The 113,908-nt window shown below is 73.8% G+C and carries 101 protein-coding genes and 2 pseudogenes (1 of these 103 cut by a window edge); 57 read left to right on the top strand and 46 right to left on the bottom strand.

Annotated elements, in window-relative coordinates; genetic code table 11:
- Together kdpB and kdpC are read left to right on the top strand one after the other, a co-directional pair.
- Positions 1-287, top strand: partial view of a potassium-transporting ATPase subunit KdpB gene (kdpB, locus tag TNCT1_RS22050; RefSeq protein ID WP_174266395.1) — the final stretch only. The gene continues 1,846 nt to the left of window position 1, outside the view; only the last 287 of its 2,133 coding nucleotides appear in the window; its start codon lies off the left edge, out of view; it ends in the stop codon at positions 285-287.
- Between the two features lie 21 nt (positions 288-308).
- Positions 309-944 (top strand): potassium-transporting ATPase subunit KdpC, encoded by a 636-nt coding sequence (gene kdpC / locus TNCT1_RS22045; protein ID WP_143634837.1) that lies wholly within the window; start codon positions 309-311, stop codon positions 942-944.
- A gap of 172 nt (positions 945-1,116) precedes the next feature.
- Here kdpC and TNCT1_RS22040 read toward each other — a convergent pair whose 3' ends face one another.
- Positions 1,117-3,615: a DUF4118 domain-containing protein gene (locus tag TNCT1_RS22040; RefSeq protein ID WP_143634835.1), complete on the bottom strand. Its 2,499-nt coding sequence runs from the start codon at positions 3,613-3,615 to the stop codon at positions 1,117-1,119.
- A 428-nt stretch (positions 3,616-4,043) separates the two neighbouring features.
- Between TNCT1_RS22040 and panD the strand changes: the two genes are divergently transcribed.
- From panD to TNCT1_RS22025, 3 genes are read left to right on the top strand one after another with little or no spacing between them, the layout of a single operon-like run.
- Positions 4,044-4,463 carry an aspartate 1-decarboxylase gene (gene panD / locus TNCT1_RS22035; RefSeq protein ID WP_143634833.1) on the top strand — a complete coding sequence of 140 codons (420 nt, stop codon included), beginning with the start codon at positions 4,044-4,046 and terminating at the stop codon, positions 4,461-4,463.
- Between the two features lie 30 nt (positions 4,464-4,493).
- Positions 4,494-4,838 carry a GNAT family N-acetyltransferase gene (locus tag TNCT1_RS22030; protein ID WP_143634830.1) on the top strand — a complete coding sequence of 115 codons (345 nt, stop codon included), beginning with the start codon at positions 4,494-4,496 and terminating at the stop codon, positions 4,836-4,838.
- A gap of 50 nt (positions 4,839-4,888) precedes the next feature.
- Positions 4,889-5,527 (top strand): aspartate/glutamate racemase family protein, encoded by a 639-nt coding sequence (locus TNCT1_RS22025; RefSeq protein WP_143634828.1) that lies wholly within the window; start codon positions 4,889-4,891, stop codon positions 5,525-5,527.
- 1,533 nt (positions 5,528-7,060) lie between these two features.
- On the opposite strand, the gene gndA is transcribed toward TNCT1_RS22025, so the two are convergent.
- Positions 7,061-8,500, bottom strand: a complete 1,440-nt coding sequence (gene gndA, locus TNCT1_RS22015) for an NADP-dependent phosphogluconate dehydrogenase (protein ID WP_143634824.1) — start codon at positions 8,498-8,500, stop codon at positions 7,061-7,063.
- A 272-nt stretch (positions 8,501-8,772) separates the two neighbouring features.
- Between gndA and TNCT1_RS22010 the strand changes: the two genes are divergently transcribed.
- Positions 8,773-10,023 carry a transglycosylase family protein gene (locus TNCT1_RS22010; protein WP_143634822.1) on the top strand — a complete coding sequence of 417 codons (1,251 nt, stop codon included), beginning with the start codon at positions 8,773-8,775 and terminating at the stop codon, positions 10,021-10,023.
- On the opposite strand, the gene TNCT1_RS22005 is transcribed toward TNCT1_RS22010, so the two are convergent.
- Positions 10,013-11,209 (bottom strand): DMT family transporter, encoded by a 1,197-nt coding sequence (locus tag TNCT1_RS22005; RefSeq protein ID WP_143634820.1) that lies wholly within the window; start codon positions 11,207-11,209, stop codon positions 10,013-10,015. The genes TNCT1_RS22010 and TNCT1_RS22005 overlap by 11 nt on opposite strands.
- A gap of 231 nt (positions 11,210-11,440) precedes the next feature.
- Here TNCT1_RS22005 and TNCT1_RS22000 point away from each other — a divergent pair, with 231 nt between their 5' ends.
- The 7 genes from TNCT1_RS22000 (at position 11,441) to TNCT1_RS21970 (ending at position 21,089) form a co-directional block, all read left to right on the top strand.
- Positions 11,441-12,190 carry a (2Fe-2S)-binding protein gene (locus TNCT1_RS22000; RefSeq protein ID WP_143635111.1) on the top strand — a complete coding sequence of 250 codons (750 nt, stop codon included), beginning with the start codon at positions 11,441-11,443 and terminating at the stop codon, positions 12,188-12,190.
- 41 nt (positions 12,191-12,231) lie between these two features.
- Entirely contained in the window at positions 12,232-13,383 is a 1,152-nt protein-coding gene (glgA, locus tag TNCT1_RS21995) for a glycogen synthase (protein WP_216856673.1), read from the top strand.
- 50 nt (positions 13,384-13,433) lie between these two features.
- Positions 13,434-14,654: a glucose-1-phosphate adenylyltransferase gene (glgC, locus tag TNCT1_RS21990; protein WP_143634816.1), complete on the top strand. Its 1,221-nt coding sequence runs from the start codon at positions 13,434-13,436 to the stop codon at positions 14,652-14,654.
- Positions 14,655-14,778: 124 nt separating this feature from the next.
- Positions 14,779-17,100 (top strand): GH92 family glycosyl hydrolase, encoded by a 2,322-nt coding sequence (locus TNCT1_RS21985; RefSeq protein WP_143634814.1) that lies wholly within the window; start codon positions 14,779-14,781, stop codon positions 17,098-17,100.
- 157 nt (positions 17,101-17,257) lie between these two features.
- Positions 17,258-18,601 carry a wax ester/triacylglycerol synthase family O-acyltransferase gene (locus TNCT1_RS21980; RefSeq protein WP_143634812.1) on the top strand — a complete coding sequence of 448 codons (1,344 nt, stop codon included), beginning with the start codon at positions 17,258-17,260 and terminating at the stop codon, positions 18,599-18,601.
- 409 nt (positions 18,602-19,010) lie between these two features.
- Positions 19,011-20,540, top strand: coding sequence for an SDR family NAD(P)-dependent oxidoreductase (locus TNCT1_RS21975; protein ID WP_143634810.1), 1,530 nt, complete (start codon positions 19,011-19,013; stop codon positions 20,538-20,540).
- Between the two features lie 375 nt (positions 20,541-20,915).
- The gene (locus TNCT1_RS21970; protein WP_143634809.1) at positions 20,916-21,089 is read left to right on the top strand and encodes a hypothetical protein; all 174 of its coding nucleotides are present in this window, start codon (positions 20,916-20,918) and stop codon (positions 21,087-21,089) included.
- A 113-nt stretch (positions 21,090-21,202) separates the two neighbouring features.
- Here the strand turns inward: TNCT1_RS21970 and TNCT1_RS21965 are convergent, their stop codons facing one another.
- Positions 21,203-22,564: an amidase gene (locus TNCT1_RS21965; protein WP_143634807.1), complete on the bottom strand. Its 1,362-nt coding sequence runs from the start codon at positions 22,562-22,564 to the stop codon at positions 21,203-21,205.
- A gap of 225 nt (positions 22,565-22,789) precedes the next feature.
- On the opposite strand from TNCT1_RS21965, the gene nadE reads away from it, so the two are divergent.
- The gene (gene nadE, locus TNCT1_RS21960; RefSeq protein ID WP_143634805.1) at positions 22,790-23,626 is read left to right on the top strand and encodes an ammonia-dependent NAD(+) synthetase; all 837 of its coding nucleotides are present in this window, start codon (positions 22,790-22,792) and stop codon (positions 23,624-23,626) included.
- 40 nt (positions 23,627-23,666) lie between these two features.
- Here the strand turns inward: nadE and TNCT1_RS21955 are convergent, their stop codons facing one another.
- On the bottom strand, positions 23,667-24,743 hold the full coding sequence (locus TNCT1_RS21955) for a LacI family DNA-binding transcriptional regulator (protein ID WP_143634803.1): 1,077 nt from the start codon (positions 24,741-24,743) through the stop codon (positions 23,667-23,669).
- A gap of 237 nt (positions 24,744-24,980) precedes the next feature.
- Here TNCT1_RS21955 and TNCT1_RS21950 point away from each other — a divergent pair, with 237 nt between their 5' ends.
- From TNCT1_RS21950 to TNCT1_RS21925, 6 genes are read left to right on the top strand one after another with little or no spacing between them, the layout of a single operon-like run.
- Positions 24,981-26,270, top strand: a complete 1,290-nt coding sequence (locus TNCT1_RS21950) for an ABC transporter substrate-binding protein (protein ID WP_143634801.1) — start codon at positions 24,981-24,983, stop codon at positions 26,268-26,270.
- A gap of 5 nt (positions 26,271-26,275) precedes the next feature.
- Positions 26,276-27,172 (top strand): carbohydrate ABC transporter permease, encoded by an 897-nt coding sequence (locus TNCT1_RS21945; RefSeq protein WP_143634799.1) that lies wholly within the window; start codon positions 26,276-26,278, stop codon positions 27,170-27,172.
- Positions 27,169-28,092: a carbohydrate ABC transporter permease gene (locus TNCT1_RS21940; RefSeq protein ID WP_174266394.1), complete on the top strand. Its 924-nt coding sequence runs from the start codon at positions 27,169-27,171 to the stop codon at positions 28,090-28,092. The genes TNCT1_RS21945 and TNCT1_RS21940 overlap by 4 nt, the downstream gene beginning before the upstream one ends.
- Positions 28,093-28,141: 49 nt before the next feature.
- Complete coding sequence (locus TNCT1_RS21935) at positions 28,142-29,398, top strand: glycosyl hydrolase (RefSeq protein WP_143634797.1); 1,257 nt, start codon at positions 28,142-28,144, stop codon at positions 29,396-29,398.
- The gene (locus TNCT1_RS21930) at positions 29,395-31,449 is read left to right on the top strand and encodes an endo-beta-N-acetylglucosaminidase (RefSeq protein ID WP_143634795.1); all 2,055 of its coding nucleotides are present in this window, start codon (positions 29,395-29,397) and stop codon (positions 31,447-31,449) included. Before TNCT1_RS21935 ends, TNCT1_RS21930 begins: the two co-directional genes overlap by 4 nt.
- A 45-nt stretch (positions 31,450-31,494) precedes the next feature.
- Positions 31,495-34,515: a glycoside hydrolase family 38 C-terminal domain-containing protein gene (locus tag TNCT1_RS21925; protein ID WP_143634793.1), complete on the top strand. Its 3,021-nt coding sequence runs from the start codon at positions 31,495-31,497 to the stop codon at positions 34,513-34,515.
- Between the two features lie 208 nt (positions 34,516-34,723).
- Here TNCT1_RS21925 and TNCT1_RS21920 read toward each other — a convergent pair whose 3' ends face one another.
- Complete coding sequence (locus tag TNCT1_RS21920) at positions 34,724-36,145, bottom strand: lipase maturation factor family protein (RefSeq protein WP_143634791.1); 1,422 nt, start codon at positions 36,143-36,145, stop codon at positions 34,724-34,726.
- Positions 36,146-36,310: 165 nt separating this feature from the next.
- On the opposite strand from TNCT1_RS21920, the gene TNCT1_RS21915 reads away from it, so the two are divergent.
- Both TNCT1_RS21915 and TNCT1_RS21910 read left to right on the top strand, forming a co-directional pair.
- The gene (locus tag TNCT1_RS21915; RefSeq protein ID WP_143634789.1) at positions 36,311-38,410 is read left to right on the top strand and encodes a SpoIIE family protein phosphatase; all 2,100 of its coding nucleotides are present in this window, start codon (positions 36,311-36,313) and stop codon (positions 38,408-38,410) included.
- Between the two features lie 40 nt (positions 38,411-38,450).
- A complete protein-coding gene (locus tag TNCT1_RS21910; protein WP_143634787.1) occupies positions 38,451-39,314 on the top strand; it encodes an Fpg/Nei family DNA glycosylase in 864 nt (287 codons plus the stop codon).
- 168 nt (positions 39,315-39,482) lie between these two features.
- On the opposite strand, the gene TNCT1_RS21905 is transcribed toward TNCT1_RS21910, so the two are convergent.
- The 3 genes from TNCT1_RS21905 to TNCT1_RS21895 form a co-directional block, all read right to left on the bottom strand.
- A complete protein-coding gene (locus TNCT1_RS21905) occupies positions 39,483-40,136 on the bottom strand; it encodes a zf-HC2 domain-containing protein (RefSeq protein ID WP_143634785.1) in 654 nt (217 codons plus the stop codon).
- Between the two features lie 195 nt (positions 40,137-40,331).
- A complete protein-coding gene (locus TNCT1_RS21900) occupies positions 40,332-40,856 on the bottom strand; it encodes a hypothetical protein (RefSeq protein WP_143634783.1) in 525 nt (174 codons plus the stop codon).
- A 152-nt stretch (positions 40,857-41,008) separates the two neighbouring features.
- Positions 41,009-41,557 carry a sigma-70 family RNA polymerase sigma factor gene (locus tag TNCT1_RS21895; protein ID WP_143634781.1) on the bottom strand — a complete coding sequence of 183 codons (549 nt, stop codon included), beginning with the start codon at positions 41,555-41,557 and terminating at the stop codon, positions 41,009-41,011.
- A gap of 242 nt (positions 41,558-41,799) precedes the next feature.
- Here TNCT1_RS21895 and TNCT1_RS21890 point away from each other — a divergent pair, with 242 nt between their 5' ends.
- The gene (locus TNCT1_RS21890; protein ID WP_143634778.1) at positions 41,800-42,939 is read left to right on the top strand and encodes a CapA family protein; all 1,140 of its coding nucleotides are present in this window, start codon (positions 41,800-41,802) and stop codon (positions 42,937-42,939) included.
- Here the strand turns inward: TNCT1_RS21890 and TNCT1_RS21885 are convergent, their stop codons facing one another.
- A complete protein-coding gene (locus TNCT1_RS21885; protein ID WP_143634776.1) occupies positions 42,940-44,385 on the bottom strand; it encodes an amino acid permease in 1,446 nt (481 codons plus the stop codon).
- Positions 44,386-44,618: 233 nt separating this feature from the next.
- The gene (locus tag TNCT1_RS21880; protein WP_143634774.1) at positions 44,619-45,089 is read right to left on the bottom strand and encodes a universal stress protein; all 471 of its coding nucleotides are present in this window, start codon (positions 45,087-45,089) and stop codon (positions 44,619-44,621) included.
- Between the two features lie 198 nt (positions 45,090-45,287).
- On the opposite strand from TNCT1_RS21880, the gene lysX reads away from it, so the two are divergent.
- Positions 45,288-48,578, top strand: a complete 3,291-nt coding sequence (lysX, locus tag TNCT1_RS21875; RefSeq protein WP_143634772.1) for a bifunctional lysylphosphatidylglycerol synthetase/lysine--tRNA ligase LysX — start codon at positions 45,288-45,290, stop codon at positions 48,576-48,578.
- Positions 48,579-48,682: 104 nt separating this feature from the next.
- A complete protein-coding gene (locus TNCT1_RS21870) occupies positions 48,683-49,516 on the top strand; it encodes a polysaccharide deacetylase family protein (RefSeq protein WP_143634770.1) in 834 nt (277 codons plus the stop codon).
- A 27-nt stretch (positions 49,517-49,543) separates the two neighbouring features.
- Here the strand turns inward: TNCT1_RS21870 and TNCT1_RS21865 are convergent, their stop codons facing one another.
- Positions 49,544-50,227 carry a class F sortase gene (locus TNCT1_RS21865; RefSeq protein ID WP_143634768.1) on the bottom strand — a complete coding sequence of 228 codons (684 nt, stop codon included), beginning with the start codon at positions 50,225-50,227 and terminating at the stop codon, positions 49,544-49,546.
- A gap of 332 nt (positions 50,228-50,559) precedes the next feature.
- On the opposite strand from TNCT1_RS21865, the gene TNCT1_RS21860 reads away from it, so the two are divergent.
- Positions 50,560-51,690 carry a hypothetical protein gene (locus TNCT1_RS21860; protein ID WP_143635107.1) on the top strand — a complete coding sequence of 377 codons (1,131 nt, stop codon included), beginning with the start codon at positions 50,560-50,562 and terminating at the stop codon, positions 51,688-51,690.
- A gap of 139 nt (positions 51,691-51,829) precedes the next feature.
- On the opposite strand, the gene TNCT1_RS21855 is transcribed toward TNCT1_RS21860, so the two are convergent.
- Positions 51,830-52,594, bottom strand: coding sequence for a DUF4239 domain-containing protein (locus TNCT1_RS21855; protein WP_143634766.1), 765 nt, complete (start codon positions 52,592-52,594; stop codon positions 51,830-51,832).
- Positions 52,595-52,624: 30 nt separating this feature from the next.
- The gene (locus TNCT1_RS36690) at positions 52,625-52,753 is read right to left on the bottom strand and encodes a hypothetical protein (RefSeq protein WP_268894180.1); all 129 of its coding nucleotides are present in this window, start codon (positions 52,751-52,753) and stop codon (positions 52,625-52,627) included.
- A 798-nt stretch (positions 52,754-53,551) separates the two neighbouring features.
- Between TNCT1_RS36690 and TNCT1_RS21845 the strand changes: the two genes are divergently transcribed.
- From TNCT1_RS21845 to TNCT1_RS21835, 3 genes are all read left to right on the top strand, one after another.
- Positions 53,552-54,517, top strand: a complete 966-nt coding sequence (locus tag TNCT1_RS21845) for an SCO0930 family lipoprotein (RefSeq protein WP_143634762.1) — start codon at positions 53,552-53,554, stop codon at positions 54,515-54,517.
- Positions 54,518-54,799: 282 nt separating this feature from the next.
- Complete coding sequence (locus tag TNCT1_RS21840) at positions 54,800-55,612, top strand: SAM-dependent methyltransferase (protein WP_143634760.1); 813 nt, start codon at positions 54,800-54,802, stop codon at positions 55,610-55,612.
- Positions 55,609-57,753, top strand: coding sequence for a bifunctional diguanylate cyclase/phosphodiesterase (locus tag TNCT1_RS21835; protein WP_143634758.1), 2,145 nt, complete (start codon positions 55,609-55,611; stop codon positions 57,751-57,753). The genes TNCT1_RS21840 and TNCT1_RS21835 overlap by 4 nt, the downstream gene beginning before the upstream one ends.
- 347 nt (positions 57,754-58,100) lie before the next feature.
- On the opposite strand, the gene TNCT1_RS21830 is transcribed toward TNCT1_RS21835, so the two are convergent.
- The gene (locus tag TNCT1_RS21830; protein ID WP_143634756.1) at positions 58,101-58,985 is read right to left on the bottom strand and encodes a LysR family transcriptional regulator; all 885 of its coding nucleotides are present in this window, start codon (positions 58,983-58,985) and stop codon (positions 58,101-58,103) included.
- Between the two features lie 121 nt (positions 58,986-59,106).
- Between TNCT1_RS21830 and TNCT1_RS21825 the strand changes: the two genes are divergently transcribed.
- From TNCT1_RS21825 to TNCT1_RS21805, 5 genes are all read left to right on the top strand, one after another.
- Positions 59,107-59,778, top strand: coding sequence for a succinate dehydrogenase (locus TNCT1_RS21825; protein ID WP_143635105.1), 672 nt, complete (start codon positions 59,107-59,109; stop codon positions 59,776-59,778).
- 1 nt (position 59,779) lies between these two features.
- Entirely contained in the window at positions 59,780-61,729 is a 1,950-nt protein-coding gene (locus TNCT1_RS21820; RefSeq protein ID WP_143634754.1) for a fumarate reductase/succinate dehydrogenase flavoprotein subunit, read from the top strand.
- Positions 61,726-62,475, top strand: a complete 750-nt coding sequence (locus TNCT1_RS21815; protein ID WP_143634751.1) for a succinate dehydrogenase/fumarate reductase iron-sulfur subunit — start codon at positions 61,726-61,728, stop codon at positions 62,473-62,475. The genes TNCT1_RS21820 and TNCT1_RS21815 overlap by 4 nt, the downstream gene beginning before the upstream one ends.
- Positions 62,476-62,712: 237 nt before the next feature.
- The gene (locus TNCT1_RS21810; protein WP_143634749.1) at positions 62,713-63,483 is read left to right on the top strand and encodes a GNAT family N-acetyltransferase; all 771 of its coding nucleotides are present in this window, start codon (positions 62,713-62,715) and stop codon (positions 63,481-63,483) included.
- Entirely contained in the window at positions 63,483-64,286 is an 804-nt protein-coding gene (locus TNCT1_RS21805; RefSeq protein WP_143634747.1) for a 1-acyl-sn-glycerol-3-phosphate acyltransferase, read from the top strand. Before TNCT1_RS21810 ends, TNCT1_RS21805 begins: the two co-directional genes overlap by 1 nt.
- A gap of 110 nt (positions 64,287-64,396) precedes the next feature.
- Here the strand turns inward: TNCT1_RS21805 and TNCT1_RS21800 are convergent, their stop codons facing one another.
- Both TNCT1_RS21800 and TNCT1_RS21795 read right to left on the bottom strand, forming a co-directional pair.
- Positions 64,397-66,745: an excinuclease ABC subunit UvrA gene (locus TNCT1_RS21800; protein WP_143634745.1), complete on the bottom strand. Its 2,349-nt coding sequence runs from the start codon at positions 66,743-66,745 to the stop codon at positions 64,397-64,399.
- A gap of 27 nt (positions 66,746-66,772) precedes the next feature.
- Positions 66,773-66,961 carry an antitoxin gene (locus TNCT1_RS21795; protein ID WP_160160423.1) on the bottom strand — a complete coding sequence of 63 codons (189 nt, stop codon included), beginning with the start codon at positions 66,959-66,961 and terminating at the stop codon, positions 66,773-66,775.
- A gap of 153 nt (positions 66,962-67,114) precedes the next feature.
- Between TNCT1_RS21795 and TNCT1_RS21790 the strand changes: the two genes are divergently transcribed.
- Positions 67,115-69,601 (top strand): ATP-dependent Clp protease ATP-binding subunit, encoded by a 2,487-nt coding sequence (locus tag TNCT1_RS21790; RefSeq protein ID WP_143634741.1) that lies wholly within the window; start codon positions 67,115-67,117, stop codon positions 69,599-69,601.
- 5 nt (positions 69,602-69,606) lie between these two features.
- Here TNCT1_RS21790 and TNCT1_RS21785 read toward each other — a convergent pair whose 3' ends face one another.
- Together TNCT1_RS21785 and TNCT1_RS21780 are read right to left on the bottom strand one after the other, a co-directional pair.
- Positions 69,607-70,611, bottom strand: coding sequence for an MsnO8 family LLM class oxidoreductase (locus TNCT1_RS21785; RefSeq protein ID WP_143634739.1), 1,005 nt, complete (start codon positions 70,609-70,611; stop codon positions 69,607-69,609).
- Positions 70,608-71,045, bottom strand: a complete 438-nt coding sequence (locus TNCT1_RS21780; protein WP_143634738.1) for a (2Fe-2S) ferredoxin domain-containing protein — start codon at positions 71,043-71,045, stop codon at positions 70,608-70,610. The genes TNCT1_RS21785 and TNCT1_RS21780 overlap by 4 nt, the downstream gene beginning before the upstream one ends.
- 60 nt (positions 71,046-71,105) lie before the next feature.
- On the opposite strand from TNCT1_RS21780, the gene TNCT1_RS21775 reads away from it, so the two are divergent.
- Entirely contained in the window at positions 71,106-71,597 is a 492-nt protein-coding gene (locus TNCT1_RS21775) for a hypothetical protein (protein WP_143634736.1), read from the top strand.
- Between the two features lie 36 nt (positions 71,598-71,633).
- On the opposite strand, the gene TNCT1_RS21770 is transcribed toward TNCT1_RS21775, so the two are convergent.
- On the bottom strand, positions 71,634-71,852 hold the full coding sequence (locus tag TNCT1_RS21770; RefSeq protein WP_143634734.1) for a dodecin: 219 nt from the start codon (positions 71,850-71,852) through the stop codon (positions 71,634-71,636).
- 261 nt (positions 71,853-72,113) lie between these two features.
- On the opposite strand from TNCT1_RS21770, the gene TNCT1_RS21765 reads away from it, so the two are divergent.
- Positions 72,114-73,370 carry an extracellular solute-binding protein gene (locus TNCT1_RS21765; RefSeq protein ID WP_143634732.1) on the top strand — a complete coding sequence of 419 codons (1,257 nt, stop codon included), beginning with the start codon at positions 72,114-72,116 and terminating at the stop codon, positions 73,368-73,370.
- 1 nt (position 73,371) lies between these two features.
- On the opposite strand, the gene egtD is transcribed toward TNCT1_RS21765, so the two are convergent.
- Genes egtD through egtA form a run of 4 tightly spaced genes read right to left on the bottom strand, consistent with a single transcriptional unit; the run spans position 73,372 to position 77,796 of the window.
- On the bottom strand, positions 73,372-74,334 hold the full coding sequence (egtD, locus tag TNCT1_RS21760) for an L-histidine N(alpha)-methyltransferase (RefSeq protein ID WP_143634730.1): 963 nt from the start codon (positions 74,332-74,334) through the stop codon (positions 73,372-73,374).
- Positions 74,331-75,146: an ergothioneine biosynthesis protein EgtC gene (gene egtC / locus TNCT1_RS21755; RefSeq protein ID WP_143634728.1), complete on the bottom strand. Its 816-nt coding sequence runs from the start codon at positions 75,144-75,146 to the stop codon at positions 74,331-74,333. Before egtC ends, egtD begins: the two co-directional genes overlap by 4 nt.
- On the bottom strand, positions 75,146-76,483 hold the full coding sequence (gene egtB, locus TNCT1_RS21750; RefSeq protein ID WP_143634726.1) for an ergothioneine biosynthesis protein EgtB: 1,338 nt from the start codon (positions 76,481-76,483) through the stop codon (positions 75,146-75,148). The genes egtC and egtB overlap by 1 nt, the downstream gene beginning before the upstream one ends.
- Positions 76,480-77,796: an ergothioneine biosynthesis glutamate--cysteine ligase EgtA gene (gene egtA / locus TNCT1_RS21745; protein ID WP_143634724.1), complete on the bottom strand. Its 1,317-nt coding sequence runs from the start codon at positions 77,794-77,796 to the stop codon at positions 76,480-76,482. Before egtA ends, egtB begins: the two co-directional genes overlap by 4 nt.
- Positions 77,797-78,071: 275 nt before the next feature.
- Here egtA and TNCT1_RS21740 point away from each other — a divergent pair, with 275 nt between their 5' ends.
- Positions 78,072-78,899 (top strand): TIGR02452 family protein, encoded by an 828-nt coding sequence (locus TNCT1_RS21740; RefSeq protein WP_143634722.1) that lies wholly within the window; start codon positions 78,072-78,074, stop codon positions 78,897-78,899.
- A gap of 239 nt (positions 78,900-79,138) precedes the next feature.
- Here TNCT1_RS21740 and TNCT1_RS21735 read toward each other — a convergent pair whose 3' ends face one another.
- Positions 79,139-79,585, bottom strand: a complete 447-nt coding sequence (locus tag TNCT1_RS21735; RefSeq protein WP_143634719.1) for a type II toxin-antitoxin system PemK/MazF family toxin — start codon at positions 79,583-79,585, stop codon at positions 79,139-79,141.
- A 154-nt stretch (positions 79,586-79,739) separates the two neighbouring features.
- On the bottom strand, positions 79,740-80,159 hold the full coding sequence (locus tag TNCT1_RS21730; protein WP_143634717.1) for a cupin domain-containing protein: 420 nt from the start codon (positions 80,157-80,159) through the stop codon (positions 79,740-79,742).
- A gap of 96 nt (positions 80,160-80,255) precedes the next feature.
- Between TNCT1_RS21730 and TNCT1_RS21725 the strand changes: the two genes are divergently transcribed.
- Positions 80,256-81,008, top strand: coding sequence for a metalloregulator ArsR/SmtB family transcription factor (locus TNCT1_RS21725; protein WP_143634716.1), 753 nt, complete (start codon positions 80,256-80,258; stop codon positions 81,006-81,008).
- Positions 81,005-81,433 (top strand): hypothetical protein, encoded by a 429-nt coding sequence (locus TNCT1_RS21720; protein ID WP_143634714.1) that lies wholly within the window; start codon positions 81,005-81,007, stop codon positions 81,431-81,433. Before TNCT1_RS21725 ends, TNCT1_RS21720 begins: the two co-directional genes overlap by 4 nt.
- A 74-nt stretch (positions 81,434-81,507) precedes the next feature.
- On the opposite strand, the gene TNCT1_RS21715 is transcribed toward TNCT1_RS21720, so the two are convergent.
- From TNCT1_RS21715 to TNCT1_RS21695, 5 genes are all read right to left on the bottom strand, one after another.
- Positions 81,508-82,989: a flotillin family protein gene (locus TNCT1_RS21715; protein WP_143635103.1), complete on the bottom strand. Its 1,482-nt coding sequence runs from the start codon at positions 82,987-82,989 to the stop codon at positions 81,508-81,510.
- A gap of 132 nt (positions 82,990-83,121) precedes the next feature.
- Positions 83,122-83,340: a hypothetical protein gene (locus TNCT1_RS21710; protein ID WP_174266393.1), complete on the bottom strand. Its 219-nt coding sequence runs from the start codon at positions 83,338-83,340 to the stop codon at positions 83,122-83,124.
- An 81-nt stretch (positions 83,341-83,421) separates the two neighbouring features.
- Positions 83,422-84,843: an amidase gene (locus TNCT1_RS21705; protein WP_143634712.1), complete on the bottom strand. Its 1,422-nt coding sequence runs from the start codon at positions 84,841-84,843 to the stop codon at positions 83,422-83,424.
- Positions 84,844-84,985: 142 nt separating this feature from the next.
- Entirely contained in the window at positions 84,986-85,972 is a 987-nt protein-coding gene (locus TNCT1_RS21700) for an alpha/beta hydrolase (RefSeq protein ID WP_143634710.1), read from the bottom strand.
- 180 nt (positions 85,973-86,152) lie between these two features.
- A complete protein-coding gene (locus TNCT1_RS21695) occupies positions 86,153-86,716 on the bottom strand; it encodes an NAD(P)H-dependent oxidoreductase (protein ID WP_143634708.1) in 564 nt (187 codons plus the stop codon).
- 106 nt (positions 86,717-86,822) lie between these two features.
- On the opposite strand from TNCT1_RS21695, the gene TNCT1_RS21690 reads away from it, so the two are divergent.
- Complete coding sequence (locus tag TNCT1_RS21690; RefSeq protein WP_143634706.1) at positions 86,823-87,503, top strand: TetR/AcrR family transcriptional regulator; 681 nt, start codon at positions 86,823-86,825, stop codon at positions 87,501-87,503.
- Positions 87,504-87,603: 100 nt separating this feature from the next.
- On the opposite strand, the gene TNCT1_RS21685 is transcribed toward TNCT1_RS21690, so the two are convergent.
- Together TNCT1_RS21685 and TNCT1_RS21680 are read right to left on the bottom strand one after the other, a co-directional pair.
- Complete coding sequence (locus TNCT1_RS21685; protein WP_143634704.1) at positions 87,604-88,743, bottom strand: NAD(P)/FAD-dependent oxidoreductase; 1,140 nt, start codon at positions 88,741-88,743, stop codon at positions 87,604-87,606.
- 35 nt (positions 88,744-88,778) lie between these two features.
- Complete coding sequence (locus TNCT1_RS21680; RefSeq protein WP_143634702.1) at positions 88,779-89,441, bottom strand: TetR/AcrR family transcriptional regulator; 663 nt, start codon at positions 89,439-89,441, stop codon at positions 88,779-88,781.
- A gap of 166 nt (positions 89,442-89,607) precedes the next feature.
- Here TNCT1_RS21680 and TNCT1_RS21675 point away from each other — a divergent pair, with 166 nt between their 5' ends.
- Positions 89,608-90,642, top strand: a complete 1,035-nt coding sequence (locus TNCT1_RS21675) for a LacI family DNA-binding transcriptional regulator (protein WP_143634700.1) — start codon at positions 89,608-89,610, stop codon at positions 90,640-90,642.
- Between the two features lie 85 nt (positions 90,643-90,727).
- On the opposite strand, the gene trxA is transcribed toward TNCT1_RS21675, so the two are convergent.
- Positions 90,728-91,111: a thioredoxin gene (gene trxA, locus TNCT1_RS21670; protein WP_143634698.1), complete on the bottom strand. Its 384-nt coding sequence runs from the start codon at positions 91,109-91,111 to the stop codon at positions 90,728-90,730.
- 151 nt (positions 91,112-91,262) lie between these two features.
- Between trxA and TNCT1_RS21665 the strand changes: the two genes are divergently transcribed.
- The gene (locus tag TNCT1_RS21665; protein ID WP_143634696.1) at positions 91,263-92,693 is read left to right on the top strand and encodes an NAD(P)/FAD-dependent oxidoreductase; all 1,431 of its coding nucleotides are present in this window, start codon (positions 91,263-91,265) and stop codon (positions 92,691-92,693) included.
- An 89-nt stretch (positions 92,694-92,782) separates the two neighbouring features.
- Here the strand turns inward: TNCT1_RS21665 and TNCT1_RS21660 are convergent, their stop codons facing one another.
- The 8 genes from TNCT1_RS21660 to TNCT1_RS21625 all read right to left on the bottom strand — a co-directional run bounded on the left by TNCT1_RS21660 (position 92,783) and on the right by TNCT1_RS21625 (position 99,261).
- Positions 92,783-93,427, bottom strand: a complete 645-nt coding sequence (locus tag TNCT1_RS21660) for a peptide deformylase (protein WP_143634694.1) — start codon at positions 93,425-93,427, stop codon at positions 92,783-92,785.
- 142 nt (positions 93,428-93,569) lie between these two features.
- Entirely contained in the window at positions 93,570-93,917 is a 348-nt protein-coding gene (locus TNCT1_RS21655; protein ID WP_143635098.1) for a tetratricopeptide repeat protein, read from the bottom strand.
- Positions 93,918-94,011: 94 nt separating this feature from the next.
- A complete protein-coding gene (locus TNCT1_RS21650; protein ID WP_143634692.1) occupies positions 94,012-94,308 on the bottom strand; it encodes a hypothetical protein in 297 nt (98 codons plus the stop codon).
- 107 nt (positions 94,309-94,415) lie between these two features.
- The gene (locus TNCT1_RS21645; protein WP_143634690.1) at positions 94,416-95,285 is read right to left on the bottom strand and encodes a carbohydrate ABC transporter permease; all 870 of its coding nucleotides are present in this window, start codon (positions 95,283-95,285) and stop codon (positions 94,416-94,418) included.
- A complete protein-coding gene (locus tag TNCT1_RS21640; RefSeq protein WP_143634687.1) occupies positions 95,282-96,247 on the bottom strand; it encodes a carbohydrate ABC transporter permease in 966 nt (321 codons plus the stop codon). Before TNCT1_RS21640 ends, TNCT1_RS21645 begins: the two co-directional genes overlap by 4 nt.
- Complete coding sequence (locus tag TNCT1_RS21635; RefSeq protein WP_235902813.1) at positions 96,241-97,590, bottom strand: ABC transporter substrate-binding protein; 1,350 nt, start codon at positions 97,588-97,590, stop codon at positions 96,241-96,243. Before TNCT1_RS21635 ends, TNCT1_RS21640 begins: the two co-directional genes overlap by 7 nt.
- On the bottom strand, positions 97,587-98,567 hold the full coding sequence (locus TNCT1_RS21630) for an N-acetyltransferase (RefSeq protein ID WP_143634685.1): 981 nt from the start codon (positions 98,565-98,567) through the stop codon (positions 97,587-97,589). The genes TNCT1_RS21635 and TNCT1_RS21630 overlap by 4 nt, the downstream gene beginning before the upstream one ends.
- Positions 98,568-98,805: 238 nt before the next feature.
- Entirely contained in the window at positions 98,806-99,261 is a 456-nt protein-coding gene (locus TNCT1_RS21625; RefSeq protein ID WP_235902810.1) for a pyridoxamine 5'-phosphate oxidase family protein, read from the bottom strand.
- A gap of 384 nt (positions 99,262-99,645) precedes the next feature.
- Here TNCT1_RS21625 and TNCT1_RS21620 point away from each other — a divergent pair, with 384 nt between their 5' ends.
- From TNCT1_RS21620 to TNCT1_RS21610, 3 genes are all read left to right on the top strand, one after another.
- The gene (locus TNCT1_RS21620; RefSeq protein ID WP_143634681.1) at positions 99,646-100,344 is read left to right on the top strand and encodes a response regulator transcription factor; all 699 of its coding nucleotides are present in this window, start codon (positions 99,646-99,648) and stop codon (positions 100,342-100,344) included.
- 410 nt (positions 100,345-100,754) lie between these two features.
- Complete coding sequence (locus tag TNCT1_RS21615; protein WP_143634679.1) at positions 100,755-101,294, top strand: CBS domain-containing protein; 540 nt, start codon at positions 100,755-100,757, stop codon at positions 101,292-101,294.
- A gap of 130 nt (positions 101,295-101,424) precedes the next feature.
- The gene (locus tag TNCT1_RS21610; protein WP_143634677.1) at positions 101,425-102,327 is read left to right on the top strand and encodes a universal stress protein; all 903 of its coding nucleotides are present in this window, start codon (positions 101,425-101,427) and stop codon (positions 102,325-102,327) included.
- Between the two features lie 38 nt (positions 102,328-102,365).
- On the opposite strand, the gene TNCT1_RS21605 is transcribed toward TNCT1_RS21610, so the two are convergent.
- From TNCT1_RS21605 to TNCT1_RS21590, 4 genes and pseudogenes are all read right to left on the bottom strand, one after another.
- Positions 102,366-103,403, bottom strand: coding sequence for an NlpC/P60 family protein (locus TNCT1_RS21605; protein WP_143634675.1), 1,038 nt, complete (start codon positions 103,401-103,403; stop codon positions 102,366-102,368).
- Positions 103,404-103,676: 273 nt separating this feature from the next.
- Positions 103,677-105,041: an alkaline phosphatase gene (locus TNCT1_RS21600; protein ID WP_143634673.1), complete on the bottom strand. Its 1,365-nt coding sequence runs from the start codon at positions 105,039-105,041 to the stop codon at positions 103,677-103,679.
- Between the two features lie 196 nt (positions 105,042-105,237).
- A pseudogene (locus tag TNCT1_RS21595) lies at positions 105,238-105,534 on the bottom strand (TlpA family protein disulfide reductase); the annotation flags it as partial.
- A 12-nt stretch (positions 105,535-105,546) separates the two neighbouring features.
- On the bottom strand, positions 105,547-106,641 hold the full coding sequence (locus TNCT1_RS21590) for a YncE family protein (protein ID WP_143634669.1): 1,095 nt from the start codon (positions 106,639-106,641) through the stop codon (positions 105,547-105,549).
- A gap of 463 nt (positions 106,642-107,104) precedes the next feature.
- Between TNCT1_RS21590 and TNCT1_RS21585 the strand changes: the two genes are divergently transcribed.
- From TNCT1_RS21585 to TNCT1_RS21535, 11 genes and pseudogenes are all read left to right on the top strand, one after another.
- Entirely contained in the window at positions 107,105-108,253 is a 1,149-nt protein-coding gene (locus TNCT1_RS21585; RefSeq protein ID WP_143634667.1) for an enolase C-terminal domain-like protein, read from the top strand.
- Positions 108,254-108,433: 180 nt separating this feature from the next.
- Positions 108,434-108,781, top strand: coding sequence for a gas vesicle protein (locus tag TNCT1_RS21580; protein WP_143634665.1), 348 nt, complete (start codon positions 108,434-108,436; stop codon positions 108,779-108,781).
- Positions 108,782-108,829: 48 nt separating this feature from the next.
- On the top strand, positions 108,830-109,282 hold the full coding sequence (gene gvpJ / locus TNCT1_RS21575) for a gas vesicle protein GvpJ (protein ID WP_143634663.1): 453 nt from the start codon (positions 108,830-108,832) through the stop codon (positions 109,280-109,282).
- Positions 109,279-110,034: a GvpL/GvpF family gas vesicle protein gene (locus TNCT1_RS21570; protein ID WP_143634661.1), complete on the top strand. Its 756-nt coding sequence runs from the start codon at positions 109,279-109,281 to the stop codon at positions 110,032-110,034. Before gvpJ ends, TNCT1_RS21570 begins: the two co-directional genes overlap by 4 nt.
- A gap of 1 nt (position 110,035) precedes the next feature.
- The gene (locus TNCT1_RS21565; RefSeq protein WP_143634659.1) at positions 110,036-110,281 is read left to right on the top strand and encodes a gas vesicle protein GvpG; all 246 of its coding nucleotides are present in this window, start codon (positions 110,036-110,038) and stop codon (positions 110,279-110,281) included.
- Positions 110,278-110,580 (top strand): annotated as a pseudogene (locus TNCT1_RS21560) (gas vesicle protein); the annotation flags it as partial. The gene TNCT1_RS21565 and the pseudogene TNCT1_RS21560, both read left to right, overlap by 4 nt.
- Before the next feature lie 245 nt (positions 110,581-110,825).
- A complete protein-coding gene (locus tag TNCT1_RS21555) occupies positions 110,826-111,659 on the top strand; it encodes a GvpL/GvpF family gas vesicle protein (RefSeq protein ID WP_143634657.1) in 834 nt (277 codons plus the stop codon).
- Positions 111,646-111,876 carry a gas vesicle protein gene (locus tag TNCT1_RS21550; protein ID WP_143634655.1) on the top strand — a complete coding sequence of 77 codons (231 nt, stop codon included), beginning with the start codon at positions 111,646-111,648 and terminating at the stop codon, positions 111,874-111,876. The genes TNCT1_RS21555 and TNCT1_RS21550 overlap by 14 nt, the downstream gene beginning before the upstream one ends.
- Positions 111,873-112,154: a gas vesicle protein K gene (locus TNCT1_RS21545; protein WP_143634652.1), complete on the top strand. Its 282-nt coding sequence runs from the start codon at positions 111,873-111,875 to the stop codon at positions 112,152-112,154. Before TNCT1_RS21550 ends, TNCT1_RS21545 begins: the two co-directional genes overlap by 4 nt.
- A gap of 117 nt (positions 112,155-112,271) precedes the next feature.
- Positions 112,272-113,390, top strand: coding sequence for a hypothetical protein (locus tag TNCT1_RS21540; RefSeq protein WP_174266390.1), 1,119 nt, complete (start codon positions 112,272-112,274; stop codon positions 113,388-113,390).
- Between the two features lie 303 nt (positions 113,391-113,693).
- A partial coding sequence (locus TNCT1_RS21535; RefSeq protein ID WP_160160422.1) for an alcohol dehydrogenase catalytic domain-containing protein occupies positions 113,694-113,908 on the top strand: 215 nt, incomplete at its 3' end.

The following is a 113,908-nucleotide window of genomic DNA, read 5'->3' as shown; positions in this document are numbered from 1 at the left end:
CGATCATCCCCGCGATGTTCGCCGGCGTCTATCCGGGGCTGCACCATCTCAACGTCATGGGCCTGCACAGCCCGACCTCCGCCATATCCTCCGCGATCATCTTCAACGCGCTGATCATCATCGCCCTGATCCCGCTGGCGCTGCGCGGGGTGCGTTACCGGCCCTCTTCGGCGGCGGCACTGCTGAACCGCAACATCTGGATCTACGGCCTCGGCGGCCTGGTACTGCCCTTCCTCGGCATCAAGGCCATCGACCTGATCGTCCAGTTCGTTCCCGGACTGCACTGACCGACAAGGAGGGTGCTCCTCATGCTCGGCTCTCTCGCCCACGCGATGCGCCAGTACCTGGCGGCGCTGCGCATGCTGCTGGTGTTCACCGTGATCACGGGAGTGGCCTATCCGCTGGCCGTCACCGGCATCGCCCAGGGCGTCTTCCCGCACCAGGCCAACGGATCGATGATCAAGGACCACGGACGGCCGGTGGCCTCCGCCCTCATCGGCCAGAACTTCGACCTCCCGCCGCGCGCAGGCCAGACCTCCCTGGCACCCGACCCCAAGTGGTTCCAGCCCCGCCCGTCCGCGGCGGGAAGCACCGGCTACGACCCGACCAGCTCCGGCGCCTCCAACCTCGGCCCCAACAACGCCACGTTGATCAAGACGATCGCCCAGCGCCGCGCCGCCGTGGCCGCGTTCGACGGCGTCCGGCCGAGCAGCGTCCCCGCCGACGCCGTCACCGCCTCCGGCTCCGGCCTCGACCCGGACATCTCACCCGCCTACGCCTACGAGCAGGTGGACCGGGTGGCGAAGGCCCGCGGGCTGGACCCGGCCGCGGTCCGCGGCCTCGTCGCCCGGCACATCGACGGCCGCACGCTGGGCTTCCTGGGTCAGCAAAGCGTCAACGTCGTCCAGCTCAACCACGATCTGACCGCATTGCGGCGAGGATGAAGGCGCACCGAGCACCGAGCGTGCCGCCATCCGGTTCCATGGCGTTCCCCTTCAGCCCGTCGGGCTGTGCGACTCCTGACGTCAGGGCGTCCTCGGAGTTGGGCGCGGGCGACGACTTTCGTACCGTTGCCCGTCAGGCACACGGGTGGCCACGGCTCGGGAGAAGCAGAACTCAGTCCGCCGCTCGACCCGCCGCGCTCCCGGCCGCCGCCGGGAGGCTCAGCACGGCGGTCACACCGCCGCCCGCCGTGGCGTCCCACCGCAGTTCGCCACCGATCAGCTGCACGAGATCCGCGCACAGGCGCGGCACCAGACCAGTGACGGGAACCGGAGCGCCGACGGCTTCCCTCGCCTCGACGTCGAGGGGACCGTGATCGGTGACCCGGACCTCGACCCGGCCGTCGGCCGTCCTCACGGCCACGTCGGGCGGCTCGCCGTCGGGGCTGCGACGCAGCGCATGGGCCGCCAGGTCCGTCACCACCCGGGTGAGCACCGTGGCATCCGCGATCACGTCCGGGAGATCCTCGGTCATCTCCAGCGTCAGGGTGTGCCCGCCCGGCCCGAGGTCGCCGAGCGCGACCGCCATGACCTCGTCCATGTCGACGGGTCGCAGATGCACGTCCAGGGCCCCGGCGTGCACGCGGCTCAGGTCCAGCAGGTCGCCGACGAGCGCCCCGATCCGGCGGACGGCCTGCTGGGACCGGTCGCACAGCGCGGCCCACTGCGTGGCGGTCACCGGCGTCCGGCGCTCCCGCAGCCGTTCCAGTGCCCCCTGTGCCGCCGTGACCTCCGCCTCCAGGTCACTCGCGGCGGCCCGCAGCGCCTCGGCACGGTACCGGTCGGCGACGGCCCGCTCGCCCAGCGCCTCGGCCTGCCGGCGGCTGCGCCGGCTCTCCCAGGTCGCGGCCACCTGAGCCGCGCAGCCGTGCAGAAGACGCCGGTCGTCCGCGTCGAGAGGCCGTCCGCGCGCGGCCAGCATCAGTTCGTCCGTGACCGCCACCTCCGTGTCCGCCTGCTCGGGCCGCTCGGGCGGACGAGGCCCCGAGCTGGCGGTGACGAACCACCGCCGGCTCTCCGCACCGTCCCGCTGGAGCAGGCTGAGTGCCTCCAGAGCGAAGTTCACGCGCACACGTTCCAGCAGGGCCGGCAGATCGTCCCGGTCGCGCAGTGCCGAGGTCGCCAGATCCGCGAGGGTGCCCGCCTCCGCCGAAGCACGCGCGTGCCGGCGAGCCCGCCGGGCCGACCGTTCGACGGCGGCGCTGACCGTGGCCGCCACGACCACGAACGCCACCAGGACGGAGGCGTCGCCGACGCGTGCCACCGTGAGTGAGTGGACCGGCCGTACGAAGAGGTAGTCGGCCAGCACACCGGCAACCAGTGCGCCGGCCAGCGCCGGATACACGCCACCCACCAGCGCGATGCCTACGACGGCCAACAGGTACACCAGCAGCACACCGGCCAGTCCGAATCCCCGCACGGTGGTCAGGAACACGGTCAGGAGGGGCAGCAGTACCGCCGTGAGCAACAGCCCCCACCCGAAACGGTTCCGGCCGAGACCGCCCGTGAGCGGAGGGAGAGCCGGCACCTCGACTCTCTTGGCCCGCTCGTGCGTCAGGACGTGCACGTCGAGGCCGCCGGCGTGGCGCGTCACCCGCGCCACCACACGGTCGCCCAGCAGTTCGTGCAGCGGACGGTAGGCGCCGCCCAGCACGATCTGTGTGGCGTTCTCCGCACGCGCGAACCGCAACAGCGCCTCGGCGACGTCTTCGTCCGCCACCCGGTGGTAGCTGCCGCCCAGCGACTCCACTAGGGCCCGGTGCCCGGCCAGCACCGCCGGATCGGCCCCCACGCGGCCGTCGTCGCGTGACACGTGCACCGCGAGAAGGTCGCTGCCCGGGATCCGGCCCGCGATGCGCACCGCACGCCGGATCAGCGCCTCCTCGTCCCGCGTGCCGGACAGCGCGACGACGATCCGCTCCTTCGTCTCCCAGGGCGCGAGGATGCCGTGCTCGGCGCGGTAGCGCCGCAACCCCTCCTCTACCCGGTCCGCCACCCACAGCAGCGCCAGCTCCCGCAACGCGGTGAGGTTGCCGGGCCGGAAGTAGTGAGTGAGGGCCACCTCGACGCGATCCGGTGGATAGACGTTGCCGTGGACCATACGGCGCCGGAGCGCCTCAGGCGTCATGTCGACCAGCTCCACCTGCTCCGCGCGCCGCACCACCTCGTCCGGGATGGTCTCCGTCTGCCTGACACCGGTGATCTCCTGCACCACGTCCGCCAGCGACAACAAGTGCTGGATGTTGAGCGTGCTCACCACGTCGATCCCGGCGTCCAGCAACTCCTCGACGTCCTGCCAGCGCTTCTCGTTACGGCAGCCGGGAACGTTCGTGTGCGCCAGCTCGTCGACGAGGGCGACCTGCGGCCGGCGCGCCAGCACCGCGTCCAGGTCCATCTCCGTGCACTCCAGCCCCCGGTACACCATCGTCCGGCGCGACACCGTCTCCAGCCCCTCGGCCATCCGCGTCGTCAGCCGGCGGCCGTGCGGCTCCACCAGCCCGATCACCACATCGGTGCCGCGCCCCCTGCGACGCTGCCCCTCGGCCAGCATCGCGTACGTCTTGCCCACCCCGGGAGCCGCTCCCAGGTACACCCGCAGACGCCCACGAGCCACCACCGCCCACCTTCCTGCCCCGGCCCGTCGGCAGCCCGGGCCCCGGCCGCATCAGGCAGCTGATCCACTGTCCATACTGCGACCGGCGGGGCGCGAGTGCCATGAAGGCGGCCCGCGCGGGAGAGGACGGTCAGCTGGTCCGGGAGCCGTGCCCGGGGGCACGGAGCTTCGGTGCTCGCTTGGTCGCGTCGGTCAAGTCGGCGCTTCGTCGGAATCGGTCCTGCGCATTTCGCGAAGAGTGTCCTAGGAGGTGCATGGGTGGCGTTTTGCCGACCCATCCGGTCGGGTCGAAGCTCAGGTGTGGAGCCCGCTTTCCTGAGCGCAGCGATGTTCCTCACGGCCATCGGCTCCAACGCGTGCCCGTGTACAGTGAAGACCGCCCTTGACCTGCAGAAAGCAGGCAGGGAGCCGTCTTTCGGGAGTCCGACATGCTGCGCACCATGTTCAAGTCCAAGATCCACCGCGCCACCGTCACCCAGGCCGACCTGCACTACGTGGGATCGGTGACCATCGACGCGGATCTGCTCGACGCCGCCGATCTGCTGCCCGGCGAGCTCGTGCACATCGTGGACATCACCAACGGCGCCCGCCTGGAGACTTACGTCATCGAGGGTGAGCGCGGGTCCGGGGTCGTCGGGATCAACGGGGCCGCCGCCCATCTCGTGCACCCCGGTGATCTGGTGATCATCATCAGCTACGCTCAGGTCACCGACGCCGAGGCGCGGGAGCTGAAGCCGCGGGTGGTCCACGTCGACGCCGACAACCGGATCGTCGAGCTCGGCGCGGACCCGTCCGCCCCGGTGCCCGGGACGGACCAGCAGCGCAGCCCGCAGGCCGTTACGGCCTGATCGGGGACCAGAACCAGGAGCGTGCGTGCCATGACTGACATCGAGATCCGCGACGACCGGGCGGCGGGCCGCCTCGAGGCCGTCGGTGACGGCGAAGTGGCCGGCCGCATCGAGTACTTCGTCCTGGAGTCGCCCGCGCGCGCCCTGGTCCCGGTCCACACCATCGTCGAGCCGGCCCACGAGGGCAAGGGCATCGCCGGCTCCCTGGCCCGGGAGCTGTACGCCGTCGCCGAGCGCGAGGGCGTCCCGGTCGCCCCGCTCTGCCCGTACGTCGTGAAGTGGGCCGAACGGCACCCCGAGGTGGCCCCGCCGGCCGACCCGGAACTGCTGGCCGCCGCCAAGGACTGGCTGCGGGCCCACCCCGGCCGTTTCTGAGACCGGCGGACCGGACCACAGGAACTCCGCGCGGGGACTTCGGACTACAGATGCTCGCCCTCCTGCACACCTCACCCGTGCACGTGCCGGTCTTCGACGCCCTGCGCGACACCGGCCACCCGGGCCTCGGACTGCGGCACTTCGTCGACGAGGAGTTGCTGGAGCGGGCCCGGCGGGACGGCCCGGAGGCGGTCCGCGACGACGTGCGCCAGGCCCTCCGCCACGCCGTGAGCGCCGGGGGGCGGGCGGTGCTGTGCACCTGCTCCACCATCGGCGCGGTCGCGGAGGCCGAGGCCGCCGCCGTCGGGGTGCCGGTGCTGCGGGTCGACCGGCCGATGGCGGCCGCCGCCGTGGCGGCGGGCCCGCGCGTCACCGTCCTCGCCGCCCTGGAGAGCACCCTCGGCCCCACCGCCGGCCTCGTCGAGGAGGAGGCGCGCAGGGCCGGCCGTCCCGTCTCGGTCCGCACCGTGCTGGTCGACGGGGCCTGGGACCACTTCACCGCCGGGGCCACCGAGGCGTACGCGCGGCGGATCGCGGCCGCCGCGGACGCGCTCACCGGCACCGACGTCATCGTCCTGGCCCAGGCCTCCATGGCCCCGGCCCAGCACCTGACCACGACGACGACCCCGGTGCTGTCCAGCCCCGGCCCGGGCCTGGCCGCGGCTGCCGCTGCGGCGCGGGGCCGGTGAGGACGCGGCGCACCGGGGGAGCGGGCAGGGCGGCGGCGGTGCGGGGCCGCTGAGCGCGGGGCCTCGCCGGGGTGCGGCTGTCCTGGTGGTGATTCCGGTCGTTGAGGGGGAGCCGCGCCGGAACTGCGGCTGCCCGAGCGACGATGCGGGCCGCAGCGACGATGCGGGCCGCTCAGCACAGAGCCGGTCGTGCGGCGGCTGCTCCCGGAGCGATGGTGCTGAGCATTGGATACGGGGCCTTGCCAGGGCTGCGGCCGGCGCGGGCCCTTGCCGCCCTCGCTACGGTGCGGGCTGCCCGGGCGTCGAGCCGTACCGTCGGACAGCCGCCCGCTCAGCGGGGGCGTGAGGCCGCTGCGCACCGGGGGTGCTCGACGCCTCCACCTGGGCGGGTTGCGTGTCGCCGTCGGGTGAGTGGCCGGGCGGGGCCCGGGTAGGCGGGGGAGTAGTCAAGAGGCGACGACGTTCAGCGACCGCCGGAGGCCAGTCATGACGAGTCCGCATCCCGACCCCGTACCGCCCGGCCCGACCCCGGGCCCGGGGCCCACCCCGCCTGATCCCTACCCGAGCCCGGTCCCGCCACCGGCGCCGGGGCCCGAGCCCACGCCGCCGGCCCCGGGACCCGATCCGACACCGCCTCCCGCGCCGCCGGCCCCCGGCCCGCCGGAGCCCTCCCCGTCCCCGATCCCCCCGGGCCCCGAGCCGACCCCCAGCCCGGAACCGGGTCCGCCACTGACGACCGGAACCTGAAGGGACCGAGAGCCAAGGCCACATTCCGCCCCGGCCTCGCCCCCACCGCGGCAAGCCGCTGATGACGAGGGGCCTGGCGGGGCGGAAGGCCAGACGCGGGCCCCGAGCCGACTCCCGGCCGCCGGAGCTCTCACTGTCCCCGCCGCCCCACGTCCGGGGCGGCCCCTCAGCGCGGGCGCCGGTCCGCCGTTGACGACCGGAACCTGAAGTAAGGAACCGAGGGCCGAGCCCCGGACCGGAGCCGACTCTTGCCGCCCTGTCCCGGCCCCGAGTCGACTCCCGGCCGCCGGAGCTTTCACTGTCCCCGGTGCCCCAGGTCCGGGGCGGCCCTTCAGCCCGGGCTCCGGTCCGCCGCTGACCACCGGAACCTGAAGAGGGAACCGAGGGCCAAGCCCCGTCCCCGCCCAGCCGACTCTTGCGCCCCGTCCTGGCCCGGAGTCGATCCTTGCGCCCCGTCCTGGCCCGGAGTCGATCCTCGCGGCCCTCTCCCGGCCCGGTCGATCCTCGCGGCCCTCTCCCGGCCCGGTCGATCCTCGCGGCCCTCTCCCGGCCCGGCCGATCCTCGCGGCCCTGCCGATCCTCGCGGCCCTCTCCCGGCCCCGAGCCGACCCCGGCGCCCCTTTCCGGCCCGAAGCCGACCCTCGCGGCCCCGGCCCGCCCCCTCAGCCCGAGCGCCGGTCAGCGGACACTGACCGGCGCTCGAAAAGCATGCGGCCACGAGGCTGCGGCAATGGACGGCGTCTCCATGCCGACGAAGGCGCCCCCACCCCCGCCCCCCGCGGAGCGCTACGCGCCGACCTCCGACCGGTCTCCGCCCCACAGCGTGTGGAAGGAACCGTCCTGGTCCACCCGGCGGTAGGTGTGCGCCCCGAAGAAGTCACGCTGCCCCTGGGTGAGGGCCGCCGGCAGGCGCTCCGCGCGCAGGGCGTCGTAGTAGGCGAGGGCCGCCGCGAAGCCGGGGGTCGGGACGCCCTGTCGGGTGGCCGCGATGACCACCTCGCGCCAGTCGTCCTGGGCCTCGGCGATCTCCTGCGCGAACGTCTCGTCCGACAGCAGGCTGGGCAGGTCCGGCCGGGCGTCGTACGCGGCGCGGATGCGGTCCAGGAAGGCCGCCCGGATGATGCAGCCGCCGCGCCAGATCGCCGAGACCGCGCCGAGGTCGATGTCCCAGTCGTACTCCTCGCTGCCCGCCGCGATCTCGTGGAAGCCCTGCGTGTACGACACGATCTTGGACGCGTACAGCGCCTGCTCCACCCGGTCGGCGAAGGCGGCGGCCTCCGCCTCGCCGAGCGGCGCCGGCTTCGGTCCGGCCAGCCCCCGGGACGCCTCGCGCAGCGCCGCGTGACCGGACAGGGACCGCGCGAACACCGCCTCGGCGATGCCCGACACCGGCACGCCCAGGTCCAGCGCGATCTGCACGGTCCAGCGGCCGGTGCCCTTCTGCTCGGCCTGGTCCACGACCACGTCCACGAACGGCTCGCCGGTGGCCGCGTCCACGTGGGACAGCACCTCGGCGGTGATCTCGATCAGGTACGAGTCCAGGCGCCCGGTGTTCCAGGTGCGGAAGATGTCCGCGATCTGCGCGGGGGAGTACCCGGCGACGTCGCGCAGCAGCTGGTAGGCCTCGCCGATGAGCTGCATGTCGGCGTACTCGATGCCGTTGTGCACCATCTTCACGAAGTGACCGGCGCCGTCCGGGCCGACGTGCGTCACACACGGCGCCCCGTCCTTCGCCTTGGCGGAGATCTTCTCCAGCATCGGGCCGAGGGAGTCGTAGGACTCCTTCGGGCCGCCCGGCATGATGCTCGGCCCGTGCAGCGCGCCCTCCTCGCCGCCGGAGACGCCCATGCCCACGAAGTGGATGCCCTGCTCGCGCAGCGCCTTCTCCCGGCGGCGGGTGTCCGCGAAGTGCGCGTTGCCGCCGTCGATGATCATGTCACCGGGCTCCAGCAGGGGCGCGAACTCCTCGATCACCGCGTCCGTGGGCCCGCCGGCCTTCACCATGACGACCAGCCGGCGCGGACGCTCCAGCGCCGCCACGAAATCCTTGGCGGTCTCGGCCGCGATGAAGTCGCCCTCGTGACCGAACTCCTCCACCAGCGCGTGCGTCCGCGACGCCGTACGGTTGTGCACGGCGACGGTGTAGCCGTTGCGCGCGAAGTTCCGGGCGAGGTTGCGGCCCATGACCGCGAGCCCGGTGACGCCGATCTGCGCTGTAGTGCTCATACCGCCTGCTCCCTAGCTGCCTCGTGACTGCGGCTCCGTCGGTGCGGACCCTCGCCCATCCTGACGCGCCGCCACGGCGAGCGCACATCCGACCCGCCACGCTTGTTTACGCACGGAACGCGCCGGTCGGCTCACCGCGGCCGCAGGTACCGCCAAGGAAGGTTCCTTACCGGCCACTTGCGCCGGACAGGAGGCCGATTTCCCGTCTTGTCATGGCCTGTTCGCGGCGCTTACTTTTGCCGCTCCTGACGCATGCCGAGGGGATTTCGGACATGGCCGTACGCGGCCGGCATCGCCGGTACCAGCCGAACAGGATCAACCGCGCCTCACTGACCGTCACGGCGGGCGGCGCCGGACTCGCGATCCCGCTGGTCGCCGCGGGCACCGCCGACGCGGCCGACGCCGCGACCTGGAACAAGGTCGCCGCCTGCGAGTCCAGCGGGAACTGGCACATCAACACCGGCAACGGCTACTACGGCGGGCTGCAGTTCACCCAGTCCACCTGGGAGGCCTACGGCGGCACCCGGTACGCGCCGCGCGCCGACCTCGCCGGCTCAGGCCAGCAGATGGCCGTCGCCGAACACGTCCTCGACGGCCAGGGGCCCGGGGCGTGGCCGGCGTGCTCGGTGCGGGCCGGGCTGAGCCGGGGCGGCGCCGCCCCGGACGTGCACACCGACGGCGCCGCGAGCCGGCCGGCGAGGACCGGTCCGAAGCGGGACATGCGGGACGTGAAGCCGCAGACGACCCCGCAGTCCCGGGCGGGCCGGGCCGAGATGTACACCGTGGTGCGGGGCGACACGCTGTCCGGCATCGCGGGCGAGCAGCACGTCCGGGGCGGCTGGCGGCAGCTCTACGAGGGCAACCGGGCCGTCATCGGCTCCGACCCCGACCTCATCCTGCCGGGCCAGCGGCTCGGCCTGGGCGCCACCGCGTCCCCGGCCTCCGACACCCGGCCGCACACCGGCACCGCGCCCAAGTCGAAGTCCCCGAAGAAGAAGGAGCCTTCGAGGAAGAGACCCGCGGAGAAGAAGCCCGCGGAGAGACCCGCGGAGAGGAAGGGCCACCCGGGCCGGTCCGGGCACGCGGAGCACAGGACGCATCCGGCGCCGTCCGGCGGACACGCGTTCACCGCCCCGGTGCACGCGGGCATCGGCACCGGCTACCACGTGGCCGGGTCGCACTGGTCGAAGGGCTACCACACGGGCATCGACTTCCTGGTGCCGACCGGTACCAGCGTCGAGGCGGCGGGGGCCGGGCAGGTGGTGTCCGCGGGCTGGGGCGGCTCCTACGGCTACCAGGTGGTGATCCGGCACGCGGGCGGGCACTACACCCAGTACGCCCACCTGTCGGCGATCTCCGTGCGGGCCGGGCAGAGCGTCGCCACGGGCCAGCGCATCGGCCGGTCCGGGTCCACCGGGAACGTCACGGGCCCGCATCTGCACTTCGAGGTGCGGACCGGGCCCGGCTTCGGCTCCGACGTCGACCCGATCGCCTTCCTCCGGGCCGCCGGCGTCAGGATCTGACCGGCGCCCGGTGGGCGTTCAGCACGGGCAGCGGGGCGTAGATGTTCGCGCACAGCGGGACGTACGGGATGTCGTCGCAGGCGGCGCCGAGGGCGTCGTCGGGCACCCGTACGTCGTCGGGCACCCGTACGTCCTCGGGCACCCGTACGTCCTCGGGCACCCGTACGTCCTCCGGCACGGCCGGCGTCAAGTCACCCTCGGGCGCGGCCGCGTGAGCGGAAGCCGCCGGAACCGGGTTCGCCCGGGCCGGGCCGGCCTGGGCCGGGCCCTCCGGGCCCGAGCGGACCGGTCCCTCGCGCGTCAGGCCCTCCTGCTGTGGGCCCGTCTCCGCCGGCCCGGCGCCGGCCGCGGCGGGCGTGCGCTCGAGCCGCTCGGTGGTCAGGAGGATCAGGCCGCCCGCGGTCACCGCCGCGCAGCCGAGGGCCAGCACGGTGCCCGTGCTGCCGTGCCGGAACGTCTCGCCGAACATCAGGATGCCGACCGCCGCCGCCAGCACCGGGTTGACCACGGTGGCCGTGGCCAGCGGGGCGGCGAGGCCACCGCCCCGGTAGGAGGCCTGGGAGAGCATGACGCCGGCCGTCGCGAACGCGCCGATCACCGCGAGGGAGGGCAGGTCGCCGAGGTCGATCCCGTGGCTCCAGTCGACCGCGACCGTCTTGGTGAACACCGACGACATGCCGAACGCCGTGCCCGAGGCGGTGGCGAGCAGCACGCTGCGCACGGCGGGGTGCCGGTGCACGGCCAGGCCCGCGCAGGTCAGCGCCGCCACCGCCCCGCCGGTGACCAGCGCGACGGCCACCCGCTCGGCCGAGCCGAGGGACTGCGCGCCGGCCGTACCGACCAGGGACAGCAGGCCCGCGAGGCCCACGGTGGCCATGACCGCGCCCCGCCAGGCGGCCGCCCCGGCCCTGCGGCCGACGAACAGCGCCGCCATGGGCAGGGCGAAGACGATGGTCAGCGCGCCCAGCGGCTGCACCAGGCTGAGCGGGCCGCAGGCCAGCGCCACGACGTGCAGCACGCCGCCGAGGCCGTTCAGCGCCAGCGCCGCCCACCAGCCGGCCCGGCGCAGCGGCATGTACGACCCGTCGGGGCACGACACCGCGACCTGCTCCTGCACGATGGCCCCGCCCGCGTAGGCGACGGCGGAGACGAACGACAGCAGCACGGACAGCGCGAGGGCGCTCATCTGCGGCTCCTTCGCGCGGGGCGGGCCCCCTGGGCCCGGCGCGGCGTACGGTCGGCGGTCATGGCGAACACTCTGCCCGCCCGGGCCCGTTCCCGTCGTCGTCCCTGAGCACGCACTGGGTCATACTGCCGATGGAGTACACCTGCGCCCCGGTCATCCCCAGGACGGGTGCGAGCGGGCGGCGGACCCCGGTTCCGCGGCGGTGTCCGGGGGTTGGTAGTAGTGCTGTCCGTGGACCTCGACGCCGAACTCGCCGCGCTCCGCCCGCTGGGCGGCTTCTTCGTGCTGCGCACCGCCGCGGCCCCGGCCGGGCCGGCGCCCGAAGGGCTCGCGACCCTCGCGGAGACGTACGCGGCCACGGCACCGGAGGCCCGGCCCGACGCGCTCGCGCTCCGGGTCGCGACCGTCGCCGGCCGGCTGCGCGCCCCTGAGCCGCGGGTTTCCGCCTCCATCAGCCAGCAGGGGCTCGCCGCCCGGCTGTGGTCGGTGGCGCTGGGCTGCGCCGCGCTGTACGGGCGGCTGCCCGGCCTCGACCCCCGGCTGCTGCGCTGGGACCCGGCCGCCGCCGCACCCGACGACCTGTGGCTGACCGAGGTGCGCCCGCTGCCCGGGGACGCCGCCACGCTCGCGGACACCGTGCTGCACGGCCATCTCGAACCCCTAGGGGCGGCCCTGAGGACCCGTTACGGGATCGCCGCCGGACTGCTGCGGGGCAACGCCGGCTCCGCGCTCGCCGGCGCGGCGCGGGAACTGGACCGCTGGGCCCGCGCCAACGGCCGTACCGACGTGGCGCGGCGGACCCGCGCCCTCACCGACGGCCTCTTCGCCCACCCGCTGCTGCGCGGCACCGGCACCCGCACGACGACGGCCTTCCGCCGCCGCAGCTGCTGCCTGTACTACCGGGTGCCCGGAGGCGGAGTCTGCGGCGACTGCTGCTTCACCCGGCCGCCGCGCTCTTCCCCGCGCGCCGCATCTGGGTGACCATGAAGGGCAACGTACGGACGAGACCTGGGGGTTGTCGGGTGCGAGTGGGACTGCTGACCCGGGAGTACCCCCCGGACGTGTACGGCGGCGCGGGCGTCCATGTGGAGTTCCTGGCCCGTGAACTGGCCGAGCTGGTGGACCTGGAGGTGCACTGCTGGGGCGAGGGGCGGGCGGCGGGAGTCGTGCGCCACCGCCCCTGGTCCGCGCTGGACGGCGCCAACGACGCGCTGCGCACCTTCTCCGTGGACCTCTCCGTCGCCGCCGCCCTGGAGGGCCGCGAACTCGTCCACTCCCACACCTGGTACGCCAACCTCGCCGGGCACCTCGCCAAGCTCCAGTACGGCGTCCCGCACGTGGTCACCGCCCACTCGCTGGAGCCCCTGCGCCCCTGGAAGGCCGAGCAGCTGGGCGGCGGGTACGCGCTGTCGAGCTGGGCCGAGCGCACCGCGGTCGAGGCCGCCGACGCGGTGATCGCCGTGTCCGGGGCGATGCGCGAGGACATCCTCGCCTGCTACCCGGCCCTCGACCCGGACCGCGTGCACGTCGTGCACAACGGCATCGACACCGCCCTGTACCGCCCGGACCACGGCATCGACGCCCTGCTCCGGCACGGCGTCGACCCCACCCGACCGTACGTGCTGTTCGTCGGCCGGATCACCCGGCAGAAGGGCGTGCCCCATCTGCTGCGCGCGGTGCGGGACATCGACCCCGGCACCCAGGTGGTGCTGTGCGCGGGCGCGCCCGACACCCCGGAGATCGACCGGGAGTTCCGCGACCTGTACGAGGAGCTGAGCCGGGTCCGGGCCGGCGTGCTCTGGATCCCGCAGATGCTGCCCCGCCCGGAGGTGATCCAGCTCCTCACCCGGGCCGCCGTGTTCGTCTGCCCCTCGGTGTACGAGCCGCTCGGCATCGTCAACCTGGAGGCGATGGCCTGCGGAACGCCCGTGGTGGCCTCCCGGGTCGGCGGCATCCCGGAGGTCGTGGACGACGGGCGCACCGGTCTGCTGGTCGACGTCGACGACGGCTTCGAGGCGAACCTCGCCCGGGCGCTGGACACCGTGCTCGGCGACCCGGCGGCCGCCGGCCGGATGGGGGAGGCCGGACGGCTGCGCGCGGTGGGCGAGTTCGGCTGGGACGCGGTGGCCCGGCGGACCGCCGGACTGTACGCGGAGATCCTCAAGCAGGCTTAGTCCGGCCCGCTCGGGGCATCCATGTGGAACCAGGGGTGAGGGGAGCCGTCATGCGTCGTGGTGGGCCTTCGGTACTCGGGATCGTGCTGGCGGGCGGGGAGGGCAAGCGCCTGATGCCGCTCACCGCCGACCGCGCCAAACCAGCGGTCACCTTCGGCGGCACCTACCGGCTCGTCGACTTCGTCCTGTCCAACCTCGTCAACGCCGACGTGCTGCGCATCTGCGTGCTGACCCAGTACAAGTCGCATTCGCTCGACCGGCACATCACCACCACCTGGCGGATGTCCAGCCTGCTGGGCAACTACGTCACGCCGGTCCCCGCCCAGCAGCGGCTCGGCCCGCGCTGGTACCTGGGCAGCGCCGACGCCATCCTGCAGTCGCTGAACCTCGTGTACGACGAACAGCCCGAGTACGTGGCCGTGTTCGGCGCCGACCACGTCTACCGGATGGACCCGCGGCAGATGCTCCGCCAGCACATCGAGGGCGGCGCGGGCGTGACGGTGGCCGGTATCCGGGTGCCGCGCTCGGAGTCCTCCTCCTTCGGGGTGATCACACCCGGCTCGGACGGCCGCACCGTGGAGCGCTTCCTGGAGAAGCCCGCCGACCCGCCCGGCCTCACCGACGCCCCCGAGTGCGTGTTCGCCTCGATGGGCAACTACGTCTTCACCACCAAGGCCCTCATCGAGGCGCTGCAGCGGGACGCGGACGACAGCCAGTCCGTGCACGACATGGGCGGCTCGATCCTGCCCCAGCTCACCGCCCGCGGCGAGGCGCAGCTCTACGACTTCAGCCAGAACCACGTCCCCGGCGAGACCACCCGCGACCAGGGCTACTGGCGGGACGTCGGCACGCTCGACGCCTACTACGAGGCGCACATGGACCTGATAGCCGAGCGCCCCGCCTTCAACCTGTACAACCGTCAGTGGCCCATCTACACGCACTCCTACCAGCTCTCCCCGGCGCGGTTCAACGCGGGCGGCATGGCGAGCGAGTCCATCATCAGCGCCGGCTGCCTGATCCGCGGCCAGGTCACCCGCTCCGTGCTGTCGCCGGGGGTGCGGGTCGATCCGGGCGCGGTCGTCCAGGGCTCGGTGCTCCACGACAACGTGCGCATCGGCCGGGGCGCGGTGGTGCGCGGCGCCGTGCTCGACAAGAACGTCGAGGTCCCGCCCGGCGCGACGATCGGCGTAAACCCCGAGCGGGACACCGAGCTGTACACCGTCTCCAAGGGCGGTGTGATCGCCCTGGGCAAGGGGCAGCGGGTCGACTGACCGGCGCCCCGCCGGAACGCGTCGCCGCGACGCGTTCAGCATCATCCTCCCGGAATGCCCGGGTTCGCCTCGTCCGCCCGCCACGATGCAGGCAGCGATGTCGAACCACCGGAGGTCATCCGACATGAGAGGGACCCGGCGCACACGGCTGTGCCTGGCCGGGGTGATGGCAGCGTCCACGCTGATCGCCACCCCCGCCGCACGGGCCGCCGAGCGGACCGACGGCCACCTCACCGACCTGGTCAACCCCTTCATCGGGAGCCAGGACGAGGGCAACACCTTCCCCGGCGCGGCCGTGCCCTTCGGCATGGTGCAGCTCTCCCCGGACACCGGGCACAACACCGGCTACGACTACACGCAGAACCGGATCCGCGGCTTCTCGCTGGTCCACCTGTCCGGCGTCGGCTGCCGGATCGGCGGCGACCTGCCCGTGCTGCCCACCACCGGCGACGTCACGCGGACGGACTACGCCCAGTACGCCGCGGGGTTCCGCCACGCGGACGAGCAGGCGGGCCCCGGCTACTACCGCGTCGGCCTCGACTCCGGCATCCGCGCCGAACTGACCGCGACCGCGCGCACCGGGGTGCAGCGCTACACCTTCCCGGCCACCGGCCGGGCCAACGTGCTGCTGAACGCCGCCCAGGCACTGCACCGGCCGGGCGGCAGCAAGGTCGAGATCCTCGACGACCGCACCGTGCGCACGGAGATCACCGGCCACGGCTTCTGCCGGGACACCGGCCCCTACACCGTCCACACGATCACCCGCTTCAGCCGCCCGTTCACCGCGTACGGCACCTGGGACGGAGCGAAGGTCACCGTGGGCGCCCGCACCGGCGGCGGCGGCGCCTTCGTCCGCTTCGACACGACCCGGGACCGTACCGTCGAGGCGACCACCGCACTGTCGTACGTGGACGCGGACGGCGCGGCCGCCAACCTGCGGGCCGAGGGCGGCCGGTCCTTCGACACCGTGCGGCGCCGGGCCCGCGAGGAGTGGGAGCGGCGGCTCGCCACCGTCCGCGTCCGAGGCGGCGCGCCGGCGCTGCGCCGCACCTTCTACTCCTCGCTGTACCGCTCGTTCCTCGCGCCCAACGCCGGCAGCGACGCCGACGGCCGCTACCTCGGCTGGGACCGCCGCGTCCACCGGGCGCGGGGCTACACGTACTACCAGAACTGGTCGCTGTGGGACACCTACCGCACCCAGGCCCAGCTCCTCGCCCTGCTCGCGCCCCGTGAGGCCCGCGACATGGCGCGGTCGGTGGTGCAGGTGGACGAGGACGGCGGCTGGCTGCCCAAGTGGGGCTACGGGCCGGTCGAGACGAACGTGATGAGCGGCGACCCGGTCACCCCGTTCCTGACCACCGCCTACCAGACAGGGCTGCTGAAGGGTTTCGAGGAGCGGGCCTACCGCGCGCTCAGGAAGAACGCCGACGGCGTGCCGCCCGCCGCCTATCCGGGCATCGGGCGTGAGGCCAACGCCGAGTACCTCGCGCACGGTTTCGCGCCCTACGTATGGAACCGCCCGCTCGCCAAGATGGGCGACTCCGACTACCACCACGGCGCCTCCGTCACCCTCGAGTACGCCCTCGCCGACGCCGTGCTCGCCCAGATGGCCCGCGGCCTCGGGCACCGCGCGGACGCCGCCCGCTACGCCGCCCGCGCGCAGAACTACCGGACCCTCTTCGACCCCGCGACCGGTTTCTTCCGCCCCCGCGACGCCGCCGGCGCCTTCACCGGCACGTCCGACCCGGCCCGCGCGCCCGGCTTCCACGAGGGCACCGCCTGGCAGTACCAGTGGCTGGTGCCGCACGACCTGCCCGGCGTGGTCCGCCTGATCGGCGGCGAGCGCGCGGCCAACGACCGCCTGGACAGCTTCTTCGCCTACGACCGGCTGCTGGCCGACCCCGCGCGCACCGCCCGCGAGGTGTGGGTGCACGGCGACGCGTACGCCTACTACAACGCCGACAAGTACAACCCGATGAACGAGCCCGACCTCACCGCGCCCTACGCGTACCTGTCGACCCGTCAGCCGTGGAAGACCACGGACGTGGTGCACGCGGCGCTGACCCTCTTCACCGACGGACCCACCGGCATGACCGGCAACGACGACCTGGGCACCATGTCCGCCTGGAACGTCCTGTCCTCCGTCGGGCTCTTCCCGATCCAGCCCGGCTACGACACCTGGGGCCTGTCCACCCCGGTGTTCGACCGGGTCGACCTCGCCCTGGACCGCCGCTTCTGGCCCGGCGGACGGCTCACCGTCACCGCCCCCGGCACCTCGGCCGCCGACCGGTACATCCAGGGCGTCCGCACGAACGGCGCCCCGCACGCGCGGACCTATCTGCGCACCGCCGCGCTGCGCTCCCTGCGCACGCTCGCGTTCACGGTCGGCCCGCGCCCGTCGGAGTGGGGTACGGCGCCCTCGGCCGCGCCCCCCGTACTGAAGTGACCACGGCCGACCTCGGCTGTCCCGCGCGTCCCGCCCCTTCCGGCGGTGCGGGACTTAATCCGCCGTTAACTGTCTGTAGCACGATCGTACTTGACCGTAATCGCCCCTTGGGGATTCACTTCTGGTTTGACCCCTTCGTCGACGTGCGAGGCAAGCCTTGACCTCCGACCCGCTCGCTCCCCTCGACCTCGCCTTCTGGAACATCGAGTCCGACCGGCACCCGATGCACCTGGGCGCGCTCGGCGTGTTCGGCGCGCACTCGCCCACCGCGGGCGCGCACGCGGCCGACCTGCTGGCCGCCCGCGCCGCCGCCGTGCCGGGCCTGCGCATGCGCATCCGGGACACCTGGCAGCCGCTGGCGTTCGGCGGCGCCACCCGTGAGCCCGCCCCCGACTTCGACCCGCTGGACCATGTACGCCTGCACGCGCCGACCGCCGACTTCCACGCGGTCGCGGGCCGGCTGATGGAACGGCCGCTGGAGCGCGACCGCCCGCCGTGGGAGGCGCACGTGCTGCCCGGCGAGGACGGCGTCTCCTTCGCCGTGCTGTTCAAGTTCCACCACGCCCTCGCCGACGGCCTGCGCGCGCTGAAGCTGGCCGCCGGCGTGCTCGACCCGGTGGACCTGCCCGAACGCCCACCGCGGGCCGTCGAGCCGCCGCGCGGCCCGCTCGCCGACGTCCTGTCCGACGTGCGCGCACTGCCCGGCCTGGTGCCCGGCCTGGTCCGGGGCGCGCTGTCCGACGTGGGCCGGGCCCTGGACATCGGCGCCTCGCTCGCCCGGTCCACCCTCGGCATGCGCCCCTCGTCCGCGCTGACCTCGGCGCCCAGCGGCACCCGCCGCACGGCCGGGGTCGTCCTCGACATCGACGACGTGCACCGGGTCCGCAAGAGCGCCGGGGGCACCGTGAACGACGTGCTCATCGCCGTCGTCGCCGGCGCGCTGCGCCGCTGGCTGGACGCGCGCGGCGAGCAGACCGAGGGAGTGGCGCCGCGTGCCCTCGTCCCGGTCTCCCGGCGCCGTCCGCGCACCGCGCACCCACAGGGCAACCGGCTCTCCGGGTACCTGATACGGCTTCCGGTGGACGACCCCGATCCGCTGCGCCGGCTCGACACCGTCCGTACCGCGATGGTCCGCAACAAGGACGCGGGGCCGAACCGGGGCGCCGGCGCGGTCGCGCTGCTCGCCGACCACGTGCCGGCCCTCGGCCACCGGCTCGTCGGGCCGCTGGTCGGCCAGGCCGCGCGGCTGTGGTTCGACATCCTGGTCACCAGCGTGCCGCTGCCCGGGTTCGGGCTGCGGCTGGGCGGTCACGACCTGACGGAGGTGTATCCGCTGGCCCCGCTCGCCCCCGGGCAGTCGCTGGCGGTCGCCATCTCGACGTACCGCGGGCACGTCCACTACGGACTCGTCGCCGATGCCCGGGCCGTCCCCGACCTGGACGTCTTCGCCCGCGCCGTCTCGGAGGAGGTGCGCGACCTGCTCGCGGTCTGCGAGCCCTGAGCCGGCGCCTCCGGCCGGGGCGCGGCCCGGCGCGGGGGCCGGCTGCGGGCGCCGCCCCTGTCGCGCGCCGGGCCCGTGGCCTTCCTCTCCGGGCGCGAGTGGCCCGCGGGGTCCCGCCCGCCGCGGCCCCGCCCCGGTCCGCCTGGCGGCCGGTGCCGGGGCCGCGCATCGAGGTCACCGGCGGATCAAGGCCGTCGGCGGGGCGGACGGACGAGGGTCGCGGCGGGGCGGGCGGATCAAGGCCGTCGGCGGGGCGGGTGTCGTCGCAGCTCAGTGAGTCGGAGCGGTGACGGGGCGTGGGGGCCGGCGGAGCCATTTGGTCCTACGGTGGGCCGCTCCGTAAAATTCCGGCTTCGAAAGCGGGCGCGAGTCGGAGCGCTGCGCGGATGAGCAGGGAAGCGGCAGCGCGATGACGGTGACAGAGGACGGTTCCGTGTCCATGGAGGCAGCCATGGCCGTCCCCACGGACGCATCCATGGACGAGATGGTCCACGGACCCGGTATCGACCCCGAGCGGCTGGCCGTCTGCCTGAGCGTGCTGGAGGAGCTGGACCGCATAGACGTCGACCACCCCGACGCGATCGCGGTGCGCCGTGCCACCTCGCACATCTACCGCACGGTCAAGCAGCGCCGCCGCCAGGAGCGCCGGGCCGCCAAGACCGCGCACGACCGCGCGGTCACGGAGGCCACTGCCACCGGCTCCGCCGAGCGCATCGACGACGAGACCGAGGGCATCCTGCCCTCCTCCAAGATCGACGAGGGCCGGGTCGCGGGGATCCTCCAGCGCCCGCGCTCCTGCTACGTCTGCAAGCAGCGCTACGTCGAGGTCGACTACTTCTACCACCAGCTCTGCCCGAAGTGCGCCGACGAGAACCGCGCCAAGCGGGACGCCCGCGCCGACCTCACCGGCAAGCGCGCCCTGCTCACCGGCGGCCGCGCCAAGATCGGCATGTACATCGCGCTGAGGCTGCTGCGGGACGGCGCGCACACGACCGTCACCACCCGCTTCCCCAAGGACGCCATCCGCCGGTTCAAGGCGATGGAGGACTCCGCGGACTGGCTGCACCGGCTGGAGGTCGTCGGCATCGACCTGCGCGACCCGGCGCAGGCCGTGGCCCTGGCCGAGCAGGTCGCCGAGGCGGGTCCGCTGGACATCCTGATCAACAACGCCACGCAGACCGTGCGCCGGCTGCCCTCCGCGTACGCCGCCCTGGTGGAGGGGGAGAGCGCGCCGCTGCCCGCCGGTGAACTGCCCTCCCACCACGTCATCGGCGCCTTCAACTCCGGCGCCGTCGACGGCATAGCCGCGCTGCCCGTCGGCACCAGCGGCCTGGACGCGCAGAAGGTCGCCGACCTCGCCCTCGTCGCGGGCAACGCCAGCGTCGCCCGCCACCTGGACGGCACCGCCATCGACGCGGGCGGCCTCGTCCCCGACGTGGTCGACAGCAACACCTGGGTGCAGACCATCGAGCAGATCTCCCCGGTGGAGCTGCTGGAGACCCAGCTCTGCAACTACACGGCGCCGTTCATCCTCATCAGCAAGCTGCGCCCGGCGATGGCGGAGGCGGCCCGGCGGGCCGGCCGCGGCCGCGCCTACGTCGTCAACGTCTCCGCGATGGAGGGCGTCTTCAGCCGCGGCTACAAGGGCGCCGGGCACCCGAACACCAACGCCGCCAAGGCGGCCATGAACATGGTGACGCGGACCAGCGCCCAGGAGATGTTCGACACGGACGGCATCCTGATGACCGCCGTCGACACCGGCTGGATCACCGACGAGCGGCCGCACTACGACAAGCTGCGGCTGGCCGAGGCGGGCTTCCACGCGCCCCTGGACCTGGTCGACGGCGCCGCCCGGGTGTACGACCCGATCGTGCGCGGCGAGGCGGGCGAGGACCTGTACGGCGTCTTCATGAAGGACTACGCGCCCGGCAAGTGGTGAGCCGGCCCGCACCCCGGCAGACGAAGAGCCCACTCGACCCGAAGGCGTGTTCGCCCGATGGGCCGAGTGGGTGATTCATTTGGACCATCGGGTGATGCGATTTGTGGCGAACGGCCGCATTCTGAGATGCATTGGGGGGTCGGGCGACTCACGATAGTTACACCTTGTTTGCACTCCCTATCGAGCGGCGGCCCGCTCATTTGGTTAATCTGGAGTCCGCGGACAGCAGTACAGGGTTCCACCCACACCCACCGTCCGTACCGGCGCCACCGCGTCCGAACTGGCCTTCCATCCAGACCCGAGCGGGCACGAGCGCCGGAGAGCGCAGCTGTGCGGTATGCCCCGAGGGTGAGCCCGACACATAAGGAGTGCGCGGTGACACCGGAGACGACGAACCTCGACGAACGCCCCAAGGAACGCGGCGAGCGCGCCGGACGGCGGCACGGCGAACTCGGCAGCCTCGACGTGTGGGCCCGGTCCGCCCCCATCCGCCTCGCGGGTTACGAGGACGATCTCGCCGAACCCCACATCCTGCCCAGCGTGGACTGACCGCCGGGCCGGACCACCCGGACCACCGGGTCCGCCGTGGGCCTGGGCGTGACGAGGTCACGCCCATGCCGGGTTCCGCGGGCCGGATGCCTACAGCACCCCGAACGGCCAGGTCAGGCTGTGTACGCCGGGTCCGTCAGGGGCGCCGTCCGGATCCACGGACGCAGGCTCTCCAGCTCCTCCGCCAGCGCCAGCAGGTCCGCCTCCCGCCCCGGCCGCGCCACCAGCTGCACGGCGCACGGGGCGCCGGACGGCAGCGTGCCGACGGGGACGGACATCGCCGGCCAGCCGGTCAGGTTCCACGGCGGGGTGAACGGCGAGTAGGCGGTGTTCGCCACGACGTTGCGCAGCCAGCCGCGCTCGTGCCAGGCGGCGGCCCGCGGCGAGCGGCGCGCGAGTGCCGGAGTCAGCAGCACGTCGTGCTCGGTGAGGAACGGGGTCAGCCGGGCGCGCAGGCGTTCGCGCTGGTCCCCGGTGCGCACCGACCCGACGAAGCGGCGGCCCACGGCTGCGTGCACCCGGGTCCGCCGGGCCAGCAGCGCCGGGTCGAGGCCCTCAGCGTCCACCGCCGTACCCGCCGTCCAGTGCCGCAGCGAGGTCACGGAGAGGGAGAGCGGATAGGGCGGCTCCGCGCGCCGGACCCGGTGTCCCGCCCCGGCCAGCGCCCCGGCCGCCTCCCGGACCGCGGCCGCGTACGGCCTGCTCACACTCACCCCGGCGAGCGGGCTGCGCAGGCCCACGGCGATCCTGAGCGGCGTCCGCCGCGCGGGCTCGGGGAACCCGGCGTCCGCGAGGACCGACAGCATCAGCCGCAGATCCGCGACCGTGGTGGCCAGCGGGCCGTTCTCCGACATGCCGAACCAGTCGCCGTTGCCGATCCCGGCCGGGACCACGCCGTGCCCGGGCTTCAGCGTGACCAGCCCGCAGTTGGCCGCCGGGATGCGCAGCGAGCCCATGCCGTCGTTGCCGAGCGCCAGCGGCACCAGGCCCGCGGCCACCGCGGCCGCGCTGCCGCCGGAGGAGCCGCCCGCCGTGCGGGTGAGGTCCCAGGGGTTGCGGGCGGTGCCGTGGACGCCCTCCGTGGTGCCGAAGACGCACAGCTCGGGCACGTTCGTCAGACCCACCACCACGGCCCCGGCCGCCCGCAGCCGGGCCACCGTCACATGGTCCTCGGCGGCCGGCTCGTCCGGCGTCGCGGCGGACCCGTCGCGGTGCGACTCGCCGCGCACCGCGAGGTTGTCCTTGACCGCGACCGGCACGCCGGCGAGCGGCAGCCCGGCCAGACCGGCCCGCGCCGCCACCTCGTCCGCCTCCGCCAGCGCCGCCTCGGCCCGCACGGTACGGAAGGCCCCGATCCGGGCGTCCAGCCGCTCGATCCGCGCGAGGTGCTCCGCCACCACCTGCCGCGGCGTGACGTCCTTGGCCTGAACGGCCGCGGCGATCTCGACGGCGGTCCGGCCGACCCAGCTTGTCACGGGCACTCCCTGGTTACTCGTCGGTATGAATCAAGCGCGCAGGGAGAACTGTGCACGGTCGGGCGCGGCACGTCGAGAGCCGCGGCCGGTGCGGGCGCTTCGAACCACGGTCGTTAAGCGGTCCCGGTTCGGGAACCCGGAGGCGGAACCGGTCACCGGCACCCCGCCGCGGACCGGCGTCCATGTGTCCCGACCCGTGCCACGAACCCCGAGCGAGGAGCGTCCATGACCGATCCGGCCGCCACTTCCTTCTCCCTGCAGCGCGCGATCGCCGGCGAACTGCGGGTGAGCGAATCCTTCGACGTGCGGCAGGAGACCGAGCGCCGGGTGGCCTTCCTGGCCGACCGGCTGACCGCCACCGGTCTGTGCTCGCTGGTGCTGGGCATCAGCGGCGGCGTGGACTCGACGGCGGCGGGGCGGCTGTGCCAGCTTGCCGTCGAGCGGGCCCGCGCGGGAGGCCGGGAGGCGACGTTCTACGCGATGCGGCTGCCCTACGGCACCCAGGCCGACGAGCACGACGCGCAGGCGGCGCTGGACTTCATCCAGCCCGACAAGGTCCTCACCGTCGACGTGAAGCCCGCCTGCGACGCGGCGCTGGAAGCGCTGCTGGACGGCGGCGCCGTCTTCCGCGACCCCCACCACCGGGACTTCGTGCACGGCAACATCAAGGCCCGGCAGCGCATGATCGCCCAGTACGCGGTGGCGGGCGCGCACGCCGGCCTGGTCGTGGGCACCGACCAGGCGGCCGAGGCGGTCTCCGGCTTCTTCACCAAGTTCGGCGACGGCGCGGCCGACGTGGTGCCGCTCACCGGCCTGACCAAGCGGCGGGTACGGGCCCTCGCCCGGGAGATGGGCGCACCCGCCGGGCTGGTCGGCAAGGTCCCGACCGCCGACCTGGAGAGCCTCAACCCGGGTGTCCCCGACGAGGAGGCGCTCGGCGTCACCTACGACGACATCGACGACTTCCTGGAGGGCAGGCCGGTCGACGAGGCCGCCTTCGTCGCCATCGTCCGCCGCTACCGCGACACGGAGCACAAGCGGCAGCCGCCGATCGCCCCCTGAGCGGGACCCGCCGATCGCCCCCTGAGCGGGACCCGCCGGCTCAGGTCGCCCGCGGGGACGGCGGGTCCGGGCGGGCGGCGGACGCGGCCCCGGTGCTGCCGCGCGAGGTGAGGCGCGGCACCGGCACGCCCACCGCCCGCGCCGGCTCCCCGTCCAGCAGGGCCATCAGCTCCCGCGCCGCGGTCCGGCCGAACTCGGCGCTGTCGCGGGACAGGGCGGACAGCCGCGGCGTGACCATCCGGCACAGCGCCGAGTCCTCCCAGGACACGACCGACACGTCCCGCGGCACGCGGAAGCCCAGCTCGGCCGCGGCGGCCAGACCCGCCACGGCCATCACGTCGTTGTCGTAGATCAGCGCGGTCGGCGGCGGTGACCCGCCGAGCACCCGGCGGGTCACCGCCGCGCCCTCCGCGTCGGAGTAGTCGGTGGTCACCGAGCTGACCCCGGTGAGGCCGCGCCGCCGCGCCTCGGCGCGCAGCGTGGCGATCCGGCGCTGGGTGTGCGCCAGGCCGGGCAGCCCCGCGATGTGCAGGATCCGGCGGTGCCCCAGCGCGACCAGTTCGTCCACCACCGAGGCCATCGCGCCGGCGTCGTCCGCCCAGACCGTGGACAGGCCGGGATGCCGTACGTCGGGCGCGCCGCCGATGACCACGGCAGGCAGGCCGAGTTCGTCCAGGAGATCGGGCCGCGGGTCCTCGGCCCGCGGGTCGGCCACCAGGACGCCGTCCACCCGGTGCTCCGCCCACCAGCGCCGGTACACCGCGCACTCGTCGGTCACGTCCCGGGCCACCTGGAAGAGCAGGCCCAGATGACGCTCGGCCAGCACCTCCTGGATGCCGGAGACGAGGTGCAGGAAGAACGAGTCGACACCGAGCGTGTCCGCGGGTCTGGCCAGGACGAAGCCGACCGTGGCCGCGCCCTCGCCGGAGAGGGCGCGGGCCGCCGTGCTCGGCCGCCAGCCGAGCTGCTCGGCGACCCGGTGGACCCGGGCGCGGGTGGTCTCCGAGACGCCGGGGCGGCCGTTGAGCGCGAACGAGACGGCGCTCTCCGACACTCCGGCACGGCGCGCGATGTCCTTCATCGTCGGCCGGCGCGCGGGTGATCGCTTCTCCGGCAACGCTGCGCCCCTTCCCTCGACGGCCCGCTCCCGGCCAACTGCTAATGCGCTTGAGTCCACTTACCCTAAAGCGCATTAGCGGAAGACGGCAATAGGCAGCAAGTGCCGCTCTGAACAGGGGTTTTGAGTCACTAATGACTTTAGCGGGGTCGAATCCATTGACGTTGCCCGCAAACGCTGGGCACAGTCTGGCCCGGCACCTGATGCCGCATCCCCCCGCAAAGGAGCCCAGCCACCGTGCGCATCTCCCGCAGAACCTTCGCAGCCGCCGCCGTCGCCCTCCTCCTGCCGCTGAGCGCCTGCGGCTCCGGCGGGGACGAGGCCGGACCGACCGACGCCTCGGGCAAGGTGGAGGGCGACATCACCTTCCAGACCTGGAACCTGCGCGCCAACTTCAAGCAGTACTTCGAGGGCCTGATCGCGGACTTCGAGAAGGCGCACCCCGGCACCCACGTGAAGTGGGTCGACCAGCCCGCCGAGGGCTACGCCGACAAGATCAGCGCCGACGCCGCCGGCGGCACCCTGCCCGACGTGGTCAACGTCTCCCCGGACCTCGTCGCCCCGCTCGCCAAGGCCGGCCTCGCCCTGGATCTCGACAAGTCCGCGGGCCGGTACCGGTCCGAGTACCTGCCCGGAGCCTGGGCGGGCCACCGGGTGCCGGGCCTCAGCGGCACCTACGCCTTCCCCTGGTACCTCAACACCGGGCCGCTGTTCTACAACAAGGCCCTGTTCCGCAAGGCCGGACTCGACCCCAGCGCACCGCCGAAGACGTACGACGACCTCTTCGCCGACGCCCTGCGGATCGCGCGCACGACCGGCGGCAAGGTCGCCACGCTCGCCAACGTGCCCGCCATCGAGGACTTCGGCCGGTACGGCGTGCCCCTGATGAACAAGGAGGGGACCGGCTTCGCCTTCGACGACGCCAAGGGAGTGCAACTCCTCACCGAGTACAAGCGGTTGTACGACGCCAAGGCGCTCGACCCGCAGGCCCTCACCGCCACCCCGGAGTCCGCGGGCCGCAAGTTCCTCACCCAGGCCGTCGCCATGAACCCCGGCAGCGCCCTGGACCTCGGCAACTTCAAGAAGCAGGCGCCCGGTCTCTACCACGACATCGGGATCACCGACCAGATCACCAGCACCGGGCACGTCAACATGTACGTGATGGGCGTGATGGTCAACTCCCGCACGAAGCACACCCCGGCCGCGGTGGCCTTCGCGCACTTCGTCACCGACGCCCGCAACCAGATGGCCTTCGCCAAGAAGGTCGCCATCTTCCCGAGCACCGCGCGATCCCTGGACGACCCGTACTTCACCAAGGAGGACGGGACCGACGAGACACGGGTGCGCGTCGCCGCCGCCAAGTCGCTGAAGAACGCCGTCAACTACACGCCGGTGCTGTTCAGCGAGCAGATGAAGACCGCCCTGCGCAACGAGGTCGCCAAGGCGCTGCAGGGCAAGGAGAGCCCCGCCACCGCTCTCGACAACGCCGTCAAGGCATGCGACCGGCTCCTGAAGCAGCAGGGCTGAGCGGCATGGCCACGCCTTCCACCACCTCCCGCATACGGCGGCAACTTCCCACCAGCCCCTGGCTGTTCGCCGCACCGGGACTGCTCGTCGCCGGAGCCTTCGTGCTCTACCCGTTCGTGTCGACCGTCGTGAACTCCTTCACCGACCGCCGCACCCTGGTCCCGGGGCGCTTCGTGGGCCTCGCCAACTTCCGCGAGCTGCTCCACGACGACATGTTCTGGACCGGCCTGCGCAACAGCGCCCTGTACGTCCTCGGCGTCGTGCCCGCCCTGGTGGTCCTGCCGCTGCTGCTCGCGCTGCTGGTGCGGCGCGACATCCCCGGCATCGCCTTCTTCCGGTCCGCCTTCTACACCCCGGTGGTCGCCTCCATCGTGGTCGTCGGGCTGATCTGGGTGTGGCTGCTGGACGAACGCGGCCTGGTCAACTCGCTGCTGGAGACGGTGGGCGTCGGGCGGGTCGGTTTCCTCAGCGACCAGTGGCTGCTCCTGCTGAGCGCCATGGCGGTGACGGTGTGGAAGGGCCTCGGCTACTACATGATCATCTATCTGGCGGCCCTCGCCGGCGTCCCGCGCGAACTGCACGAGGCGGCCGCCGTCGACGGCGCGGGACCGGTCCGCCGCTTCCTCACCGTCACGGTGCCCGCCGTGCGGTCCACCATGGTGCTGGTCGCCGCGCTCTCCTCGGTCGCCGCGTTCAAGGTGTTCTCCGAGGTGTACCTGATGGCCGGCCCCACCGGCGGGCCGGCCGGCGAGGACACCACCCTCGTCATGCTCGTCCAGCGCACCGGCACCGGCCTGACCGGCCGGGTCGGCTACGCCTCCGCCCTCTCCGTCGTCGTGTTCGCCGTCACCGTCGCACTGATGCTGCTCGTGCTGCGCGCCGACCGGAGGGAGGAGACGTGAGCGTCCTGGAGAAGACCGCCCACACCCGGCGCCCGGCTCGCCCGGCCCGGCCGCACGTCACCCGGGCACCCCGGATCACCGACGAGCGCGGCCGCCGGATCCGGCCCGCCGAGCTGGTCCTGCGCTACGTGCTGCTGCTCGCCGTCCTCGCCCTCACCGCCGGCCCCTTCCTGTGGCAGCTCTCCACGTCCCTCAAGGGCCCCACCGAGGACATCTTCAGCTCCCCGCCGAAGTTCCTGCCCGGCCACCCCACCCTGCACAACTACACGCGGGTCGCCCGGACCATCCCCGTCTGGGACTACGCCCTCAACTCGCTGCGGGTCGCCGCCGCCAGTGTCGTCACCAACTGCGCCGGTTCGGCGCTCGCCGGGTACGCCCTGGCCCGCCTGCGCTACCGCGGCCGGAAAGCGGCGGCGCTGGTCTTCGTGCTGGCGATGCTCGTGCCCGTGGAGGGCATCATCATCGCCCAGTTCACCACCATGCGGGAACTCGGCCTGAACAACACGCTCATCGGCGTCGTACTGCCCGGATCGGTCGCGGCGATGAACGTGCTGCTGATGCGCAACGCCTTCCGCAACCTGCCGTACGAGATCGAGGAGGCCGCCTACGTCGACGGCGCCAACGCCTGGCAGCGGTTCCGGCGCATCGCGCTGCCCGCGGTGAAGGGCACCCTCGCCGTCGTCGCGATCTTCGCCTTCATGGGCGCGTGGGACGACTTCCTGTGGCCGCTCGTCGTGCTCAGCGACCCCGACAAGTTCACCCTGACCATCGGCCTCAACTACCTGCACGGCACCTTCGCCAACGACGAACGGCTGGTCGCGGCCGGCACCGTCATCGCCGTGGCCCCGCTCATCGCCCTCTTCGCCTGCCTGCAGCGGTACTTCTTCCGCGGGGTCGGCGAGGGCGCCGTCAAGGGCTGACCGCACCGCCGGAGAACCGCCCCCCCGCACTCCACCGCAAGGACACCGCATGCCCCCTGCCGTGCGCTTCGGCGTCAACTACACCCCGAGCGAAGGGTGGTTCCACCACTGGCTCGACTTCGACCTGGACGCCGTGCGCGCCGACCTGGACGCGATCGCGGACCTGGGCCTCGACCACATCCGCGTCTTCCCGCTGTGGCCCTACTTCCAGCCCAACCGCACCCTGATCCGCCCACGCGCCGTGGCACAGCTGGTGGCGCTCGCCGACGCGGCCGCCGAGCGCGGCCTGGACGTCAACGTGGACGGCCTGCAGGGCCACCTGAGCAGCTTCGACTTCCTGCCCGCCTGGACCCGGACCTGGCACCGGCGCAACCTCTTCACCGACCCGGACGTGGTCGACGGCCAGAGCGCCTACCTGCGCACCCTCGCCGCCGCCCTCGCCGACCGGCCCAACTTCATCGGCATGACCATCGGCAACGAGGTCAACCAGTTCGCCGCCGGACCCCACCCCGACCCCGACCGGATCACGCAGGAGGAGGCCGGACGGTGGCTGGGCGCGCTGCTCGCGGCCTGCGCCGAAGGCGCCCCGGACGGGCTCCACCTGCACGCCTCCTACGACGCCGCCTGGTACCAGGACGACCAGCCGTTCACGCCCGCGCACTCGGCCCGGCTCGGCGGCGTCACCGCCGTCCACTCCTGGGTGTTCAACGGCACCGCCCAGCGCCACGGCCGCACCTCCGTGCCGGCCGAGCACCACGCCGCCTACCTGGTCGAGCTGAGCAAGGCGTGGGCCGAGCAGCCGCACCGGCCGGTCTGGCTGCAGGAGGTCGGGGCGCCCGCGCCCCTGGTGCCCGCCGAGCACGCGGCCGCCTTCGCCGAGGCCACCGTGGCCGGCGCCCTGGACTGCCCGGACCTGTGGGGCATCACCTGGTGGTGCTCGTACGACGTCTCCCGCGACCTCGCCGACTTCCCCGAACTCGAATACGGACTCGGCCTGTTCACCAACGACCGCAAGCCCAAGGACATCGCCCGCGCCCTGGCCGAGGCGGCCCGCCGGCCCCGCACCGAGCCGGCGGCGCGCACCACGGCCCTCGCCGTACCCGCCGACCCGGGCCGCCGCTCCGCCTGCGCACCCGGCGGGCCCGTCTTCGACGCCTTCTTCCGGCTCGTCGCCGACGGGGCCCGCCCCACCACCGTTCTCGACACCCGAGCCGACGACGCCGCACACCTCGCCGCGCGCGGCATCACCGAAGTCGTCACCCCCGACCAGGTACTCCCCACCCCACAAGGAGGCCCTCGCCCGTGAACCCCACCAGACGCACCGTCCTGGTCGCCGGTACCGGCGCCGCCGCGGCCCTGCTCCCGGCCACCCCCGCCCCGGCCGCCCCGGGCACCGGGACCGCCGCCGCGCCGTACGCCTCCTACTGGTACCCGGACTCCCTGCCCGCCGGCAGCCCCGGCACCGGCGTCACCTGGCGCAGCCTCAAGGCCTGGCGTGCCGAGGACGACCCCGACCTCTCCTTCAACGCGGCCTCCGTACCGCTCGCCGCCCGCTTCACACCGACCCCGGCCAACACCACCGCCCGCTCCGGGCAGGCCCGCCTCCAGGCCCTGGTCTCCTTCGGGCCCACCTCCGCCAACCCCTCCCAGGGCTCGGCCACCGCGGACTACTACGCCCTCACCCACTGGGCCTACCTGGACGAGCTGGTGTTCTGGGGCGGCTCGGCGGGGGAGGGGCTGATCCTCGCGCCGAACGCGCCGATCGTGGACGCCGCCCACCGGCACGGCGTGCCCGTCCTCGGCAACGTCTTCCTGCCGCCCACCGCCTACGGCGGGCAGCTGCGCTGGACCCGCGACCTGGTGCAGAAGGACGTCTCGGGGCATCACCCGCTCGCCGCGCGACTGGTGGAGGTGGCGGCCGCGTACGGCTTCGACGGCTGGTTCCTGAACGCCGAGACGGGTGGCGGCGACACCGCCCTGGGCGCCGCGGTGCTGGACTTCGTGACCGAGCTGAAGGCGCTCGCGGCGGCGCAGGGGCAGCGGGTGACCTGGTACGACGCCATGACGGTGGACGGGACGGTGAGCTGGCAGGGAGCGCTGAACGACCGGAACGAGGCCTTCTTCCGGACCGCCGACGACATGTTCGTCGATTTCCGGTGGAGCGCGGGCGGCCTGGCCGCCTCCGCAGACCGGGCCCGGCGGCTCGGGCGCGACCCCTACGAACTGTGGGCCGGCGTCGACGTCGAGTCCGGCGGGCCGGACTCGCGGGTCGACTGGGACGCCGTCGTGCCGGCCACGAAGGCGCACACCACCTCGATCGGCCTCTACCGGCCCGAGTGGACCCGCAACCACCTGCCCGCCGACCGGCGGGCCCCCGGGGACTTCCACGCGGCCGACGACCGGTTCTGGACCGGACGGTCACTGGACCCCGCACGGCCGGACCCCGCCGACCCCTGGCGGGCCCCGGCGGTCTCGGTGGCGGACCGGTCGACGGTGACCTCGGTGCCGTTCGCGAGCGTGTTCAACACCGGGCACGGGCTGCGCTGGTACGAGGAGGGCGCCGTCACCTCGGACGCGCCCTGGAACCACCTCGGCCTGCAGGACCGGCTGCCGTCGCGGCGCTGGACGGTGCGGACCCGGGGGCCGCGGCCGGACGTCTCCCTCGACTTCGCCGACGCCTGGCGCGGCGGCAGCAGCGTGCTGGTGGCGGGCGGACTCGACGAGCCCGCGGTGCTGGACCTGTACGCCACCCGGCTGCCGGTCACCGCGGGCACGGTCGTCGAGCTGACGCACCGGACCGACGCCGGACAGGTGAACGTCGAGCTGGCCGTCGCCACGGCGGAACCGGCCGGACCCGGTGCGCCCCCGCCGTACACCTGCCTGCCCGCGCAGCGGACCGTCCCGGCCGGCCGGGGCCGGGGCGCCGAAGCGGCCGGCGCCTGGCGGACGTCGACCGTGCGGCTCACCGGCCTGTCCGGCAGGGTCGTCCACGCTCTCGGAGTGCGCCTGACCGCGCCCGGCGGCGGCCCCGTGCGCTGGCGGCTCGGCCACCTCGCCGTCCGCGACGCCGCCCCGGCCCCGGCCGCCCCCGCCGGCCTGCGGATCACCGCCGCCGCCGGGGGCGACTTCAGATTCGCCTGGAACGCCGGGTCGCAGCGGGTCCCGGTCCGCCACTACGAGCTGCACCGGGTCCTGCCCGGCGGGACCCGCCGCTTCCTCGGCGGCACCTGCCAGCGCGCCCACTTCGTCACCGGCCTGCTTCCCGCGCCGGGAGAGCGGGCCGCACGATTCGAACTGCGGGCGGTGGGGGAGCTGTACAACGCCTCGGCCCCCGTCACCGTCACCCACTCCTGGTAACCCGCCCGCGGCCCCCGGCCCGGAACCCAGCAGGGAGCACCCCGCATGCATGACGACCGCAGCCTGGTCGAAGCCCGTCTCCGGCGCGTCCTCGACGAACGCCTCCGCCCCGCCGTGTACCCAGAGTCCGTGCCGCTGCGGGTCGCCGTCTGGCACGCGCCCGGCGAGCCCGTGCCGGTGGCGGAAGGGCTCGCGGCCGAGCCCGAGCCGATCGAGGTGGGCGCCCGGTGGGGCGCGCCCTGGGGCACGAGCTGGTTCCGGGTCACCGGGACCGTCCCCGAGGCCTGGGCGGGCCGGACCGTCGAGGCCCTGCTCGACCTCGGCTTCGACGAGAACATGCCCGGCTTCCAGTGCGAGGGCCTGGTCTACCGGCCCGACGGCACCCCGGTGAAGGGCCTCAACCCGCGCAACCAGTGGGTGCGCGTCGGCGCCCCCGTGGACGGCGGGGAGGAGGTGCGCCTGCACGTCGAGGCGGCCTCCAACCCCGTCATCCTCGACTACCACCCCTTCCGGCCCACCCGGCTCGGCGACAAGGACACCGCCGGGCACGAGCCGCAGTACACGCTCACCCGCATGGACCTCGCCGTGTTCGACGAGACGGTGTGGCGGCTGGTGCTGGATCTGGAGGTGCTGGGCGAGCTGATGGCCGAGCTGCCGGAGGACTCCGCCCGCCGGCACGACATCCTGCGCGCCGTGGACCGGGCCCTCGACCTCGTCGACCTCCAGGACGTGAACGGCACCGCGGAGCGCGCGGGGGCCGCGCTCGCCGGGGTCCTGGCCGCCCGGGCCGTGCCCTCCGCGCACCGGATCAGCGCCGTCGGGCACGCGCACATCGACTCCGCGTGGCTGTGGCCGCTGCGGGAGACCGTGCGCAAGGTGGCCCGCACGACCGCCAACATGACCGCGCTGATCGAGGACGAGCCGGAGTTCGTCTTCGCCATGTCCCAGGCCCAGCAGTGGGCGTGGGTGAAGGAGCACCGGCCCGAGGTGTGGGCGCGGGTGCGCAAGGCCGTGGCGGAGGGGCGGTTCGTGCCGGCCGGCGGGATGTGGGTCGAGTCGGACACCAACATGCCCGGCTCGGAGGCCATGGCCCGGCAGTTCGTGCACGGCAAGCGGTTCTTCCTCGACGAGTTCGGCATCGAGAACGAGGAGGCCTGGCTGCCCGACACCTTCGGCTTCGCCGCCGGGCTCCCGCAGATCATCCGGGCGGCCGGGTCCAAGTGGCTGCTGACCCAGAAGATCTCCTGGTCGCGGACGAACAGCTTCCCGCACCACACCTTCCACTGGGAGGGCATCGACGGCACCCGGATCTTCACGCACTTCCCGCCGGTCGACACCTACAACTGCTCGATGCGGGGCGGCGAGATCGCCCACGCGGCACGGAACTTCAAGGAGAAGGGCCGGGCCCGGCACTCCCTGGCCCCGACCGGCTGGGGCGACGGGGGCGGCGGCACCACCCGCGAGATGGTCGCCAAGGCGGCCCGGCTGCGTGACCTGGAGGGCTCCGCGACCGTCGCCTGGGAGACACCCCGGGCCTTCTTCGAGAAGGCCGAGGCCGAGTACCCCGAACCACCCGTCTGGGTCGGCGAGCTCTACCTCGAACTGCACCGCGCCACCCTCACCAGCCAGGCCAGGACCAAGCAGGGCAACCGCCGCAGCGAGCACCTGCTGCGCGAGGCCGAACTGTGGGCCGCCACCGCGGCCGTCCGCACCGGCTTTCCCTACCCCTACGGGGAACTGGACCGGATCTGGAAGACGGTCCTGCTGCACCAGTTCCACGACATCCTCCCGGGCTCGTCCATCGCCTGGGTGCACCGCGAGGCCCGGGCGACGTACGAGCGGGTCGCCGCCGAGCTGACCGGGATCATCGAGGCCGCGCAGGGCGCGCTGGCGGGCGAGGGCGCGACGCCCCTGGTGTTCAACGCCGCCCCGCACGCCCGCGCCGGCGTGCCGGCCGGGGGCGCGGCGGCCGCCCGGACGACGGGCGGCACCACGCTGTCGCCCCGCCCCGACGGCGGGCACGTACTGGACAACGGGCGCCTGCGGGTCGGGATCGACGCCCGCGGCCTGGTCGTCTCCGTCCACGACGCCGCGACCGACCGCGAGACCGTCGCCCCGGGCCGCGCGGCCAACCTGCTCCAGCTGCACCCCGACTTCCCGAACATGTGGGACGCCTGGGACGTCGACGAGTTCTACCGCAACACCGTCACGGACCTCACGGAGGCCGACTCGGTGACCGCGGCCGGCGACGGCGCCTCGGTGCGGGTCGTGCGGTCCTTCGGAGCCTCTCGGGTGACACAGGTGCTGTCGCTGCCACCGGGGGAGCGGCGGCTGGTGATCGATACCGAGGTCGACTGGCACGAGACGGAGAAGTTCCTGAAGCTCGCCTTCCCGCTCGACGTGCACGCCGAACGCTACGCGTCCGAGACCCAGTTCGGGCACGTCCACCGGCCCACCCACACCAACACCTCCTGGGAGGCCGCCAAGTTCGAGGCCTGCAACCACCGCTTCGTCCACCTGGAGGAGCCCGGCTGGGGCGTGGCGCTGGTGAACGACTCGACGTACGGCCACGACGTGACCCGCACGGTCCGCACGGACGGCGACCGCGGCACGACGACCACGGTGCGCGCCTCCCTGCTGCGGGCCCCGCGCTTCCCCGACCCCGAGACCGACCAGGGCGTCCACCGCTTCCGGCACGCCCTGGTCCCCGGCGCGGCGGTCGCGGTCGCCGTCCGCGAGGGCTGGCGGATCAACCTGCCGGAGCGGCGCGTCACCGGGGCCCGCGAGGTCGCCCCGCTGGTCACGGTGGACGACGACGCGGTCGTCGTCACGGCCGTGAAGCTGGCCGACGACGGCAGCGGCGACGTCGTGGTCCGCTTCCACGAGGCCCACGGAGGCCGTGCCCGCGCCACCCTCACGGCCGGCTTCGAGGTCGGCGGCGTCACGGTGACGGACCTCCTGGAGCGTCCGGCCGCCGGGACTCCCGCGCCGGAACGGGACGGGAACCGGATCACCGTACGGCTCAGGCCGTTCGAGCTGATGACGCTGCGTCTCACCAGGCGCTGAGCGGACGCCTCGCGGCTGCGCGGCCGGGCGGAGGCCGGTCGCGCGCCCCGGGGCGCCGGCGCGGGGACGGCCCGGCCGCGGCGCTCCGGCTCACCGCAGGCGGCCGGCTACGCCCGGGTGTGCGAGACGGCGCGGGAGCTGACCCGGCGGCTCGTCCCGGCCGAGCGCACCGCCCGCCGCGTCTACGGCCGGTGAGCCGGTCACCGCGCTAGGACCGCCGCGCGGCCCCCGCGAGCCGGGTCGGCGGCAGGTACTCGCGTACGAACGTCCGCTCCCAGCAGGCCCCGGTCGCCCGCAGCTCCCGCCACGTGGTGTAGCGGTAGCGGAAGAGACGGGCCCGGACGAACCGGGGCGGGGTGTCCCGCGGGAAGGGCGAGCGGCGCAGCAGCCTCAGGGTGTCGCGGTCGTTCTCCAGCAGCCGCTCCACCAGCCGGCCGAACCAGTCGCCGGCGTAGCCCGGGGACAGCGCGGCGAACCACATCAGCCAGTCCAGGCGCAGGTGGTAGGGCGCGAAGGGGCGCGGCCAGTGCCGCGGGTCGCCCGGCTTGCCCTTGAACTCGTACTCCAGCCACCGCGAGTCCTCCCGGGGCGCGTCGTCCAGCGTGCCCTCGATCACCACCTCGTACCGGACCCGGCTGACGCTGCCGAAGGCGCCGTAGGTGTTCACCAGGTGCAGCGGGTCGAAGGACCGGTTCATGACCTGGCGCCGGGAGACCATGTTCAGCACCGGGCGGTGGCTGAGGAACAGCAGCAGCGCGGCGACGGCCAGGACCAGCACCTCGTACCAGAGCGGGGCCGCCGGCAGGGACGGCGCCGTCGCCGGCAGCCGCAGCGCGGACAGCGCCAGCACGATGGTGATCCAGTTCAGCCAGGCGAAGTTCCCGGACAGCACCAGCCACAACTGGGTGACGATCATCAGCGCGGCCGCGGCCGAGGCGACCGGCTGCGGGGCGAACAGCAGGAACGGCACCACGAGCTGGGTCAGGTGGTTGGCGGCCACCTCCACGCGGTGCAGCGGCTTCGGCAGGTGGTGGAAGAACCAGCTCAGCGGGCCGGGCATCGGCTGGGTCTCGTGGTGGTAGTCCAGGCAGGTCAGCTTGCGCCAGCACGCGTCGCCCCGCAGCTTGATCAGCCCGGCCCCGAACTCGACCCGGAACAGGATCCAGCGCAGCAAAAACAGCACGACCACGGGCGGCGCGATCTCGTCGTTGCCGAGGAAGGCCGCCAGGAAGCCGGTCTCCAGCAGCAGCGACTCCCAGCCGAAGGAGTACCAGGTCTGCCCCACGTTGACGACCGACAGGTACAGCGCCCACGGCACGAGCCACAGCAGGATGCCGCCCCACAGCGGCAGAGCCGAGTCCGCCCCGGCGAGCAGCGCCGCCGACACCGCGCACCCCGCCCAGGCGGCGGCCGCGAAGAAGCGGTCGGAGTAGTGCAGGTGGAACAGGCTGGGCGCCCGCCGGAAGGGCACCCGCGCGGTGAAGCGGGGGACCGGCAGCATGCCGCGCTCGCCCAGCAGGGCCCGGAACTGCAGGGCGGCCACCAGGAACGCGACCAGGTAGAGCCCGGCGAGCGCCCGCTGGAGGACCAGCCGGCTCAGCCAGTAGTCGGGTGCGGTGAACCAGTCCACAACTGCGCTCCTGCCTGGGTCGTGGCCACCGCGACGAGGGTGCCCAGTGGCGCGGAGGGCCCGTGACACCGTGTACCGCACGCGTCCGCCTGCGTAACACGGCCGGGTGGGACGGGCCGCGCACGCCCACTCGAAGAATCAGGCAAATGCTGGCAAGGTGGGCGCATGGCTGATCGGGGAGCGAGCGCCCCGTCTCTCCCGGAGGACTGGCCCGCCCACCCGGACCCGGTCCTGGCGCTCAACAACATGGGCAGCTTCGACTGGGACCTGGACACCGGTCTGTTCAGCATGGACGCGCAGGCGCACGAGGTCTTCGACATGCGCCCCGACGAGTACGACGGCAACCCCGGGACGCTCGCCGTACGGGTGCCGCCCGCCGAGGCGCACCGGCTGGACACGCTGGTGTCCCTGGCCATCAAGGACGGGCGGGAGAACTACGGCGCGTACTTCCGCGTCCGGCGCCGTGACGGCAGCCTGCGCTGGACCCACACCCAGGGCTTCATACGGCGGGACGAGACCGGCCGCCCGCGCCGCATCATCGGGATCGTCCGGGACGCCACCGAGGAACTGGAGGAGAGCGAGAGCGCGGGCAGCCGTGACTCCGCAGCCCTGGACGCCGCACGCCGCGACCAGACCAACGTCGTCCAGATCGCCACCGCCGCGCTCGCCCACGCCCGCACCGTCCAGGACGTCATCGACGTCGTCACGGACACCCACGGCCTGACCCTGCTCGGCTCCAGGAGCATGGTCCTCGGGCTGGTCGAGGCGGGCCGCATCCGGCTGGTCGCGGAGGGCCCCGCGGGCAGCTTCGTGCCCGGCACCCGGGTCACCCGCACGGACGAGCCCTACCCGATGAGCGAGGCGGTGCGGACCCTCAGCCCGTGCTTCATCGAGTCGCCGGAGGAGTTCGCCGAGCGCTTCCCGGCGCTGTGGTCGCACATCACCGGCCTGCGGATCACCTCCGCCGCCTACCTGCCGCTGATCGCCCAGGCCCGCCCGATCGGCGCGATGGGCCTGCTCTACGACGACCGGCGCGGCTTCTCCACGGAGGAGCGCAACGTGCTCGTCGCGCTCGGCAGCAGCATCGCGCAGAGCCTGCAGCGGGCCATGCTCTACGAGCAGGAGAAGGACCTCGCCCAGGGCCTGCAGCAGGCCATGCTGCCCCGCACCATCCCCAGCGTGCCCGGCGCCGACGTCGCCGTCCGCTACCGTGCCGCGGCCGTCGGCGGCACCCTCGGCCGGGACATCGGGGGCGACTGGTACGACCTGATCCCGCTGCCCGGGGGCCGGGTCGGCGCGGTGATCGGCGACGTCCAGGGCCACGACACCCACGCGGCCGCCGTGATGGGCCAGCTCCGGATCGTGCTGCGCGCCTACGCCGCCGAGGGCCACACCCCGGCGACCGTCATGGCCCGCGCCTCCGTCTTCCTGCGCGACCTCGACACCGACCGCTTCGCCACCTGCCTGTACGCCGAGGCCGACCTGGCCACCGGGGTCGTCCAGGTGGTCCGCGCCGGGCACATCGACCCGCTGGTCCGCTACGCCGACGGCACCTGCCGCCGCGTCCCGGTGGAGGGCGGCCTGCCGCTCGGGCTGTCCGCCGAGTTCGGCCGGCTCGAGTATCCCGTCTGCACCCTCGAACTCGACCCGTGCGACACCCTGCTGCTGTGCACCGACGGGCTCGTCGAGCAGCCCGGCACCGATCTCGACGACGGCGTGCGCGCCCTGACCGCCCTGATCGCCGAGGGCCCAGAGGACGTGCGCGCGCTCGCCAACCGGCTGATAGCGGCGGCCGAGGCGCGCGGCGGCGACGACGACGTGGCTCTGCTCCTGCTGCGCCGCCGCGCCCCGGAGGCGGCGCGGGCCGGCGGCCGGTTCCAGCAGCACGTGGCGCCCGGCGACCCCGAGGCGCTCAGGCAGGCCCGGCACCTGATCCGCGCCGCCGTCCGGGGCTGGGGCGCACGGGAGCGGGCCGACGACATCGAGCTGGTCGCCGACGAACTGATCACCAACGCCCTCATGCACACCGAGGGCGCCGCGATCGTCACCCTGCGGGCCCTGGAGGGCAGCGACCGGCGGCTGCGGGTCGAGGTGGAGGACTCCTCCAGCGCCCTGCCGCGCCGCCGCGACGCGGGGGAGGACGGCGTCTCCGGCCGCGGGCTGCTCCTGGTGGAGCGGCTCGCCGACGTGTGGGGCGTGGAGGCGCGTGGCGGCGGCAAGGCCGTGTGGAGCGAGTTCCGGGTGCCGCGGCGGGCGGCCGTCTGACCTGCGTGGCGCCGCGGGCGCCGGATGGCACCCTGGAACCATGCCGGAACTGCCCGAGGTAGAAGCGCTGAAGGACTTCCTCACCGAGCACCTGGTCGGCCGCCGCGTGGTGCGGGTGCTCCCGGTCGCCGTCAGCGTCCTGAAGACGTACGACCCCCCGGTCACCGCGATCGAGGACAGCGAGGTCACGGCCGTGCGGCGGTACGGCAAGTTCCTCGGTCTGGCCACGGGCGACGGACTGCACCTGGTGACCCACCTGGCCCGCGCCGGCTGGCTGCAGTGGCGGGACCGGCTGCCCGACGGCCCGCCCCGGCCGGGCAAGGGCCCGCTCGCGCTGCGCGTCGCGCTGGAGACGGGCGAGGGCTTCGACCTCACCGAGGCCGGCACCCAGAAACGCCTCGCGGTGTACGTCGTGCACGATCCGGAGGAGGTCCCGGGCCTCGCCCGGCTCGGCCCCGACCCGCTCGCCCCGGACTTCGACGCCGGCCGGCTCGCCGCCCTGCTGAAGGACGAGAGACGGCAGCTCAAGGGCGCGCTGCGCGACCAGTCCCTGATCGCGGGCGTGGGCAACGCCTACAGCGACGAGATCCTGCACGCCGCGAAGATGTCCCCGTTCAAGCTCGCCGCGTCCCTGACCCCGCAGGAGATCCAGCGGCTCCACGAGGCCCTGCGCGGCACCCTCACCGAGGCGGTCGAGCGCTCGCGCGGCCTGGCCGCCGGACGGCTGAAGGCGGAGAAGAAGAGCGGTCTGCGGGTGCACGGCCGCACCGGCGAGCCCTGCCCGGTCTGCGGCGACACCATCCGCGAGGTGTCCTTCAGCGACTCATCGCTCCAGTACTGCCCGACCTGCCAGACGGGCGGCAAGCCGCTGGCCGACCGCAGGCTCTCCCGGCTGCTGAAATGAGACACGCCCGGCCTGCCCGGCCTGCCCGGCACGCCCGGCTCACCCGGATCGCCCGACCTGCCCGGCCCACCCGGACCGCCCGATACGACCGGGCCGTCCGGTGGAACGGCACGCGCGGCCGTCGCCGTCGGCGTGCGTCCGGCGGCCCCGGCACCCGGGGCGCCGCGCCTACCGGGGGGTGAGCGACACCAGCGGCTGGCCGTCCGCGGTGCGCACGTCGTAGCGGGCGATCTGGTCCGGACGCATCGAGGAGCCGGCCATGGTCGTGGTCGTCCCGCTGTCGTCGGCGCCCACCGTCCAGCCGGAGACCGTCTGCTCCGAGCCGTCGCGGCCGACGACCACGAGCCGGCAGGAGTGCGGCCCCGAGCCGTCCTTCACGTCCAGCCGCATCCGGCTGCCCAGGTCCCCGTCCTCCGTGGTCACCTGAGCCCACACCCCGGTGCCCGGGTCGGTCGCCGCGGTCACCCGGGCGGCCGGAGCGCCGTGCGCGGTGTGCAGCACGACCCCCGGTCCGGCCACCGCCAGCACCACCGAGGCCGCCAGGCCGTACAGGATGCGGCGGCGCCGGGCGCGGTGCCGGAGCGCCAGTTCGCCCAGCAGCCGCTCCAGCAGCCGGGGGCCGGGCTGCGCCACGGGCTGCACGAAGCGCGGCGTGGCCCGGCGGTACAGCATCAACTGCCGTGCCGCGGGGCCGAATTCGGTCACCTGTGCCGCGCACCGGGGGCACTCCATGAGGTGGTCCTCGAAGCGGAAGGCCTCCGCCTCGTCCAGCACGCCGAGCGCGTACGCGCCGACGTCGCGATGCCGTTCCAGGGACCTCATGCCGAATCCTCGTGCCGATGGGTGCGGGTGGGGTTACTCCTTGCTCCCACCCGTACGCAGCGGACAACCGAATCACTCAAGGCGCGCACCGAATCGTGACCAAGAGATTCGTAGCGGCGCGCCCCACGGATTGGTGTGATTTCCGGAAAACCTCGAAGCCGGCCGAAGCGGAGGTCAGGGCGTCGGCCGGGGCCCTCAGAACAGGTGGATGGCGAGATGGCCGAGGGGCAGTCCGAGCCGCCAGGCGGGGGTCCACACCTTCGGTCCGTCGTCCTCGCCGGACACCGCGCCGCCGCCCGGCACCGCGTCCAGATCGGGCGCGAGCAGCTCGGTCTCCTCCAGCCAGCGCCAGGCCTCGGCGGCGAGCGCCAGGTCCGGCGAGGGCGCGGCGGCCGCGGACTCCCCGGCGGCCAGCTCGGCCATCCGCCGGCCCACCCACTCCTGCCACGGCTGGTCGTACGCCGTCAGCGACAGCCAGTTCTCCAGCTGGGAGATCACCCGGATGCCGGAGAGCTCGCCGTCGGTGTCGGAGAGGAAGACGGTCAGCGCCAGGGCGTCCCGCCCGGCCCGGAACTCGAAGGACGTCGGCGGCATCAGATCGCCGGTGCGCAGCAGCTCGTCGGCGATGTACTCGGCGTACAACCAGGCCATCGGGACGGCCAGTTCACCACCGCCGGTGCCGTCGCCGCCGTCGGTGCTCTCATGACCTCGGTGCCGCATCCCTTCCTGCCTTCCTCCGGTGCGTGCGCGTCGCCCGAACCCCCGGACCCGCCAGGGCCCGGCCCCCTCCGGAAACGCGGATGAGGACAGCTCATGGCCCGAACGGGGTTCTCAGCAAGGCGCTTTACCGAGGCTTGACCCGGCAGCCGGTTTCACCGCAGGTCGGCCGCATAACCCGGAAGGACCCGGCGCAGGGCGCGCAGCGCGTAGTACGCGCGGGATTTCACGGTACCGGGTGGAATGCCGAGGATCCGCGCGGCCTCCGCCACGCTGGCCCCGCGGAAGTACACGAGTACCAGTACGTCACGGTGTTCCGGCGTGAGTGTCTTCACAGCCTCCCGGACGTCGAGCGCCGCGGTGGCCCGTTCGGCGTGGTCGGCGGTCACCCGCGCGTTCTCCGGCACCTCGTCGCCGACCTCCGGCGGCCGCGCCTGCCGGGCCCGCCGCGCGTCGATCGCGAGCCTGCGGGCGACGGTCAGCAGCCAGGGCCGTACCGAGTCGAAGTCGGCCGCGTGCAGGGCCTCCGGATGCTGCCAGGCGCGTACCAGGGTCTCCTGCACGAGGTCCTCGGCACGCTGCCGGTCTCCGTCGCTCAGCCGCAGCAGCAGCGCGAAGAGGGGGCCGCCGTGCTCGCGCTGGAGTGCGGCGAGCTCGTGCTCGGCGGTCGTCGTCCCGTGGGGAAGTGAGGTTCCGGCCGTCATGGCCGTATGGCAGCGCAGGGCGTCGCCGGGGGACAGGGGGCGCGCGCCGCTGTGCGACGGACGGTCCGATCGCGTCGGTGAGCGGTCGCGCGAGCGTGCGCGCACCGGCGCGGGCGGCACCGGATGGGCTAATTCCGGGCGCCCGTCCGTTTGCGCCGGGCGCGGGATTCATACCCATATGCCCGTCACGGCTTTGCCGGTGAACGAGAAGTCCGCAGTGACGACGATGCTGGGGTGAACCGATGATCGCACGCAGGCATCAGGTGGCGCTGGCGCTGACCGCCCTGCTCGCCGCCGGGGCCGCCTGCCTGAACCAGGAGCGGCGCGAGCCCGTCGCGGCGGGCCTCCCGGCGCCGCCCGCCGCCCGCGCGGTCACCCTCGTCGCCTCCGGTGGCGTGCTCCCGGACCGCTCGGTCGCCGAACGGGCGGGCTACGACGCCGGAGGCCGCGGCCACGACTACCGCCCGATGCTCTCCGGCGTGGAACCCCTCGTCCACGGGGCCGACCTGGCGCTGTGCCACCTGGAGACCGTCACCGGCGACGGCGCGGACCCCGCGGCCGGCTCGCCGCCGCAGCTCGCCGCCGGCCTCGCCGCGACCGGCTACGACGGCTGCGCCACCGCCTCCGAGCACGCCCTCGACGACGGCGCCCCCGGCATCCTGCGCACCCTGGACACCCTGGACCGGGCCGGCCTGCGGCACACCGGCACCGCCCGCACCGAGGCCGAGTCCCGCTCGGTCGTCCTGTACCGGGCGGGACTGGCCAGGATCGCGCACCTGTCGTACGCCTACGGCACCGACGGCCGGCCGCTCCCCGACGGGCAGCCCTGGGCCCTCAACCCGCTCGACGCCGACCGGATCGTCTCCGACGCCCGCGCCGCCCGGCTGGCCGGCGCCGACCTGGTCGTGGTCTCCGCACACTGGGGCACCGAGTGGCAGGACGCCCCCGACGGGCTCCAGCTCGGGCTGGCGAGGGCCCTGACGGCCTCGACGACCAACGGCCGCCCGGACATCGACCTGATCCTCGGCACCCACGCCCACGTCCCGCAGGCCTACGAGAAGATCAACGGCACCTGGGTGGTCTACGGCCTCGGCGACCAGATCGCCGGCGAGATGTTCAACGACAGGGGCGTGCGGGACTCGCGCGGCAACGAGTCCACCCTCGCCCGGTTCACCTTCGCCCCGCCCGCCGCCCCCGGCGGCCGCTGGCGGGTCACCAAGGCCGAGTTCGTCCCGCAGATGTACGACGTCGACTCCGGGCGGGTGATCGACCTCGGCCGGGCGATCGCCGGCGGCGCCGAGCTGGAGGGGGTGCGCGACCGCATCCGGGATGTGGTCCTCAGCCGCGGGGCGGCCGGGGACGGGTTGGTCATGGGGAACTGATCAGCCCGTCGGGCCGCGCTCGGCCGGCCCGCGCCCGGCGAGCACCGAGCGCCGGTAGGAGTAGCCGAAGTAGATCACGCAGCCGACCACGAACCACACCGCGAACCGCACCCAGGTCTGCCACTGCAGGAACGTGATCAGCCAGATGGAGAAGAGGACCCCGAGCGCCGGCAGGAACGGCATCCACGGCGTGCGGAAGGTGCGCGGCAGGTCCGGCTGCCGGTAGCGCAGCACGATCACCGCCGTGCACACCACGACGAACGCCAGCAGGATGCCGATGTTGGTCAGCTCGGCCGCCTCGCCGATCGGGATGAACCCGGCGATGACCGCCGACGCCGCTCCGACGATCCAGGTCACCCGGGTCGGCACGTGCCGGGTCGGGTGCGTCTTGGCGAACCACCGGGGCAGCAGCCCGTCCCGGGACATGGAGAACCACACCCGGGTCACGCCCAGCATGAACGTGAACATCACGGTGAGGATGCCGATGATCGCGCCCACCGCGATCACGTCGGCCAGCCCGCTCAGCCCGACCGACTTGAACGCCGTGGAGAAGCCGCTCTCGGGGTCGATGTCCTTGTAGTTCTGCATGCCTGTGAGCACCAGGCAGGCCGCCACGTACAGCACCATCGAGATCGCCAGCGAGTAGATGATCGCCTTCGGCATGTGCCGCTGCGCGTCCTTCGACTCCTCGGCGGCGGTCGACATGGCGTCGTAGCCGAACACCGCGAAGAACACGGTTGCCGCGCCGGTGAACGCCCCGCTGACGCCGAACGGGAAGAACGGGTGGTAGTTCGCCGTGCTGATGTGGAACACGCCCACCCCGATCACCAGCAGCACCACCAGCACCTTCAGCGCGACCACGAGCGTCTCGAACCGGGCGGCGCTGCGGATGCCCTGGTTGAGCAGCCAGGCGATCAGCAGGCACAGCAGGGCCGCGAACAGGTCCACCCGGTGCCCGTGGCCCGTGCCCGGGGCGCCCAGCATCCAGGCGGGCAGGTTCGCGCCCATCTCCTCCACCAGGAAGCTGAAGTAGCCGGAGATGCCGATGGCGACCACCGCCACGATCGCCGTGTACTCCAGCAGCAGGTCCCAGCCGATGAACCAGCCCGCGAACTCGCCGAGCACCGCGTAACCGTAGGTGTACGCCGAACCCGCCTTCGGGATCAGCCCCGCGAACTCCGCGTACGACAGCGCGGCGCAGGCGCTGGCGACACCGGCGATGAGGAACGACACCAGCACCGCTGGTCCGGCCGTCTCGTTGGCCACCGTTCCGGCCAGCGTGAAGATGCCGGCGCCGATGATGCCGCCCACCCCGATCGCGGTGAGCTGCCACAGGCCGAGCGACCGCTCCAGCCGGGCGCCCGCGCCCCCGCCGACCTCGGTCTCCTCGATGTGCTCGATGGGTTTGCGGCGGAGAATCCCTTCACCCGCTCGGAGCTTGGCCATGCGATCCACCTCTTCGCCGACGGCAAACGGCTGACGGCGGATCATGATGGCTCAGCGGCGTCCCGTACGGAAGACGCCACGCACGGCCTTCCGGGCCGCCCCCGAGCCGCCCGGGAGGCCGTGGCGCGCCCGGCCGCGGCCCCCGTCCGGCGCCCCGCGCGCTACGGGGCGACCGTCACCGGCCAGCGCCCCGCGCGCCACGGGACGACCGTCACCGTCCGGCGCCCCGCGCGCTACGGGACGACCGTCACCGGCCAGCGCCCCGCCTTCACCAGCCGCACCGCCACCGAGCCGATGATGCGGTGCCCGGCCTGCTCTGAGGCGCCCACCACCACGGCGTCCGCCTTGAGTTCGTCGGCCGCCTTCACCAGGCCGTTGTAGGGGTCGCCGCGGAAGGTGTGGAACTCCCACCGGATGTCGAATATCCCCCGCACCCGCTCGGCCGCCTCCCGGATGTAGGCCACCAGGTCCTCGGCGATCTCGTCGGTCGTCTCCGCGACCGGCGCGCCGAGCGCGGCCCCGGCCGCGAGCACCGGCTGCACGTACACGACGGCCAGCAGCGCGCGCTGCCGGCGGGCCAGGCCGCCCGCGTACGCGGCGGCGCGCAGCGAGGAGTCGGAGCCGTCCACCCCGACCACGATCACCTTGGGTCCGTCGGTACCCCGCTCGAACCGGTGCGCGTGCTGTTCGTGCTGTTCCGTCACGGCCCGAGGCTATCGGAAGCACCCCCTCCGCCCGAAGCACGGGTTCGCGCCCGCCTCGCCCCGCCGCCCCCGGAGCGGCCCGAGGGCGGCCACCCCTTCGCGTGCCAGGCCCGCCCGGTCGCGTGCCGGCCCCCGAGCCCCGCGCGGCGGCGTTCGTCCGACGGGCGGCGCGACCGGGGCCTTCCTAGAGTCGGAACCATGACTGCCACCGCCGGGGCGGCCGCACGGAGGGCTGCCGGCGGGCCGGAGGACCCGGCCGCCGGCGGGCGCCTCGGACGGGTGCCCGAGGCCTTCGCGGCCTTCTTCGCCGCGTGCGGCCTGCTGTGCGCCCTGCTCGCGTTCTTCGCCCCGCTGCGCCGCGCGCTGCGCCCCCTGGTCCGCGCCCTCGACCTGCTTCTGATCCCGATCAGCGCCAACCTCGCCTACGCGGTCTTCCTGTTCCTGCTGGCCGGCGCCACCGCCGCCCGCAAGAAGGTCGCCTGGTGGCTGGTCGTCGTCTACCTGGGCCTGCTGGTGTTCGGCGACGCCCTCGGGCTCGTCCTCGGCCTGTACGGCCAGTCGCTGCCGTCCCTGGTGCTGTGCGCCCTGCTGCTGGGCGTGCTGGTGGTGGCCCGGGGGGAGTTCTGCGCCGCCTCCCGCCACGGCGCCGTGTGGCGGGCCCTGGGCGTGCTGCTCGGCGGCCTCGCCGTGGCCGTCCTGCTCGGCTGGGGCCTGGTCTCGCTGTTCCCCGGCACCCTCCCGCAGAGCCAGCACCTGGCCTGGGCGGCGGACCGGGTGTGCGGCGGGCTGGTCGCCAACAGCGCCTTCGACGGCCGCCCGCCGCGCCGGGTCACCTTCGTCCTCGGCCTGTTCGGCGCGCTCGCCCTGCTGAACGCGGCGGCCGCGCTGTTCCGTTCGCAACGCCTCGAGGCGGCCCTGCACGGCGACGAGGAGGACCGCGTCCGGGCCCTGCTGAGGGCTTACGGCGACCGGGACTCGCTCGGCTACTTCGCCACCCGCCGGGACAAGGCCGTCGTCTTCTCCGCCAGCGGCAAGGCCGCCGTCACCTACCGCGTCGAGGTGGGCGTGTGCCTGGCCAGCGGCGACCCCGTCGGCGACCCCGAGGCCTGGCCGCACGCCATCGCCGCCTGGCTGGACGTGGCCCGCCGGCACGCCTGGGCGCCCGCCGTGATGGGCGCCTCCGAGGACGGCGCCCGCGCCTACGCCCGGGCCGGGCTCGGCGCCCTCCAGCTCGGCGACGAGGCGATCCTGCACGTACCCGGGTTCGACCTGGACGGCCGGGACATGCGCGTCACCCGGCAGGCCGTGCACCGCGTCCGCCGCACCGGCGCCACCTGCCGGGTCCGCCGCCACGCCCAGCTCACCGAACGGGAGACGGAGGAGATCGTCGCCAAGGCCGACGCCTGGCGGGACACCGAGACCGAGCGCGGCTTCTCCATGGCCCTGGACCGGCTCGGCGACGCGGCCGACGGCGACTGCCTGCTGGTGGAGGCCCTCGGCGACGACGGCCGGCTGCTCGCGCTGCTCTCCTTCGTGCCCTGGGGCCGCGACGGGGTCTCCCTGGACCTGATGCGCCGTGACCGCGCCGCGCCCAACGGGGTGATGGAGTTCATGGTCGCCGAACTGTGCGCCGCCGCGCCCAAGCTGGGGGTGCACCGGATCTCCCTCAACTTCGCCGTCTTCCGGTCCGCCTTCGAGGAGGGCGCCCGCATCGGCGCCGGACCGGTCCTGCGGCTCTGGCGCCGGCTGCTGCTGTTCTTCTCCCGGTGGTGGCAACTGGAGGCCCTGTACCGCTCCAACGCCAAGTACCACCCGCAGTGGTACCCGCGCTTCATCTGCTACGGCGACGCCGCCTCCCTCGCCCGCATCGGCCTCGCCTCCGGCATCGCCGAAGGCTTCGTGTCCGTACCCTCCTTGCGCAAACTCCGCGGAAAGGGGCACCCGGAGACAGGGCGGCGGCCCGCCACCACCGAGGGGCCGCCGTCCTCGAGCGCGCTCGGCCTCGACGGAGGGGACGAGGCCGTGGCCGCCGCCCCGGACGCGGGCCTGCCCGACCAGGTCCGCGTCCGGCACCGCACCCTCGGCCGGCTGCGCGCCGCCGGCACCGACCCGTACCCGGTCGGCACGCCCCGGCCCACGCACGCCCTCGCCCGCGTCCCGCAGGGGCAGGACGTCACGGTCGCCGACCGCGTCATGCTGGTCCGCGACTTCGGCGGCATCGTCTTCGTGGCGCTGCGCGACTGGTCGGGCGACCACCAGCTCGCCCTCACCCGCGACCGCTGCGGGCCCGCCCTCGACCGCTTCCGGGCCGACGCCGACATCGGCGACCACATCACCGCGAGCGGGTACGCGTCACGCAGCGACAAGGGCGAGCCCACCGTCTTCGTCCGCTCCTGGCAGCTCACCGGCAAGTGCCTGCACCCGTTGCCCGACAAGCGCCACGGCCTCACCGACCCCGAGGCCCGGGTCCGCCGCCGGCACCTCGACCTGATCACCCGGCCGGACGCCCGCCGGGTGCTGAGCGCCCGCTCCGCCGCCGTGCAGGCGCTGCGCCAGGGCCTGCTGGACCGCGGTTACCTGGAGGTGGAGACGCCGGTGCTCCAGCAGATCCACGGCGGCGCCAACGCCCGGCCCTTCACCACCCACGCCAACGCCTACGACCTCGACCTGTACCTGCGCATCGCCCCGGAGCTGTATTTGAAGCGGCTGTGCGTCGGCGGCCTGGAGAAGGTGTTCGAACTGGGCCGCACCTTCCGCAACGAGGGCGTCTCCCACAAGCACAACCCCGAGTTCACGATGCTGGAGGCCTACCAGGCGCACGCCGACTACGACGTGATGCTCGGCCTGGCCAGAGAACTGGTCCAGGGCGCCGCCCGGGCCGCCCTCGGCGCCCCGGTCGTCCACCGGGACGGCAGGGAGTACGACATCTCCGGCGACTGGCCGGTCAGGACGGTGTACGGCGCGCTCTCCGAGGAACTGGACGAGGAGATCGGCCCCGGCACCGAACTCTTGCGGCTGCACCGGCTGTGCGACCGCGCCGGGGTGCCGTACACCGCCGACGACGGCCCGGGCGACGTGGTCCTGGAGATGTACGAGCGGCTCGTCGAGCAACGCACCCTGCTGCCCACCTTCTACAAGGACTTCCCCACCGACGTCTCCCCGCTCACCCGGCAGCACCGCACCGACCCCAGGCTCGCCGAACGCTGGGACCTGGTCGCCTTCGGCACCGAACTGGGCACCGCCTACTCCGAGCTGACCGACCCCGTCGAACAGCGCCGCCGGCTCACCGCGCAGTCGCTGCTGGCCGCCGGGGGAGACCCCGAGGCGATGGAGCTCGACGAGGACTTCCTCGACGCCCTCGAGTACGCGATGCCGCCCACCGGCGGCCTCGGCCTCGGCGTCGACCGGCTCGTCATGTTCCTCACCGGCCTGACGATCCGCGAGACGCTGCCCTTCCCGCTGGTGCGCCGCGGCCGGCGGCGCTCCTGAGGACCGTTCACCGGACGCCCCGCGTTAAGCCGAACGGGTGCATTGACGCCGCCGCACCGGTGCTGTTGTGGTGCGCCGGTGGCGCGCCGGGCGACTGATGAGTCATGCAGAAGGATCAGTTGTTCACACGGCGCCGCATGCTGCTCGCCGGGTCCGCCGCGCTGGGCGCCGCGGGCACCGCGGGAATCGTCCTGGCCGGCGGCGGAGAGCCGGCCCGCACCGCCGCACCCGTCGCAGGTCCGCAGGCCCGCCAGCAGCTCAAGTCCTCGGCCTTCCGGCTCCAGCCGCTCACCGGGTACGGCCCGCCGCGCGCCGCGCCCCGCAAGCCCAAGGTGCGGCACGAGCCCATCCTGCGCATCTCCGGACGCGGCCGGCAGATGATGCTGACGTTCGACGACGGCCCCAATCCCGCCTACACCCCGCACATCCTGGACACCCTGGCCAAGTACGACGTCCGGGCGATGTTCTTCGTCTGCGGGGAGTGCGTCGTGGACAACCGGGAGCTGCTGGCCCGGATGGCCGACGAAGGGCACGTGGTCGGCAACCACACCTGGACGCATCCGCTGCTGACCACCCTCAGCCGCAAGCAGATCCGCTCCGAGATGGCGCGCACCAGCGACGCCATCGAGGACAGCTACGGCGAGCGCCCCCAGTGGTTCCGCGCGCCCTACGGCGCCTGGAACCGCGCCGCCTTCCAGCTCGGTTCCGAGCTGGGCATGGAGCCGATGGCCTGGACGGTCGACACGACCGACTGGATGACGCCCGGCACCGGCACCATCGTCGACCGGGTGGAGAACGGCGCCGCCCCCGGGGTCGTGGTGCTCTCCCACGACGCCGGGGGCGACCGGTCGCAGAGCGTGAAGGCGATCCGGGAGTACCTGCCCTACCTGCTGGACTCCGGTTACCACCTCACCGTGCCGCCCCGGCGCCTGGCCTGACCGGGCGTCCGCCCGCCCGGCGGCGGATCACTCCACCGCCACCAGGCGGGCGAAGACGACGACGTTGCCGTCGTAGCCGTGCTGCTTGGTGAAGCCGCCGCCGCAGGTGATCACCCGCAGCTCCGGGGCGCCCTTCGAGCCGTACACCCGGTTGCCGGGGAAGCTGCTCTTGGCGAAGACCTCCACGCCGTAGATCTCGAACACGGCGGTCTTCCCGTCCTGGCGCCGGACCTCGACCCGGTTGCCCTTCTTCAGGGCCCCGAGCCCGTAGAAGACGGCCGGCCCCTGCTGGTTGTCGACATGCCCGACGATCACCGCGGTGCCCTTCTCCCCGGGGGACACGGCACCGGTGAACCAGCCCGCCAGGTTGGGGTTCTCCGGCGGCGGAGCCCCCACCCAGCCCTGGGTGTCCAGGCCGACGGGCTGCACCGGCGCGTCGACGTGGATCGCCGGGATCCTGACCCGGTCGACCGGGGAGAACCCCAGCGGGGTGACGGCGGCCGCCACGGCGGCCGGGTCCTGTTCCGGCGTGGCCCGGCTGTCCGCGGCCGCCGCCGACGCGGGCTGCGGCGGGCCGGTGTCGAACTCACCCGAGCCGTTGCGGATGAGCGCGAGACCGGTCAGCAGAACGAGCGCTATCACGCCCCAGGGGGCACGCTTGCGCCGCCGCTCCTCCTCTTCGGCCGGCTCGGCCGGCTCGAACGCGTACATTCGCCTTCCCCTCTCGACGCGGCGGTCACCACGTCTCCACGCATGGGAAAACGCTAAGTCCCGTGCGAGGGGCGGGCGACGGGGTGACGGGCGAACGGGTGGCCCGTCACCTCGTCGGTGCGCCATCCGAGTTGCAGCGCGGAGATATTTTCTGATGCGCCGTGACCTGCGCGAATATCTGATTGTGTGGTTTTCCGTCGGCGTGTCCGATCACCAGAACGGACCATTCTCGATGTGCGGGCGTGTTCCGGGCGTCTGAGGGTCTTGTCCGGAGGTGCTTTCTCGCCGATCGCCCGGGGACCGGACCCGGGGTGCCTCCTGCGGAGGATCACATGCGAAACCAACGTGCCCTGGGGGCCGCGTGCGCTGCGGTCGCCGCGCTCGGGCTCGCCACCGCCCCCGTGGCCGTCGCGGACGGCATCGGGAACGGTGGCGGCACGACGGGCAACACCGGCACCGGGAACACCGGGGCGGTGGTGATCCCCGGAATCGGAAACGGGAACTTCAACGGAGTCCTCCCCGGGAACGGAGTCCTCCCCGGGAACGGGAACTTCCCGGGCAACTTCCCCGGGAACGGAAACGGGAACGGGAACTTCTTCGGGAACGGGAACGCCAGTTTCAACGGGCACATCGACGGCAACTTCAGCGGGCACATCAACGGCCACATCGGCGGTGGCCGGGACAACGACGACTTCGGCCACGGGCGGGGCAACGAGCGCGGGAACGACAACGACCGGGGCAACGGGCGCGGAAACGACAACGACCGGGGCAATGGGCGGGGCGACGACGATTTCGGCAGGGGCAACGGGCGCGGGAACGACAACGACCGCGGCAATGGGCGGGGCGACGACGATTTCGGCAGGGGCAACGGGCGCGGGAACGACAACGACCGCGGCAATGGGCGGGGCGACGACGATTTCGGCAGGGGCAACGGGCGCGGGAACGACAACGACCGCGGCAACGGTCGGGGCAACGGGCGCGGGAACGGCGACTTCGGCAACGGCAGGGGCGACGAGTTCCGCGGCGACGACTCCGGGCACGGCGGCGACTCCGGCGGCCACGGCGAGGGCGACGCCCGCCGGGTCATCGCCTCGCCCGACGTCCTCCCCGCCGGCGGCCGGCTCACCGTGATCGTGAACGGCTGCCGCAGCGGCACCGCGTCCTCGCGGGCCTTCCGCACCATCCACCTCACACCGGTCCGCGACAGCGTCTCGCGCGGTCTCGCCCACGTCGACCGCGACGCCCGGCCCGGACGGTACGAGATCAGGGTCGACTGCGACGGCCGCACGCTGACCCGCCGGGCGGCCTTCACCGTGCTCGGCGGTGTCCAGGGCGGCCTCGGCGGCAGCAGGTCCACCGGCGCCACCCCGGCCGACATGGCCATCGGCGGCGGGATGGTCGCCGCCGCCGTGTTCGGGGGCGGCGCGTTCTGGCTGCGCCGCCGGCCCGACAAGCGCGTCTGACCCCGCACGGCTCCGGCCCCGCCGGAGCCCGGCCCCCGGACTGCCCTCGCCTCGCCCCGGCCCGGTCGTGCGGCCGGGGCGAAGTCGCGCGGTGCGGCGGGCCGGCGTTCCGGACCGGCGGTCCTGACCGGGCGGCGGACTACGCGCCGGCGCCCGGGATCAGGGTGAGGAACGGCTCGGCGGTCGCCGCGATGCCCCGGCTGTAGGGGGCGTCGAAGTCCCAGATGAGGAACAGCATGAAGGCGATGGTCGCGGAGAACAGCCCGGCCAGCACCAGCTCACGCGCGGTGCGCCGGATCTGCAGGGCGAAGACCATGCCGATGGTGATCACCGCCCCGCTGATCAGCCCCCACCAGACGACGGGCGGCATGGTCGGGCCGGTCGAGTCGGCGCGCGCGTTGCGCGCCTGGTCGGCGGCCGAGATCTGGTCCAGCACCGGCTGGTACGCCTGTGCCTCGAAGTCGTTCCTCGGCTGGTAGTCCGTCACGTCGTGGCGGATCCGGGTCAGCAGCGCGCCGCCGCGCTCGGTGACCTGCCCGCGCTCGGTCATCGACTTCCACTCGGTGGTGACCACGTACCGGGCGTACGCGTCGACATCGGCCCGGATGCGGTCGCGGACGTCGGGCGGGTAGACCCGGACCCGCTCGGAGACCTCGTGCAGCGCCTGGGCCTCGGCCTGCACGTGGTCCTGGGCGGCGCTGCGCGCCTCCCACACGCCCGCGATGGCCAGGCCGAGCACGATCGCGTACACCACGCCGATCCACATCGTCATGTACTCGATGACGTCCGGGGTCTCGCTGGGGTCCTCGTTCTCGGGAGCCCTCCGGTGCCGTACGACGGTGATGACGACCACGACGGCACAGGCCCCCAGCATGGCGAGGACGAGAACAAGCCAATCCGACAACGGTGCCTCCAGAGGTGAGCGGCCGGCGCGTCAGCGCGGACGCAGCGCCGCGACGGCGACGATCGCGGGCACGGTGATGAGCAGGACGTAGGTGACCGGTGAGGTGGGGGAGGGGGGCGTGTGGCGGGCCGGCCGCGGGTGGTAGGCCGGGTAGCTCACCGGGGTCGCGGCGGGCCGCGGGGCCGGTTTCGGGGCCGGTTTCGGGGCGGGCTTCGGGGCGGGTTTCGGCGCCGGCGGCGGCGGGGCGGGCGGGGGCACGGGTCTGGGCCTGGGCCTGGGCGGGGGCGCGGGCGCCGCCGGGGCGGGCCGGGCGGGTGGCCGTGGCTTCGGCGGAGGATCGGGCGTCGGCGTCGGCTCGGGCGTGGGTTTCGGCGTCGGAGTGGGGGTCGGAGTCGGAGTCGGAGTCGGCGTCGGTGTGGGCGTCGGCTCGGGTGTGGGCGTCGGGGTGGGGGTCGGCGGGCACGGGGGCGGGGTGGGTTCCGGGCAGGGCGGGACCGGGGGCCAGTGGCCGTACCCTCCCGCCACGGCCACCGCCACCGTGCCGTCCGGCCCCGTCGAGGCGTACGCACAGGCGTCGGCCGACGCGGTCCCGGCCGGGCAGCCCACCAGGGCCCAGGTCAGTGCCACCAGGGCCAACGCCCTTGCGAGGGGCGCGCATCGGGTCGCTTCGGGTCCTTGCACGACGAAGATCATGAGGCTCGGAGCGGGGCCGTACTCCGCGGTGTGCGGGGATTGATCCGAAGGGATGACAAAACGCCATCAATGGTTTGACGGGGTGAAACGCAGCAACTGGCCGGTTCGACCGCCTTCGTGGCGTCCGCCCCCGGCGCCGCGTCACAGGGAGCGAAAAGAAATTCGCGCCCGGATTGAACGCCGCCACCCCCTCGCCGCGTACCCATGGCCGTGCGGCGGCGCAGCCGGGCGCTGCAACATCCAGGCGAATTATGGGAGTTGACGATGAGGACCTCCTGGCGGACCGCCTCACTGGTGGCTACGGCCGCTTCGGTGCTGGCACTGACGACGGCGTGCGGTCAGGACAACACCACGACGCCGGCGTCGGCGGCCCAGAACGTCGGCGCCACGGCGGCGGCGGGCGGCTACGGCAGCCCTGGCGCCGGCGCGGGCACGGAAGCCGGCAACGGCTACGGCGCCGACGGCAACCAGAGCTCCGCCTCCCCGAGCCCGGCCGTCCCCGCGGGCAAGCTGACCGTGGCCGCCAACCCCGACCTGGGCAACGTGCTGACGGACGGATCCGGTCTCACCCTCTACCGGTTCGACAAGGACACCGCCAACCCACCCAAGTCGAACTGCTCCGGCGACTGCGCCACCACCTGGCCGCCGGTGCCCGCGGACGACGCCACCGCCGGGGCCGAGATCGACAAGGCGCTGCTCGGCGAGGTCACCCGGGCCGACGGCGGCAAGCAGCTCACCGTGGGCGGCTGGCCCGCCTACCGCTACGCCAAGGACGTCAACTCCGGTGACGTCAACGGCCAGGGCGTCGGCGGCAAGTGGTTCGCGCTCGCCCCCGACGGGAAGAAGGCCAAGACGTCCGGCCTGCCCGGTCTGTCCGTGCGCAAGGACCCCCGGCTGGGCGACATCGTCGTGGACAAGAACGGCATGACGGTCTACCGCTTCCTGAAGGACCAGGCCTGGCCGAAGTCCGTCTCGAACTGCACCGGAGCCTGCCTGGAGAAGTGGCCGGCCGTCGGCCCGGTCAAGGCCGACGACACCGAGGGCGTGAAGAAGAAGGGGCTCATGCCCTTCACCCGGCCCGACGGCGTCAAGCAGATGTCGGTCAACTGCTGGCCGATCTACACCTTCTCCGGCGACAAGGCCCCCGGAGACACCAACGGTCAGGGCGTGGGCGGCACGTGGTACGCCGTCTCGCCCGACGGCAAGCCGGTCGGCGCGCCGGGCAAGTAAGGATCACCTCCCCAGGGTTGATCGCCCCGCCCCGCCCGGCGCGCGGCCGAAGGTCCGCCCCCTCCGCACCGCACGGAGGGGGCGGACCGTTCGTGTGCCGTGCGAACCGCCCGAACCGGGCGGAGCACCGTGACGCAGCGGGGTCGTTCGGGCACTCGCCGCAGGCAGTGACCGGGAACGGATGGTCAATTTCCGGTTGGGGTCGCTCCGTTGGCGGGCGATCAGTAGCCTCTGCTCGAACACCGGATCGCCTTCCCCGTCAGCCATCCCTGGGAGAGATACATGGAGCGTCCCGCCTGGGCACCCCGGAGCATCGACATCTCGGTGCCGAGCGTTTCGCGTATCTACGACTTCTACCTGGGTGGATCGCACAACTTCGAGGTCGACCGGGAAGCGGCCCGCAGGGCGATGGAGTTCATGCCGGGGCTGCCGAAGATCATGCAGGCCAACCGGGCGTTCATGCGCCGCGCGGTGCGCTTCGCGGCGGCCGAGGGCGTCACCCAGTTCCTCGACATCGGCTCCGGCATCCCGACCTACGGCAACGTCCACGAGGTGGCCCGGGCCGCGACGCCGGACGCCCGGGTGATGTACGTCGACCACGACCCGGTCGCGGTGGCGCACAGCCAGGCCGTGCTCCAGGGCGACGACCGCACGGACGTGATCGCCGCGGACCTGCGCAAGCCGCGGGAGATCCTCGCCAGCCCGCAACTGGAACGTCTCATCGACCTGAATCGGCCAGTGGCGCTGCTTCTCGTTGCGATACTGCACTTCGTGGAAGACGTCGACGACCCCTACGGCGCGGTGGCCGAGCTGCGCGACGCGCTCGCGCCCGGCAGCCTGCTGATCCTCACCCACGCCTCGTACGAGGGCATACCCCTGACGGCGGAGCGGGCCGAGGGCACGGTGGACGTGTACAGGGACATCCGCAACCCGCTGATCATGCGCTCGCCCGGCGAGATCGCGCGGTTCTTCGAGGGGTACGACATGGTGGAACCCGGAGTGGTGCCGATGCCGCGCTGGCGGCCGGAGTCGGCGCCGGAGGACGACGACCCCTATGCCTTCTCCGGGTTCGCGGGCGTGGGGCGCAAGGCGTGAGCGCGGAGCCGGACGGACCGGAGGACAGACTGCGCCGGTTCGCGACGATCTGGAGCCGGGCGGTCTTCCCGGTCACCTCCACCTCGCTGCCCCGCGCGGAGTTCGAGCAGCGGCTCCTGCCCCTCGCGGGCCGGCTGCGCGACCTGCTGCACACCCGCGGCTTCGCCGCCGACGAGGCGAAGGCCGTCGGCGCCGCGCTGGTCGGGGCGCACTGCACCGACCCCGAGGCGCTCGCCCGCACCCTGGACTGCGTCGACGCCTACCTGGTGCTCTACTGCGGCGACGACAGCCCGCGCGACGAACTGCGGGCGCGTTCCTCGCGGTTGCAGCACGCGATGGCCGCCGGGTACGCCCAGGCGCTGCGCGAGCGCACCCTCGCCGAACAGGAGTCCATCGCCCAGGCCGCGCTGCGGGCCCAGGGCGTGGTGGCCCAGGCGCTGCACGCCAGCGAGGCCCGGTTCCGCGCCGTGTTCGAGGGCGCGGCCATAGGCATCGGCATCGCCGACCTGGACGGCAACATCCTGCAGGTCAACAAGGCGCTGCTGCGCATGTTCGGCTTCTCCGAACAGGGCCTGCGCGGCCGCCCGGTGCTGGAGTGGACCCACCCGGAGGACGCCCCCCAGGTCTGGAAGCTCTACGAGGAACTCGTCCGCGGCGAGCGCGAGCACTACCACGTCGAGAAGGCCTTCAACCGGCCCGACGGAACGGTTCTGTGGACCAACCTGACGGTGTCCCTGCTGCGCGACCCTGACGGCAACCCCCAGTACCAGCTCGCCCTCATGGAGGACACCACCGAGCGCCGCCTGCTCAACCTCCGGCTGCGCTACGAGGCCACGCACGACGCCCTCACGGGCCTGCCCAACCGCACGCTGTTCTTCGAGCGCCTGGAGAAGGCCCTCGGCGCGGCCGAGGGCCAGCGCTTCGGCCTGTGCTACCTCGACCTGGACGGCTTCAAGACCATCAACGACAGCCTCGGCCACGCGGCCGGCGACCGGCTGCTGGTGGAGATCGCCGACCGGCTCCAGTCCTGCGCCACCGCGCCCGGCGAGATGGTCGCCCGGCTCGGCGGCGACGAGTTCGTGGCGCTGACCACGGGCGCCGACACCGAGCGCGAGGTCGACGAACTCGCCGAGCGCATCATGAGCGCCCTGGTCACCCCCGTCAGCATCGACGGGCGGGACCTGCTGGTGCGCGGCAGCCTCGGCATAGTGGAGGGGCCGGCGGGCGAACGCACCGCGGCGGAGGTCCTGCGCAGCGCGGACATCACCATGTACCGGGCCAAGTCGGCGGGCGGCAACCGCTCCGAGCTTGCCGACCCGGAGGCGGACGCCCGCGCCATCACCCGCCACGGCCTCACCACCGCCCTGCCCACGGCCCTGGAGCGGGGCGAGTTCTTCATCGAGTACCAGCCGCTGGTGCACCTCGGCGACGGCAGCGTCCGCGGCGCCGAGGCCCTGGTCCGCTGGCTGCACCCGCAGCACGGCGTGCTCGGGCCCGACCGGTTCATCCCGCTCGCCGAGCACACGGGCCTGATCGTGCCGCTCGGCCGCTGGGTGCTGGAGGAATCCATCCGGCAGGCCCGCGAATGGCGCGAGAGGCTCGTGGGACAGGACGCCGCGGGCCCACTGCGCATCAACGTCAACCTCTCCCCGTGCCAGCTCGGCCACCCCGGCCTGGTCCAGGACACGGTCGACATCCTCGAACGCGCGGGCGTCACCCCGGACGCGCTCTGCCTGGAGGTCACCGAGTCGGCTCTGATCGGCGCCGACGACGACCTCCTCAAACCCCTGCGCCGGCTCGCCGAGATGGGCGTCGACATCGCCCTGGACGACTTCGGCACCGGCTACTCCAACCTCGCCAACCTGCGCCGCCTCCCGGTGAGCGTCCTGAAACTGGACCGCTCCTTCACCCGGGGCATGCAGCAGTTCCCGGCCGACCCGGTCGACCTGAAGATCGTCGAGGGCATCGTCTCCCTGGCCCACAACCTCGACCTCGCGGTCACCGTAGAGGGAGTGGAGACCGGCGCCCAGGCGGAGCAACTGCGCATCCTGGGCTGCGACACGGCCCAGGGCTGGTACTACGCGAAGCCGGGCCCACCGGAGCGGCTGCACGAGCTGGCACTCGTGGACACGACGGGCTGACGGCCGCCCCGCCGGAGCACGACCCCGACGGGCCGCGTCCGCGCCCGACACCGCGTCGTCCACCGACCCGGGGACGGCGGCACCGACGACGGGCCGCTCGATCCCCCGGGCCGGACGCGAGGCCCGCACCGGCCTCCCCACCGGCCACCGCAGCCTCGGCCGCCGGTCACCGCAGCCTCGGCCGCCGGTCACCGCAGCCTCGGCCGCCGGCCACCGGAGCCTCGGCCGGCGCGCTGGACCAGGCGCAGCTCACCGTCCGCGACGCCTGCCCGGCCCCCCGGGGACGCTGGACGGCCTGCTCGCACTCGGGCGCCGGAGCGTGCGGGGTACTCGTGCCGGGGAGAGCCTCACCGCTCCAGCAGCATCCGCTGGAGTTCCCGGGCCGCCCGGGGCGGGGCGACGTCGCTGCGGTGGGCCAGTGCGATGGTCCGGTGCAGCCCGGGGCGGGCCAGTGGGGTGACCCGCAGTCCGCGCCCGCCCCGGGTGGCGACCATCCGCGGCACCACGGCCACCCCCAGCCCGGCCCGCACGAACCCCAGCACCGCGTCCATCTCACCGCCCTCGACGGCGAAGTCCGGCTCGAACCCGGCGGAGCGGCAGGCCGCCACGGTCAGTTCCCGCAGGTCGTAGCCGTGCCGGAACATCACCAGCCGCTCGCCCTCCAGATCGGCGATGTCGACGACCCGCCCGCCCCGGCCCGGCGCCCGCGCCTCCGGTGAGGACACCACCACCAGATCCTCCCGCAGCAGTTCCACCGTGGTCAGGGCGGGCGACGGCGTGGGCAGCGGCAGCACGACCAGGGCCAGGTCCAGGGCGCCACGGGCGAGCTGGCGCACCAGGTCGTGCGAGCCGCCCTCCTCGATCAGCAGCCGGATCCCCGGATACCGGTCGTGGAAGGCGCGCAGCACGTCCGGCAGCAGTCCGGTGCACAGGCTCGGCGTCGCGCCCAGCCTGACCCGGCCCCGGCGCAGCTGCACCAGTTCCTGCACCTCGTGCCGGGCCGTGTCCGCGTCCGCGAGGATCCGCCGGGCCAGCGGCAGCAGGGCCTCCCCGGCGTCGGTGAGGGTGATGTTGCCCCGGGCGCGCAGGAACAGGTCCGCGCCCAGTTCCCGCTCCAGCGCCTTGATCTGCTGGGACAGCGAGGGCTGGGCCACGTGCACCAGTTCGGCGGCCCGGGTGAAGTGCCGGGTCTCGGCGACGGCCACGAAATACTGGAGCTGCTGGAACTGCATGGACTCCAGGATAGCCCTGGCCTATGGAATCAAGCCGGACCATGTCTTGGACCGATCGGCCCTTTCGGCCCTAGCGTTTCGGAACATGGCTCTGGCAACGCGGACGGACCGACGGCCGTCCATGGCGCGCACGATCTGGGACAGCACGGTCGGCAAGAAGACGGTCATGGCCGTCAGCGGACTGATCATGCTGCTGTACCTGGTCGCGCACATGATCGGGAACCTGAAGATCTACTTCGGGGCGGGCGAGTTCAACCACTACGCCCACTGGCTGCGCACCGTCGGCGAACCCTTCATGCACTACGAGTGGACGCTCTGGCTGGTCCGGATCGTCCTGGTCGTCGCCGTGGTCGCCCACGCCACCTCCGCCTACCAGCTCAGCCGCCGGGACATCAGGGCGCGGCCCAGCAAGTACGTGCACAAGCGGCCGGGGGCGAGCTACGCCACCCGCACGATGCGCTGGGGCGGGATCATCCTCGGCCTGTTCGTCGTCTGGCACCTGCTGGACCTGACCACCGGGACGGTGCACTCCGGCGGCTTCCAGGCCGGGCACCCGTACCAGAACGTCGTGGACACCTTCTCCACCTGGTACGGCAACGTGATCTACATCGTGGCGATGCTCGCGCTCGGCCTGCACGTCCGGCACGGCTTCTGGAGCGCGGCCCAGACCCTCGGCGTCGGCAGCCGCTCCCGCGACCGCGCCCTGAAGACCCTCGCGAACGTCCTCGCGCTGCTGCTCACGGCCGGCTTCATCGCCGTACCCGTGGGCGTCATGACCGGAGTGGTGAGCTGACATGACCGACTACGTGAACTACACGACCGGCGAACCGGCCGCCGACACCAAGGCGCCCGACGGCCCGATCCACGAGCGCTGGGACAAGCGCCGCTTCGAGGCCAAGCTGGTCAACCCCGCCAACCGGCGCAAGCACACGGTCATCGTGGTGGGCACCGGTCTTGCCGGCGGCTCCGCGGGCGCCACCCTCGCCGAACAGGGCTACCACGTCGTCCAGTTCTGCTACCAGGACTCCCCGCGCCGCGCCCACTCCATCGCCGCGCAGGGCGGCATCAACGCGGCGAAGAACTACCGCAACGACGGCGACTCGGTCCACCGCCTGTTCTACGACACCGTCAAGGGCGGCGACTTCCGGGCCCGCGAGTCCAACGTGCACCGCCTCGCCCAGATCTCCGTCGAGATCATCGACCAGTGCGTGGCCCAGGGCGTGCCCTTCGCCCGCGAGTACGGCGGCCTGCTCGACACCCGCTCGTTCGGCGGCGTGCAGGTGTCCCGGACGTTCTACGCCCGCGGCCAGACCGGCCAGCAGCTGCTGCTGGGCGCCTACCAGGCGCTGTCCCGGCAGATCGCCGCCGGGAACGTGGAGATGCACCCGCGCACCGAGATGCTCGACCTGATCGTCGTCGACGGACGGGCCCGGGGCATCGTCGCCCGGGACCTGATCACCGGAAAGATCTCCACCTACTTCGCGGACGCCGTCGTCCTGGCGAGCGGCGGCTACGGCAACGTCTTCTACCTGTCGACGAACGCCATGAACTCCAACGCCACCGCGATCTGGCGGGCCCACCGGCGCGGCGCCCTCTTCGCCAACCCCTGCTTCACACAGATCCATCCCACCTGCATCCCGCGCACCGGCGACCACCAGTCCAAGCTGACGCTGATGAGCGAGTCGCTGCGCAACGACGGCCGGATCTGGGTGCCGAAGGCCAAGGGCGACGACCGACCCCCGAACCGGATCCCCGAGGACGAGCGCGACTACTACCTGGAGCGCATCTATCCCTCCTTCGGCAACCTGGTCCCGCGCGACATCGCCTCCCGCGCCGCGAAGAACGTCTGCGACGAGGGCAGGGGAGTGGGCCCCGGAGGACAGGGCGTCTACCTGGACTTCGCGGACGCCATCCGGCGGATGGGCCGGGGCGCCGTCGAGGCCAAGTACGGCAACCTCTTCGACATGTACCAGCGGATCACAGACGAGGATCCGTACGAGGTGCCGATGCGCATCTACCCGGCCGTGCACTACACGATGGGCGGCCTCTGGGTCGACTACGACCTGCAGACCACCGTCCCCGGCCTGTTCGCGGTCGGCGAGGCCAACTTCTCCGACCACGGAGCCAACCGGCTCGGCGCCTCGGCGCTGATGCAGGGCCTGGCCGACGGCTACTTCGTGCTCCCGGCCACCATCAACGACTACCTGGCGCGCAACCCGCACCAGGACCCGGTGACCGGTGACCACCCCGCCGTGCAGGAGGTGCTGGCCGAGACGGAGGACCGGCTCAACCTGCTCCTCGCCGTCGACGGCGACCGCACCCCCGACTCCTTCCACCGCGAACTCGGCGAACTGATGTGGGAGTTCTGCGGCATGGCGCGCACCGATTCCGGTCTGCGCAAGGCCCTGGAGCGCATCCCGCAGATCCGCGACGAGTTCTGGCGGCGCATCAAGGTGCCCGGCACCGGCGAGGAGTTCAACCAGTCGCTGGAGAAGGCCAACCGGATCGTCGACTACCTGGAGCTCGCCGAGCTGATGTGCCTCGACGCGCTGCACCGCGCCGAGTCCTGCGGCGGCCACTTCCGCGAGGAGTCGCAGACCCCCGACGGCGAGGCGGCCCGCCGGGACGACGAGTTCGGCTACGCCGCCGCCTGGGAGTTCACCGGCACCGGCTCCGCTCCCGTCCTGCACAAGGAAGACCTGGTCTTCGAGTACGTCCACCCCACCCAGCGGAGCTACGCATGAAGCTCACCCTGCGCGTCTGGCGGCAGAAGAACGCCGACGCCGACGGCGCGATGTCCACCTACGAGGTGGACGGCATCTCCCCGGACATGTCCTTCCTGGAGATGCTCGACACCCTCAACGAGGAGCTCATCCTCAAGGGCGAGGACCCCGTCGCCTTCGACCACGACTGCCGCGAGGGCATCTGCGGCGCGTGCTCGCTCGTCATCAACGGCGACGCGCACGGGCCGGAGCGCACCACCACCTGCCAGCTCCACATGCGGTCCTTCGAGGACGGCGACACGATCGACGTCGAGCCCTGGCGGGCCTCGGCCTTCCCGGTGGTCAAGGACCTGGTCGTCGACCGGTCCGCGTTCGACCGGATCATCCAGGCCGGCGGCTACATCACGGCGCCCACGGGCTCGGCCCCGGAGGCCCACGCCACACCGGTGCCCAAGCCGGACGCCGACCTCGCCTTCGAGCACGCCGAGTGCATCGGCTGCGGGGCCTGCGTGGCCGCGTGCCCCAACGGCGCGGCGATGCTGTTCACCTCCGCCAAGGTCAACCACCTGGGTGTCCTGCCGCAGGGCGCGCCCGAGCGGGAGACCCGGGTGCTGGACATGGTGGCGCAGATGGACGCCGAGGGCTTCGGCGGCTGCACGCTGGCCGGTGAGTGCGCGACGGCCTGCCCGAAGGGCATCCCGCTGATGTCCATCACCGGCATGAACAAGGAGTGGCTGCGCGCCACCCGCAAGGCGGCCAAGCGGTAGCCGGGGCCACAGGGACGTTCGCCGCACAGGGGCGGACGGGCGGGGCCGGGAGCGGTGCTCCTCCCGGCCCCGTCTGGTTTCCCGCCCGGACGCTCCACCGCGCCGTTCAACAACCCCACACCCGCGCTCCCGCCACCGGTCACACTCACGCCAACCGGCCTGGGAAGAACAGGAGCGGCAGCCCGGAACGCCGGACTGCCCTGCTGCCCACCCCGGCCCGTGACCAGGGAGTCAACCATGACCGGCGTCACCACGCTCGACCGTCCCGCGCAGCCCGCGGCCCCCGCCCGCTACACCGTCACCCTCGCCCGCGACGAGGACGACGTGCGCGCCGCCCAGCGGCTGCGGCACGACGTGTTCGCCGGTGAGCTGGGCGCCCTGCTGACCACCCCGCAGCCGGGCCTGGACGTCGACCCGTTCGACGCCTACTGCGACCACCTGCTCGTGCACGACACGCTGACCGGCGAGGTCGTCGGCACCTACCGGCTGCTGCCCCCGGAGCGGGCCGCGGTGGCCGGCCGGCTGTACTCCGAGGGAGAGTTCGACCTGGCCGCGCTCGACGGGCTGCGGCCCGGGCTGGTGGAGGTGGGCCGTTCCTGCGTCCACCCCGACCACCGGGACGGCACGGTCATCGGCCTGATCTGGGCCGGGATAGCCCGCTACATGGTCGACCGGGGCCACGAGTGGCTGGCGGGCTGCTGCTCCGTACCGCTCGCCGACGGCGGCGCGCAGGCCGCCGCCACCTGGGAGCGGGTGCGCGCCAAGCACCTGGCCCCCGAGGAGTACCGGGTACGCCCGCTGCTGCCGTGGACGCCGGCCGGCGCCGCGCCGGCCGGGCGCGCCGAACTGCCCGCGCTGCTGCGCGGCTACCTCCGGCTCGGCGCCTGGGTGTGCGGGGAGCCCGCGCACGACCCGGACTTCGGCGTGACCGACCTGTACGTGCTGCTGTCGATGCGCCGGGTCAACCCGCGCTACCTGCGGCACTTCCTCTCGCTCGTGCCGGCCTGATGAGCGCCTGGCTGCCCACCGCGCCCTGCACCCCGGACGCCTGCCTGGAGCCGGCCGGCCCGGCCGTGGCCGTGCCCCGGGCCGTGCTGCGGCTCGCCGCGCTCACCGCCCTGGTACTCGCAGGGGTCGCGCTGTCCCCGCTGGGCGGCCGGCTCCCGGCCGCCTGGGTCAGGCGCTGGTGCCGGGCGGTGGTACGGGCCGCGGGCGTCCGGATCCGGCTCACCGGGTCGGCGCCGGCCGACGGCGGCGTCCTGCTGGTCGCCAACCACATCTCCTGGCTGGACATCCCGCTGCTCGCGGCGGTGCGCCCGGCGCGCATGCTCGCCAAGTCGGAGATACGGCGGTGGCCCGTGGCGGGCCGGCTGGCGGCACGGGCCGGGGTGCTGTTCATCGAGCGGGACCGGCTGCGCGCCCTGCCGGGGACCGTCGCCCGGATCGGTGCGGCCCTGCGGGCCGGCGCCGCCGTCGCGGTGTTCCCGGAGGGCAGCACCTGGTGCGGCCGCACCGGGGGGCACTTCCGCCGGGCCGTCTTCCAGGCAGCGCTCGACGCCGGGGCGCCCGTGCAGCCGGTGCGCCTGAGCTACCGCGGCGCCGGCGCATCGGACGCCACCGCGGCCGCGTTCGTCGGCGAGGACACCCTGTTCGCCTCGCTCTGGCGGGTGGCCAGCGCCCGCGGCCTGGTCGCCGAGGTGGAGGTGCGTCCGCTCATCCCGGCCGGCCGCCACCACGACCGGCGGGCACTGGCACGGGCCGCCGAGCCCCAGCCTGCCTCCGCCCCTCGCAGGCACCCGGCGCGGGCCTGAATCGGCGGGGCCGCGAACCCCTGCCGCTCACCGCCCCACGACGGCTTCCGGCCCGGCCGACCGCCGCGCGCAGCCCCTCTCCCCCCAGCCGGCGGCTTCGCCGGCGGCGGTCAGCGGCCGGGGTTCCCGCCCAGCGCCCGGGCCAGATGGGGAGCCGTCGCGCTTCCCGCGGCCCGGGCCACCTCGGTGGGGGTTCCGGCCGCCACGATCCGTCCGCCCCGGTCGCCGCCGCCCGGACCCAGGTCGATCACCCAGTCCGCGGCCGCCACCACCGACATGTCGTGCTCGACCACGACGACCGTGTGACCCGCCTCGACCAGCCCGTGCAGCCGGTCCATCAGCACCTCGACGTCGGCCGGGTGCAGCCCGGTCGTCGGCTCGTCCAGCAGGTACAGGGTGTGCGCGCGGCGGCCGCGCTGCAGTTCGCTCGCCAGCTTGATCCGCTGGGCCTCGCCGCCGGACAGCTCCGTGGCGGGCTGGCCCAGACGCAGGTAGCCGAGGCCCACTTCGAGCAGCGTGCGCAGGCTGCGGGCGGCGGCCGGGACGTCCGCGAAGAACTCCGCGGCGCTCTCCACCGTCAGGTCCAGGACCTCGGCGATGTTCAGCCCCCGGTAGGTCACCCGCAGCGTCGGCGGGTTGTAGCGGGCGCCCGCGCAGTCCGGGCAGGGCGCGTAGGTGCTCGGCAGGAACAGCAGCTCGACGCTGACGAACCCCTCGCCCTGGCAGGTCTCGCAGCGGCCCCCGGCCACGTTGAACGAGAACCGTCCCACGCCGTAACCCCGGGCCCGGGCCTCCTCGGTGGCCGCGAACACCTTCCGCACCACGTCGAACAGGCCCGTGTACGTGGCCAGATTGGAGCGCGGGGTGCGCCCGATCGGCTTCTGGTCCACCCGCACCAGCCTGCCGACCGCGTCCGCCTCCTGCGTGAACTCACCGACCAGCGTCGACTTCCCGGAGCCGGAGACGCCCGTGACGGCGGTGAACGCGCCCAGCGGGAAGTCGGCCGTCACCGAGCGCAGGTTGTGCCGGGTCACCGGGCCCAGCCTCAGCCAGCCGCGCGGCTCGCGGACCGTGCGCGCCGGACCGGGCGGCCCGGCGAACAGGTACCGGGCCGTCGCCGAGTCCGCCACCGGGGCGAGGCCCGCGACCGGGCCGCTGTACAGCACCCGCCCGCCGTTCTCGCCGGCGCCGGGACCCACGTCCACCAGCCAGTCGGCGCCCCGCACCACCTCCAGGTGGTGCTCCACCACGAACACCGAGTTCCCGGCCGCCTTGAGCCGCTCGAGCACCGTGATCAGCGCCTCGGTGTCCGCCGGGTGCAGCCCGGCCGACGGCTCGTCCAGCACGTACACCACGCCGAACAGCCCCGACCGGAGCTGGGTGGCCAGCCGGAGCCGCTGCAGCTCGCCCGCCGAGAGGGTGGGCGTCGCCCGGTCCAGGCTGAGGTAGCCGAGGCCCAGCTCCACGACCGGCGCGATCCGCGCGGTCAGGTCCGCGGTGAGCACGCGTGCGGTCTCGGTGCCCTCGCGCGGCAGCAGGGCGGCCAGGTCGGTCAGCGGCAGCGCCGCGAGTTCCGCGATGGTCCGGCCGGCGAAGGTCACCGCCAGCGCCTCGGGCCGCAGCCTGCTGCCCCCGCACGCCGGACAGGGCGCGCTGGTCAGGAACCGCTCCGCCTTGGCCCGCAGGGTCGCGGACCTGGTGTCGGAGAACGTCTTCATGACGTACCGGCGGGCACTGGTGTACGTGCCCTGGTACGGCCGCTGGATCCGGTCGGCGTCCCGCACCGGATGGACGGTGACGACCGGCTGCTCGTCGGTGAAGAGGATCCACTCCCGCTCGGCGGCGGGCAGCTCGCGCCAGGGCCGGTCGACGTCGTAGCCGAGGGCGTCGAGGATGTCGCGCAGGTTCTTGCCCTGCCAGGCGCCCGGCCAGGCGGCGACGGCGCCCTCGCGGACGGACAGCGAGGGGTCGGGGACCAGCAGCTCCTCGGTGGTGCGGTGCACCTGGCCGAGGCCGTGGCACTCCGGGCACGCGCCCGCGGCCGTGTTGGGCGAGAACGCGTCGGAGTCCAGCCGCTCCGCGCCCGGCGGATAGTCCCCGGCGCGCGAGAACAGCATGCGCAGTGAGTTGGAGAGGTTGGTTACCGTGCCCACGGAGGAGCGGGACGACGGGGCCGAGCGGCGCTGCTGCAGGGACACCGCCGGCGGCAGCCCCGTGATCTCGGCGACCCGGGGCGCCCCGACCTGGTGGATCAGCCGACGTGCGTACGGCGCGACCGACTCGAAGTAGCGCCGCTGCGCCTCGGCATAGACGGTGCCGAACGCCAGGGACGACTTGCCCGAGCCGGACACGCCGGTGAACACGGCCAGCACGTCCCGGGGGATGTCCACGTCGACACCCTTGAGATTGTGCTCGCGGGCACCACGGACGCGGACGCGGGGATCATGAGGGCTGTGCATCGGGGCGATGGTAGTCCGCCCCGTCCGTCAGGTCTGCGGCGGCCGGTCCTGCGGCTTGCCGAACTCGTCCCGCAGCTTCTCCTGACCGGTGTCGACCTGGGACTGGTACTTGTTCCCGGTCCGCTGGTCGATGTAGTCACCGCCCTTGTCGACGCCCTTGTCGGCCATGTCCTCGTGGCCCTTGAGCATCCCTTTGATCTTGTCCATGAAGGACATGTCAGCCCTCCTTGCAGTCGAGGCTTTCACCCCCAGCCTTACCGGCCCGGCCCGGAAACGCATCTCGGGGCTTCGGCGCCGCGTGCCGTGCAGATGAAAGACATATATGCGATTTTGGGGGCATATGTCTGCCCGTCGCAGAAAGGGCCGCCCATGAGCACCCCCGGTTTCGGTTTCGGACGCAGTCCGTTCGAGGAGTTCGACGAGCTGATGTCCCGGTTCTTCGGTGGCACCGGCGGCACCGGCGGCCCGGCCGCGTCCGCCCGCCGGCCCCAGCGCGTCGACATCGGCAGCCTGCTGTCGGAGCGGGCGCGCGAGCTGGTGGCCGGCGCCAGGGACATCGCCGCCGCCGAGGGCAGCGACGAGCTCGACGCCCGGCACCTGCTGGCCGCGGCCACCGAGCACGAGTCCACCCGGCGGCTGCTCACCGCCGCCGGCGCGGACCCCGACCGCATCCGCGAACGGCTCACCGCCCCCGCCGCCGGTACGAGGAGCGAGCCCGCCACCCTCACCCCGGCCGCCAAGCGCGCCCTGCTCGACGCCTACCGCATCTCCCGCGCCGAGGGCGCCTCCTACATCGGCCCCGAGCACCTGCTGCGCGCCCTCGCCGCCAACCCGGAGTCGGCGGCCGGACAGGCACTCGGCGAGGGCGGCTGGGAGCCGGCCCGGGTGCCCGCCGAGAACGCGGCCGAGCGCAAGGAGCCGAGCAGCACGCCCACCGTCGACGAATACGGCCGCGACCTCACCGAGGACGCCCGCAGCGGCCGCCTCGACCCGGTGATCGGACGGGACGAGGAGGTCGAGCAGACCATCGAGGTGCTCTCCCGGCGCAGCAAGAACAACCCGGTCCTCATCGGCGACCCCGGCGTCGGCAAGACCGCGGTGGTCGAGGGCATCGCCCAGCGCATCGTCGCCGGCGACGTGCCGAAGACCCTGGAGGGCAAGCGGCTGGTCTCGCTGGACCTGGCCGGGATGGTGGCCGGCACCAAGTACCGGGGCGAGTTCGAGGAACGGCTGAAGAAGCTGCTCGACGAGGTCGCCCGGCACGGCGACGAACTGGTGCTGTTCCTGGACGAGCTGCACACGGTCGTCGGAGCCGGCGGCGGGGGCGAGGGCGCCATGGACGCCGGCAACATGCTCAAGCCCGCCCTGGCGCGCGGTGAGCTGCACCTGATCGGCGCGACCACCGTGGACGAGTACCGCAGGCACATCGAGAAGGACGCCGCGCTGGAACGCCGTTTCGCGCCCATCCTGGTCGGCGAGCCCAGCGTGGACGACACCATCGAGATCCTGCGCGGACTGCGCGACCGCTACGAGGCCCACCACCAGGTGCGCATCACCGACGAGGCGGTCGTCGCCGCCGCCGAGCTGTCCGACCGGTACATCACCTCCCGCTTCCTGCCCGACAAGGCCATCGACCTGATGGACCAGGCCGCCGCCCGGGTCCGGCTGCGCGCCAGGACCCCGCTCGCGGACATCCGGGAGACCGAGGACCGGCTCGCGGCCCTGAACCGGGAGAAGGACCAGGCGGTCGCCGACGAGGAGTACGAGCGGGCCAAGGATCTGCGGGACCGGATCAAGGAGACCGAGGCCGAGCTGGCCGGCGCGGACAAGACCGGGGAGCAGGCCCCGAAGGTCACCGCCGAGGACATCGCCCAGGTCGTCTCGCGCACCACCGGCATCCCGGTCGCCCAGCTCACCGAGGAGGAGCGGGAGCGGCTGATGAAGCTGGAGGAGCACCTGCACGAGCGGGTCGTCGGCCAGGACGAGGCGATCACCGCCGTCGCCCGCGCGGTACGGCGGGCCCGGGCCGGCATGAGCGACCCGAACCGGCCCGTCGGCAGCTTCCTGTTCCTCGGCCCCACCGGCGTCGGCAAGACCGAGCTGGCCCGCGCCCTCGCCGCCGCGCTGTTCGGCGACGAGAGCCGCATGATCCGCCTCGACATGAGCGAGTTCCAGGAGCGGCACACGGTCTCCCGGCTGATCGGCGCCCCGCCCGGGTACGTCGGCCACGAGGAGGCCGGCCAGCTCACCGAGGCCGTGCGCAGGCAGCCGTACGCCGTGCTGCTGCTGGACGAGGTGGAGAAGGCGCACCCGGACGTCTTCAACACCCTGCTGCAGCTCCTGGACGACGGCCGGCTCACCGACTCCCAGGGCCGCACCGTCGACTTCAAGAACACCGTGGTCATCATGACGTCGAACATCGGCGCCGACCGCATCCTGGCCGCCGGCACCGAGGACTACACCAAGGTCCGCGAGGCCGTCATGCCGGTGCTCCAGCAGCACTTCAGGCCCGAGTTCCTCAACCGCATCGACGAGATCATCGTCTTCCGCGGCCTGGAGCGCGGCGAGCTGCGCCAGGTCGTGGACCTGATGCTGGAGCACACCCGGCGCCGGCTGCACGCCCAGGACGTCGCCCTCGAGGTCACCGACGCGGCCGCCGAGCTGCTGGCGAACCTCGGGTACCAGCCGGACTTCGGCGCCCGCCCGCTGCGCCGCACCATCCAGCGCGAGGTGGACGACCGTCTCGCCGACCTGCTGCTCTCCGGCGGGCTGACCGCGGGCGACCGGGCGGTGGTGGACGCGGCCGACGGCTCCGTGGCGATCCGCGCCGAGCGCCCGGCCGACGTGGCGGGCTGAGCCGCTCAGCTGCCGGGTGCGAACAGGGCGGCGAGGCGCCGGTAGGAGTCCAGCAGCGCGGCACGGTCGTACGTGCTGGTGGTGACGAGGACCTCGTCGGCGCCCGTCGCCCCGAGCACCGCCTCCAGCTCGTGCGCCACCTGGTCGGCGGTACCCGCCAGGTGGCCATCGAGGGCGGACTCGTAGAGGTCCCGTTCCCTCGCGGTCATCGCGCGCTCCTCGATCTCCCCGGCCGGGGCCAGCGGCGGGAAGGTGCCGTGGGTCCGCGAGTACGCCACGGCCCAGGCCTCCGGGACCAGCAGCCGCCGCGCGTCCTCGGCCGTCCCCGCGACCGCGACGGTCCCGGAGACCACGACGTACGGCTCGGACGCCCACGGCGAGGGGCGGAACAGCGAGCGGTACTCGTCGACGCCGCGCAGCATCCGCTCGCGCCGCCGCAGGTCCCCGATGACGATCGGCAGCCCGGCGCGGGCCGCGATCCGCGCGCCCTCGCCCATCGCCAGCACGAACGGCGGGACCCGCAGACCCTCGGCCGGCCGGGCGTGCACCCCGGTCGGGGAGGTCCCGGCGAACCAGCCGAGCAGTTCGCCGAGCTGGGCCGCGAAGTCGTCGGCGGCGTCCTTGTCCCGGCCGAGCGCCCGGCGGACCCCGTCCGTGAAGCCGACGGAGCGGCCGAGACCCATGTCGATCCGGCCCGGGAACAGCGACTCCAGCACCCCGAACTGCTCGGCGACGACGAGCGGCCGGTGGTTGGGCAGCATCACCCCGCCGGTGCCGACCCGGACGCTGCGCGTCGCCGCGGCCACCGCGGCGGCGAGCACGGTCGGCGCGGAGCCCGCGACCCCGGGCACGCCGTGGTGCTCCGACACCCAGAAACGGTGGTAGCCGAGGCCCTCCGCCTCCCGCGCCAGCGCGACGGTGTCCCGCAGCGCCTCGGCGGGCGGCCGCCCCGCGCGCGTGCGGGAGCGGTCGAGTACGGAGAACCTGGTCCGGGCGATCACTGCGCTCACGCAGGGTTCAACGCCACCGGGGCGCCAGGATTCCCGCGCCCGCCGCCCTCACCGTCCCGGGCACCGCGTGGCGCGCGGATCACCTGCAACTCCAGGGCGAGCGGGGGCTCGGCCGCACCGGGGCCGCCCGCCCGCGCCCACTCGGCGACCTCCGACGTGCAGTCGTCGTCCAGCGCGAAGCCGATCCACACCGGTCTGCCGCCGGCCCGCCGGCCCTCCGCCGACGGCCGCACCACCATGACGTTCGCCTGGTCGCAGGGCCCGAGGCAGTCGCTGGTGCGCACCTCGAACCCGCCCTCGGCGGCGGCCGCCCGCAACCGGTCGAGCTGACCGCCCGGATCGGTGCCGGGCCGCTTGGCCGGGACGCCGCAGCAGCAGCCCCGGCAGACGACGACGGTGCAGGGACGGGCGGACCGGCCGGGCTCGGAAGGCATGGCAGAAGCATGCGGCCACGGTTCGGCGGCAGTTGACACCGGGGTGGCTATGGTGACCGGGTGACAGACAGCAGCGCGCGCCCGGTCGCCGTGTTCGACCTCGACAACACCCTGGCCGACACCGCCCACCGCCAGCACTTCCTGGAGAGCCGCCCGCGCGACTGGGACGCCTTCTTCGCCGCCGCGCCCGCCGACCCGCCGCTCGCCGAGGGCGTGGAGCTCGCGCTGGAGACGGCCCGCGAGTGCGAGATCGTGTACCTCACCGGGCGGCCCGAGCGGTGCCGGCGCGACACGCTGGACTGGCTCGCGGCCCACGGACTGCCCGAGGGCCGGGTGCACATGCGCGGCGACGCCGACCGCAGGCCCGCCCGATTCACCAAGCTGGAGACCCTGCGCCGGCTCGCCCGGGGCCGGCGGGTCCGGGTCCTCGTCGACGACGACGAGCTGGTGTGCGACGACGCCGAGCGCGCCGGGTTCGCCGTCGTGCGGGCCCGCTGGGCCGACCGGTCCGCCGCGCTGGAGGACGCCCAGGAGCGGGAGGGCCGTACCTGAGGGTCCCGTGGGCCCGCGCGGAGCGGCCCCGGACGGCTACTCGGCCTCGTCCTCGATGCGGAAGCCCAGCTTCAGGCCCACCTGGTAGTGCTCGACCTGCCCGTTCTCGATCTGGCCGCGCACCTGGGTCACCTCGAACCAGTCCAGGTTGCGCAGGGTCTGCGCGGCGCGCGCGATGCCGTTGCGGATGGCCTGGTCGAGGCCCTCGTGCGAGGTGCCGACGATCTCGGTGACCCGGTAGGTGTGGTTCGTCATGCGGGGGCTCCTCTCCGGCGTGAGGAGCCGCGCGGCGGCACGCCTCACGCCCGGCGCGACCGTGCGTCACGCCGTACTCCACCGTGCCGTATCCCCGCCCGGCGCGCGAGACGTCGGCTCCCGACTCACGGCGGCGCTTGACCTGAGCATTGGTCCATACCAAAATCCTCCACACCCGTGTGCGAACGCGTGCGTTCGTCCCCCCATGTCGGGCCCCCTCCCCTGTCCGCACCACCCAGGCCAGACAGAACAGGACCCCTCGTGAGACGTCGTCTGCTCGCCCTCCTCTGTGTCACCGGCTCACTCGTCAGCGCCTGCGGCGTCCTGCCCGGCGGGCACGACCGGCAGACCGTCACCGTGTGGCTGATGAAGGACAGCGCCTCCGACGACTTCCTGCGGCGCTTCACCGAGGACTTCGAACGCACCCACGGCGACCTGCGGCTCGACATCCGCATCCAGGAGTGGACCGGCATCGTGGAGAAGGTCCGCAAGGCGCTGAAGGCCGACACGGGCGACGGCCCCGACGTCATCGAGGTGGGCAACACCCAGGTCCCGCTGTACGTCGAGGACGGGCGGCTGGCCGACCTGACCCTTGAGTCCATGCGGGACTGGGGCAAGGAGCACTGGCTGCCCGGCCTCGCCGAACCCGGCAAGGACGGCAACAACCAGTACGGCGTGCCCTGGTACGCGGCCAACCGGGTGGTCATCTACCGCAAGGACCTCTTCGAGGAGGCCGGCATCACCGCCCCGCCGAAGACCCGCGACGCCTGGCTCGCCGACACCCGGAAGCTCAACTCCGCGGGCAGCCAGGGCATATACCTGGCAGGACAGGACTGGTACACGCTCTCCGGCTTCATCTGGGACGAGGGCGGCGAACTCGCCGAGAAGAAGGACTACGACTGGCGGGGCACCCTGAGCACCCCCGCCGCGCTGCGCGGCATGGACTTCTACCGCCGGCTCCAGGCACTGGGCGAGGGTCCGGTGGACGCCGACGAGGAACACCCGCCGCAGGCCGGTGTGTTCGCGGGCGGCAAGGTCGCCCAGATCATCGGGGTGCCCGGACTCGCCCAGTCGATCGTGCGGCAGAACCCGGGCCTGAAGGGCAAGCTCGGCTTCTTCCCGGTGCCCGGCAGGACCGCGGCCCGGCCCGGCGTCGTCTTCACCGGCGGCTCCGACCTCGTCGTACCGCGCAACACCGGCGACCAGTTCGCCGCCACGGCGGTCGTCGGAGCGCTCACCGGCGCCAAGTGGGACACCGAACTCGCGCGCACCATGAACTACGTGCCCAACAAGACCACCCTGGCGGCCGCGGTGGCCGGGGAGGAGGGGGTCGCCGCCATGGCGGCGGGCGCCGCGCACGGCCGGGCGACCCCCAACACCCCTCAGTGGGCCGCGGTCGAAGCCGACAACCCGATCAAGGGGTACATGACCCGGGTGCTCGGCGGGGCCGACGCGGCGAGCGAGGCCCGCCGCGCCGACCGCAGGATCACCGAGGCCCTGGCCGACAACCTCGGCTGACTCAGCGCAGCACGCTCAACGACAGCGCGAACCGGTCCTCGGCATCCGTCCACCAGTGGGTCAGTTCGAGGCCGGCCGCCGCCAGTTCGGCGGCGATCCCGTCCCTGCGGAACTTCGCCGACACCTCGGTGCGCAGCTCCTCGCCGGCCGCGAAGTCCACGGCCAGGTCCAGCGCGGGCACCTTGACGGTCTGCGCGGTGCGCGCGCGCAGCCGCATCTCGATCCACTCCCGCTCCGGGTCCCACCGGGCCACGTGGTCGAAGGCGTCCGGCTCGAAGTCGGCGCCCAGTTCCCGGTTGACGACCGCCAGGACATTCTTGTTGAACGCGGCCGTCACCCCGGCCGCGTCGTCGTAGGCCCGGACCAGCACCCCCTCGTCCTTGACCAGGTCCGTGCCGAGCAGCAGGCCGTCGCCGGGGGCGAGCTGGGAGCGCACGAGGGCGAGGAACTCGGCCCGCTCGGCGGGCAGCAGGTTGCCGATCGTGCCCCCGAGGAAGGCCACCAGCCGGGGGCCGGGCGTCCGGGGCAGCGCCAGCGGGGCGGTGAAGTCCGCGATCAGCGCGTGCACCTCAAGACCGGGCCGCTCCGCGATGAGCGCCCGCCCGGCCTGGGTGAGGGCGCTCTCGCTGACGTCCACCGGGACGTACGCCGCCAGCGAGGTGAGCGCGTCGATGAGGTGGCGGGTCTTCTCCGAGGAGCCGGAGCCGAGTTCGATCAGGGTGCGGGCGCCGCTCGCGGCGGCGATCTCACCGGCGCGCGCGACGAGGATCTCCCGCTCGGCGCGGGTGGGGTAGTACTCGGGCAGTTCGGTGATCCGCTCGAACAGGTCGCTGCCCCGGGCGTCGTAGAACCACTTCGGCGGCAGCGTCTTCGGGCCGGCGGTGAGGCCGTCGCGGACGTCGGCGCGCAGCGCGGCGTCCGTCGCGTCCTCGGGGAGCGTGCGGGTGACGTGCAGGGGACTCAACGGCAGGGCTCCTTCTGGGATGGGGGTTTCCCCGCCCGGACCGAGCCGGGAGTGGGGGAGGGCGCCGGCTCCTCGAGTGGGGTGAGGACTGCTCCGGCGCTGCTCGCGGTGAGCACGGTGCGGTCGGGTGCCTCCTGCCAGAGCGGGTCGTCGTCGTACGGCTCGGAGGCGACGACCGTGCCCCGGCCGGGCTCGGCGCGGTACCAGAGGCTGTCGCCCCAGGCGGTGGCGGCGATGGTCCGGCCGTCGGTGAGCAGCAGGTTCAGGCGGGACGCGGGGGCCGCGGCGGCGAACCGGCGGACGGTGCCGCCGAGGGCCTCGGCAGGGTCGTCGCCGGCGCGCAGCCGGTGCAGCACCAGCGCCCAGACGAACGCCGAGTCGGTGCGCGCCTGCAGCGACAGCAGCTCGACCGGGGGCAGCCCGGACACCAGGTGCGCCGCCGTGTCCGGCCAGCCGGCGATCGCGCCGTTGTGGCTGAACAGCCAGCGTCCGGCGGCGAACGGCGCGGCCGCCGCCTCGGCGTCCGCGCCCGCGAGGGTGGCGTCGCGCACCGCGGCGAGCACGGCGCCGGAGCGCACCACCCGGGCCAGGTCGGCGAAGGACAGGTCGGCCCAGATCGGGCCGGCCCGCCGGTAGCGGGCCGGCACGGGATCGTCCGGGGCGTACCAGCCCACCCCGAACCCGTCGGCGTTGACCGTCCCGTACCGCTGCCGGCGGGGCTCCCACGACTGCCGGTACAGGCTGTGCGGGGGCTCTACGAGGAGCCGGCCGAGCGGCTGCTCCGGCCCCAGGTAGGCCAGGTGACGGCACATCAGACGGCCTCCGTGCGAGCGGTGCGGAACCCGGAGAAGATCTGCCGCCGGACGGGGTAGTCCCAGTTGCGGAAGGTGCCCCGGCAGGCAACCTGGTCCACGGCGAACGAACCGCCGCGCAGCACCTTGTACTCGGGGCCGAAGAACACCTGCGAGTACTCCTTGTACGGGAACGCCGTGAACCCCGGGTACGGCAGGAAGTCGCTCGCCGTCCACTCCCACACGTCACCGATCAACTGCCGTACGCCGAGCGGGGACTCGCCGTCCGGGTAGCTCCCGGCGGGGGCGGGCCGCAGATGGCGCTGGCCCAGGTTCGCGTGCTCGGGGGCCGGGTCGGCGTCGCCCCACGGGTAGCGCCGGGAGCGTCCGGTGGCCGGGTCGAAGCGGGCGGCCTTCTCCCACTCCGCCTCGGTCGGCAGCCGGCGCCCGGCCCAGCGGGCGTAGGCGTCCGCCTCGTACCAGCACACGTGCAGCACCGGCTCGTCGGCCGGCACCGCCTCGGTGACGCCGAAGCGCCGCCGGAGCCACTGACCGCCGTCCCGCCGCCAGAACAGCGGGGCGGTGAGGCCGTGCTGCCGGACGTGCGCCCAGCCCTCGGGGGTCCACCAGCGCTCGGTGCCGTAACCGCCGTCCTCGATGAACGCCTGGTACGCGGCGTTCGTCACCGGGGTCGTGTCGATCCAGAACGGCGCCACGTCCACCGGGTGCGCCGGGCGCTCGTTGTCCAGCGCCCACGGCTCGGCGGACGTCCCCATGGTGAACGGGCCGCCGGGGAGCAGGACTTCGGCCGGGCCGGTGAGCAGCGGGGCCGGGGCGGGATCGGGCGCGGTGAGGACCGGCGGTCCGGTGCGGAGTTGATGAGTGATCAGCATCGTCTCGTCGTGCTGCTGTTCGTGCTGCGCGATCATGCCGAAGGCGAAGCCGGCCTCGGTCAGCCGGCTGCCGTGGAAGTCCGCGGCCTGCAGCAGGTCCAGGGCCCGGCCGCGCACCTCGGAGGCGTAGCCGCGGGCCTCGGCGGGCGGCAGCAGTGGCAGCGAGGGGCGTTCGGCGCGCGAGTGCTCGAAGGCGTCGTACAGGCCGTCTATCTCGGGCCGCAGCGCCTCCCGGCCGCCGACCGCCCGCAGCAGCCACAGCTCCTCCTGGTTGCCGATGTGGGCGAGGTCCCACACCAGCGGGGACATCAGCGGCGAGTGCTGGGCGGTGAGGTCCGGGTCCTCCACGCAGTCGGTCAGCAGCTTGGTGCGGGCGCGGGCGGCGGTCAGCGACGCGGCCGCGCGCTCGCGCAGCGCCTCGGTGTCCGCCTCGGTCGTCGTCGCCTCGGTCTCGGGGGCGGTCATGTGCGGATGTCCTTCCTCCCGTGGGCCGCGCGGCGGTCGGCGCCGCACAGGCTGTCCAGCAGGTCGTCGGCCGGGCAGCGGCCCCGCGCGACATGGCGGTCCAGGTACGCGGCGACGGCGTCGACGACCGCCGGCGTGGCGCCGAGCCGGGGCAGCGCCAGGATCGCCGCCGAGAAACAGGTCACGGCGGCCTCGTGCAGCTCCGGGTCGGTGAGGCCGTGCCGGGCCGCGTCGAGCCACAGCGGATTGTGCGGCGCGGGCAGGTTCATGGCCCGTTCGGCCAGCGGCTTGACCGCCTGGTGCGCGGCCTCGGCGGCCTCCGGGTCGTCGAACAGCGCCGCGGTCACCGCCAGCGGCACGATCCAGCCGTCGTCGCCGGGCTGCGCGTCGATCATGCGCAGCTCCAGGTGGCCGCGTGGCCGGACCGGCGGGAACAGGGTGGTCAGGTGGTAGTCGAGATCCGCCCGGGTGGGCGGCCTCGGGGCGTGCGAGCGGGTCCACTCGCGGAAGGTGAGGCCCTCCGGCACGGTCCACGGGCCGCTGTCGCGGCGGACGCACATCACCGGGGAGTCCAGCACGTGCCGGGCCCAGGCGGCCCTCGGCGCCCCGTCCGGCGGGGGAGCGCCCGCGCGGCCGGCGCCGATCTCCGTCCAGTGCAGTTGCCGGGTGGAGCGCCAGCCGGTGGGCCGCCGCCCGACCAGCGGGGAGTTGGCGAACGCGGCCACCAGGACCGCGCCGAGCTGGTGGGCCAGCCACCAGCGCTGTTCCAGGCCCAGGACACCGGGCTCCTCGTGTCCGGCGTCCACGCACACCTGGACGGAGGCCGAGGCGCACATCATGTGCCGGCCGGCCGGGCCGGTGCGGTCGAGACAGGCCTCCATGGCGTCGTAGCGCGGTTCGCGCAGGAACCGGCGGGGCTCGCGCCAGGGGTCGTGGCCGACGCCGAGGAGGCCGAGTCCGTCCTTGGCGAGGACGGCGCGTACGGTCCGCAGATCGGCGGAGACGAGGTCGACGCACTCCATCAGGGAGGCGGCGGGCGGCGAACTCAGTTCGAGCTGGCCGCCGGGCTCGATCGTCAGGGGCGAACGCAGCGGCACGTTCCGCAGGGTGGCGTAGGCCGCTTCGAGTCGTTCGGGTGTGACCGGGAGCTGCGGCTGCCGCAGCTCGTGGACGAGCCATTCCACTTCGACCCCGAGGGTCCGTGGCGGCCCGGTCTTGAAGCAGATGCCCCTGACCAGGGCTTCCACCTCGGCTTCGGTGACGGCGTCGCGGCGCTCCGTACAGTCGCCGCAATCGCTCTTCGAATCGGACATGTCGGGATCCTCCTGAGATTCCACCATGCCACCGGTCCGGCCCGCGCCGGGCCCGGACTGGCACCCGTCCACCCAAGACCCTCGAGCCGATTCGCACAAGGGTGCCCATCGGGACGTTCCGGACCGGTCACCTCCGTTTCCCTGTGCGTCCCCCGGCCGTTCCGGTACCCGGGAAACTCCGTTGCACCGCGTACCAGCATCACCCAGGATGCGTGCATGAGCACGACGGGGGAGACCGCGCGGGCGGCGGTCGCGGCGCCCACGGGGGTGGCGCCATGAGCGCGCGCCTGCGCGGTGTGGCCGCTGAGACCGAGCGGATCGTGGCGGCCGGCGCCTACCGCGCGCCCGGCGGAGGGGAAGTGCCGCTCGCGGCCGCCGTCGAGGCGGCCCGGGCGGGCACCCGGCTGTACGGCCCCGAGCCGGTACCGGTGCCGCAGGCCCCGGACGCCGAGCCCGTCTTCGAGGTCACCGGCGAGAGCAGCGCCGAGGCCGCGCGCCGGCTGGCCGGCGCGCCGGTCGCCGTCCTGAACTTCGCCTCGGCCCGGAATCCCGGCGGCGGCTACCTCAACGGCGCCCAGGCCCAGGAGGAGGCCCTGTGCCGCGCCTCGGCGCTGTACACCTGCCTGCTCCAGGCCCGCGCCTTCTACGACCACCACCGCGCACACCGTGACCCGTTCTACACCGATCGGGTGATTCACTCCCCGGCCGTGCCGGTGTTCCGCGACGACCGGGGCGCCCTGCTCGACCGGCCGTACCTGGCGGGGTTCCTCACCGCGGCGGCGCCGAACGCGGGCGTCGTACGGCGTACGGCCCCCGAGCGGGCCGGCGACCTGCCGGCCGCCCTCGCCCGGCGTGCCGAGCGGGTCCTGGAGACCGCCGCCGCGCACGGTTACCGGCAACTGGTGCTCGGGGCCTGGGGCTGCGGCGTGTTCCAGAACGACCCGGCGCAGGTCGCCGGGGCCTTCCGGACGCTGCTCGGACCCGGGGGGCGGTTCGCGCGGACGTTCGAGCATGTGGTGTTCGGCGTCCTGGACCGCACGCCGGGGGCGACGGTCCGAGAGGCCTTCGCGCGCTCCTTCCCGCAGGGCGCGGTCACGGGCTGACGGGCCGGCGGGCGGCGGGAGCCGGCCCGGGACAGTCGCGTTCGCCGGCCGGGGTGCTTCATCGGTCGGAGTGCCACCGGCCAGGGGTCGTCGTGCCACCGGCCGCCGGCTGTCGTGCCACCGGCCGCCGGTCGTCGTGCCACCGGCCAGGGGGCCGCTTCACCGGCCAGAGCCAACGGACCGCCGGCCGGAGGCGTCGGACCACCGGCCAGAGCCAACGGACCGCCGGCCGGAGCCCGTCAGGTCCAGCCGTACCGCTCGTGCAGCCGCTGCCTGACCAGGCTGAAGCGCATCCGGTCCAGCGCGCACGCCTCCCGGCGCATGCCGTCGTCGTGGAGCCTCAGCACGCGGTCCACGTCCACCCACGAGTCGCGGCCCGACCGGTCCCAGGGGCCGCTGCCGATCGCCACCCACTCCCGGTCGCCGTCGTGCCGCTTGCTGGAGAGCTGGACGGCGAGGACGGTGCCCGTCGCCTCCCGGGCGACCACCAGCACCGGCCGGTCCTTGCCGCGGCCGTCGTTCTCCTCGAACGGCACCCAGGTCCACACGATCTCGCCCGGGTCGGGGTCGCCGTCGTGGGCGGGGGAGTACTCGGTACGCACCCGGCCGACCCCGCGCGGGTCGGCCTCGGTGGTGGCGTGGGGGCCGAAGCGGCCCGGGACGTTCTCATCGGTAGGCGTGCTCACGGACAGCACCCTAGGGCCTGACGTGGGCACGCCGGGAGCGCGGGGGTGCTCGCCGGGCGGGCGTCCGGCCGCGGTGAACGGGGGGCCGCTTCCGCGGAGTTGCCGGCCGGCGCCGGGGCGGCCGAGGCGAAGGCCCGCGCCCGGCGCCCGCGCGTCACGCCGGGGCACCGCCGTGCGACCGGATCTGCATGCCGGGGCGGCGGCGGTGCACGGTCAGGTAGGCGAGGCCGGCGGCACCGGCGGTGACGCTGCGCGTGGAGCCGTGCGGCAGCCACAACAGCGCGCCCTCGGTGAGCGGCTCGGCCTCGTCGCGGGCGCCCTTGCCGAGTACGCCGTTCCCGGAGACGACCAGGACCAGCACGTCCAGGTTCGGCTCGGTGTGCGTGTCGATGCGCGCGCCCGGGGCGAGCCGGACGAGATTGGCGTCGAGCTGGCGCCCGCCCTCGGCCAGCTTCCACAGCACGCCCGACGGGAGCGGAGGATCGGCGGCCAGGGCACGGGCGTCGCCCAGGACCCGCGGTTCCGGCCCCGTGCCCCGGCCGGAACCGGCCCCGGTCTCGGACGACGACGTCATGCGCACCCCTCGCTGTCTCGGCTCGGACGGCCACCCTACAATTACTCCACACGGGTTTCGTGAAAAATACGCGCAGGTGGAAGTGGGTGACCGGCCTTGGCCGCACGGCGGAACCCGCGCCGCCGGGAGGTGCTGGACGTGCTGCGGGCCGCCCCGGCGCCGCTCGGGGTCGCGGCGGTGGCCGAGCGGATGGGCGTCCACCCCAACACCGTACGGTTCCATCTGGACGCGCTGATGGCCGAGGGCCTGGTGGAGAGCGGCGCCGAGGCCCCCTCGGGTCCGGGCCGCCCCCGCACCGCCTACCGCGCGCGGCCCGGTATGGACCGCGGCGGCGCGCGCGGCTACCCGCTGCTGGCGAGGATGCTGCTCAGCCGCTGGGCGTCCGCCGATCCCGCCGAGGCGCGCGCGGAAGCGGAGGAGACCGGCCGGGCCTGGGGCCGCCTCCTGGTGGATGAGCCGCCGACTCCGCCGACCCCCGAGCCGCCGACGCGGCCGATCTCCGAGTCGCCGACGCCGCCGACCCCCGAGCCGCCGACCGCCGAGCGCGCGGCCGCCCGGCTCGTCGGCCTGCTGGACGACATGGGCTTCGCCCCGCGGCCGGAGGGTGTGTCCGGGCCGGGCGGGCCACCGGCCCGGATCCGGCTGGAGCACTGTCCCTTCCTGGAACTCGCCGAGGAGTACGGCCGCTTGGTGTGCCCGCTCCATCTCGGCCTGATGCAGGGCGCGTTGAGCGGGCTCGGCGCGCCGCTGACCGCCATCGGCCTGGAACCCTTCGCCGAACCCGGCTTCTGCCTCGCCCACCTGGGCGGGGCGAGGACCGCAGAGCAGAAAGGGGCGACCCCCCGATGAACACCGCTTCGGCCGCCACCGCGAGTGCGGTGGTGTTCGTCTGGCTCGGAATGGTGCTGGCGATCTCCTTCCTGGAGGCGCCGCTGAAGTTCCGCGCGCCGGGCGTGACCATCCCCCTCGGTCTGGGCATCGGCCGGCTGGTCTTCCGGGCGCTGAACGCCGTCGAGACCGTCCTGGCCGTCGTCGTGATCGCCGCCGTCGCCCTGGGCGGCGCCACGGCCGGGACCGGGTGGCTGACCGCGGCCGTCGCCGTGCTCCTCGCCGCCCAGCTCGCCGTCGTCAGGCCGCGCCTGAACCGCAGGTCCGACCGTGTGCTCGCGGGTGAGGAGCTGCCCCGCTCCCGTGGCCACCTCTGGTACGTGGCGCTGGAGCTGGCGAAGGCCGCGGCCCTGATCGCCCTGGGCGTGGCGCTGCTCCGGAGCTGACCGGAACGGCGCGACGGCCGGGGCCCCGGTGGGGAACCCCGGCCGACGGACGGCCCCGTAAAGACCGAAAGACCTCAGCCCTCCTGCTCCACCGGTACCTTCTGCGAGGCGGGCGGCACCGTCCCGTTGAGCGAAGTGTCCGGCGCCGCCTTCCCGTTGTGGTTCGTCGACGCCAGCAGCTGGCGGGCGAGGCCGAGGCCGGTGCCGCCCATGGTGAGCGCCTTGGCGAACAACTCGGCCATGCCGTCGGCGCCGTTGAGCAGCACCATGTTGTCCACGTTGCCGAACGCGGACGCCCCCGCCTGCACGATCTCCGGCCAGTTCTCCGCGAGTTGCTGGGCGACGACGGCCTCCTGGTTCTCCGCCAGGGCGGCCGCCCGCGCCTTGATGGCCTCCGCCTCGGCGAGGCCCTTCGCCTTGGTCGCCTCGGCCTCGGCCAGACCCTTGGCCTGGGCGGTGGCGGCCTCCGCCTCACCGGTGGCCCGGGTCGCCGCGGCGGAGGCCGCGCCCCGGGCCTTGGTCGCCTCGGCCTCGGCGCCCGCGGCCGCCTTGACCCGGGTCGCCTCGGCGGCCGCCGCGAGCTCCGTCTCCTTCGCCTTGGCCTGCGCCGCCGAGATCCGCGCGTCGCGCTCCGCCTCCGCCAGCGTCCGCTTCTCGTAGGCCCGGGCGTCGGCGGGCTTGCGCACGTCCGCCTGGAGCTGCTGCTCACGCCGGTGCGCCTCCAGTTCGGCGACCCGGGTCTCCTGGACCACGACCTCCTGCCGGGCGGCGGCCGCGGCCAGCGGACCGGCCTGCTGCGCCTTCGCCCCCGCCTTGTCCCGCTCGGCCTGGTAGCCGGCCTGCAGGATCTCGCTGTCCCGGGTGGCCTCCGCCATCCGGGCGTAGGACTGCTGCTCCGCCTCGGTGGCCAGCCGGTTCGCCTCGGCCTGCGCGATGCGCGCGTCCCGCTGCACGGCCGCCGCGTGCGGCATGGCCAGGTTCTGGATGTATCCGGTCGGGTCCTCGATCTCGTGGATCTGCAGCGAGTCGACGATCAGACCGAGCTTCTCCATCTCCGTGCCGCACGCCGCCCGGGTCTGCCCGGTCAGCTTCTCCCGGTCGCGGATCATGTCCTCGACCGTCAGCCCGCCCACGATGGACCGCAGATGGCCGGCGAAGACGTTGTGCACCCGCTCCGACATCAGCCGCTGCTGGTCCAGGAAGCGGCGCGCCGCGTTGGCGATCGACACGAAGTCGTCGCCCACCTTGAAGATGACCACGCCCCGCACCTTCAGCGGGATGCCCTGGTGGGTCACGCAGTCCACCTGCAGCTCGGTCTCGTTGAGATCCAGCGAGAGCTTGCGCACCGCCTGCACACCGGGCAGCACCAGCGTGCCGCGCCCGGTGACGATGCGGAATCCCATGCCCTCCTCGAGCCCCTCGGTGCGGTGCTTGGACCCGGAGATGATGAGCGCCTCGTTCGGCTCGGCGACCCGCCACATCATCTTGAACAGCCCGATCAGCACGAGGACGGCAACGACGGCCGCCCCCGCAACGACGCCGATCACCATCGGCATTCGCCCCCTTTGCATGGTGCCCTCCCGGCACCGAACGAAGGGAGTGTGCGCCCGTGGCGACGCGCCGAGAAGACCTCGGCCCGTCCTTGTCGCAATCTTGATGCACAAGCCCTCACCTGGGGCGGCGCACGCTCAACTGTCGTACGCGGCGGTGACGTACACCGTTCTCGGCGGCAGGTGCTCCACCACCATCACCACGGTGCCCCGTTCCAGGCGGCCGGCGCCGTCGGCGGCGTAGGCGAGGAAGTGCTCGGCGCCGCCGCGCACCCGGACGATCACCTCGCCGACCAGACCGGGCCCGATCGTCCCCGTCACCCGTCCCATGAGCCCGACCATCGACGCATCGTCCATGGCCACAGGGTAAGGGCGGAACGCGCCCCCGCCACCGGGCCGTTCGGCCCTTCGGCCGGGCCGCTCGCGTGCGCCGGGCCGTCAGACCACTCGGGCGTCCGGCTCCGCCACCGGCGGCCACCGCTCGTGCCAGCGCAGCTCCGCCTCCAGTTGCGCCGCCAGGGACACCAGCAGCGGCTCGCTGGCGGCGGGACCCAGCAGCTGGGCGCCCACGGGCAGGCCCTCGCCGACGAACCCGGCGGGCACGTTGACCCCGGGCCAGCCCAGCACGTTCCAGGGCCAGGCGTAGGGACAGGCGGCGATCATGGCGCGGTCGGTGGCCAGCCCGCCGAGCCCGGACAGGGCGCCGATCGCGGGCGGGGGAGCGGCCGTCGTCGGGGCGAGCAGCACGTCGTAGGAGTCGAAGAAGGCACCGATCCGCCGGTGCAGGACCGCCTCGGCGCGCCGGGCGGCGCGCAGCGGGGCGCCGCCGAGCAGCCGGCCCAGCCGGGCCGCGCCCCGGGTGCGCGGGTCGAGCAGCGCCAGGTCGGGAGCCTCACGGACGTAGTCGGCGATACCGGCGGTGGCCCGGGGGACGAAGGTCAGCCCGATCTGCCCGTAGGGCGGGTCGGCCTCCTCCACGATGTGCCCCGCCGCGGTCAGTGTCTCGGCGAGTTCGAGGACGCGGGCCCGTACCTCGGGGCGCAGGCGCGCGCGTACGGCGGTGAACGGGGGCTTCAGCGACAGCGCGATGCGCAGCCGGCCGGGGTCGCGTCCCACCGCCTGCGACACCGTCAGGGCGGGCGGCCGGTGCGGGTCCCGGGGGTGGTTGCCGCCGGCCGCGTCGAGCAGCAGGGCCGCGTCGGCGACCGTGCGGGCCAGCGTGCCGTTGACCGTGATGCCGTGGAAGGCCTCACCGCGCGGCCAGGTCGAGATGCGCCCGCGCTGTGGCTTGATCCCGACCAGATGGGTCCAGGAGGCCGGGATGCGCACCGACCCCGCGCCGTCCGAGCCGAGCGCGGCGGGCACCAGACCGGCGGCGACCGCGGCCGCGGAACCGCCCGACGAGCCGCCGGGCGTGTGTCCCGTGTGCCACGGGTTGCGGGTCTCCCCGAACGCCGGTCCCTCGGTGAACGGCCACTGGCCCAGCTCGCAGGTGTTGGTCTTGCCGACGATCACCGCCCCGGCCGCCCGCAGCCGCCGTACCGCCTCCGCGTCCGCCGCGGCCGGCGGGAACTCGCCCCGGCAGCCGAAGGCGGTCGGCTCGCCGGCCACGTCCATGTCGTCCTTGACCGCCACCGGCACCCCGAGCAGCGGCCGCCGCCCTCCGGCCGCCAGCTCCCTGTCGGCCGCGTCGGCTTCGGCGAGCGCGGCCTCGGCCCGCACCAGCCGGAAGGCGTTCAGCGTCGGCCGGGCGGCCTCGATGCGGGCCAGGGCCCGCTCCACCAGCTCCCGCGAGGTCACCTCCCCGCCGGCGAGCGCGCGGGCGGACTCCGCGAGTCCTGCGGCACGGTCGGGCGTCATTGCCGGGTACCTCCGAGAGCCTGCGGGCACGATGTCTACCGAACGGTAACCTCAAGGCGGGGGCGGCCGTACAGCTTCGGCACGGGCGACATCCGGTCATGTTCGGCCGGGCGGCCGGCGTCCGCGCGCGGCGTCCGCGCCGTCATCCGGCCAGCAGTCTGCGCAGCCACGCCAGCCGGGCCGCCCGCGCAGCCCGGGACAGGGAGGCCCGCGGGACGAGTCCGTCGAAGCCGTGGAAGCCGCCGGGCCAGACGTGGAGTTCGGCCACGCCGCCGCAGCCCCAGATGCGCGAGGCGTAGGCGACGACCTCGTCGCGGAAGGTCTCCGCCGAGCCGACGTCGAGGAAGGCCGGGGGCAGGCCGGACAGGTCCGTGGCGCGGGCGGGGGCGGCGTAGGGGGAGACGCCGGGGCCGCCCCGGCGGTCGCCGAGCAGCGCGGTCCAGGCGGTGTCGTTGGCGGTGCGGTCCCAGACGCCGACGCCCGCCATCTGGTGGCTGGAGACGGTGTCGTTGCGGTCGTCGAGCATCGGGTACATCAGGAGCTGGCCGATGACCGGCGGGCCCTCGCGGTCGCGCAGCAGCAGGGCGAGCGCGGCGGTCAGGCCGCCGCCCGCGCTGGCCCCGGCGAGCACGATCCGGTCCGGGTCGCCGCCGATCTCCTCCGCGTGCCCGGCCGTCCAGACCAGGCCCGCGTACACGTCCTCGACCGGCGCCGGGTGCGGGTGCTCGGGCGCGAGGCGGTACTCGACCGAGACGACCACGGCGCCCAGTTCCCGCGCCCAGTTCAGCGGGGCCTCGACCCCGGCCCGGTTGTGGCCGAGGATCATGCCGCCGCCGTGCACGTGGTAGATCACCGGCAGCGGGGCGGCGGGTGCGGCGACCGGGCGGCAGATGAGCAGGGAGACGTCCGGCGCGCCCCCGGGACCGGGCACCGCGCGTTCCTCCGCCTCGAACGCGCCGCCCATCGTGACGTCGAACAGCTCGGCCAGCTCCTTGCTCGCCCCCTGCCGGGCGGTGGGGATCTCGTCCGGCGTCAGCCCGGGCGGGACCGTGTCGCCGGCCGGCTCCAGCACGGCCGCGAGCTCCGGATCGAAGGGGGGCGGCGGGGACGGGGAGTGGACCGGGGGCATGCCTTCTCCTCACCTGACTCGACGGGGCGCGGGTCGCGCGTCCTCGCGACACGTATGACCCGTACGCCTGTTTCGAGTCCTCGGTGTCCGCCGGACGGCGGCTGCCCGTCCGGGTCCGGCCGGGACATGCCGAAGGGGCCGGAACCCACCGGTTCCGGCCCCTGACGGTGTGCGTACGGCTCAGGCGGCCGCGACCTCGCCCACGTTGCCGTGCAGACGGGCGACGACCTCGGTGAGCTGCGCGGCGACCTCGGCGTCGTCGACCGGGTGGGTCTCGGCGAAGCGGGTCACGGAGCCGGGGATGGAGAGCTTGATGTCCTCGATCACCTTGCCGCCGGCGATGCCCACGGCCTTGCGGGTGTCGTCCTGCGCCCACACGCCGCCGTACTGGCCGAACGCGGTGCCGATCACGGCGACGGGCTTGCCGCCGAAGGCGCCGGCGCCGTACGGGCGGGACAGCCAGTCGATGGCGTTCTTCAGCACGGCCGGGATGGTGCCGTTGTACTCGGGGGAGAAGAGCAGGAAGGCGTCGGCGGCACCGGCGGCCTCGCGCAGCGCGGCGGCGGGCGCGGGGACGTCGCCCTCGACGTCGATGTCCTCGTTGTAGAAGGGGACCTCGGCCAGGCCCTCGAAGACCACGACCTCGGCGCCCTCGGGAGCGAGCTTGACAGCCGCCTCGGCGAGCTGACGGTTGTGCGAACCGGCGCGGAGGCTGCCGACGAGCGCGAGGATGCGAACAGACATGGGGGTACTCCAAATGGGGGGCTGAAACATCGCCGTTACGATCCGGACCGAGGTCCGCTTAGCTTTTGTATCAGGCTAACCGGACCGCGGTCCAGTTTTGTTCCCGATGCTTTACGCTGTCGTCATGTCCGCCGCCCTGCCCCCCTTCCCGAACCAACAGGAGCCCCACGACACGCCTCAACTGCTGGAGGTCGAGTCGGGTCCGGGCGAGCCCTGCCTGCGTGCCGACGCGGCCCGCAACCGGGCCCGGCTGCTGGAGGCCGCCGCCCGGCTGATCGCCGAGCACGGGGTCGCCGGCGTGACGATGGAGGCCGTGGCGGCCGCGGCCCAGGTGGGCAAGGGCACGGTGTTCCGCCGCTTCGGCGACCGCACCGGGCTGCTGATGGCCCTGCTCGACCACTCGGGCCGGCAGCTCCAGGGCGACTTCCTGTGCGGGCCGCCGCCGCTCGGCCCGGGAGCGCCGCCCCTGGAGCGGCTGCGGGCGTTCGGCGTGGCGGTGCTCTACCGCTCGGCCGAGCAGCTCGACCTCCAGCTCGCCGCCCAGCCGGAGCCGGACCGCCGGTTCTCCCACCCCGCGGTCCAGGCGCTGCGCACCCACGTCACCATGCTGCTGCGGCAGCTCGTGCCGGGCGCCGACTGCGACCTGCTCTGCCTGACGCTGCTGGCGTACCTCGACCCCGCCCAGATCCACCATCTGACCCGGCAGTGCGGGATGCCGATGGAACGCCTGGAGGCGGGCTGGAGCGACCTCGTGGCCCGGGTGACTGGCACGCAGCCGCCCGCCTGAGGCGTCCGCGGTCCGGCCGCGGAGCCGCTCAGCCGGGCTCGCCGGTGAACATCTCGAGCAGCGCTCAGCCGGGCTCGCCGGCGAACATCTCGAGCAGCGCTCAGCCGGGCTCGCCGGTGAACATCTCGAGCAGTCCGCGCGGCGCGTCGGACCGGAACAGCATCGCGCCGCTGCGCGCCGACTCCGCCGCGGACGCCTCCGCGCGCGGGAACATCCGCTCCTCGTAGGCGGCGAGCGCGGCCTCGGTGTCCCCGGGGTGTGCGGCGACGGCGAGGCCCAGTTCGGCGCCGTCGAGCAGCGCGAGGTTGGCGCCCTCGCCGGCGAACGGCGACATCAGGTGCGCGGCGTCGCCGAGCAGGGTGACACCGGGGGTCCGGGCCCAGCGGTGGCCGGCCGGCAGGGCGTGGATCCGTCGCGGCACCAGCGCTCCGTCCGCCTCCGCCAGCAGCGCCCGCAGGCTCTCGTGCCAGCCGTCGAACTCCTTCAGCACGGTCGTCCGCGCCGCCTCGGTGTCGGTGAAGTCGATGCCGTCGAGCCAGTCCTCCGGCGCCTCGACGGCGGCGTACACGTGCAGGCTGCCGTCGCTCTCGCGGTGCCCGAGGAAGCCCCGGCCGGCGCCCAGTGCGAACAGCATGCCGCCGCCGACCACTTCGGCGGCCCCGGGATGCCGGGCGTCGGCGTCCAGCAGGTCCGCCTCGACGAACGAGACGCCGGTGTACGCGGGCCGCGCGGCCGAGAGCAGGGGGCGCATGCGAGACCAGGCGCCGTCCGCGCCGACCAGCAGGCCGGTGGTGAAGGCGCCGCCGTCCGCGAGGGTCACCTCGTGCCGGCCGTCGCCGAGCGGGCGTGCGCCGGTCACCTTCGCACCCCAGCGCACGGTGCCCTCCGGCAGGGAGTCCAGCAGCAGGCCGCGCAGGTCGCCGCGGTCTATCTCGGGGCGCCCGCCGGCGCCGTCGTCGGACTCCGCCAGGTGGACGGCGCCGTCCCGGCCGAGGACCCGCAGCGCCTGGCCGCCGGGGTGCACCCGGGCGAGGAACGCCTCGTGCAGCCCGGCCGCGCGCAGCGCCTCCTGGCCGGAGTCCTCGTGGATGTCGAGCATGCCGCCCTGGGTGCGCGCGGCCGGTGAGGCGTCCGCGTCGAAGACGGCCGCGGCCACACCGTGCACGTGCAGCACCCGGGCGAGCGCGAGCCCGCCGAGTCCGGCGCCGACCACGGCGACGGGGTGGTGGGGAAGGGTCATGACGGGTCTCCTGGGGCTCGGGTCGGGGATGGGGCTCAGTCGGGTACGGCGGTGCGCTCGATGCCGTCGAGCAGCGCGCGGAAGGCCCAGGACATACGGGCCTCCGGGGTGCCGGACAGCAGTTGCCCGGCGCGGGCGGCGATGTGCGGATGGGTGTCCCGGGACGCCCCGCGCAGGGCGCTGTCCAGTGCCTGCCAGTCGCCGGGGGACTTCTCGCCGGCGTGCTCGGCGGCGGTGGCGGTCGCGTGCTGCAGGAGCAGGTCGACGCCCCAGGCGGCCCGGTCGTGCGGCACCCCGCCCTCGGCGATTAGGGCGAGCAGCGTCTCGATGAGGTTCAGGTAGTGCGGGCCGCTCGGCCGGGCGGTCAGCGCCGAGCGCGCCAGGTCGGGGTGGGCCAGCAGCATCCGCGTGCAGTCGGTGAGCACCCGCTCCAGCCGTTCGCGCCAGTCGCCCCCGGCCGGGGCGGGTCCGACGGTGCCGAGCAGCTCGTCGAGGACGGCCGCGTGCAGCTCGTCGGTGTTGCGGACGTAGACGTAGAGCGAGGCCGGGCCGGTGTCGAGCTCCTGCGCCAGCCGCCGCATGGTCACCTTCCGCAGGCCCTCGGCCCGCAGGATCGCGACGGCGGCCGCGACGATGCCCTCCCGGCTGAGCGCCGGCTTGGCGGGACGTTCACGGCGGGAACGCGGGGTTTCGGTCATGCGGCCAGAGTAACGAACATGTTCGTCACGAACAAGTTCGTCGCACCTCGGGTCCGGCGAGCGCCCGGCGTCAGTCGTGCGCCCTGCGGGCCGTGTTGGTGCAACGGTGAACGACGTTCCCCCGGCCGACCCCCGCCCCGGCCCCTCTGCCAAGATGCCGTCTGTCATGGTGCAGATACCGAACACGCCGCCGTCCGCGGTGCCGGCGCAGCACTCCGTCCCCACGAGTGCCGACGTGGCCCGGCTGGCCGGCGTCTCGCGCGCGACCGTCTCCTACGTCCTCAACAACGCCACGGCCGTCCGGATCAGCGAGCCGACGCGCCGCCGCGTCCGCGAGGCCGCCCGGGAACTGGGGTACGTCCCCCACGCCGCCGCCCGCAGCCTGCGGGCCGGGCACAGCCGCATGGTCCTCATGCCCGCCCCCGCGATCCCGGCGGGCCCCCTCTACAGCCGCTTCCTCGCCGAACTGCAGTCCGCTCTCGGCCGCCTCGACTACACGGTGGTCCAATACGGGACCGTCGGCCTCCAGGGCGACGAAGCCGCCCGCGCCTGGGCCGAGTTGCGCCCCGTGGCCGTCCTGGTGCCCGGCGCGGGCCTCGGCCCGCCGGGCGTCGCGGTGCTCAGACGGTCCGGCGCCCGGGCCGTGGTGACCCTCGGTCCCGAGCGGGTCGAGGGCGCCCACGCCCTGCTGATGGACCACGAGGCCGTCGGCCACTGCGCCGGCGCCCACCTGCACGCCGGCGGGCGCCGCCGGATCGGCGTGGTCGTCCCCGCGGAAGCCGGACTCGAGGCGTTCTCCCGGCCCCGGCTGGCCGGCGTCCGCCGGGCGGTGCGCGGCACCGACGCGACCGTGACCGCACTGCCGCTGGCGTACACGGAGCAGGCCGCCGCCCGGCTGGCCGCCCGCTGGCGCGGAACGGGACTCGACGCGGTCTTCGCCTACAACGACGAGTACGCGATGCTGCTGATGCGCGCCCTGCAGGACGAGGGCGTCCGCGTCCCCGAGGACGTCGCCGTGGTCGGCGCCGACGACCTGATGCTCGGCCGGCTGCTGCGCCCGCGGCTGACCACCGTCCACGTCGAGCTGCCCTCCGGCCGGGACCTGGCGGAACTCGTCGACCGCGCGGTCCGGGAACCCGGCGGCGAGCCCGAGGTGCACCGGGTGCTCGGCGCCACGCTCGTGCCCCGCGAGTCCGGCTGACCGCGCCGCCGGCCAGGGCGCCGGCCCGTACGGACGCGAACGGCCCGTGGCGCGCCCTGCGCCACGGGCCGTTCCCGGGACCGGGTTACGAGGACTGCTCGCCCTGCGCCTGCTGGTCCGCGATGCTCTTGCGGACCTCGTCCATGTCCAGCTTCCTGGCCTGCCCGATCACGTCCGCGAGGGCGGCCTCCGGAAGGGCGCCCGGCTGGGCGAAGATCGCGACCTGGTCCCGGACGATCATCAGCGTCGGGATCGACTGGATGCCGAAGGCCTGCGCCAGCTCGGGCTGGGCCTCGGTGTCCACCTTGGCGAAGAGCAGGTCCGGGTTCTCACCGGCGGCCTTCTCGTACACCGGCGCGAACTGACGGCACGGCCCGCACCAGGACGCCCAGAAGTCGATGAGGACGAACTCGTTCTCGGTGACCGTCTGGTCGAAGTTCTCCTTGGTCAGCTCCACAGTGCTGCTCATGGCCTGTTTCCCTCTTCCTGGTGTGGGGTGTGCCGTCGGCGGAAACACGGCGGCCCGGCCGCCTATTCCACGAGTGTTCCGTGCGGACACGCGTGTGTCCCGCGCGCCTACCCGTGTGGCCTCAGCGCCAACCACCCACCAGACTGACCCCATGACGGAAACGGAATCCATCGCGTACGACGTCGTGGTGCTCGGGGCCGGGCCCGTGGGGGAGAACGTCGCCGACCGCACCCGTGCGGCCGGCCTCACCACCGCGGTCGTGGAGAGCGAACTGGTCGGCGGCGAATGCTCGTACTGGGCGTGCATGCCCAGCAAGGCGCTGCTCAGGCCGGTGATCGCCCAGGCCGACGCGCGCCGCCTGCCCGGCCTGGAGCAAGCGGTCCAGGGCCCCCTCGACACGCCGGCGGTCCTCGCCCGCCGGGACGACTACACCTCGCACTGGCAGGACGACGGCCAGATCCAATGGCTGGAGGGCACCGGCGCCGACCTGTACCGCGGTCAGGGCCGGCTGGACGGCCCCCGCACAGTCACCGTGACCGGCCCCGACGGCACGGTCACCACGCTCACCGCCCGGCACGCCGTGGCGGTGTGCACCGGCACCAGCGCCCGGCTGCCCGGCCTGCCGGGCCTGGACGCGGTCAAGCCGTGGACCAGCCGCGAGGCCACCAGCGCCAAGTCGGCCCCGGGACGGCTGATCGTCGTCGGCGGCGGGGTGGTCGCCACCGAGATGGCCACCGCCTGGCAGGCCCTCGGCTCCCGGGTCACCCTGCTGGTGCGGGGCAAGGGCCTGCTGAGCCGGATGGAGCCGTTCGCCGGGGAACTGGTCGCCGACGCGCTCACCGAGGCGGGCGTGGACGTCCGCACCGGCACCTCCGTGGAGTCCGTCTCCCGGGAGAACGGCACGGTCGTGGCCGTCACCGGCGCCGGCGACCGCATCGAGGCCGACGAGATCCTCTTCGCCACCGGGCGCGCCCCGCGGACCGAGGACATCGGCCTGGACACCGTCGGCCTGGAACCCGGCTCCTGGCTCGACGTCGACGACAGCCTCCTGGTCACCGGCACCGACTGGCTGTACGCGGTCGGCGACGTCAACCACCGCGCCCTCCTCACCCACCAGGGCAAGTACCAGGCCCGGATCGCGGGCGCCGCGATCGCCGCGCGCGCCGCGGGCAACGAAGCGGCGGAGGAGCCCTGGGGCGCGCACGCGGCCACCGCCGACCACCACGCCGTGCCCCAGGTCGTCTTCACCGACCCGGAGGCCGCCGCCGTGGGACTCTCCCTGGCCGAGGCGGAACAGGCCGGGCACCGCGTCCGCGCCGTCGACGTCGAGTTCTCCTCGGTCGCGGGCGCCGGACTGTACGGCGACGGCTACAAAGGCCGCGCCCGCATGGTCGTCGACCTGGAGGAGGAGATCCTGCGCGGGGTCACCTTCGTCGGCCCCGGCGTCGGCGAGCTCATCCACTCCGCCACCGTCGCGGTCGTCGGCCGGGTCCCGGTCGGCCGGCTCTGGCACGCCGTACCGTCGTACCCGACGCTGAGCGAGGTGTGGCTGCGGCTGCTGGAGGCCTACCGGGACAACTGAGCCGCCGGGCCAGGGCCTGTCCGACCATGCGCGTCGGACGGTCCGCGGTGCCAGGCGTCGCGGGCCCGGCGGGAATGGTCGGACGGGCCCTAGGACAGTTCGAAGCCGAGCGCGTCGGCCGCCGCACGCGGTTCCGGCTGCGCCCACAGGGCGGCCACCGCCTCGTTCGTGGACAGCGAGCGGGGCTGCGCGCGGTCGAGGTAGAGCACGCCGTCGAGATGGTCCGTCTCGTGCTGGACGATACGGGCGGGCCAGCCGGTGAACACCTCGTCCAGCGGGCCGCCGTGCTCGTCCTCGCCGCGCAGCCGCACCTCGGCGTGCCGCGCCACCACGGCCTGCCAGCCCGGCACGCTCAGGCAGCCCTCGAAGAACGCGGCACGGGCGCTGCCCACCGGCTCGTACGAGGGGTTGACCAGGACCCGGAACGGCTGCGGCACCCGGCCGCGGACCCGCGCCACCTCCTCCGCTACCGGCGCCGGGTCCTCGATGACCGCGATCCGCAGCGGGATGCCGACCTGCGGCGCGGCCAGGCCCACGCCGGGTGCCGCGTGCATCGTCAGGCGCAGCGCCTCGACGAACCGGGCCAGCAGGGCGGGGCCGAGCTGGCCGTCGTACGCCTCGGTGCCGCGCCTGAGGACCGGCCGGCCGGCCGCGACGATGGGCAAGGGGCCGCCGGCGGCGAGGAGTTCCTCGACCCGCTCGGCGACAGGTGCCTGATCACTGGGAGCTGCCATCGCGTCAGAATGCCATGCCCGCCCGGCTCGCGCGCGGTGCCGGCCGCCAACACCCCGGGGCCCGGGGTGCCGGAGCGCGCCCCGCGTGCGGCAGCGGCAGGGGCCCGGTTCCCACCGGAACCGGGCCCCTGGGCGGCGTCGTTCACTCCTCGGGGAAGTCACCCGCGAGCGCGGCGGCGATCCGCAGGTGCGGGGCCGCCTCGTCGTGCCGGGCCTGCCGCTGCAGCGTGCGCCCCAGCATCAGCCGGGCGTAGTGCTCCACCGGGTCCCGCTCCACGATGATCCTCAGCTCGGCCTCCGCGCGGCGCAACTGGGCGGAGTGGTAGTAGGCGCGGGCCAGCAGCAGCCGGGGCCCGGTCTGCTCCGGCACCTCCTCGACCAGTCGCGCCAGCACCCGCGCCGCGGCCGTGTAGTCCTTGGCCTCGAAGAACAGCCGGGCGCGCTCCCAGCGCTCGGCCGGGGTGCCGTGGTCGTAGTACGTGGTCTCCACTCGTTGCGTCTCCACTGTGACCTCCTTCGACGGCCACAACGGAGTGGGTTCGTTGAATATTCCACTACCCATGTGCGCTGTCTCGCGCGGTGGATCAGGGGCGCGCCCACTGCCGGTCGTAGCGCGGGACCGTGGCTCCGCCGCCCGCCCGGACCGCCTCGACCACCGCCTGGTGCAGGTCCCTGCTCTCCGGCTGCGAGGAGCAGGGCACCGGGCTTCCGGTCAGCGTGTACCACAGGGAGGTCCCGGTGTACTGGACCTGGACGACGGCCTGCCTGGCGTCCCATGTGGTGTGCACGGTCAGATCGCCGGTGACGATCCCGGCCTCGTCGGTGCGGACGCCCCCCGGCCCCGTGAAGACGCCCTGCGTCGTCCAAGATGTCTGGACCATGATTCCGGCCTCCTCGTGAACGCGGGCGCGACGCTTCCTCCGGCGGCTCGCCTCCGCACGGATCCAGTGTGTGCCCACTCCCGGCGCACGTCCTGTCGGAGGGCCGCTCACTTCAGCCCGCTGAGCAGGACCCCCCGGATGTAGTGCTTCTGCAGCAGCAGGAACACGGTCAGCACCGGCAGGACGCTCAGCACCAGGCCGGCCATGACGACGGGCATCGTGCGGGCCGGGTCGACGTGGTCCTGCAGGAGCTGGATGCCCACGGGCAGCGTCATCACGTCCGGGTCGGCGGTCGAGACGAGCAGCGCCCAGATGTACTCGTTCCAGGCGTCCACGAAGGTCAGCAGCCCGAGCGTCACCACGACCGGCTTGGTCTGCGGCACCACGATCCGCCACCACACCGCGAACTCGCCGGCCCCGTCGATCCGCGCGGCCTCCAGCACCTCGTCCGGGATCGAGACCATGAACTGGCGCATCAGGAAGATCCCGAACCCGTTGACGAGGAACGGCACGGTGAGCGCCACGATGCCGGCGGTCAGACCCGCGCCGCCGCGCCCGAGCAGGTCGTTGCCGCCCGCCAGCGGCCAGTGCACCAGGATCAGGAAGTGGGGGACGAAGAAGAGGAACGGCGGGAACATCATCGTCGACAGCACCAGGCGGAAGACGAATTGCCTGCCGGGAAAGCGGAGTTTGGCCAGCGCGTAGCCGGCCAGCGACGACGTCAGCAGCACCGAACCGGTGATCACCGCGGTGGCCACCACGCTGTTGCGGAAGAGCACCGGAAGATCGAGCTGCTCGACGGCCCGCCGGTAGTTGGACAGGTCGAACGCCTTCGGCAGGAACCGGTACGGCAGCGTGCCGGCCTCGCCGGGCCCCTTGAAGGACGTCATCACCATGTCCAGGAAGGGCACCATGGTGATGACGGCGCCGCTCACCACCAGCAGGTACGACAGCCACGGGGAACGGCGGCGGATCACGCGTCCTCCCCCGTGCGCCGGAAGAGCAGCAACTGCGCCAGGGTCACCACGAGGACCACCAGGAACAGCACGAAGGCGGCGGCGCTCGCGGTGCCCCAGTCGCCGTACGCGAAGGCCTGCCGGTACATCTCCAGCGCCGCGACGGCGGTCGCGTCGCCGGGCCCGCCCCTCGTCATCACGGTGATCAGCGCGAACGACTGCAGACCGGTCAGGAACTGGGTCACGCACACGAACAGCAGGGACGGCCGCAGCAGCGGCAGGGTGATCCGGAGGAAGACGGTGACGGGCCCGGCGCCGTCGAGTTCGGCCGCCTCGTAGTACGACCCGGGGACCGACTTCAGCCCGGCGGTCAGGACGAGGATCGCGGAGCCGACCGACGCCCAGGCCTGGACGACCACGACCGAGGGCAGTGCGGTGCCCGGGTCCTGCAGGAAGGCCACCGAGCCGGCCCCGAACGCGTTCAGCACGCCGTTGACCAGGCCGCCCGGCTCGTACATGTACTTCCACACGTTGCCGACGGCGACGACGGTGGTGACGATCGGCAGGAAGTACAGGGTGCGCCACAGCCCCTGGAACCGCAGCTTGTCGATGCAGGTGGCGACGACCACCGAGCCGCCGAGCGCGAGCACCACGGTGCCCAGCGCGTACAGGAGTGTGTTCGTGAGGACCGGGGTCAGGAAGGCCGACCCGTCCGCGAACAGGCGGGCGAAGTTGTCCAGGCCCACCGGCTCGATGTCGCCGAGCTCGAACCCGGTCCAGCGGGACATCGACAGCAGCAGCGCGAAACCGAGCGGCAGGAACAGGAACACCGCGAAGAACAGCAGCGTCGGCGCCAGGAAGAGGTAGGCCACGGCGATCTGGCGGCGCCTGGCCCGCCCGGGGCGGACAGCGGCTCCGCGCACCGTGTCCTGCGTGTCCCGCGCCGTCCGCCCTGCGGGCGGCGGCGCCAGCGTGTTCACCACGAGCGCGACACCTCCTGGTCGACCTGGCGGCGGGTGGCTCGCAGCGCCTCGTCCACCGACCGCTGACCGGTCCACAGGGCCTCGATGTTCTTGCGCAGCAGCGACTTGGCCTGCTGCGCGCCCGGCACGTTCGGCTCCGGCACCGCGTACGCCAGCGCGTCCAGGAAGCAGCGCAGGTTCGGATCCCCGCCCCCGCTCAGCAGGGTCCGCATGTCGTCGGCGCGGCCGGTCAGCGAGCCGACCGACACCTGCAGGGCGCTCATCCGGGTCGCCGCCGCACCCTTGCCGGCGCCTTTCACAACCACCTTCTCGGTGTTGAGCCAGCGCAGGAACTCCCAGGCCTCGCGCGGGTGTTCGCAGGCCGTGTTGACGCCCAGCATGAAGCCGGTGGAGAGCGTCCCGGGCCCACGGCCCGCCGCGGGAAGCGGCACGGGCGCGACGCCGACGTCCCGGTAGCCGGCGCCCATCAGCTCCTTCAGGCTCCCGGTCCACCAGCCGGCGCCCACCACCATGGCCACCTGCCCGGACGGGAACGCCTGGTAGACGTTGACGCCGGGCGCGCTCGCGCCCGTGACCACGAGCCGGTGCTCCAGGTCGAACACAGCCCGGCCGGCAGCCGAGTCGATGGCGGTGCTCCGGCCGTCGGCGGAGACGAACCTGCCGCCGGCCGCGTTGAGCAGGGCGAGGGTCTGGCCGACCGTCGTGGAGTCGTCGTACGTGGACAGGCCGAACCCCTGCACCAGCGTGTTGCCGTACCGGTCCCGCCGGGCGGTGCGGTGGGCCGCGTCCTCCAGCTCCCGCCAGGTGCGCGGCGGTCCGTCGAGGCCGGCCGCGCGCAGCAGCCGCCTGTTGTAGTAGAGCGCGTACGTCTGCACCTCGGTGGGGTAGCCGTAGACCCGGCCGGCCACCGAAGCGGACCGGACCGCCGCCTCGCCGTAGCCGCGTCCGATCTCCTCGGCGTGCTCGGGCGGAGCGGGCCGCAGCACGCCGGCCCGGACGAGCTGGCCGTTCCACAGGCAGTACGGGTGGAGGATGTCGGCGCCCTGGCCCGCGGCCTGCCGGACCATGAAGGTGGTCAGCAGGTCCGTGAACTCCACTGCCTCGGTCCGCACCTTGACCCGGTCGTGCGTGGCGTTCCACTCGTCGACCGGGCCCTGCAGGGCCTGCTTCAGCTCCCCGCTCGCGTAGTGCGAGAGCAGGGTCAGCTCGACCGGGTCCCCGGGCCGTCCGGTGCCCCGGTGCCGGGCGGCACACCCGGAGGCGAGCAGCGCCGAGGGAAGCGCGAGGGCGAAGTGACGGCGGCCCAGCCCGCCCGCGGCGCCGGGCCGGCGGGCCGGTGTCACGGGGCGGTCTCCCGGCGCAGCACCCGGAACACCCGGGTCTCGCGGAAGCCGGCCTTGCGGTAGAGGTGGCCCGCCGGTGACCGCGCCCCGGTCCACAGGAACCACGCCGAGTGCGCGCGGCGCGCCCGCATCCGCTCCAGGACCAGGTGCAGCAGGACCTCACCGAGCCCGGTGCCGCGCATCTCCTCCCGGACGCCGATCGGGCCGAACCGCTCGTCCACCGCGTCGAACGCCCCGTGCATCGCCCAGCCGGCCATGCGCCCGGCGGGGTCCCGGGCCACGACGATCCGGTCGAGCGGTGTGCCCGCGGTCAGGCACGCGCGGATCGTGCACGCCCAGTCCGGGCCGAAGTGGCCGCCGGCCAGCGCGAGGAGGTCCACCAGGTCGTCGTCGGACGGAGTGGCGAACCGGTGCCCGAGCGCCGTCAGTTCGCCCAGCCGGCGTACGACGTCACCGGGGACGCGGTAGCCGACCAGGGCGCGGTGCATCGCCGTCGCCTCGTACAGCGTGCGAAAGCCCAGGGACTCCAGCAGCGCGGCGGCCCGCGGGTACTCCTCGGCGTCCAGGCCGGGCAGCACGTAGTCGGGGGTGTACGAGGAGAAGTCCACCCGGGTGCGGCCGTGCCCGTGCAGCCAGTCCAGGGCCTCGGTCAGCAGCAGGCGGCCGAGGCCGCGGCCGCGGGCGGCCGGATCGACGAAGAAGAACGGGATCCAGCCCTGCCGCGGCTCCAGATCGGTGCCGGCCAGCGGCGTCAGCCGGCGCACCGCGTAGGCGGCGCCGACCACCCTGTTGCCGTCGACGGCGACGCGGAGCCCCTCCGGGTCGAAGTTGGGGTCGAGCAGCACCAGGGAGCGGAAACGGTCCGCCGTGACGGCGTCGGCGGGCGCGCTCCGGCGCCACGTCTCCACCAGCACAGGCCCGTCGCCCGCGCGGAAGCCCCGGACCGCGGTCCGCGGGGTCGTCGTGAGGTCGGTCATCGACGGGGTCGTCCTTCCCGGTGTCAGCAGTGGGGCAGCGCGTCGTCACCGGACCACCGGACCACCGGACCACCGGCCGTCACCGCGACGCGGCCTTGCGTGCCCATCCCCGCGTGCTCATCCGTGGGTCCGTCTGTCGGTGACATATCGAAACGATTGCCCGAAATCTACTGTTATGCGGCGAAGGTGGCAACGATCTGCGGGCGGGCCACGCCGCCCGGCCGCACGGTGCCGCCCGTCAGGTGCCGGCCGTGAGCCGGACCCCGGTGATCAGATCGGGACGGATCCGCACGGCGTGGTCCATGGCGTGATCTGTCCAGGGCACCAGCAGGGCCCGGTAGCGGGCCAGTTCGGCGGGATCGGTCACCAGCCGGGCGTAACCGGTGACCACCACACTCCAGCCCAGGCGGCTGTCCGGGTCGATGACGTCGGCCTCGTAGGCGACGACGACGCCGGCGCCGTCGCCGTCCTGGGCGTGCGCGGTCAGGGCCGCGCCGTCATGGGTGCGGATGACGATGTCGCCGCCGTCCAGCACGTGGTTCACCGGACGCACCGTCGGCAGCGCGTGCCGGGTGAAGACGATCCGGCCGAAAGGGACGCTGCCCAGCAGCCGCAGCGCCTCGTCGCGGTCCAGCTCGACGCTCCGGCGCGGCCCGGGGGGAAGGGAGGGAGCGGTGCCGGTGCCAGTGGTCATGGCGGGGGTCCGTACGGTCTCGTTGGTCACTGCCGTGTGTCTCTGGTCGGGGGCCGGGATGTGAACGGGCGGCCGCCGCGGACGCCGGAGCGCGGGCCGCGGACGCGGCCGTCGCCTCATTGGAGTCGTCCGGGGCCCTGTCGCGCCAGGGCCGTTCGGCCCCGGTACGCCTCCGCCCGGCCCCGCCCGCGGCGCCGGACTTCCGCGACGGCCGCCCGCCGCCCGGGGCTCCGGCCACCGGACCGATCGGTGGCCGGGCCGTGTCCCGGTTCCGGTGTCACCGGGTGACCGCGGCCGGCCCGGGTGCGGGAGACTGGGGGAGGGGCCGGTGGCCGCGTGCTCCGGCCCACGGTCCACGAGGCACCCCGCGACAGGAGGCGATCGATGGCGGACGGCGAGCGGAACGGCACCGGGGACGGGGACCCGATCCGGGTCTTCCTGATGGACGACCACGAGGTGGTCCGGCGCGGTGTGCGCGATCTGCTGAACGACGAACCGGACATCGAGGTGATCGGTGAGGCCGGCACGGCGGAGCAGGCGCTGGTGCGGATCCCCGCCCTGCGCCCGCAGGTCGCGGTGCTGGACGTCCGGCTGCCCGACGGCGACGGCGTGAGCGTCTGCCGGGAGCTGCGCTCGCGCATGCCGGAACTGGCCTGCCTGATGCTGACCTCCTTCGACGACGAGGAGGCCCTGCTCGACGCCATCATGGCGGGCGCCTCGGGTTACGTCCTCAAGCAGATCAAGGGCTCGGACCTGGTCACGGCCGTGCGCACGGTGGCCCGCGGCCAGTCCCTGCTCGACCCGAGCGCCACCGCGAGGCTCATGGCCCGGCTGCGCGGCGGTCAGGCGCCGGAGGAGGCGCCGGACGAGCTGCCCGGCCTGACCGTCCGGGAACGGGAGATCCTCGCCCTCATCGGCGAGGGCCTGACGAACCGCCAGATCGGCGGGCGTCTGTTCCTGGCCGAGAAGACGGTGAAGAACCACATCTCCCGGCTGCTCGCCAAACTCGGCGTCGAGCGCCGCGTCCAGGCCGCCGTCATCGCCACCCAGGTGATGGACCGCCAGAAGCACGGCGGAGGCTGACGGCCGGGGCGGTGTCCGGCGTCCCTCCCTCCCCGGGGGTGACGCGCGTCCTCCCGGGGCGTGGCCGGGTGGCCCTGGGCGACCAGGACCACCGGCCCGCCCGGGGGACCGGCTGCCCCTGCCGCGGCGGACCCCTTCTCCGCGACGCTGGCACCGGGGCCGGACGGTCCCCGGACAGGAAGTGGGGAGCACCATGCCGCGTACCCTCCCGGCGGGCACCGCCGGTCGCGCCGGCAGCCGCGCCGCCCGTGCGGCCGCCCCGGTCGTCACCGGGCGGCGCATCCGCCGCTCCGCAGTGGGTACCCACAGCAGTCCGGTGACCCGGGACGTACCGCGCCAGGCAACCGCACCCGTCTCCGTCGTGGCCCACGGCTGAGCGCGACGGGACAGAGGCTGAGGGAGGGAACACCATGAGGCACGACAAGGTCGGCTCCGTGATGACCGCCGAGGTCGTCCGGGCGGCGTACGGCACCACCTTCGAGGAAGTGACACGACTGTTCGCCGAACACCGGGTCAGCGGACTGCCGGTGACCGACGAGGACGAGAAGGTGGTGGGAGTCCTGTCCGAGACCGACCTGGTGGCGCCTCGGGCCGGGTCCCCCGGCGCCTCCCGGCGGCGTATCGCGCCCGTCTCGGCACTGGCCGGCGCCGGCCGCCGGCGCGCCGCCGCGAGCGGGGCCCGCACGGCCGGCCAGCTGATGACCGGGCCGCCCGTCACCGTGCGCGCCGAGACCACCGTCGCCGAGGCCGCCCGCACCATGACCGAGCGGGGCGTGGCACGGCTCGTCGTCGTCGACGAGGAGGACCGGCTGGTCGGCATCGTCACCCGGCGCGACCTGCTCCGGGTCTTCCTGAAGCCCGGCCCCGGCGTCCACGACGAGGTGACCGGGGAGATCCCCGCGCGGCAGGACCGGGACGACGTCGCCCAAGGCCGCCCGCGCCTCCGCTGAGAGGCGGTGGACGGCGCGACGCCCGCGCCGGAGCGTGTGCCGCGTACCGCACCGCGGAACCATGCGGACGCCGTTACCTGAGGCCGCGCGCACCGGCACCAACGAGCAGATTCTTGGAGGAGGTGGCGTCATGCCCGCACCCGTCACCGTCGGAGTGGACGGATCGCCCGGAAGCCTCGCCGCCGCCGAGTGGGCGGCCCGCGAGGCGGAGCGTCGCGGCCGGCCCCTGCTGCTGGTCCATGTCCCGGGCCGGCAGCCGGGCCGCCCGGACGGCGAGCCCGCGAACGACGCGCAGCGGCGACTGGCGCCAAGGGCCCTGCGCCGGGCGGAGGACCGGATCCGCGCCGCGGTCCCCGGCCTGCGCGTCACCTACGAGCAGCCGGCGGGCCCGGCGGCCACCGCCCTGGTGAAGGCCGCCGAGCGGTCGGAACTGCTCGTCCTGGGCTCGCGCGGGCTGACCGGCCTGGCCGGGTTCCTGGTCGGTTCCGTCGCCCTGGGCGTGGTCGGCCGGGCCACCGGCCCCGTCGTCCTGGTCAGGACGGAGGAGGACGCCGCGGACGAGCACCTGCCGGCCCGGGGCGGCAGAGCCTCGACCCCTACCGGCTACCGCGACGTGGTGCTCGCCCTCGACGTCAACGACCCGTGCGACGAGGTCATCGCGTTCGCCTTCGAGGCGGCCCGGCTGCGGCGGGCCCGGCTGCGCGCGGTGCACGCCTGGCAGTCCCCGCCCGCGTTCGGCCTCGGCCCCGGGGACATCGCCCTGGTGGACGGCCCCTGCCGGGCGGAGGAGTGGCAGGGTTTCGTCTCCGCCGTCCTGCAGGTCTGGCGGGACAAGTACGCCGACGTCGAGGTGCTGGAGACGGTCGTACGGGAGAAGCCGGCCACCGCGCTGGTGCGGGCCGCGTCGGGCGCGAGCCTGCTCGTGGTGGGCCGTCGTCCCACCGCCCGCCCGGCGATCGCGCGCACGGGCCCCGTCACCCATGCCGCGATACGCCACGCCGGCTGCCCCGTGGCCGTCGTACCGCACCACTGAGCCGGCGGCCGCTGCCGCCCGTCACCGGGTAAGGCGGGTCAGACCCGGACGCCGAACATGAACGGGCCGCCGATGGTGTCCATCGACTCGTACCGCACGACCGTGCCGGTGCGCGGGGCGTGCAGCACCTGGCCGTTGCCGGCGTAGAGGCCGACGTGGTGCAGGTCGTTGAAGAAGAAGACCAGGTCGCCGACCTGGAGCTGGCTGCGGGTGAGGCGGGTGCCGATGCCCGACTGCGCCTCTGAGGTGCGCGGTATGGAGACGCCGGCCTGGGCGTAGGCCCACGAGGTCAGACCCGAGCAGTCGTACGAGGAGGGGCCGGTGGCGCCGTAGACGTACGGGGTGCCGATCTTGCTCTGCGCGGCGGAGAAGGCGGCGGAGGCCCGGCCGGAGGCGGAGGTGTCGTTGCCCAGGTCCACGCGCTCGCTGGAGGAGCGGTTGGCGCGCTGCTGCTCGGCGGCGAGGGCCGCCTTCTCCTTGGCGGTCAGGGTGTTGAGCAGTTTCTGCGCCTGGGCGAGCTTGCCCTGGACTTCCTTCTTCTTGTTGCCCAGCTCGGTGCGGGTGGCGGCCAGGTCCTTGAGCTTGTCGGTGGCCTCGGCCCGCTGCTGGGCGAGTTGGCGCTGCTTGTCCTGGATCTTCTTCAGCGCCTCGACCTGCTGGGCGCTCAACTGGTCGAGGGTGGACGCCTTGTCGAGGTAGTCGTCCGGGTCGGCGGACAGGAAGAGCTGGACGGAGGGGTCGATGCCGCCGGAGCGGTACTGCGCGGTGGCCAGCGAACCCAGGCCGTCGCGGAGCTTGTTCAGCTCCTCCTGGCCCCGGGCCACGTTGTCCTGGATGGTGGAGATTTCCTTCTGCAGCTTCTGCTGCTTCTCGTTGGCGCCGTTGTACTTCTCGGTGGCCTGCTCGGCCTGCTCGTAGAGCGTGTCGACCTTCGCCTTGACCTCGTCCTTGCCGAGCTTCTCGCCCGGGGCGGCGTTGGCGGCGTTCGCGCTCAGCGCGACGGCGGCCGCGGCGGCGGTGGTCAGCACGGTGACACGCGTGCGGCTGGGCTGCTTGGGTCGACGGTGGGACGCCACGAGGGACGGTCTCCTTGCTCCTTCGGCCGCCTGCCGGGCACGTCGGTGGGCGGGCCCCTCCGCCGTCACTCCCTGATGAGTGATCGCCTGAGCGGGGGCTGGTCCAAGACCTTAATGACTTTCCTATGGATAGATCAAATGTTTGCATGCGGGGCATCCGTTCCCGCGCGCGGCCCCCGGACGCCGAGAAGGCGTGCCGCCCCGCCGGACGGCACGCCCTCATGTGCGTTTCGCGGCGCGGGAGTTGACGCGCTCCGCCGCCGTCGCGCGGGTTCAGCGCAGGCGCAGCGCCTCGCGCACCGTGGTGAACAGGTCGGTCTGGTTGGTGACGCCGAGGACCCGGTAGGCCTGCGGGCCCTGGGCGGCGATACGGACCTCGGTGCCGGTGTGCTCCTGCGACTGGCCCGGGGTGTTGGTCGAGTAGTTGACCTTCAGCTGCTGGCCCTCATCGGTGACCAGGGTGGAGGACAGGCCGGGCGGGGTGGCCTCCAGCGGCACGATCTGGCTGGTGTGGCCGTGGTCGGCGGTGGTGACGACCAGGGTGTCGGGGTGCTTGGCCGCGTAGGCGCGGGCGACCTTCACCGCCTTGTCGAAGGCCGCGGTCTCCCCGATCTGGCCGCACGGGTCGGCGGCGTGGTCCTGCTTGTCGATCGAGGCGCCCTCGATCTGCAGGAAGAAGCCCTGCTTGGAGCGGCCGGCCTTCTGCTTGGCCTCCAGCAGCTCGATCGCCTTCGTGGCGGAGTCGGCGAGGCTGGGGGTGGTGGCCGGGCGGTTCGGGTTGGAGGTGACGCACCGCTGCGGGTCCGTACCGCCGACCGCCGCAGCCTTGCCGGTCCACTCGGTGGGCACGTTGCCCGGGGCGAACAGGCCGAGGACCGGCTTGCCCGACTTGGCCGTCTTCATCGACGCCTTGTCGGTGACCACCTGGTAACCCAGCTTCTTCGCCTGCTCGGTGACCGTCAGGCCCTTGTACCTGCCGTCGGTGACGGCCTGGTCGAAGCGCTGCTTGCCGCCGCCGAAGAGGACGTCGACCTTGTGGTTGACCTCCTGCTCGGCGATCGAGCCCGGGCCGCCGGCGGCGATCGTGTCGGTGGGGCACTTGGCCATGTCGGCCGGCCCCTGGCAGGAGCGGTCGGTGGCGTGGGAGGCGAGCACGGCCGGGGTGGCGTCGGTGAGTTCGGCGGTGGTGACGTCGCCGGTCGCGTAACCGTTCTTCTGCGCCAGCTCCAGCAGGGTCTTCACCGGCTTGTCGGTGCCGGGGGTCTTGGAGATGCGGCCGTTGACGGTCTTCACACCGGTGGCCCACCCCGTGCCGCTGGCGGCGGAGTCGGTGACGTAGTCCGGGGTGCCGTCGGCGTGCACCGCGTAGGTGGTGTAGGCGCCGGTGAGCGGGAACCTGTCCATGTTCAGGCGGCCGTCGGCTCCCACCGTGTAGTCGCGGGCGAGGGTGATCTCCGAGTCGCCCATGCCGTCGCCGATGAGCAGGATGACGTTCTTCGCCTTCCCGCCCTTGATCGCGTTCCGCGCCTGCTGCTCGCCGCTGGAGGCGCCGGCGGCACTGGTGATCGCCACGGCGGCCGTGGTCGCGGTGACCAGCGCGGTCGCGACCGTGAGGCGACGGCGGGTGGCTCTGTGCATGAGATGACTCCTTGAGGCGTCCGGTGATCGGAAGCGGGGACCGACGGGAACCAGATCACCAGCCTCCGGCGAAGCGCGGGTGAACCGCCGGACGTGTGCACGTATCCAGGTCATGACACGCAGGCGCACGGAAGGCCCGTGCGGACGACGGCGCCTGACGCCGTGCCCGGTCCGTCCGCCGATCGCCGGCACGGGGTCACTCCCTCAGCAACTCGTGCACAGCCTTCTCCAGTTCGGCCGGGGTCGCCGCACCGACCGCCCGCACGACCCCGCGCGCGTCCACCAGGACGTTCGTGGGCACGCCGGTGATGCCGAGCGCGGCGGCGTAGTCGCCGGCCTCGTCCAGCAGGATCGTGCCCGCGACGTTCCACACGCCGGCGAAGGCCAGCGCCTCCTCGCGCGCGTCGCGTGTCTCCCACACGTTGACATGGATGAAGTCCAGCCCGGACCGGGCGGTACGGCGGCGCAGGTCCTCGATGACCGGAGCCTCCGCGTTGCAGGGGCCTCACCAGCTCGCGAAGAAGTTGATGACATATCTCTTCTCCGCCCACTCCCGGGTCGTGCGCACCTCGCCGGTGCGGGCGTCCGGCAGGGCGAACCCGGGGAGCCTCCTGCCCACCGCCGGGTGGGTCCGCGGTCTCGTGGCCCCGGGCAGCCAGGGCCTGTCCACCACGGTCAGCGTGCCGCTCCCGGCGTTGGAGACCAGCAGACGGCCCGAGACGGCGTCGAGCTGGCAGTCACCGGGCCCGTTGCCGACGGTGATGCGGTGCGTCTCGGTCCCGGCGGCGGTGTCGACCGCGCTGACGGTTCCCGCGCCGCGGTTGCAAACGTACAGCCGGCCACCGTCCGGTGATACGCACATGCCCACCGGGGCACGCTCGACCCGGATCTCGTCCAGCGGACGCCCCGTGGCGAGGGACAGCCGCTGCACCGTGCCGTGCAGCGACCCGGCCACGTACAGCTCGTCGGCCACGGCATTGGCGACGGTCTTGCACGGCCCCTCGCCCACGGCGATCCGCCCCAGCGGGCGCAGGGTCCCGGTGTCGAACACGGTCAGTGAGGCGGCCATGAAGTTGGCGCAGTAGGCACGCCCCCGCTCGCCGTCCACGGCGATGCTGCCCGCCCCTAGCTCGGCGGGGACGGTGCCGATCACCTCCAGCCGGTCGGCGTCGATGACGGTGACCGTGCCCGCCGCGGTGTTGCCGCAGAAGACCCGCCGCCGCGCCGGATCGTGTCCGAGCCCCGCCGGGTAGGCGTCCCGCCCCACGTGGATCCGCGTCACCCGCGCGCCGGTGCCCGCGTCGAGCACGGTGACGGTGTCGGAGCGGGCGTCGGCCGTGAACAGCCGCCCGGTCGGCAGGTCCAGCACGACGGGGATCGGTTCCCGGCCCACGCCGGCCCGCCACAGCGGGACGCAGCGGACGAGGTCCACGGCGACGACCGCGTCGTCCCGCGAGCAGGCCACGTAGGCCCGGCGCGCCGCGGTGTCCACGGCCACGGCTTCCGGACCCGCGCCCACCCGCGGTTCGCCGGCCACGGCGTGCCCCGGCTCGACCCGGCAGGCCGGGCCGCTCGGCCGGGGAGGCGGGTAGCCAGTCACGGCTCTTGTTATTCACGCCGGACCCCCGGACAAAACGCCCGGCCGCCGTCATGACCGTCAGGGGTGCCCGCGAGCGGCCCCCGTCCGTGGCGGACCGGCCGTCCGGCAGGGGCGCGGTGGTGTCGGCCGAGCGGCCGAGCGGCCGAGCGGCCGAGCGGCCGAGGACGCCGCCCGGTCCGGCGCCCGAGTTCACCCGTCGGCGGTTTGAGCGACGCGGCCGGCGGTCACCCAGTGCCGGTGGCAGAGGTGTGCGTCCGAGGGAGCAGGTCATGACACTGGTCGCCGGCCATGTTGGGCAGCGCTTGCCGGAGCGGAGGGCCGAGCGGGGCGGCGGCTGTCCCGGCTCCGGGGCCGACAGGACCGACGGGCCGCCGGCCGCCCTCCGTCCGGCGCGGGGCCGGCCGGAGCCGGTGCCGTCGCGGCCGCGCACCGAGGCGGTCGGCCACCTGCCGGGACGGCGCTGATGGGCGCCCCGGCCGCCGGAGACGAAGGACTCTCCTGCCGCATCGACTCGGTCGACGTGCACGCCTTCCGGCTGCCGACCGACGGCCCGGACGGCACGGAGCAGGACGGGACCCTGGAGTGGGACTCCACCACCATGGTCCTGGTGCGGGTGCACGCAGGCGGCCGTACCGGGCTCGGTTACACCTACGGCGACGTGTCGGTCGCCGCCTTCGTCGAGTCCGCACTCGCCGACGTCGTGCGCGGGCGGAGCGCCGCCTCACCCCCGGCCCTCTGGGAGCTGATGGGCCGCAGGATCCGCAACGCCGGGCGTCCCGGAGCCGGCGCCATGGCGGTGTCCGCGGTGGACGTGGCGCTGTGGGACCTCAAGGCCCGGCTGCTGGAGCTGCCGCTGATCCGCCTCCTCCCGTCCTGGCACGACCGGGTGCCGGTCTACGGCAGCGGCGGATTCACCAACTACTCCCTGGACCGGCTCACCGACCAGCTCGGCGGCTGGGTCGAGCAGGGAATCCCGCGGGTGAAGCTGAAGACGTCCCGGAACCCCGAGCACGACCCGCGGCGCCTCACCGCCGTCCGCGAGGCCATCGGCGACGAGCCGGAGATCCTCACCGACGCCAACGGGGCGCTGGGCCGCAAGCAGGCGCTGTACTGGGCGCGCCGGTTCCACGAGGAGTGGGACGTGCGGTGGTTCGAGGAGCCCGTCAGCTCGGCCGACATCGAGGGCCTGCGCATGCTGTGCGAGCGCGGGCCCGAACGGCTGGAGATCGCGGCGGGCGAGTACGCGTACACCACCCGGGACTTCGTCAACCTCGTGCAGGGCCGTGCCGTGGACTGTCTGCAGGCCGACGTCACCCGCTGCGGTGGCATCACCGGCGTACTGGAGACGGCCGGCCTGTCCGCCGCCCACCACCTGGACCTGTCCGCCCACTGCGCGCCCGCCGTCTCGGCCCACGCCTTCTGCGCCGTGCGCCGGCTGCGGCACCTGGAGTACTTCCACGACCACGTGCGGTTCGAGCGCCTGCTGTTCGACGGCACGCTCACACCCGAGGACGGCGCCCTGCGGCCCGACCCCGGCCGGCCCGGCCTCGGCCTGGAGGTCAAGTGGCCGGACGCCGAGCGCCACCGCGTGTACGGGACACCGCCGGCCTGACCGGGCGCCGCCCGCGCGCCGCCACCCGGCGGTCCTGCTGACCCGGACCGGCCGGGCTCGTCGGGCGGGGGCGGCGCGGCTCCGGGACGCCGGGCCCAGCGGCGGGCGTGTCCCCGCGCTGATCGCCGGATCGGCCGCTGTAGAGATGCGTGCGCCGCCCCGCCCGGACACGCTGGCCTCATGCCGGAGCAAAGCCGCACCCGTCCCAGTACGCCCGTCAAGAGCACGCGTGACCGCGGTACCTCGGGGGACGCGGGTCGGAAGACGACCACGCGCGTGGGGCCCGAGCGGGCCGCCCGCACCGCCTGCGACTGGCTGCAGAGCTTCATCGTCCACCGCATCGAGAGCGTGTGCGCCGTGCGGCGTACCGAGCAGGGCTGGTGCGTTGCCGTCGACGTGCTGGAGGTGGCCCGCATCCCCGACACGACCAGTCTGCTCGCCACGTACGAGGTGGAACTCGACGAGTCCGGCCGGCCCGCCGAGTACCGCAGGGTCTGCCGCTACCACAGGGGCACCGCCAACCACTGACGGGCCTGCCCGCGCCCACCGGAAGCCTTCCGAGAGGACCACCTGACCATGACCACGACCACCACCTACTCCAGCAGCGAGGTCGTGTACGTACCGCGCGCCGGGACGCTGTACGACACACTCGAACTGATCCTGGACCGCGGCATGGTCATCGACGTCTTCGTCCGGGTCTCCCTGGTCGGCATCGAGATCCTGAAGATAGACGCGCGCATCGTGGTCGCCAGCGTCGACACGTACCTGAAGTTCGCCGAGGCCTGCAACCGGCTCGACCTGGAGGCGACTTCGCGCAGCACCACCATCCCGGAGCTGTTCGGCGGGAAGGCCGCCAAGGCCGCGGGGAAGCGCAAGGTCAAGAAGACCATCGAGTCGGTGGGCGAGAAGCTGCGCGACGTCGTCGGCGGCTCCGACGAGGAGGACGAGGAGGAGCCGGAGACACGGCCCCGGCACCGCACCGCCCCGGCCAAGTCCGAGGGACGCCGCAGACGGGAGAGCGAACGATGACCACCGCTGGGCCCTACGTCTACGGCATCGTGGCCGTCGATCACCCCGTGCCGGCGCGACTGCGCGGAGTGGGCAGACCGGCGGTGCCCCTGGAGCTGCTGCCCGTGGGCGCGACCGCCGCGGTGGTCAGCGCCGCCCCGGTCCCGCTGCGCGCACGGCGGCGGGATCTGCTGGCCCACCAGGAAGTGCTGCTCGCGCTGGCCCTCGACGGGCCGGTACTGCCGATGCGCTTCGGGATGCTGGCCCCGGACGCCGAGGCGGTTCGCGGGCAGCTGGAGGCCGGCCACGAGCGCAACGTCCGCGCGCTCGAGCGGCTGGCGGGCCGTGTGGAGATGAACGTGAAGGTGCTGCCCGCCACCGGCGCGCTCGCGGCGCTCGTCGCCGAGGAGCCCCGGATCCGGGAGCTGCGCGAGGCCGCGCGCGACCACCCCGGGTACGAGGCGAACCTGCGCCTGGGCGAGGCGGTGGCCCACACCCTGGCGCGCCGCGCGGCCGACGTCGCACAGCGGATCGTTCCCGAACTGGCGGCGCTGGCAGCGGCCCGCGCGCCGGGGCCGCAGGTGGCCGAGGCCGTGTCGAACATGTCCTTCCTCGTCGACCGGCGGGACGTCCCGGACTTCCGCGCCGCCGTCGACCGCGTGTCCAGCAGGTACCGGGACCGCGCCGAGCTGCGCCTGGCCGGGCCGCTGCCCTGCTACAGCTTCGTCGAGCCCGAGGGCGCGCTCGCCGCGGCGGCGCGGACAGGGGCCTGACATGGGGTTGCTCACCGCACTGCTCACCGCGCCGCTGGCCCCGGTGAGAGGCGTGATCTGGGTCGCCGACCAGCTCGCCGAGGCCGCCGACCGCGAGGTCAACGACCCGGCGGCTGTCCGCGTCCAGCTCGCCGCGTTGAACCGGGCGCTGGAGGACGGCGAGATCGACCTGGTCCACTTCGAGCGGGAAGAGGACCGGCTGCTCGACCTGCTGGAAGCGGGAACCGGCCCGGAGGTGGCCAGGTGACCCAGGTCGACCACCGGAGAACCGGCCAGGTGCCGGGCCCGACCACCACCAACCTCGCCGACATCCTGGAACGCGTGCTGGACAAGGGCATCGTCATCGCCGGTGACATCAAGATCGACCTGCTGGACATCGAGCTGCTCACCATCCGGCTCCGCCTGTTCGTCGCCTCCGTCGACACCGCGAAGAAGGCGGGCATCGACTGGTGGGAGACCGATCCCGCGCTCTCCTCCCGCGCCGCGCACCAGGAACTGCTGGAGGAGAACCGGCTCCTGCGCGAGCGGCTCGCGGCGCCCCGGTCCACCGAGGCCGCCGGACTGCCCGGCGGCGGTACGGACGCCCCCTACGGGGACGACGAAGCCTGCGAGGACGACGAGGACTTCGAGGACTTCGAGGACTTCGAGGACTACGGGGGCGACGACCACGACGAGGACTTCGAGGACGACGAGAACGACGAGGACTACGTGGGCGACGACCACGACGACCACGACGACCGCGACGGGCGGCCGGGCGGACGGGACCGGCGAGCCGAGGAGGGACCGCTGGCATGAAGCAGCCCGTCTCCCCGGAGCCGCCCGCCCCGGCGGCCACCTACGTCTTCGTGATCTGCCGCCAGGTGGACGAGGACGTCCTCTCCCGGCTGCCAGGGATCACCGCCACGCCGGTGCGGGCGCTGCCGTTCGAGGGTCTGCACGCCGTGGTGCAGGACGTGCCGGCGGCGGAGGCCGACCGCCAGTCCTGGACCGACCGGCTGTCCGACCCGCAGGAGCTGGAGCGATGCGTCCGGGCACACCACCAGGTCGTGACGGCCGTCGCGGCTCAGGGACCGGCCGCGCCGATGGCGCTGGCCACGCTCTACAGCAGCGAGGAGCGCGCACGGCAGGCGCTCGGCGCCGACGCGGCCCGCTTCCACGGCGTACTGGACCGCGTCGCCGGGCGGGTCGAGTGGGGCGTCAAGGCGTACCTGCCCGCGGCGCCGGCAGCGGACGGGGCGGGTCACGGCGCCGTCCCCGCCCGTGTGCCGGCCGGACCGGGGGCCTCGGGCGCCGGACGCGCCTATCTCGAGCGGGTGCGAGGCGCGCACCGGGCCCGGGAGGAGAACCGGCGCGCCGCCCTGCGGGCCGCCGAGGAGGCGGACGCGGTGCTTCGGGGTTCGGCGGTGGCGGCCCGCCGGCTCCGGCTCCAGGACCAGCGGCCGGACGACCGCCGCGGGGCACAGGTCCTCAACGGCGCCTATCTGGTGGAGGAGGACCGGACGGCATCGTTCACGCAGGCGGTGGAGACACTGCGGCGGCGCACCGGAGCCCTGCTGATCGAGCTGTCCGGCCCCTGGGTGCCCTACTCCTTCGCGGGGGAGGACGGCGCCCATGGAGACCGCTGAACCCGTGCCGTGGCAGGAACCCGAGCCGCTGGACGGGCCGATCGGCGTCCCGCTGGTGGACCTGCTGGACCGGCTCCTGGCCACGGGTGTGGTGATCAGCGGCGACGTGGTGATCGCCATCGCGGACGTGCCGCTGGTACGGCTGTCGCTGCGCGCCCTCCTGTCCTCGGTGAACGAGCGGGTGCCCGCTCCCTGGGCGGACTCGGGGGCACTGTGACGGAACCCCGACTCGACGTGGACCCCGACACGGTCGGACGTGATCTGGTGGCCCTGGTGCTGACCGTCGTCGAACTCCTCAGGCAACTGATGGAGCGGCAGGCGATCCGCCGGGTGGAGCAGGGCGACCTCAGCGACGAGCAGGTCGAGCGGATCGGGGTGACGCTGATGATGCTGGAGCGGCGGATGACCGAGCTGTGCGACCAGCACGGGCTGCGCCCGGAGGACCTCAACCTCGACCTCGGACCGCTGGGGAGCCTGCTGCCGCGCGACTGGTGACGGGCGGAGCCGGGGCCCGAGGCCTCGAAGAGACTGCGGTTATCGGGTGACCGCGTTAAACCCGGGACATTCTGGGCACTGGTGAGCGCCGGGGCACCCGACGAGAGGGGTCCGGTCATGCGGAAGTCGTCGCAGGGCGTCACGGTCGTGGCTCTCCTGGCGGATCCGGACGCGCCGACGGAGGTCGCGCAGCACATGGCCCGGGTGCTTCCTGATCGGCTCGCCGGCAAGTCGGGCGAGGGGCGACGGTTCGATGTGGAGGTGGTCAGTGAGCCCTTCACCGCGGGGACCGAGGACCTGCCGACGTTGACGCGCCGGATCATGGACCGCAGGCGAGCGGAGCACTGGGACATCGTCGTGGCCCTCACCGACCTTCCGCTGCACTCCCACGGGCACAAGCTCGTAGTGGAGTTGAGTCATGAACACGGCTGGGCGCTGCTGTCCCTTCCGTCGCTGGGAGGCCTGCGGTTTCGCAGAAGGGCCCTGCGGGCGGTGGAGGAGACCGTGCTCAGCTTGGCGAGTCAGCAGGCCACGGGGGCCGGGGAGACTCCGCGTCACCAGTCGCTGGGACGCTTCGTCAGTCGTCTCGCACCGATTCACCCGGGCCCCATCGGTGAGGAGGAGACCGCTGATCTGCGGTACGTCGTCAGCGGGCCGGGTGGTTATCTGAGGGTGCTCGGCGGTATGGTCCGCGCCAATCAGCCGTGGCGGCTGGTGCCGGGTCTGTCGAAAGCCCTGGCGGCCGCCCTCGCCACGGGAGCGGTGGCCACCGTGAACTCCACCCTCTGGAGTCTGTCGGAGGCCCTGAGCACGCCACGCCTGGTGATCGCCATGGTCGGTTCCGTCGCGCTCATGATCGGTTGGTTGATCGTGGACGCGCACCTGTGGCACCGATCAACAGACACCTCGCCGGAGGAGAGGAAGAGGACGAGCCTCTACAACGCGTCCACGATCGTGACCGTGGGAATCGGGGTGGTCGTCTGCTACGCGGGTCTGATGGCCATCAACTTGGTGTGGGCCCTGTTCATCCTCAACGACCGCGTCTTCGCCTCCATGACACGGACCCCGCTGCACGCCTCGGAGTACTGGACGCTGTCCTGGTTCGTCGCTTCCATCGCCACGGTGGGCGGCGCGCTGGGATCGGGCTTCGAGAGCGACGAGGCGATCCGGGCGGCCGCCTATTCCAAGCGCGAACAGGAACGCCGCCGCATGCTCGACGACGACGACGATGACTGACCGGCGACCCGCGATGGTCTCTTCGGTCGGTGGCGGTCCGGGCGGGAAAGGTCGCCTGATCGATCGGTGCGCGGTTGTTTCGCGTCGAAGGCCGACGGGGACTCGCACCGCACGCCGCCGGAGCGCCGAAGCTCCACTTGACTGGCCGGCGGCAGAACCACCGTTCCACCTCATCCAGGTGGGCGGCCCGCAGAGGCGTGCCGATGCCACGGACTCCGTCGTAGCACTTCCGAGAGTCAGGCTCTTCGCGCCGTCTCATCATCGCCGTGCCGCGGTCATACCGTGACACCGAGGGAAGTCATCATGAAAGCAGCGGTATATGAAGGACCGCGAACGGTCACAGTGAAGGACGTGCCGGACGCGAAGATCGAGCACCCCTGCGACATCATCGTCAAGATCACCACCACCAACATCTGTGGTTCGGACCTGCACATGTACGAGGGCCGCACCTCGTTCGAGTCCGGCCGCACCCTGGGTCACGAGAACATGGGCCAGGTGGTGGAGGTCGGTCCGGCCGT

The organism is Streptomyces sp. 1-11 (assembly GCF_007176755.1).
Classification (GTDB): domain Bacteria; phylum Actinomycetota; class Actinomycetes; order Streptomycetales; family Streptomycetaceae; genus Streptomyces.
Note: the sequence above shows the minus strand (reverse complement) of the source record. Positions and strands in the feature narration are given on the sequence as shown.

Bases quoted from the DNA above. Each gene is read 5' to 3' on its own strand.
- TNCT1_RS21680 (WP_143634702.1), bottom strand. From the start codon at position 89,441: ATGACCGAAACCCCGCGTTCCCGCCGTGAACGTCCCGCCAAGCCGGCG.
- TNCT1_RS21610 (WP_143634677.1), top strand. From the start codon at position 101,425: ATGCCCGCACCCGTCACCGTCGGAGTGGACGGATCGCCCGGAAGCCTC.
- trxA (WP_143634698.1), bottom strand. From the start codon at position 91,111: ATGAGCAGCACTGTGGAGCTGACCAAGGAGAACTTCGACCAGACGGTC.
- TNCT1_RS21915 (WP_143634789.1), top strand. From the start codon at position 36,311: ATGGCTGATCGGGGAGCGAGCGCCCCGTCTCTCCCGGAGGACTGGCCC.
- TNCT1_RS21540 (WP_174266390.1), top strand. From the start codon at position 112,272: ATGCGGAAGTCGTCGCAGGGCGTCACGGTCGTGGCTCTCCTGGCGGAT.
- gvpJ (WP_143634663.1), top strand. From the start codon at position 108,830: ATGACCACGACCACCACCTACTCCAGCAGCGAGGTCGTGTACGTACCG.
- TNCT1_RS22025 (WP_143634828.1), top strand. From the start codon at position 4,889: ATGCTCGCCCTCCTGCACACCTCACCCGTGCACGTGCCGGTCTTCGAC.
- TNCT1_RS21830 (WP_143634756.1), bottom strand. From the start codon at position 58,985: ATGCAGTTCCAGCAGCTCCAGTATTTCGTGGCCGTCGCCGAGACCCGG.
- TNCT1_RS21870 (WP_143634770.1), top strand. From the start codon at position 48,683: ATGCAGAAGGATCAGTTGTTCACACGGCGCCGCATGCTGCTCGCCGGG.
- gndA (WP_143634824.1), bottom strand. From the start codon at position 8,500: ATGAGCACTACAGCGCAGATCGGCGTCACCGGGCTCGCGGTCATGGGC.
- TNCT1_RS21820 (WP_143634754.1), top strand. From the start codon at position 59,780: ATGACCGACTACGTGAACTACACGACCGGCGAACCGGCCGCCGACACC.
- TNCT1_RS21845 (WP_143634762.1), top strand. From the start codon at position 53,552: ATGAGGACCTCCTGGCGGACCGCCTCACTGGTGGCTACGGCCGCTTCG.
- kdpC (WP_143634837.1), top strand. From the start codon at position 309: ATGCTCGGCTCTCTCGCCCACGCGATGCGCCAGTACCTGGCGGCGCTG.
- TNCT1_RS21840 (WP_143634760.1), top strand. From the start codon at position 54,800: ATGGAGCGTCCCGCCTGGGCACCCCGGAGCATCGACATCTCGGTGCCG.
- TNCT1_RS21650 (WP_143634692.1), bottom strand. From the start codon at position 94,308: ATGGTCCAGACATCTTGGACGACGCAGGGCGTCTTCACGGGGCCGGGG.
- TNCT1_RS21795 (WP_160160423.1), bottom strand. From the start codon at position 66,961: ATGTCCTTCATGGACAAGATCAAAGGGATGCTCAAGGGCCACGAGGAC.
- TNCT1_RS21825 (WP_143635105.1), top strand. From the start codon at position 59,107: ATGGCGCGCACGATCTGGGACAGCACGGTCGGCAAGAAGACGGTCATG.
- TNCT1_RS21675 (WP_143634700.1), top strand. From the start codon at position 89,608: ATGGTGCAGATACCGAACACGCCGCCGTCCGCGGTGCCGGCGCAGCAC.
- TNCT1_RS21860 (WP_143635107.1), top strand. From the start codon at position 50,560: ATGCGAAACCAACGTGCCCTGGGGGCCGCGTGCGCTGCGGTCGCCGCG.
- TNCT1_RS21615 (WP_143634679.1), top strand. From the start codon at position 100,755: ATGAGGCACGACAAGGTCGGCTCCGTGATGACCGCCGAGGTCGTCCGG.
- TNCT1_RS21810 (WP_143634749.1), top strand. From the start codon at position 62,713: ATGACCGGCGTCACCACGCTCGACCGTCCCGCGCAGCCCGCGGCCCCC.
- TNCT1_RS21800 (WP_143634745.1), bottom strand. From the start codon at position 66,745: ATGCACAGCCCTCATGATCCCCGCGTCCGCGTCCGTGGTGCCCGCGAG.
- TNCT1_RS21555 (WP_143634657.1), top strand. From the start codon at position 110,826: ATGAAGCAGCCCGTCTCCCCGGAGCCGCCCGCCCCGGCGGCCACCTAC.
- TNCT1_RS21565 (WP_143634659.1), top strand. From the start codon at position 110,036: ATGGGGTTGCTCACCGCACTGCTCACCGCGCCGCTGGCCCCGGTGAGA.
- egtC (WP_143634728.1), bottom strand. From the start codon at position 75,146: ATGTGCCGTCACCTGGCCTACCTGGGGCCGGAGCAGCCGCTCGGCCGG.
- TNCT1_RS21585 (WP_143634667.1), top strand. From the start codon at position 107,105: ATGGGCGCCCCGGCCGCCGGAGACGAAGGACTCTCCTGCCGCATCGAC.
- TNCT1_RS21695 (WP_143634708.1), bottom strand. From the start codon at position 86,716: ATGTCTGTTCGCATCCTCGCGCTCGTCGGCAGCCTCCGCGCCGGTTCG.
- TNCT1_RS21660 (WP_143634694.1), bottom strand. From the start codon at position 93,427: ATGGCAGCTCCCAGTGATCAGGCACCTGTCGCCGAGCGGGTCGAGGAA.
- TNCT1_RS21600 (WP_143634673.1), bottom strand. From the start codon at position 105,041: ATGCACAGAGCCACCCGCCGTCGCCTCACGGTCGCGACCGCGCTGGTC.
- TNCT1_RS21685 (WP_143634704.1), bottom strand. From the start codon at position 88,743: ATGACCCTTCCCCACCACCCCGTCGCCGTGGTCGGCGCCGGACTCGGC.
- TNCT1_RS21905 (WP_143634785.1), bottom strand. From the start codon at position 40,136: ATGAGGTCCCTGGAACGGCATCGCGACGTCGGCGCGTACGCGCTCGGC.
- panD (WP_143634833.1), top strand. From the start codon at position 4,044: ATGCTGCGCACCATGTTCAAGTCCAAGATCCACCGCGCCACCGTCACC.
- TNCT1_RS21945 (WP_143634799.1), top strand. From the start codon at position 26,276: ATGGCCACGCCTTCCACCACCTCCCGCATACGGCGGCAACTTCCCACC.
- TNCT1_RS21580 (WP_143634665.1), top strand. From the start codon at position 108,434: ATGCCGGAGCAAAGCCGCACCCGTCCCAGTACGCCCGTCAAGAGCACG.
- TNCT1_RS21790 (WP_143634741.1), top strand. From the start codon at position 67,115: ATGAGCACCCCCGGTTTCGGTTTCGGACGCAGTCCGTTCGAGGAGTTC.
- TNCT1_RS21865 (WP_143634768.1), bottom strand. From the start codon at position 50,227: ATGTACGCGTTCGAGCCGGCCGAGCCGGCCGAAGAGGAGGAGCGGCGG.
- TNCT1_RS21720 (WP_143634714.1), top strand. From the start codon at position 81,005: ATGAACACCGCTTCGGCCGCCACCGCGAGTGCGGTGGTGTTCGTCTGG.
- TNCT1_RS21630 (WP_143634685.1), bottom strand. From the start codon at position 98,567: ATGACCGACCTCACGACGACCCCGCGGACCGCGGTCCGGGGCTTCCGC.
- TNCT1_RS21805 (WP_143634747.1), top strand. From the start codon at position 63,483: ATGAGCGCCTGGCTGCCCACCGCGCCCTGCACCCCGGACGCCTGCCTG.
- TNCT1_RS21700 (WP_143634710.1), bottom strand. From the start codon at position 85,972: ATGCCCCCGGTCCACTCCCCGTCCCCGCCGCCCCCCTTCGATCCGGAG.
- TNCT1_RS21885 (WP_143634776.1), bottom strand. From the start codon at position 44,385: ATGGCCAAGCTCCGAGCGGGTGAAGGGATTCTCCGCCGCAAACCCATC.
- TNCT1_RS21550 (WP_143634655.1), top strand. From the start codon at position 111,646: ATGGAGACCGCTGAACCCGTGCCGTGGCAGGAACCCGAGCCGCTGGAC.
- TNCT1_RS21895 (WP_143634781.1), bottom strand. From the start codon at position 41,557: ATGACGGCCGGAACCTCACTTCCCCACGGGACGACGACCGCCGAGCAC.
- TNCT1_RS22010 (WP_143634822.1), top strand. From the start codon at position 8,773: ATGGCCGTACGCGGCCGGCATCGCCGGTACCAGCCGAACAGGATCAAC.
- TNCT1_RS21935 (WP_143634797.1), top strand. From the start codon at position 28,142: ATGCCCCCTGCCGTGCGCTTCGGCGTCAACTACACCCCGAGCGAAGGG.
- TNCT1_RS21890 (WP_143634778.1), top strand. From the start codon at position 41,800: ATGATCGCACGCAGGCATCAGGTGGCGCTGGCGCTGACCGCCCTGCTC.
- TNCT1_RS21740 (WP_143634722.1), top strand. From the start codon at position 78,072: ATGAGCGCGCGCCTGCGCGGTGTGGCCGCTGAGACCGAGCGGATCGTG.
- TNCT1_RS21710 (WP_174266393.1), bottom strand. From the start codon at position 83,340: ATGGACGATGCGTCGATGGTCGGGCTCATGGGACGGGTGACGGGGACG.
- TNCT1_RS21770 (WP_143634734.1), bottom strand. From the start codon at position 71,852: ATGACGAACCACACCTACCGGGTCACCGAGATCGTCGGCACCTCGCAC.
- egtA (WP_143634724.1), bottom strand. From the start codon at position 77,796: ATGTCCGATTCGAAGAGCGATTGCGGCGACTGTACGGAGCGCCGCGAC.
- TNCT1_RS21570 (WP_143634661.1), top strand. From the start codon at position 109,279: ATGACCACCGCTGGGCCCTACGTCTACGGCATCGTGGCCGTCGATCAC.
- TNCT1_RS22005 (WP_143634820.1), bottom strand. From the start codon at position 11,209: ATGAGCGCCCTCGCGCTGTCCGTGCTGCTGTCGTTCGTCTCCGCCGTC.
- egtB (WP_143634726.1), bottom strand. From the start codon at position 76,483: ATGACCGCCCCCGAGACCGAGGCGACGACGACCGAGGCGGACACCGAG.
- TNCT1_RS21730 (WP_143634717.1), bottom strand. From the start codon at position 80,159: ATGACGTCGTCGTCCGAGACCGGGGCCGGTTCCGGCCGGGGCACGGGG.
- TNCT1_RS21620 (WP_143634681.1), top strand. From the start codon at position 99,646: ATGGCGGACGGCGAGCGGAACGGCACCGGGGACGGGGACCCGATCCGG.
- TNCT1_RS21625 (WP_235902810.1), bottom strand. From the start codon at position 99,261: ATGACCACTGGCACCGGCACCGCTCCCTCCCTTCCCCCCGGGCCGCGC.
- TNCT1_RS21690 (WP_143634706.1), top strand. From the start codon at position 86,823: ATGCTTTACGCTGTCGTCATGTCCGCCGCCCTGCCCCCCTTCCCGAAC.
- TNCT1_RS21910 (WP_143634787.1), top strand. From the start codon at position 38,451: ATGCCGGAACTGCCCGAGGTAGAAGCGCTGAAGGACTTCCTCACCGAG.
- TNCT1_RS21975 (WP_143634810.1), top strand. From the start codon at position 19,011: ATGACGGTGACAGAGGACGGTTCCGTGTCCATGGAGGCAGCCATGGCC.
- nadE (WP_143634805.1), top strand. From the start codon at position 22,790: ATGACCGATCCGGCCGCCACTTCCTTCTCCCTGCAGCGCGCGATCGCC.
- TNCT1_RS21665 (WP_143634696.1), top strand. From the start codon at position 91,263: ATGACGGAAACGGAATCCATCGCGTACGACGTCGTGGTGCTCGGGGCC.
- TNCT1_RS21900 (WP_143634783.1), bottom strand. From the start codon at position 40,856: ATGCGGCACCGAGGTCATGAGAGCACCGACGGCGGCGACGGCACCGGC.
- TNCT1_RS21715 (WP_143635103.1), bottom strand. From the start codon at position 82,989: ATGCCGATGGTGATCGGCGTCGTTGCGGGGGCGGCCGTCGTTGCCGTC.
- TNCT1_RS21780 (WP_143634738.1), bottom strand. From the start codon at position 71,045: ATGCCTTCCGAGCCCGGCCGGTCCGCCCGTCCCTGCACCGTCGTCGTC.
- TNCT1_RS21925 (WP_143634793.1), top strand. From the start codon at position 31,495: ATGCATGACGACCGCAGCCTGGTCGAAGCCCGTCTCCGGCGCGTCCTC.
- lysX (WP_143634772.1), top strand. From the start codon at position 45,288: ATGACTGCCACCGCCGGGGCGGCCGCACGGAGGGCTGCCGGCGGGCCG.
- TNCT1_RS21705 (WP_143634712.1), bottom strand. From the start codon at position 84,843: ATGACGCCCGACCGTGCCGCAGGACTCGCGGAGTCCGCCCGCGCGCTC.
- TNCT1_RS22030 (WP_143634830.1), top strand. From the start codon at position 4,494: ATGACTGACATCGAGATCCGCGACGACCGGGCGGCGGGCCGCCTCGAG.
- TNCT1_RS21985 (WP_143634814.1), top strand. From the start codon at position 14,779: ATGAGAGGGACCCGGCGCACACGGCTGTGCCTGGCCGGGGTGATGGCA.
- TNCT1_RS21815 (WP_143634751.1), top strand. From the start codon at position 61,726: ATGAAGCTCACCCTGCGCGTCTGGCGGCAGAAGAACGCCGACGCCGAC.
- glgC (WP_143634816.1), top strand. From the start codon at position 13,434: ATGCGTCGTGGTGGGCCTTCGGTACTCGGGATCGTGCTGGCGGGCGGG.